This window comes from Roseovarius sp. MBR-154 (assembly GCF_053628595.1).
Genome location: NZ_JBRJGR010000016.1, coordinates 1 through 93317 on the forward strand (window position 1 = coordinate 1; position 93317 = coordinate 93317).

Below are 93317 nucleotides of genomic sequence, written 5' to 3' on the forward strand. Positions count from 1 at the left end.
CAGCAAAACCGAACCCATAAGAATGGCAGCCTGATAGGAAACCCTGATCCACCTTAACCGGGCTGCAAGCTGGTCGAAAAAGCAGGACCACCTCTGACCTTCTACAACCACCAACGCCCACACTCGGCCCTTGGCGGCAGACCACCCGCCGTGCTCTATTGGCTGAGAAAAGACAAAACCCAACCCGATCAGCAGGTGCAAAGAGTAGCTTAATTTACGCCAGATCCTGTCCAACAGGTTTTTGCATTGGCTACGTTATCGGCTACTCTGAAGGCACACCTTGGGGCGTAGCGTTAGCAGCAGCCAATGTGCGCGGTGAAATGGTGCCTGATGTCAATAATCTGATCGGCAACGTGACTGGAAGCTGCGTTCCAGCCGATGCGCCCAATAGCCAATTGAGAGATGTTGTAACAAAATACCTGCAAGAAAACCCTGCTAGCCGCCATGAGAGTGCGCGAACACTTATCTGGCGGGCCTATGCGGCAGCGTTTCCGTGTGGGTAGCTGTTGTCGCCTTCAAGGGGTTGACAACCGCCGAGCGCGATTCTTTCAGCTTTTATAGAGGAAATCTTGACTACACCGGGGCTGGTGCGCGCCGCCATTTTGCGGTCGTTCAAGGCACAAAGGGTGTATAATTAGGGGGATAGAATATTTAGTAAATCCGTTTTTATCATTAAAAACAGTGCTTTATGTACTTATAATGGTGCCCCCACACGGACTCGAACCGCGGACCTACTGATTACAAATCAGTTGCTCTACCAGCTGAGCTATAGGGGCCGATGGCGATTGCCTTGTGGTCGCACATCGTGGCGCGAACTAGCATACGGTATGATCCCGCGCAACGGGCAAAATGGGTTGCTCGTCAGAGATACATCGTCGGCGGTCGGGCGAGGACAATCGCGGGACAGACGGTCTAGCGCGGTAGCAAATCCTCGTCCTCGGCCTGCCCCGAGAGCCAGTCGCGGAACGTGAGCAGCGACGGATCTCGGCCGTTCTTTTGTGGCCAGACAAGGTAATAGGCGCCCGGCATCATGGTTGCCTCGTCCCAGACGCGGCACAGCCGTCCCGCCGCCAGATCCTGTTCCGCCAGGTAATCCGGCAAGAGCGCCATGCCCAGACCATGCAAGGCCGCCTGCGTAATGGTTGAGAATTGATCATAGATTGTACCGCTTGCCCGCGCCCCTTCAATTCCATGTGCCGCGATCCAGTCGGCCCAGGCATGGGGCCGGGTCTCGATATGCAACAGCGGCAGGCGCAGAAGGTCACGGGCGGTGGTCACGGGGGGATGGGCGGCGAGGAGGTCGGGCGCGGCGACGGGCAAAACCGCCTCTGTCTTGAGCCTGAGAGCATCGGTTCCGGGCCAATTTGAGTCCCCGAAATGTATGGCCGCATCAAAGGGTTCAGAGGCGAAGTTGAACGGTTTTAGCCGGGTGGAGAGGTTGATCGTCACCTCCGGGTGCCTGCGCGCGAAATCCGCGAGTCGCGGCACCAGCCAACGCATGCCGAAGGTCGGCAGGATCGCAAGGCTCAGGCTGCCGCCGACCGGGTTCACCGTCATGTTCACCGACGCCTGCGCGATCTGCTGCAAGGCGCCGCGCACCTTGTCGGCATAGACCGCCGCGTCGGGTGTCAGGCGCATGCTGCGCCCCTGCCGGATGAACAGGGTCACGCCAAGCTGATTTTCAAGCGTTTTCAACTGCCTGCTCACCGCACTTTGCGTCTGTGCCAGTTCATCGGCCGCAGCGGTCGCACTGCCAAGCCGGTCGAGCGCCTCGAGCGCGCGCAGCGAGGAGATAGAGGGCAGGAAGCGACGGGGTAGGGTCATACTTGCGAAAAACTCATGAGTTCATGTGGATTTATCGTTATTCATGCGGGTTTGACCAGTGTAAATTGCCTGTAACCGAGAAAAAGCATGAGGATTGCGCCATGAATGCCAATACGCCCACGCTGCGCGCCAAGGATGCGCCGGATCTCAACTCTTTTGAATGGAGCGACCCGTTCCGCCTGAGCGATCAGCTGTCGGAAGAGGAACGGATGATCGCCGAAAGTGCGCGCACCTTCGCGCAGGAGACCCTGCAGCCGCGCGTCATAGACGCCTATCGCGAGGAGCGGGTGGAGCCGGAAATCTTCAAGGACATGGGGCAGATGGGCCTCTTGGGCACGACCATCCCCGAGGAATATGGCGGGCTGGGATCGAGCTATGTGAGCTATGGTCTGGTGGCGCGCGAGATCGAGCGGGTCGATTCGGGCTATCGCTCGATGATGAGCGTGCAAAGCTCATTGGTGATGTATCCGATCTACGCCTATGGCAGCGAGGAGCAGCGCCGCAAATACCTGCCCGGCCTGGCAAGCGGCGATCTCATCGGCTGTTTCGGCCTGACCGAACCGGATGCCGGCAGTGACCCCGCTGGCATGAAAACCCGCGCCGTGCGCACCGACAGCGGCTATCGCCTGACCGGTTCCAAGATGTGGATTTCCAACAGCCCCATCGCGGATGTTTTCGTGGTCTGGGCCAAGTCCGAGGCGCATGACGGCAAGATCCGTGGCTTTGTGCTTGAGAAGGGCATGGCGGGGCTGAGCGCGCCCAAGGTTGGCGGCAAGCTGAGCTTGCGCGCCTCGGTCACCGGCGAGATCGTGATGGACGGCGTCGAGGTGCCCGAGAGCGCCCTTTTGCCGAATGTTCAGGGGCTTAAAGGGCCTTTTGGATGTTTGAATCGGGCCCGCTACGGCATTGCCTGGGGCGTCATGGGAGCGGCGGAGTTCTGCTGGCACGCCTCGCGGCAGTATGGCCTCGACCGCAAGCAGTTCAACCGGCCACTGGCGCAGACGCAGCTGTTTCAGCTCAAGCTGGCCAACATGCAGACCGAGATCGCGCTTGGCCTGCAGGCGGCGCTGCGCGTGGGGCGGCTGATGGATAAGGCCAATGCAGCCCCCGAGATGATCAGCCTGATCAAGCGCAACAATTGCGGCAAGGCATTGGAGATTGCACGCCACGCCCGCGACATGCATGGTGGCAACGGGATTTCAGAGGAATTTCAGGTCATCCGCCACATGGTCAATCTGGAAACGGTCAACACCTATGAGGGGACGCATGACGTGCATGCGCTGATCCTGGGCCGTGCGCAGACCGGGCTTCAGGCGTTTTTCTAAGGTGAAGAATGACGTGCAAGCCTTTGTTTGAAAGTTACAAAATCATCAAGAGTCACTCCGTATGAGGAGCCCGCTCACGTCGCTGTGGCGGGCAAGCGCGGCGGAAGATTTCGCAGCCCCCCCCTTGCAGGGCGAGCGCAGCGTCGATCTGGCCATCGTGGGCGGCGGTTATACCGGTCTCTCGGCTGCATTGGAGGCCGCCGGAAAGGGTGCAGACGTAACCCTGCTGGAGGCCGAGACGGTCGGGCATGGCGGCTCTGGGCGCAATGTCGGTCTGGTCAATGCCGGGCTCTGGCTTTCGCCCGATGCGGTCTGCAAGACACTCGGGCGGGCGGCGGGCGAGCGGCTCAACAGCGTGCTGGCCGGTGCACCGGATGTCGTCTTCGATCTGATCGCGCAGCATGGCATCGCTTGCGAGCCGGTGCGCAACGGCACGCTGCACCTGGCGCATGCGGCCAAGGGAACGGCGCAACTGCGGGAGCGGCTGACGCAGATGCAGGCGCGCGGCGCGCCGGTGCAGATGCTTGAGGGCGCAGAGGTGGCGGCGCGCACCGGAACGGAGCGGTTTCACGGCGCGCTCTTTGATCCACGCGCGGGCACCATTCAACCCTTGGCTTATGCGCGCGGGCTGGCGCGCGCGGCGGTGGAGCAGGGTGCGCAGTTGCATGAGCAGAGCCCGGTCACGGCGGCCACCCGCCATGGCGCGCAATGGGTGATCCACACGCCGGGCGGCAAGCTGCGCGCGAAACATCTGCTGATGGCGACCAATGCCTATCACAGCCCCGCCCCTCCCGTCCGCCTGCCCGACATGCCGGTGGTGCAGTTCTACCAACTGGCAACGGAGCCCTTGGGCGACAACCTCGCGCGCGATATTCTGGCGGGGGGCGAGGGGTGCTGGGATACCGGCCTTGTGATGACCTCGCTGCGGCGCGATGCGGCGGGACGGATCATCCTCGGCGGCATGGGAGGCGAGGCAAGCGCTCATGCCAACTGGGCCGAACGCAAGCTGACGCAACTTTTCCCGCGCCTGCGCGGCACCGAGATCCGCCACGCCTGGGCCGGGCGCATTGCGATGACCGGCGATCACCTGCCGCGCATTCAGCGCATCGGGCAGGGCGGCTATGCGATCTATGGTTATTCGGGGCGCGGTATTGGGCCGGGCACGGTCTTTGGCCGGGCTGTGGCGCGGGCGCTCTTGACCGGAGAGGAGGACGGCCTTCCGGTGCCCGTGGTCGAGGCGCATCGCGAGCCGCTGGCAGGGCTGCGCACGCTCTATTACGAGACCGGTGCACGGCTGGTGCATCTGGTGGCCGCACGCGGCTGAGCAAATCCGCACATCGACTGTTGAGCAGGTGCCGCTTGCGCGAAGCGCAAAGCCCGTTATCTGCACATCCAGTTGTGTGAAAGGATTATGACAATGGCCCTGACCGAGAGCGGCGGGAGTTTCACCCAAGGCAACCTTTTCCGGCACGTGTCGGTGATGTCGTTTACTTCCAGCATCGGGTTGATGGCTATCTTTGCTGTCGATCTTATTGATATCATTTTCATTTCCATGCTGGGGCGCGAAGAGTTGGCAGCGGCGGCGGGCTATGCGAGCGCGCTGATGTTCTTTGCCAGCGCGGTCAATATCGGGCTCTCGATTGCCGCCGGCGCATTGGTGGCGCGGGCCGAGGGCGAGCGCAACCGCACCGACGCGCGCGAATACGCAAGCAGCACGGCAGTGATCGCGGTGGCGACGGGGCTGGTTCTGCCGCTTCTGATGCTGCCGTTTCTCGATGTTCTCCTGGGCCTCGTCGGGGCCACTGGAGCGGCGGCGGAGATGGCGCAGGGCTATCTGTGGATCATCCTGCCGACGACCTTTCTGTCGGGGTTGTCGATGGTGGCGGTCGCGGTGTTGCGCGCCTATGGCGATGCGCGCGGCGCGATGTACCCCGCACTTCTGGGGGCGGCGGTGAATCTTGTCCTCGATCCGATCCTGATCTTTGCGGTGGGCATGGGCCTTGAAGGGGCCGCCGTGGCGACGGTGCTGGCGCGTCTGGCGACGGCGGCACTGGCGCTGTTCCTCGCGGTGACGCGCTATCAGGCCTTTGCACGGCCACGCCCACAATGCGTGGCGCGCGATTTCAAGGATGCGGCGGGCATCGCGCTGCCTGCAGTTCTGGGCACGGTGGCGACACCGCTTGGCACCGCCATCGTGACGCGGGAAATGGCGAAATACGGCACCGATGCGGTGGCCGCCATGGCGGTGATCAACCGGATGGTGCCGGTGGTGTTCTCGGTCGTGCTGGCGCTGTCGGGGGCGATCGGGCCGATCTTTGGCCAGAATTTCGGGGCAGGGCGGATGGATCGGGTCTATGAGACCTTCCTCGACGGGTTGAAGTTCCTTGCCCTTTACGTGGTGGGAATGTCGGCGCTTCTGTTTGTCCTGCGCGAACCGATTGTCGACATGTTTGGAGCCGATGGGGAGATGCGCGCGATCCTCTATCTCTATCTCGGGCCGCTGGCGCTCGGGTCGTTCTTCAACGGCGCGATCTTCGTGGCAAATGCGTCGTTCAATAATCTGGGCCATCCGGGCTATTCGACGGGGGTGAACTGGGGGCGGCACACCATCGGCACCTGGCCCTTCGTCGTGGGCTTCGGAATGATCTGGGGCGCGCAGGGCGTGCTGGTGGGACAGGCCCTGGGCGGCGCGGTCTTTGCGGCCCTGGCGGCATGGCTGGCATTCCGGGTGATCGAGGCCCCGTGTCGCGATCCGCTCAAGCTGCACTACACCTGCCCGGATCAGCGCATGCAGGTGATGAGCAACCGCGCGCAGCGGTAAGAGGTAGCGACTGCGGAAATAACACCGGCACCCTGCACAAGGCTGAGTAATGGGCCTTGCACAGGGCACCGGATCCTTGCGCCGATCCAGACCTGCTAAAGCAAGATCGACTTTGTGCAATGGGTTTAGCGGATCCTCTTGCCTGACCGATTAACCCCCATTTGGAACGATCGGTCAAATAACAAATCGGTAAACAGGGCGTGAAACACTCACCGGTTGAGCGGAAAGCCGGGTGTACCCGCGTTTTCAGGGTGATCGGCCAGATATCGCGTCTTGATCGCGGTCGAGGTCTCGCGGCTTCCATCATGGCTCCAGCCGGGGGGCATGAGGCAGTAATTGCGCCGCTCACGCCACGTCAGCCCCGGCTGTGTCGCATCGCGGTAAATGCCCACCCATTCGTGAAAGGCGACGCGGATCGGGTTGAAGGTGCCGAGATTGCGGACGAGGCCGTAATCGGGTTTCTCCTCGTCGAGTTCCGGCACGAAGGTGCCGAAGAGCTTGTCCCAGATGATGAACACCCCTGCGTAATTGCAATCGAGATAGCGCGGGTTGCGTCCGTGATGCACGCGGTGATGCGAGGGTGTATTCATCACCGCCTCGAACCAGCGCGGCATGCGTCCGATCGCTTCGGTATGAATCCAGAACTGGTAGATCAGGTTCAGCCCGCCGACGAACAGCACCATCGCCGGATGAAACCCCAGAAGGATCAGCGGCGCGCGCACCACCATCATGAAAGTGAAGGTGCCGGTCCAGGTCTGCCGCAGCGCCGTTGTCAGGTTGTAATGTTGCGAGGAGTGGTGATTGACGTGGCTCGCCCAGACCCAGCGGATGCGGTGCCCGAAGCGGTGCACCCAGTAATAGCGCAGATCGTCGAGCACGAAGCAGAGCGCGATCACCCAGACCGAGGCGCCCAGATCGAGCGGCGTTACCTCCCACAGCAGCATGAAGAAGCCATAGGCGACAAAGCCCAGCAGGATGCCCGAGGCCACGTTGCCCGCCCCCATGATAAGCGAGGTCAGCGCATCGCGGGTCTCATAGCGCCCGCCGCGGCCCTTGATGACGATCCACAGCAGTTCGGCGAGGATGGCGGCGATGAAGAAGGGCACCGCCCAGTTCACCACGTCGGGAAAGGCGGTCATGTCGGTCATGCGGTCTCCTTCAGCGCGTCTTGCCACCCGGCGGCCTCATCTGGATCAAGGCTGAGGTGAATGCGCGGCGCGGTATAGTCGGGCAGATCGAGCCGCAGCCCGGACTTGCTCCGGCGTGCCCGCGCGCCGGTGAGGTAGCGCGGGGTGGTATCCGCGCCCATCGGCCAGACCACGCCGCGCCCGGTCTCGGTCTCGATCAGAGCGGCGGAGTGGTCTTGGCAGAGCGTCACATACCGGGGAGCATCTCCGGGAAACTCGCGCAGCCATGCCGCCCTTGCCGCCACCTCGTCCGGCAGTGTCGCGCGGCGCGAGAGGCCAAGCAGATGCAGCAGCACCGCGATGCAGGCGATACCCAGAACGACCATTGGCAACAGGATGCTCAGTGGCATGGTCTCCTCCCTCGGGATGGATTTAGCCAAAGCGTGTGTGGCTTTGTCAAAGGGGGCGTTACGTCACCGGCGCGCGACGGCGCCCCTCGCGCCAGACCAGAAGGCCCGCGCCGCAGAGCACGACGGTCGCGCCTGTGATCGACACCGCATCGGGCCAGACCCCGAAGATCACCCCGTCATAGAGCGCGGCAAAGACCAGCGCGGTGAAGAAGAACGGGGCCACGTAACTTGCATCGCCGCGCGCCACGGCATTGACGAAACAGGCCTGCGCGAGTGCCATGAGGAGGCCGAGGCCGATCAGCGCCGCCCATTGCGCGGGTGTTGGCGCGACCCAGACCCAGATCACGGCGAGGGTTGCGATACCCAGTCCGATGGAGTTGTTGATCAGCAGGATCTGCAACGGCCCCTCGCGCCCCGAGAGCCGCTTGATGAAGATGAGTTCGGCCCCGAGGCACAGCGCCGCGCCAAGTGCCAGAAGTGCTCCGGGCGCGATGACGCCGCTGCCCGGTCGCATCAGGATTACGGCCCCTGCAAGGCCAATGGCGGCGGCACACCAGCGCAGCGGGCCGACGCGTTCGCCCAGCAGGGGCATCGCCAGCATCATCCCGAAAACCGGGTTGAGAAAGCTGATCGCCGTGGCATCCGACAGCGGGATGAAGGCGGCGGCCGCGAACATCAGCGTGACCCCCGCCCAGCCAAAGCAGGAGCGCTTGGCATGGGTCGCGAGATCGGGCCGCGTGAGGCGTGGGCGGATCAGCGCCGTCATCGCGCCGATGGCAAGAAAGGCGAAGAGAAACCGCCCGTGGCTGACCTGCAGCGCATGCAGCGGGGGGCCCGAGCGTACCCGTCCCGAGTGCCTTGGCCAGCAGCGTGGTGCCCGCCAGCAAAGCTGCAGCCAGAAGCGTGAGCAGGGCGGCAAGGCCGGGATTGGGGGCGCGGGGCGTGAACATGGGGGCAGCCTTGCCGCGCCGCGTGAGCATGTGCAAGCGGTAACAGCCTGACACCCGTCGACAAATTCGCGTGTGCATGTGCGGAAAACGACGCGATGTCGCGACCGGTCGCGCGGGTGCCACGGTTTGCGTGCAGGACACCCTCAGGAAACATCAAGACCCCAAGACATGCACGACCGCCGCATCCCCGAATGGCTCCGCCACGCGCCCACCCCCTCGGTGCGGGGGTTTGCCCTGCTGGCGGGCACCGAGGCGATGGCGCGCGGCATTCTGATCTCGGTCATGCCGCTCGAGATGTATCGCGCGCTGCGCGATGCGGCGCTGGTGTCGGAGGTGTATTTCCTCGTCGGAATGCTGTCGCTGGCCACCGGGCTGATGGTGCCCTTCGCCACCCGCCATGTGCCGCGCCGCTGGATCTACGTGATGGGCTGCGCGATGTTCGCGGGCGGCGCCGGGATGGGCGCGCAGGGCGGCGTGCTGGGGATGATCGCGGCGCTTGCGCTGATGACGGCGGCGACGGTGATGGTGTTTGTCTGCTTCAACGCCTATGTGCTGGATTTCATTGCCAAGTCCGACCTGGGGCGCTGCGAGACCTCGCGCATGTTCTACAGTGCGGCGGGCTGGACGGCAGGGCCATGGCTCGGCGTCGCCCTTCTCGGGCTGTGGCGGCCATTGCCCTTTCTGATCGCCGGCGTGGCGGCCTTAGCGATGATGACGCTCTTTCTCTACATGCGGCTTGGCAACGGGCGGCTGATCACCCGCGCGCAGGCCCCGGCGCCCAATCCGCTGGCGTGGCTGCCGCGGTTCTTCGTGCAGCCGCGGCTGGTGGCGGGCTGGGTTTTCGCGGTGATCCGCTCCTGCGGTTGGTGGGCCTATGTGGTCTATCTACCGATCTTCGCGGTCCAGCAGGGGCTGGGCGAGGATCTGGGTGGCATGCTGCTCTCGGCCTCGAACGGGATGCTGTTCGTGACACCTTTGATGCTGCGCTGGATGCAGCGCCGCTCTATCCGGTGCGCGGTGCGGGTGGGGTTCGCGGCCTCAGGGCTGCTCTTCGTGCTGGGGGCCATGGCGAGCGGCTGGCCCTGGGCGACGGTTGCGGGGCTGGCGCTCGCCTCGGTGTTCCTGGTGCTGCTCGATGTGTCGGCGGGGCTGCCTTTCCTGATGGCCGTCAAGCCGTCGGAGCGCACGGAGATGTCGGCGATCTATGCCAGTTTTCGTGATGTGTCGGGGATCGTGACACCGGGGGCGGCGTGGCTGGTGCTGCTGGTGGCCCCTTTGCCGGGGATATTCGCATTGGCCGGCGCGGGCCTGTTGTCCTGCTGGCATCTGGCGCGGCACCTGCATCCGAGGCTGGGCGCGGCGCGCGTTACGGTGCAGGCAGCCCCGGCATGCGACATTCCGCTTTCCCTGACGCGCGAAACCGGCTAAAGCCACGTCATGATCACGAGCGCGACACATACCCCGATCCGACGCCGACGCACCCGCGTCTGACGTCCCGTCCTCTCGTGATCCCGGCGTAGTGTGCGCCAATTCCTCCAAATGCCCCAAATACCCAAATGATTGACTTGGCCCCGCCCTTGCGGCACTCAAAGGGCCTCTTGTTGACAAGGAACCTGCCATGATTCCGTCGATCCTGCCGACTTATAATCGCGCGCCGCTCTCATTCGTAAAGGGCGAAGGCACCTGGCTGATCGAGGCCGACGGGCGCCGATTTCTAGATCTCGGCGCGGGGATTGCGGTCAATGCCATGGGGCATGCGCATCCCGATCTGGTCGCGGCGCTGACCGATCAGGCGGGCGAGCTGTGGCATACCTCGAACCTCTACCAGATCCCCAAGCAGCAGGAGCTGGCCGACCGGCTGGTCGAGGCGACCTTTGCCGATACGGTCTTCTTCACCAATTCCGGCACCGAATCCTGCGAATTGGCGGTCAAGATGGCGCGCAAGTTCTTCTACGATTCAGGCCAACCGGAGAGGACCGATATCATCGCCTTCGAGGGCTCGTTTCACGGGCGTTCCTCGGCGGGGATCGCCGCCGCTGGATCGGAGAAGATGACCAAGGGCTTCGGCCCGCTGCTGCCCGGCTTCAAGCATGTGCCTTGGGGAGATCACGACGCGCTCCATGCCGCAATCGACGACACGACCGCCGCCATCCTGATTGAGCCGGTGCAGGGCGAGGGCGGCATTCGCCCGCTGCCCGATCAATGCCTCAAGGGTCTGCGCGCCCTTTGCGACGAGAAGGATATCCTGCTGATCCTAGATGAGGTGCAATGCGGGGTGGGGCGCACGGGGCGGCTTTTCGCGCATGAATGGGCTGACGTTGCGCCCGATATCATGATGGTCGCCAAGGGCATCGGCGGCGGCTTTCCCTTGGGGGCGGTGCTGGCCACGGAGCGTGCCGCTGCGGGCATGGGCGCGGGCACGCATGGCTCCACCTATGGTGGCAACCCTCTGGGCTGTGCCGTGGGTTGTGCTGTGATGGAGCATGTCGCCACGCCGGAATTTCTGGCCGAGGTCAACCGCAAGGCGGGGCTGATGCGCCAGCGTCTGGAGGGGCTGGTCGCGGCGCATCCCGACATCTTTACCGGAGTTCGGGGATTGGGGCTGATGCTTGGGTTGGGGTGCAAGATCACCAACACCGATGTGGTCAAGGCCGGGTATGACGCGCTCGTCGCCACGGTGCCCGCCGCCGATAACGTGATCCGCCTGCTGCCGCCGCTCACCATCACCGACGATGAAATCACAGAGGCGGTCACCCGTCTCGAAACCGCCGCCACGGCCTTGAAAACTGCCTGATTTCATCGTTCCAGAAATACTCCGGGGGTTTGGGGGCTGGCCCCCAAATGTCCCCAACGAAAAAAGCGAACACTGATATGACCCATTTTCTCGACATTCACAAAACCGATCCGGCCGAGTTGCGGGCGATCATCGATCAGGCGCGCGACATGAAGCTCGCGCGCAACGGTCATCCGCGCGGCACACCCGATGCCGAACAGCCGCTGGCGGGGCGCATGGTGGCGCTCATTTTCGAGAAACCCTCGACGCGCACGCGGGTGTCGTTCGACGTGGGCGTGCGGCAGATGGGCGGGCAGACGATGGTTCTGTCGGGGGCCGACATGCAACTGGGCCATGGCGAGACGATCGCCGATACCGCGCGGGTGCTGTCGCGCTATGTCGACATGATCATGATCCGCACCTTCGACGAATCCGTGCTGCTGGAGATGGCGGAATACTCCGATGTGCCGGTGATCAACGGGCTGACCGACCGCACCCATCCGTGCCAGATCATGGCCGATATCCTGACCTACGAGGAACATCGCGGGCCGATCACCGGCAAGAAGGTGGTCTGGTCTGGCGACGGCAACAATGTCTGCGCCTCCTTCCTGCACGCCGCCGGGCAGTTCGGGTTCAACCTGACCTTTACCGGGCCGATGCAGCTTGATCCCGAGCCCGAATTCATTGGCGTCGCGCGCAAGGCGGGCAGCACGATCACCATCGAGCGTGACCCCGCGAAGGCGGTCGAGGGGGCCGATCTGGTGGTCACCGATACATGGGTCAGCATGCATGACAGCCAGTCCACCAAGGAGCGCCGCCACAACATGCTGCGGCCCTATCAGGTCAACGACAAGCTGATGGCGCAGGCGAAACCCGACGCGCTCTTCATGCATTGCCTGCCCGCGCATCGCGGCGAGGAGGTGACGTCGGATGTGATGGACGGGCCGTCCTCGGTGATTTTCGACGAGGCCGAGAACCGGCTGCATGCGCAGAAGGCGATCATGCGCTGGACGCTCGGGGTCTGAGGTTGGCGTGACGGGAGATCCTCCGGTCAAGCCGGAGGATGACGCTGATCTTTTGCTCTCGTCAGCCCCCAGGGCCTGAGCCGGGGGTCGTTCGGGTGCTTGCAATTTATCGTTTTGCGGCCTAGGCTTACCTCGTTCCGTTAGCGGTATCGGAGGGGGGATGGGCAAGGCGCAGATCGGGGTCTACGGGCTTGGCACCATGGGCAGCGCGCTGGCGCTCAACATGGCGGAGCACGGCTTTGACGTGGCCGTCACCAACCGCGAGACGGACTGGATCGCGCGCTTCATGGCAGAGGCGGGAGATTTGGCCGAGCGCCTTGATCCGCATGACAAAATTCAGCATTTCGTCACCACGCTGGAGCGTCCGCGCATCATCCTGTTCATGATCCCGTCGGGGGCGCCGATGGATGAAATGCTGGAGCAGGTCACGCCGCTTCTGGAGCCTGGCGATATCGTGATCGACGGCGGCAATGCCGATTTTCATGACACCCGAAGGCGGGTCGGTAAACTGTCGGTATCGCGTCTGTATCACGTCGGTCTTGGTGTTTCGGGCGGCGAGGCGGGTGCGAGGCACGGTCCGTCGATGATGATGGGCGGCAGCGCCGAGGCCTGGGCGCGGATCGCGCCAATCCTGACGGCCATCGCCGCGCGCCACGAGGGCAGCCCCTGCGTGGCGCATCTTGGCCCCGACGGGGCGGGGCATTTCGTCAAGACCGTGCATAACGGCATTGAATATGCCGACATGCAGGTGATCGCGGAAATCTACAGTCTGATGCGCAACGGGCTGGCATTGCCACCTTCCGAAATAGGGGCGCTGTTCGAGACATGGAACGAGGGTCCGCTGCGGTCCTACCTCGTGGAGATCACCGCCAAGCTTTTGACCTATGCCGATCCCGAGACCGGGCATCCGATGATCGACGTGATCAAGGATGCCGCCGGTCAAAAGGGCACCGGGCGCTGGAGCGTGATCGAGGCGCTGCGGATGGGGCAATCCGCAAGCGTGATCGAGGCTGCCGTGGGCGCGCGCAGTTGGTCCTCGGAGAAGCACACCCGGCAACGGGCCGAGGCCGTGCTTGGGGGGGCGGTTGGCGCAGTTGACGCCAGCCCCGAGGTTCTGGCCGAGGCGTTTCTGGCGGCGCGCATCCTTGCCCATGCGCAGGGCTTCCGCGTGCTTGCGGCGGCATCCGAGGAGTATGGCTGGTCGCTCGATTTCGCGACCATCGCGCGGATCTGGCGGGCGGGGTGTATCATCCGCTCGGCCCTGCTCGACGAGATCGCCGTCGCCTTTGAGGGCGATCTGCGGGAGGGTCAGTTGATCCTCGACCCCGGTCTGGCGCAGACCCTTGCGCGCTGTGTGCCCGCGTTGCGGCAGGTGGTGTGCAGCGCGGTGCATGGCGGGCATCCGGTGCCCGCGCTGAGCGCGGGGCTGGCGTGGTATGACAGCATGCGATTGGGCCATGGCAGCGCCAACATGATCCAGGCGCAGCGCGACATGTTCGGGCATCACGGGTTTGAGCGGCTGGGGCAGGCGGGTGTGCATCACGGGCCGTGGTGGGACTGATCCGGGCCGTGGTGGGACTGATCCGTGCCGGGTCAGTTGAGTATTTTTGGAACGATGAAGGGCAGGGGTCACTCGGTCAGGTAGCGGTCTAGCACGATGGCGGGCATCGCGCCGCGCAGCATCATGTCGGGCAGCACGTAGGAGGGCGCCATGTCGAGGCCAAGCCTGCGGGCGAGCGCGGCGTCGGGGCCGATGTCGAAGACCGCGACGCGAAAGCCCAGCCGGTCAGCCAGAGCGTGCAATTCGTCGCGGGCGCGGCTGCAGTCGGGGCAATCCTCTGCGGTGAAGAAGGCCACCCGCGTCGGGGCATCGGTGGGGCCGAAGCCGGGTTGGCTCGGGTTGAAAAGCTGTGTCGCCATTTGGTCGAGCGTGTCCAGATCGCGCTCGGCCTCTGCGCCGTAGAGGTCGGGGGCTGGGCGGGGCAGGCCGGTGATCTCCGAGAGCAGTTCGGGGGTGGCGATCAGCACGTCGCGGATCGCGCTGCCGAGCGGCGGGCGCGATTGCGCGCCGCTGTCCTGTGCCGTCGCAGTATATGGCAGCAGCAGCCCCCCGAGGAGGGCCGCGCCGAAAAGGCATTGTCGCATCGGGTTATTGCGTGCGGATGTCGTTGGCGATGGCCTGCATCGCGTCCTGCGGAAGGAAGCCGCGCAGCATCTGTTCGCCCATCACGAAGGACGGCGTGCCGCTGATCTGGAGCCGCTGGCCAAGCGCGTGGTTGGCGGCGATCACCTCGGTCACGGCGTCGTCGTCCATGGCCGCCACGATGGCGTTGGCATCGAGCCCGAGCGAATCGGCCAGCCGGGTAAAGCCCGCCTCGTTCATCGACCCGTTATAGGCCATGAGCGCGTCATGCACGGATTTGTAGGCCTCGTCCCCGGCGACCTGCTGGGTGGCGATGGCAAAGCGCGAGGCCTGCACCGAGTCCTCTCCCAGAATGGGGAATTCCTTGACGATGAAACGGATATTGCCGTCCTCTTTCAGCAGGCCGTGCACCTCGTCCACGGCGCGGCGGCAATAGCCGCAGCGGTAATCCATGAATTCGACGAGGGTGATGTCGCCCTCGGGATTGCCGCCGACCCAGGAATGACCGTCGTTGAAGATCGCGTCGGCATTGGCGCGCACGAGATCGACATCGGCCTGGGCCTGTCCTTCGGCCTGACGCTCTTCGAGCACAGCCACGGCCTCCATGATCACCTCGGGGTTTTCCAGCAGATAGGCGCGGATTTCGGAGTGCAGCGTAGCGCGCTCGGCCTCGGTCAGGTTGTCGAGATCGAGGGCCTGCGCGGGCAGGGCCAGAGGCAGGCTGAGGGCGGCGGCGGCGACAAGGCTTCGAATCACTGGTTCTTACTCCGTTTCTCGGCGGCTTTGGCCGCGTGTAGCACATCCTGCGCGCGTTGCCACGCGGCCGAGCCGCGCGGCAAGAGGCCGGAGGCGCGTTCGGCATGTATCTTAGCATCTTTGAGCCGACCCGCCATCGCATAACGCTCTGCGGTGAGAACCGAAGCCATGCCGTTATTGCCGAGATGCGCCTCGGCCTGTGCCAGATCGCGCAGCACGCGGAAGTCGCGGCCATCGCGGCTGCGCGCGGATTCGAGGACTTGCGCGGCCTTTTGCACCTGCCCGTCGGCCAGCAGCGCGCGCCCATAGGAGCCAAGGATCAGCGCGTTGCGCGGGGCGAGATTGGTGGCGCGGGCATAGGCGGCGACGGCAGCCTTGATCTGGCGGCTTTCCATCAGGATCTGGCCACGCAATTCGTGCAGATAGGGATCGTCGGGGCGGCGCGCGACGGCCCCGTCGATGGCTTGGAGCGCGCGGCGCAGGTCGGCGTTGCGGTGATGGGCGATGGCCTGGCGCATCAGCGTGACGTCCTCATAGCCGTATTCACCGGCGCGGGTCAGCGTCCATTTCGGCGAGCGCTGAAAGGCCGAGAGCTTGGACTTGGCGCGGGCGAACCAGTATGTGGCCTCGGGGTCGGGTTGCACCTGCCGCGATTGCGCCTCGGCCAGCGCCTGCACCCGGCGATACCGGTCGCGCGAGAGCGGATGGGTGCGCGCATAGGCGTCCTGCCGCGAGAGCGAGAGCGATTCCTGGCCGCGAAACAGATCCATCACCTGCACCGCCCCGTTGAGATCGACCCCGGCGGCGTTCATGAACCGCATGCCGCTGGAATCGGCGGCGTTTTCCTCGGCGCGGGTATGGGCGAAAAAGCTGCGCTGCGCGGCCCCCTGAATGCCCGCCGCCGCCCCGGCCACGAATTCGCCACTGCCCGCCGCGGCCCCGACGGCCGCCGCAAGCGCCGTACCGAGGGCGGCGGCGGTGCGGGCGCTGCGCGCGTTGAGCGGGCGGCGCATCAGATGGCCGTTGGCAATATGCGCGGCCTCATGCGCGATCACCGATTGCAGCATGGCCGGGGTGGTCATCCGCAACATCAACCCGGAATGGATGAAGATGCTGTCGGCGTCGATGACAAAGGCGTTCATGCTGGCGTCGTCGATCACCAGGATATCGACCCGGTCGGGGTTGAGCCCGGCGGCGCGCAGCACAGGCGCGCCGAGCGCGCGCAGGGCGTGTTCGATATCGGGATCGCGCAGCAGGGTGACGGCGCGCGCGGGCGCGGCGAGCATGACGCTCACGATCAGCGATATCGCGAGAAACCGGAGGAGCTGCATTGACCTGACCTGCCTTTCGACGTGAAGAGAGGGCATGTGCCCTCAGCTTAGGAAGAATGTAATGCGGAACTCAACCCGGTCCAAGGTCGACGCCTTCATCGTCATGGATGTGATGGAGGCCGCGCGCCGTGCCGAAGCCGAGGGGCGGCATATCGTGCATATGGAGGTGGGCCAGCCGGGCACGCCTGCGCCCTCGGGCGCGCGCGACGCACTGGCCCGGGCGATGGAGCGTGAGGCCATGGGATATACCGTGGCGCTCGGTTTGCCGGAGTTGCGCGCGCGCATCGCGCGGCTTTATCGGGAGTGGTATGGCGTCGATCTGAACCCCGACCGCGTGGTGATCACGCCGGGCTCGTCGGGGGCGTTCATCCTGGCCTTTACCGCGCTCTTCGATGCGGGCGAGCGGGTGGGAATCGGCGCGCCGGGTTATCCCAGCTATCGGCAGATCCTGCGGGCGCTCGATCTGGTGGCGGTGGATATCGAGACGGCGGCGGAAAACCGCCTGCAACCGGTGCCGGGGGATCTGGCGGGGCGTGACCTGCGCGGGCTGCTGGTGGCGAGCCCGGCGAATCCCACGGGCACGATGCTGGGGCGCGAGGCGCTCGGGGCGCTGATCGGGGCGGCGCAGGCGGCGGGGGCGAGTTTCATCAGCGACGAGATTTACCACGGCATCGAATATGAGGCGAAAGCGGTGAGCGCGCTGGAGATCACTGATGACTGCTATGTGATCAACTCGTTTTCCAAGTATTTCTCGATGACCGGCTGGCGCGTCGGCTGGATGGTGGTGCCGGAGGATCACATCCGCAGCGTCGAGCGGCTGGCGCAGAACCTCTTCATCTGTCCGCCGCATGCCAGCCAGGTGGCGGCGCTTGCGGCGATGGAGTGCGGTGCGGAGCTGGAGGCGAACATGGCGGTTTACCGCACCAACCGCGCGCTGATGCTGGAGGGGCTGCCGCGCGCCGGGTTCGACCGCATCGCGCCGCCCGATGGTGCGTTCTATGTCTATGCCGATGTCAGCCACCTGACCGACGACAGCCGCGCCTTTGCCGCCGAGATTCTGGAACGCGCCGGGGTGGCGGTGACGCCGGGGCTGGATTTCGATCCGGCGCGCGGGGCGGGCACGCTGCGGTTTTCCTATGCCCGCGCCACGGCGGATATCGAAGAGGGGCTGGCGCGGCTGGAGCGGTTCATGGCGGCGCGCTGACGGCGCAGACGGCGCGGATTGCCACAATGCCGCCACCTTGTGTCCCTTGAATCGCCGTGGTTCCCCGGCAGGGTGGGCGATGGACACAGGACCAAGGAGGCACGACATGTCTCAGTTTCGCAACGGATATCGCAGCATCGGCGTGCTGATCGGCGTGAATGCCGATCTGCTGATCTTTGCCGCGACGCTGACCGTCGCGCTTTTCGCCGCAGGTTACCTCGCATCGCTCTGAGGTCGGCGGCGCACTCGCGTTTTGACAAGCCCAGACAGACCGGGTAGTGACTTCGATCAATGGGATGTCTGACTGGGTGTGAGCGATGAAAGATTGTGACATGGGGCGACTGCTCCAGGGCTTGGCGACGCGCGGTCTTTGCGGTGTTTTCACCGTTCTGCTGGCGCTGTTCTCACTGGTCGCCCCCGAGCACGCCGAGGCGCAATCCTACCGTTTCTCGACCGTCGCAATCGAGGGCAACCAGCGGATCGAGGCTGGCACGGTCCTGTCCTATGCCGGGATCGAGCGGGGGGAAACGGTCTCTGCCGGGCAACTCAACGACGCCTATCAGCGCATTCTCGCCTCTGGCCTGTTCGAGGAGGTCGAGGTCGAGCCGCAGGGCAGCCGTCTGGTCATCCGGGTGACTGAATACCCGACCATCAACCGCATCGCCTTTGAAGGCAACGACAAGATCAAGGACGAGGATCTTGCGGGCTTTATCCAGAGCCAGTCGCGCCAGGTCTTCAGCCCGACGCAGGCCGAGCGCGATGCCGAGACGATTGCCGAGGCCTATGCGCAGAACGGACGGATTTCGGCGCGCGTCAAGCCCAAGGTGATCCGCCGCAGCGACAATCGGGTCGATCTGGTGTTCGAGATCTTCGAGGGCCGCAAGATCGAGGTGGATCGCATCGGCTTTGTCGGTAACCGCGCCTTTTCCGACCGTCGCCTGCGGCGCGTGATCGAAAGCAAGCAGACCGGCCTCTTGCGGGCGTTGATCGAACGCGACACCTTTGTCGAGGACCGGATCAACTTCGACCGGCAGGTGCTCACGGATTTCTACAATTCGCGCGGCTATGTGGATTTCCGGGTGACCGGCACCAATGCCGAGCTTGCCCGCGAGCGCGATTCCTATTTCGTGACCTTCAACGTACAGGAAGGCCAGCAATTCCGCTTTGGCGAGATCACCACGGTCAGCGAATATTCCGCTGTCGAGGCCGAGCCCTATCACGACACGCTCAAGATCAAGCCCGGGGTGGTCTATTCGCCGACGCTGGTCGAGAATTCCATCGCACGGATGGAGCGGCTCGGGATCAAGAAAGGCGTCGATTTCCTGCGGGTCGAACCGCGCGTGACGCGCAACGACCGCGACCTGACGCTCGATATCGAGTTCGTTCTGACCCGCGGACCGCGCGTGTTTGTCGAGCGCATCGACATCGAGGGCAACACCACCACGCTCGACCGGGTGATCCGGCGGCAGTTCGACATGGCCGAGGGCGACCCCTTCAACCCGCGCGCCATCCGGCAGGCGGCGGACCGCATTCGCGCCCTGCAATTCTTTGAGAGCGTCGAGGTCAACGCGCGTGAGGGCTCGCGGCCCGATCAGGTGGTGATCGAAACCGATGTCGAGGAGACCACGACCGGCACCGTCTCGCTCGGGCTGAGCTTTTCGACAAACTCCGGCGTCGGCCTGCAATCGGGCTTTTCCGAGCGCAACTTCATCGGGCGCGGTCAGCAGCTTTCGGCCAGCATCTTCGGTACCACCGAGCGGATCAATTACAACCTTGGCTTTGTCGAGCCCGCCTTTTTGGGCCGTGATGTCGCCTTTGGTCTCGATTTCGCCTTTCAGCAAACCGAATCGGACAACAGCCTGTTCGACACCTCGATCGGCACCTTCCGCCCCAGTCTGACCTTTCCCACCGGCGAGAACGGTCGTCTCGGCGTCTTTTACAACGCCCGTTACGAGGACATGTCGGACAATAACAGCTCCTCGAGCATCATCGACTTCGAGGTTGCGCAGGGCGCGCTCATCACCAGTGCGCTTGGCTATGAGTACACCTATGATACCCGGCGCACCGGGCTCAATCCGAATGCCGGCGTCCTGCTCAGTTTTGGCCAGGAATTTGCGGGTGTCGGCGGCGACAACGAGTTTGTCAAGACGACCGGTCGGCTTGTCGGGCAGACCACCGTCTGGAACGAGGAAGTGACCCTTCGCGCGATTGCCGAGGGGGGGGCGATCGACTTTTTCGGCTCGCAGGAGAGCCGGTTCCTCAACCGCTTTGGCAGTCAGGTGATCCGCGGCTTCGAGCCCAATGGGATGGGCCCGATCGAGGGCAACCAGCACTTGGGCGGCGAGTATTTCGCGGCGCTGAAATTCGAGGCGGAATTCCCGCTCGGCCTGCCCGAGGAATACGGGATCACGGGGGGCGTGTTTTACGATATCGGCTCGATCTGGGGCATTGGCAACAAGAGCGTTGCCACTGCGCCGCTGCAATCGACCGGGTTCCAGGACCGCCATGTCGTCGGCGTGTCGGTCTTCTGGACGTCGCCCTTCGGTCCGATCCGGATGAACTTCTCCGAGGCGCTGAAGAAAGAGCCGAGCGATATCGTGCAGAATTTCAACCTCACCGTCAGCACGGATTTCTGACCATGCGCGGCGCCATCGCTCTGATCGGGCTGTTGGCGCTTGCCCTCGGATCGCCGGTCGTGGTCCCGGCACAGCAGCTTGGCGTGGTCAGCAGTGACGTGGTGGTCATCGACAGCGAGCGGCTTCTGACCGAGACCGAATATGGCCAGCGCCTGCAACGCGAGGTGCAGGAGGAACGCGAGCGACTGATCGCGCATAACGAGCGCGTCGCGGCGCAGCTCGAGGCCGAGGAGCAATCGCTGACCGAGATGCGCGGCACGGTTCCGGCTGACGAGTTTCGCGACATGGCCGATGCCTTCGACAACAAGGTGACCGAGCTGCGCCGCGAGAGCGAGACGAAATCGCGCGAGCTCGAGCGCCGTCGCGAACTGGCGCCGCTGCAATTCATGCGCGTGGTGCAGCCGGTTCTTGCCGATCTTCTGACCGAGGCGGATGCGGTCGCGATGCTGGATCGGCGCGGCGTTTTGCTGCATGCGGATGTGGCGGATGTGACCGATCTTGCGATCAGCCGGATCGACGCGCAGATCGGCACCGGGCCGGACGCGCTGCCGCAGCCGCAAGAGGATACCGGCGATGCCCGCCCGATGCCGGAGCTGCCCGTGCCTGACGGGAACTGAGCGCGGCATGGGCGCGTTTCGAGCTGCATCACGGAGCGGGAAAGCACGAAGAAGAACCAGAAAGGATGTGCCATGACAGAGCCGTTGAAGACCGCGGACATTCACCTGATCCAGCGGCTTATTCCGCATCGCTATCCGTTTCTGCTGGTCGACAAGGTGGTGGAGATCGACGGCTTTCAGCGCGCCCGGGGCCTCAAGAACGTGACCATGAACGAGCCGCATTTCCAGGGCCATTTCCCGGGCAAGCCGATCATGCCCGGCGTGACCATCGTCGAGGCGATGGCGCAGACCGCGGCGGTCATGGTGGGCTGCGCGCTTGGCATGGAGGATCGCGAGATGCTGGTCTATTTCATGGCCATCGAGCGCGCCAAGTTCCGCCGCATGGTGGTGCCGGGCGATGTGCTCGAGATGAAGCTCGAGACGCTGCGCGGCAAGCCCGGTGCGAAGGTCTGGAAATTTTCCGGCGTGGCCGAGGTTGCGGGCGAGATGGCCGCCGAGGCCGAGTTTACCGCGATGATGGACCTGTCGGGGGCATAGCGCGTTGGCCGGGCCGCAGATCCATCCCTCGGCGGTCGTGGAAGACGGCGCGCGGCTTGGGTCGGGGTGTCAGGTTGGCCCGTTCTGCCATATCGGCCCGGAGGTGCGGCTCGGGGAGCGGGTGACGCTCAAGTCGCATGTGGTCGTCACCGGCGACACGCAGGTGGGCGAGGACACGGTGATCTTTCCCTTTGCCTGCATCGGCGAGGTGCCGCAGGATCTCAAATACTCGGGCGAGAAGACCGCGCTGCGGATCGGCGCGCGCAACCGTATCCGTGAACATGTCACGATGAACACCGGCACGGCGGGTGGTGGCGGCGTCACTCGGGTGGGCGATGACGGGCTGTTCATGGCGGGTTGTCATGTGGCGCATGACGCGCGGATCGGGGATCGGGTGATCATGGTCAACGGCGCGGCCCTTGCCGGGCATTGCCGGGTCGAGGATGACGTGATCATCGGCGGCCTTGTGGGGGTACATCAATTCGTGCGGATCGGGCGCGGGGCGATCATCGGCGCGCTGAGCATGGTCACCCATGACGTGATCCCCTATGCGCTCGTGCAGGGGCCGCGCGGCCATCTGGAGGGGCTGAACCTTGTCGGGTTGAAGCGGCGCGGCGTGGGGCGCGCCGATATCACCGCCCTGCGCGCCGCCTTTCAGATGCTGGCGCAGGGCGAGGGCACGTTTCAGGACCGCGCCCACCGTCTGAATGAGGAGACCGACAGCCCCTATGTGCGCCATATCGTCGAGTTCGTGATGCCGCATTCCGACCGGTCCTATCTGACGCCGGGGCAGGGCTAGGTCATGGCGCTCGCGCTGATCGCCGGGCCGGGCGGGGTGCCGCCGAATCTGGTCAAATGCCTGCTGGCACGAGGCGAGGTGCCGCTGATTTGCGAGGTGGCGCAGTTTCCCTCGGAGGTCACGGGCGATCTGCCGCGCCTCGGGTTCCGGCTGGAGGGGTTCGGCGGGTTCCTGGCGGAGTTGCAGGCGCGCGGCATCACCCGGCTCTGCATGGCAGGGGCGATCCGCCGACCGGCGATGGACCCGTCACAGATAGATGCTGCCACGATGCCCTATATCCCGCGCCTGCAAGGCGCGATGGCCAAGGGCGATGACGGTCTCTTGCGCGAGATCATCGCGATTTTCGAGGCGGCGGGGATCGCGGTGATCGGGGCCGCCGAAATCGCGCCGGATTTGCTGCCGGGGCCGGGCCTGCGGACCGGGGTCTTGCCCGAGGGCATCGAGGCCGATCTTGCGGCGGCGGTGGCAGCGCTCGACCGGATGGGGCGGGAGGATCTGGGGCAGGCGGTGGTGGTGCGCGGGGGCCGCGTCGTGGCGCAGGAGGATTCGCGCGGCACCGATGCGATGCTGGCGGATTTCGCAAGGGGTGGGGATGATGGCGGTGGCTGGAGCCTCGACCCGTTCGACATCGCCGATCAGATGATCGGAGGGGCTGCGGATTGGCTGAGCGGTCAGGACGGTACGTCCGAGACGGGCGGTCTGCTCTACAAGGCGCCGAAGCCGGGGCAGGACCTGCGCGCCGACATGCCGGTGGTCGGGCCCGAGACGGCGCGCGGGGTCGTTCGTGCGGGGCTGGATGGCCTCGTGATCGAGGCGGGTGGCGTGATGCTGCTGGACCCGGAGACCGTGCGCCGGATATTGGCGGAGGCGGGGTGTTTCTTCTGGGTGCGTCCCGGGGGGACGGGGTGAAGGTCTTTGTGGTCGCGGGCGAGGCGTCGGGCGACCGGCTGGGCGCCGCGCTCATGGCCGGGCTGAGATCGCTGACCGAGGTGGAGTTTCACGGTATCGGCGGCGCGCAGATGCAGGCGCAGGGGCTCGACAGCCTCTTTCCGATGGAGGATCTGAGCGTCATGGGGCTGGCCGAGATCCTGCCGCGCTACCCGCATCTGCGGCGGCGACTGGGTCAGACGGTCGAGGCGGTGCTGGAGTGCGACCCCGATCTCCTGATCACCATCGACAGCCCGGATTTCTGCCTGCGCGTGGCGCGCCGGGTCAAGGCGCGGCGCAATATCCGCACGGTGCATTACGTGGCCCCCTCGGTCTGGGCCTGGCGCGCGGGGCGAGCGGCGAAGATGGCGCAGGTGATCGACCATGTGCTCGCCTTGCTGCCGTTCGAGCCGCCGCTGATGGAGGCGGCGGGCATGGCCTGCGATTTCGTGGGGCATTCGGTGGTGGCGGAGCCGCAGCCCACGGCAGAGGAGGTCGTGGAGTTTCGCGCGCGCCACGGGCTGACCGATCAGCCGCTCTTGATGGTGCTGCCCGGCTCTCGCCGGGGCGAGGTGACGCGGCTCGCGCCGGTCTTTGGTGACGTGGTGGCGCAGGTTGAGACGGCGCGGCCCGGGATGCGGCTGGTGCTGCCGACCACGGCGCAGATGGCCCCGCTGGTGCGGGAGGCGGTGGCGGGCTGGGCGGTTGCGCCGCTGATCCTTGCGCCCGGCAGCCCTGATTTCGCGCAGGAGAAAGCCTGCGCCTTTCGCGCTGCCGATTGGGCGCTGGCGGCCTCGGGCACGGTGTCGCTGGAACTGGCGGCCGCCGACACGCCGATGGTGATTGCCTATGACATGGCGTGGCTGAGCCGGGTGATCCTGTCGCGGATGCTGCGGGTCGATACATTGACGCTGGTCAATCTGGTGAGCGAGACACGCGCGGTGCCGGAATTCATCGGGCGTGAGTGCCGGGCGGAGCGGATCACGCCCGCGTTGTTGTCGCTGATGCAGACCCCCGGCACACAGCGCGCGGCGATGCGGCTGACGATGGAGCGGCTTGGCCGGGGCGGCGCGGCGCCGGGCCTGCGCGCGGCGCGCGCGGTGCTGGCCCGGCTGTGAGGGGTCAGTCGGTCTCGCCGGTGGTGATCTCGCGGATCTTCGGCATCATCACCGGCATCTTGGCCTGCAACACGCGCGAGATCATCGGCTGCTGGATCTGCGCGAGTTGCGGCATCTTTTCCATCACCGACCGCCCGTGTTCGGAATTGTAGAAATCGCGCAGCGCCTCAAGCTCTTGCAGCGTCAGCAGGTCGGCGAGGATCTCGTCCTGGGCCTGCATCACCTCGGTCAGCGGCTCGGTCAGTTCCTCGGAGAACAGCGTCTCGATGCGTGCGATCTGCTCGGGCGTGAGTTGCTGGCGGTTCTGCGCCATCTGTTCCACCATAGGCTGCCAGATCTGGCGGATGAAATCCTGCATGTCCATGCCCTCCATGGTCGCCGCGACATACTCTTCGGCCACGGCGAGGCGGGCGTCGCGGTCGCTTTGGGCATGGGCGGGCAGGGCAAGGCAGAGGGCAAGGGCAAGGCCGGTGAAAACGCGCATGGGGGAGAACTCCGCTAAATTAAATCGCGCGCAGCGAACCAGCTATCGCGCCGGCTGTCAACGGGCCGCAGGCTGTGGCGCTTGCATGGGGGGGGCGGGGTTGCTATCAGCGGTCGAAAATCCCGATCAAATCGCTCGGAAAGACACGGAAGAGGCCCCGGTGCAGACCCCGATCCCCCGGCTTGAAATCAGGAACCTGACGCGGCGTTATGACGGGCGCGTCGTGGTCGAGGACGTGTCCCTGCGGGTCATGCCGGGGCATGTCACCTGTCTGCTCGGCCCGTCGGGCTGTGGCAAGTCGACGACGTTGCGGATGGTCGCGGGGGTCGAGATGCAGGATCGGGGTGAGATCCATGTCGATGGCAAGCTGATCTGCGACACGGTGTTTCGGGTGCCGCCGGAGCGGCGGCATATCGGGCTGATGTTTCAGGATTTCGCGCTCTTCCCGCATCTGAGCGTGGCGCAGAACGTGGGCTTTGGCCTGTCGGGCGACAAGGCCGCCAATGCCGCGCGGATCGCGGAACTGCTCGACCGGGTCGGGCTGTCGCAATATCACCGCGCCTATCCGCATGAGCTGTCGGGGGGCGAGCAGCAGCGCGTGGCGCTGGCGCGCGCGCTGGCCCCGCGGCCGCGCATCATGCTGATGGACGAGCCGTTCTCCGGTCTCGACAACCGGCTGCGCGACGGCATCCGCGACGAGACGCTGGACATCCTGCGCGAAGAGGATACCGCCGTGCTTCTGGTCACGCATGAGCCCGAAGAGGCGATGCGCATGGCCGATGAGATCGCGCTGATGCGCGACGGGCGGATCGTGCAGCAGGGCGCGCCCTATAATGTCTATAACGCCCCGGTGGATCGCAGCGCGATGGCGTTCTTCTCGGAAATCAACGTGATCCGGGGGCGGGTTCAGGGCGCGTTGACCGAGACGCCGTTTGGCCATTTCCTGGCCCCCGGCGTGCCGGACGGGCAGGAGGTCGAGATCGTGATCCGCCCGCAGCATATCAAGATCGACTTTGACCGGCAGGGGCGCGGCCCCAATCCGACGCCGCAGGATGGCACGCCCGCGCGTGGCGTGGTCGAGCGCGCCCGCTTCATCGGCTCGGAGAGCCTGGTGGAGTTCCGGATGGACCACGACGGCTCGCTCCTGAAGGCGACGGTGCCCAACGTGTTCCTGCCCAAGCCGGGAAAGCCGCTGTGGCTGATGATCCGGCGGGACCGGTGTTTTGTCTTTCCCCGGGAGGGGTGAGGGGGCTCGGGCGGGCATGCTTCAAGGTCCGCTCCAGGCCCAACCCCTCTCTCACGGACCTTACAGCTTTCGGATCTTCAGCTTGGTGATCCGGTTGTCCTTGCGCGCCACGACCTGGAAGCGGAAGCCGTGAAAGATGAAGGCCTGGTCGATCGCCGGGATCATCTGCGCCTCGTGAATGACCAGCCCCGCCACGGTGTTCGCCGCCTCGTCCGGCAGGGTCCAGTCGGTCGCGCGGTTGAGATCGCGGATCGTCATCGCGCCGTCGACGAGAAACTGGTTGTCCTCGGTCTTGCGGATGGGGTGTTCGGCGTCGGGATCGAACTCGTCGGTGATCTCTCCGACGATCTCTTCCAGAATGTCCTCCAGCGTGATCAGCCCCTGAAGCGTGCCGTATTCATCGACCACCAGCGCGAAATGGCTCCGCATGCGCAGGAATTGCCGCATCTGGTCGTCGAGCGTTGTGGTCTCCGGCACGAAATAGGGCTCGCGCGCGATGCTCTGGACGTCGAAGGCGCGCAGCGCCTCGGCGGCGCCTTCCTCGGAGGAAGTGACGAGGCTGTGCATCGCGCGCAGGAGATCCTTGGCATGGACAACGCCGACGATGTTGTCGGGGTCGTCGCGATAGAGCGGCAGGCGGGTGTGGTTGCTCTTGAGGCACTGATCGAGGATCGCCTCGGAATCGGCCTCGGCGTCGATCATCTCGATCCGCGAGCGGTGCAGCATGATCTCCTCGACCGCGCGTTCGCCCAGATCGAGCGCGCCGAGGATGCGGTCTCGGTCCTCCTTCTCGACCACGCCTTCGGATTGCCCAAGATAGAGCGCGCCGGCGATCTCGTCGCGCACCGCGAGGATATGGCTGTCGGGATCAGTCTGCACGCCAAAGCCGCGCAGGATCAGCCGCACCAGCCAGCGCACCGCCGAGACCATCGGAGAGAACAGCTTGACCACCCAGACGATGATCGGGGCGGTGCGCGAGGCGGCGGCCTCGGCATTGGTGATGGCATAGGTCTTGGGCAGAACCTCGGCGAATATCAGCACCAAGAGCGTCATAACCAGCGTCGCGAGCGCCACGCCGCTTTCGCCGAAAAGCCGGGTAAAGAGCGCCGTGGCCAGCGACGCGGCGAGGATGTTGACCAGGTTGTTGCCCAACAGCACCGAACCGATCAGGCGTTCATTGTCCTCGGTTATCTTGAGCGCGGTATCCGCCCCGCGCGAGCCCTTTTCGGCCTGCGCGCGCAGCTTGCCGCGCGAGGCGGCGGTGAGCGCGGTCTCGCTGCCCGAGAAGAAGCCCGAGAGCACGAGCAGGCCCAGAATGGCCCCTACGGTGATCCAGAATGTCAGATCGAAGGTTGCGGCTGTCGCGTCCATTTGCGTGAATGTCCTTTTGACTGACCGGGTTATGGGGCCTCAATGCGCCGTATTCAAGGGATCGCAGCCTGGCGCCCCGGCTATTGGTCGCCGGGTGTGCCGCCGGACTTGCGCCGGGCGGCGGTGGCCAGCGGGTGATGCTCCTGCACCAGCGCTTGCAACCGTGCCTCCAGCACATGGGTGTAGATCTCGGTCGTGGCCACATCGGCATGGCCCAGAAGCGTCTGGATCACCCGCAGGTCAGCCCCGTTGGCCAGCAGATGCGTGGCAAAGGCATGGCGCAGCGTATGCGGGGTCACCTTGTCCGGATCGACATGAGCCTGGACAGACAAGTCCTTGATCAATTGATAAAACCTGTGGCGCGTCAGATGCCCTGCCTTGCCGCCTGAGGCAAAGAGAAAGGCCGAGCCGGTCCGCCCCTTGGAGCGCGCCGTCGCCTCTTCGGCGTCGCGCAGGGCAAGCCACGCGGCCAGGGCCGTGCGCGCGGGCGGCGAGAGCGGCACCATGCGTTCCTTGCCTCCCTTGCCGCGCACCAGCAGCATGTCGGGATCGCCCCGCGCCGCCGCGAGCGGCAGCGACACCAGTTCGCTCACCCGCAGGCCGGTGGCATAAAGCAGCGCCATCAGGCAGGTGTTGCGGCAGCGCTCGACCGGGGTGCGGCCAAAGCCGGGAGCGGCGGCGAGCAACCGGCTCACCTCGTCCTCGCTCAGCGTTTTGGGCAGGCGCCGTGCCCGCCCCGGCCCCGTGATGCGAATGGCCGGATTATCGGCGCGCAGCCGTTCCTCGACGGCGAAGCGGTAGAATTGCCGGATCGCCGAAAGACGGCGCGCGCGGGTCGACTGTGCAAGGCCCTGAGCCTCGCAGTCAATCAGGTAGGATTCGATATCCGTCTGCGTGGTGGTCGCCGGATCCTGGGCGTGATCGGCCATCCAGTCGGCATAGGCGCAAAGATCGCGCTCATAGGCCGAGAGCGTGTTGGCCGCCGCGCCCAACTCGGCGGCCTGCGCCTCAAGAAAGCCTGAAATCCAACGGCTTGCGAGGCTCAATTGAGACGCTCCAGCAGCAGCATCTGAAGTGAGGCGCGGCGCGCGGTATCCTCAAGCCCCACGTCGCGCAGGGTGGCAAGGGCCGCGCTCAGCGTATCGCGCGCGCTGCCCGCGCTCTGATCCAGTTCGCGCGCGGCCTCGAGAATGGCCTCTCCGAGGCGGTCACCGTCGATCAGCGCCTGATGCTCGGGCGCGGCCTCGCTGCGGGCAAAGCCGCGCGCCACGGCCTCGGCCACGGGGCCGGTGGGGCTGGCCTCTGACGGCGCCCCCCGGGCGAGTGCCGCAGCGAATTCCTGCTGCGGGGTCCGGGGGGAAAGGGTCTGGGCAGCGGTCTCGTAGCGGCTTGACAGCAGGGTGATACTGAAAGCGAGGTCGCTGACCCCGGTGGGCAGATCCACCTGCAGCAGGCGTTCGGCGAAAAGCTCGGCATAGACGGTTTCGAGCTGCACGGCGCGGGCGGCCCGCCAGGCCTCGGGCAGGCTGCGGGCGACCGCCTCGGGGTCGGCACCATCGAGCGCGCGGTCAAGCGCCTGAACCGCCGCGACCCGGTCCCAGACCCCGCCCGAGGCCGCCGGATCCCGCGCCGTGTAAAGCCCGAGGAGCCGCGCGCCAGGCAGGGCGCCGGTGCGCGCCAGCCGCTCGGCGGCCTCAAGCTCGGCCTTCCATCCGGCGGTGCCGCGCAGATCGGCCATGGCAAAGGCGCGCGGCAGGTTACGGGTGGGCAGCGGCGCGCCGATCGCCTCGAACAGGCGGAACTGCAGTGGCGTGACCTGCTCGGGCGGCGCTGGCGGTTCGATATCCTCGATCATGGACGGGTCGAGAAAGAGCGCGAGTAGGGTCGCGTCTGGCTCTGGCAACCCGCCGGTGGCGGTGGCGCCGTGATAGGTCAGCGCCGCGGTATCCCAATCGCCCTGCCGGGCGATGCAGTAAATCCGCGCGGCAAGGCTGTCGCTGAGATGCGGTTCGGCGCTGAGCGCGGCACAGGCTGCTTCCTCGCTGCCATTGAGCAGCGCCAGATCGAGCCACTGGTCAAAGAGGTCGGGTGTCGCGCCGTCCGCCCGTTCGACCAGGGCGAGCGCGGGCTCGACCGCGCCGAACCGGCGCAGAGCGGCAAGTCGGACAGACAGGAAGCGCGCGCTTGTCCCGGAATCCGTCGGGGCCTCGGCCTCGGCGAGAAGCAGCGTGTAGTAGAGCGCCTGCACGGCGGGCAGCGGCACTTCGGGCAGCCTGCGCAGGCGGCGCAGGAGCGTCGCCTCGGCGCTGTTTCGCCAGAGTGAGGCGGGCAGGCCGGTGGTCGAGCTGGGCAGCAAACCCACGGCATCGGCGCGGGGCGCATCGAGGGCGCTCACCACGACCTCCGGGGTCACCACACGGTCGGCGGCAGGCGGCTCAACGCGCGGGGCATAGGGGCTGCCGAGCACGGCGGTATCTGCCTCGTCGAGCCAGTCGATCGCCGAAAGCGGGGCCTGCGCCGTGCCCTGCGAGGCGCAGAGCACGACCACAACCGCAAGGCTATTCGGTCTCAAGAATGACATCCTCACGACTCTCGGTTTGCGGCGGCGAGAAATCGGCCCCGAAGAAGGGCCCGATATAGGCATAGGCCACGAGGGCGATGAACCCTAGAATGGCCAGATAAAACAGCCACTTGATCAATCGCAACATGGAATCCCCTGCCTGCCCGGTGCTATGTTTTGTCCAAGTTATAACTGGCGTTTTACACAAGATCACGTCATTGAGTGAAAAAACGTGAGAATTGGCAGGGGAGCGCCGAGCGTGTCGGCAGGAACGCATTGGAGGCTGAAGAAGACCGTCGTGCTGGTGGGCATGATGGGGGCGGGCAAGACGGCTGTGGGCAAGGCGCTTGCCGCGCGGCTGTCGGTGCCGTTCCTCGATTCGGATGCCGAGATCGAGAAAGCCGCAAACATGACAATTGCCGAAATATTTCAAAGGGATGGCGAGGCTTTCTTTCGGGCGCGCGAGAGCGAGGTGATCGAGCGCCTGCTGGATACGCAACGCGGCATCCTGTCGACGGGCGGCGGGGCCTTTCTGTCCGAACGCAACCGCCGGATGATGTCCGAAAAAGGTGTCTCGGTGTGGCTGAATGCCGATCTCGATCTTCTTTGGTCGCGGGTAAAAGGGAAGAATACCAGACCGTTACTGCGCACAGCTCATCCATATGAGACGCTGTGCGAGATCTATGAGACACGCGCGCCGATCTACGCGCAGGCGGATTTGAACGTGGCCGCCGATCCGGGCTATTCGATTGATGACATGGCCGCACAGGTCGAGGCGGCGCTGGCCACGCGCCGGGATGTTCTGGAGGCAGTGAAATGAGCGAAACCGTGCATGTGGGCCTTGCGGGGCGCGCCTATGACATTCACATCGGCCCGGGACTGCTGGGGCGGGCGGGCGAGTTGATCGGCCCGCTGTTGCGGCGGCCGCGCGCGGCGATCATCACCGATGAGACGGTCGCGGCGCTGCATCTGGGTACGTTCCGCAAGGGATTGGAGGAAAACGGAATTTCCTCGGTCGCGATGAGCCTGCCGTCGGGTGAGGCCACGAAATCCTGGCCGCATCTCGAGCGTGCCGTGGACTGGCTGCTGGAGCAGAAGGTCGAGCGCAACGATGTGGTTGTCGCCCTGGGCGGCGGCGTGATCGGTGACCTTGTTGGCTTTGCCGCCGCCGTGCTGCGGCGCGGGGTGCGCTTCGTGCAGGTGCCGACAAGCCTGCTGGCGCAGGTCGACAGTTCGGTGGGCGGCAAGACCGGGATCAACGCACCGCAAGGCAAGAACCTGATCGGCGCCTTTCATCAGCCGAGCCTCGTGCTCGCCGATACTGCGGTGCTGGACAGCCTGCCGGAGCGCGATTTCCTCGCGGGGTACGGCGAGGTGGTGAAATATGGTCTATTGGGAGATCGTGAATTTTTTCAATGGCTTGAAGGCAATGCTTCACGTGCCGCGCAGGGCGACATGGCGGCGCGCATTCAGGCCGTGAAACGCTCGGTCGAGATGAAGGCCGAGATCGTGATGCGCGACGAGACCGAGCAGGGCGACCGGGCGCTGCTCAATCTGGGGCATACATTCTGTCATGCGCTGGAGGCGGCGACGCGGTATGATGGCGCGCGGCTCTTGCATGGTGAGGGGGTGGCGATCGGCTGTGCGCTGGCGTTCGAGCTGTCGGCGCGGCTGGGGCTGTGTCCGCAGGAGGAACCGAGCCGCGTGCGCGCGCATCTGCGAGACATGAAGATGAAGGTCGATCTGTCGGATATCCAAGGAGATTTACCGGATGCGGATGGCCTTATCGCGCTGATGGGGCAGGACAAGAAAGTCGTCGATGGCAGATTGCGTTTCATCCTCGCGCGCGGCATCGGCGAGGCGTTCATCACCTCGGACGTGCCGCCAGAGGCAGTGCGCGCGGTGCTCGTAGAGGCGCTCGCCGCGCGCGGCTGACAAGCGCCCGGGAAAGGCGTTTTCAGATCCCTTGCCCGGGTCGCCAGGTCAGTCGGTGAGCTTGACGAGCGCGTGACGCTTCTTGCCCGCCGAGAGCTTGATCGGTGCGGCGAGGGCGGCGCTGTCGATCATCAGTCCGGCATCGGTCAGCGGCGCGTCGTCAATCCGCGCGCCATTCTCGGAGATCAGGCGTTTCGCCTCCTTGCCGGATTTCGCGAGGCCGCTGCGCACGATCAGTTGCACGATGGAAATTCCGTCGCCCAGTTCCTCGGAGGTCAGCTCCACAGTGGGCAGGTCGTCACCGACGCCGCCCTTCTCGAAGACCTCGCGCGCGGTGGCTTCGGCGGCCTGCGCGGCGTCCGCCCCGTGCAGCAGCGTGGTCACGTCGTTGGCGAGGATGATCTTGGCCGCGTTGATCTCGGAGCCTTCGAGCGCCCCCAGACGGTTGCATTCCTCGACCGGCAGTTCGGTGTAGAGTTTCAGGAAACGGCCGGTATCTGCATCGGTCGTGTTGCGCCAGAATTGCCAGAATTCATACGGGCTGAGCATCTCGGCATCGAGCCACATCGCACCGCCCGCCGATTTGCCCATCTTGCGCCCGTCCGAGGTGGTCAGCAGCGGCGAGGTGAGGCCATAGACCTCGTGGTCAATCACCCGGCGGGTGAGGTCGATGCCATTGACGATATTGCCCCATTGATCCGAGCCGCCCATCTGCAACAGGCAGCCGTAGCGCCGGTTAAGCTCAAGGAAATCATAGGCTTGCAGGATCATGTAGTTGAATTCGAGAAAGCTGAGCGATTGCTCGCGGTCGAGCCGGGATTTCACCGATTCAAAGCTGAGCATCCGGTTGACAGAAAAATGTCGCCCGATATCGCGCAGGAATTCGAGATAGTTCAGCCCGTCGAGCCATTCGGCATTGTCGAGCATCAGCGCATCGGTCGGGCCCTCGCCATAGGCCAGATAGCGGGCGAAGACGCGTTTCATGCCGGAGATATTCTCGGCGATCTGATCGGGGCCAAGGAGGGGGCGCTCATCAGAGCGGAACGAGGGATCGCCGACCTTGGTCGTGCCGCCGCCCATCAGGGTGATCGGCCGGTGCCCGGTCTTTTGCAGCCAGCGCAGCATCATGATGTTCAGCAGATGCCCCACATGCAGCGATTTCGCCGTGGCATCATAGCCGATATAGGCGGTCACGGTGCCACTGGTCAGCGCCTCGTCCAGCCCCTGGTAATCGGTGCAATCCGCGAGATAGCCGCGCTCGATCATCACGCGCATGAAATCGGATTTCGGATGGTAGGTCATAAGGCTTGTCCCGCTTGTCGTTGCGCGGCATGTATATGCAGTCATTGGGCGAAGGAAAAGGCCATGTTGAAGGCAGGGCGGCTTTGGGCTCTGGGGGCGATGTCAGGCACGTCGCTCGACGGGGTGGATGCGGCCATGGTCGAGACCGATGGCGAGGTGATCTTTGGCTTTGGTGCCTCCGCCTATCGCGCCTATTCCGGGGCCGAGCAGGCCGTGCTGGCCGCCGCCCTTGGCAAGTGGCCCGGAGAGGATCTGGCAGAGGCCGAGGCGCTGGTGGAGCGCGCGCATCTGGAGGTGTTGCGCGGCTTTGACGGGGCCGCACTGGTCGGCTTTCACGGGCAGACGCTGGCGCATGAGCCGCAGGGGCGCGGCACGCATCAGTTGGGGGATGGCGCGCGGCTGGCCGAGGGGTTGCGCCTGCCGGTGGTCTGGGATTTCCGCAGCGCCGATATCCGGCTGGGCGGCGAGGGTGCGCCGCTGGCGCCGTTCTTTCATTTTGCCTGTGCGCGTTGGATCGGGGCCGAGGCGCCGCTGGCGTTTCTCAACCTTGGCGGGGTGGGCAACCTGACATGGGTCGACCCGCGCCGCGCGCGGCCCGAGGAGGAGGGTGCGCTGCTGGCGTTTGACACCGGCCCGGCCAATGCGCCGATCAACGATCTGATGATGGCGCGGCGCGGTGAGGCGTATGATCGCGACGGCGCGCTTGCGCGGCGGGGACAGGTGGCGCAGGGCGCGCTCGAGTTGTTCCTCGATGAGCCGTATTTCCTGCGCATGCCGCCCAAATCGCTGGATCGCGACACGTTTTCCGAGATGATCGGGTTGGTTTCCGAACTGGGCGATGCCGATGCGGTGGCGACGCTGACCGGCATGGCGGCAGCGGCGGTGCTGCGGGGCATGGAGCATTGCCCGGTCCCCCCTGCGCGGCTGCTGGTCACGGGCGGCGGGCGGCACAATCCGGTGATGATGCGCATGCTGGCGGCCTCGCTCGACTGCCCTGTCGAACCGGTGGAGGCGGTGGGGCTTGACGGCGACATGTTGGAGGCGCAGGCTTTCGCGCATTTGGCGGTCCGGGTGGCGCGGGGATTGCCCACCTCTTGTGCGGGCACCACGGGCGTGCGCGCCGCCGTCTCGGGCGGCACGATCAGCAGACCGGAGGGCAGGTGATGCAGTATGAGCTTGACGAGGGGGCCGGTGGCGGCTGCCGTCTGGGGGTGGTGCTCTTGTGCACCGAAGAGACGTTTGACTATGAGGCGCGCGAGATGCTGGCCGGGCGCGCCGTCAATCTGATGACCGCGCGCATCCCCTGCGGGCCGGATGTGACGCCCGAGGACCTGATGGCCATGGCCCCCGAGATGACGCGCACCGCCGCGCTCTTGCCCGGCGGGCTGAATGCGGTGGCCTATGCCTGCACCTCGGGGTCCACGGTGATCGGGCCCGAGCGGGTGGCGGGGCTGATGCAGGCGGCCCATCCCGGCACGCCCTCCACCGATCCGTTGACGGCGGTGATCGCGGCGCTCTCGGCGTGCGGTGCGCGGCGCATCGCCATGGTGACGCCCTATGTGCCGCAGGTCAGCGCGCCGATGATCGCGCGGCTCGAACAGGCGGGGATCGAGGTGGTTGATGCCGTGAGCTTTGGCCAGAAGGAGGATTGGACCGTGGCACGGATCACCGAATCCTCCACCCGCGCGGCGATGCTGGCGGCGGCACAGGCGGAGGGCGTGCAGGCGGTCTTTACAAGCTGCACCAATCTGCGCACATTCGGCGTGATCGAGGCGGTCGAGGCAGAGATCGGCCTGCCCGTAATCAGCTCCAACCAGGCGCTTTTGTGGGACATGTTGCGGCGCGCCGAGGTCGATGCGCGCGGCTGGGGGCCGGGGCGGCTGTTTGAGCTTGAGGGACTGGAAGAGGACTGAATGAACGAGAAAGACCACAAGCCCGCGACCATCGCCGCGCAGGCGGCGGGCGCGGTGGAGGCGCAGACAGGTGGCGTGGTGCCGGGCATCAGCCTGACCACAACCTACCTGCGCGATGCCGATTATGGGCTGATGCGGCCCGACAATGTCTATGGCCGCGATCAGAACGACACGGTGCGGCAGTGCGAGGAGGTGGTGCGCGCATTGGAAGGCGCGGCGGCGAGCCTGCTGTTTCCGTCGGGCATGGCGGCCATCGCGGCGGTGTTCCGGGCGCTGCCTTCGGGCGCGCGGGTGGTGATGCAGTCCGGCATCTACTGGGGCACGCTGAAATGGGTGCGCGACTATTGCGTGCGCCGCGCGATCATATTGGACGAGATCGACGCGGCGGACCCGGCGGCGCTGGCCGAGGCGTGCCGGTCCACCGCCGACATGGTCTGGATCGAGACCCCGTCGAACCCGTGGCTCAGGACCGTGGATATTGCGGCGGCGGCGGGCATGGCGCACAAGGCGGGCGCGGTGCTGGTGGTCGATGGCACGGCGGCGACGCCGGTGCTGACCCGGGCGCTGGAGCTGGGAGCCGATGTCGTGATGCATTCGGCGACCAAGGCGCTCAACGGCCATTCGGATGTTCTGGCGGGGGTCTTGTCGTGCCGCGAGCCGGGGCAGGCGATGTGGCAGGAGATCGCCACCGACCGGCATGACGCCGGCGCCATCATCGGGCCGTTCGAGGCGTGGCTCTTGATGCGCGGGATGCGGACATTGCCGCTGCGGATGGAGCGGATGTGCCAGAACGCGATGGCGGTGGCGGAGTATCTGGAGGCGCGCGCCGATATCGAGGCGGTCTATTATCCGGGGCTGGCGCGCCATGCCGGGCATGCCATCGCGGCGCGCCAGATGCAGGGCGGCTATGGGTATCTGCTCTCGGCGCTGGTCAAGGGTGACAAGGCGCGTGCGCTCGACGTGGTGGGGCGGTTACGGCTGTTTCACCGGGCAACGTCGCTGGGGGGCGTCGAGAGCCTGGTCGAGCATCGCCACACCATCGAGCCGCATACCGGCATCCCCGAGACACTGATCCGTCTGTCGGTGGGGATCGAGGATGCAGGCGACCTGATCGCCGATCTGGCGCAGGCGCTGGACGGGTAGGGGTGGCCTGAAGTGGACCTTCGCCTCTAGCACCAACGCGCGGAATCAAGGCGCGGCACGCGCCGCCGCGCAGCGCCCGACCGCCCCCCGGGCGGGCGCTTTTGCCACGTATCAAGTAATTGAAAACGCGGAAGTATTGGGCTGATATAAAGTGCCCTCCGGAAAGGGGGCCGCGCCCACCCGCGGTCGGGCACCGCACGGCTCATCCTTGAATCCGCCAAGGTCCGCTCCAGGCCAACATCGACCAGCCTGGTTCCGCTCGGGGCCGGAAATCCGGATTGAAGCGGCCAGCGGCCGGTTTTGACGTGCACTTCACGGCATCATCCTTCACAGCAAAAAGCCCGGCGCGGGGCCGGGCTTTTGAAAGGTACACGACGTCGCGCCTCAGCGTTTCTCGATATCCACGTAGTCGCGCAGCGTTTCGCCCTGGTAAAGCTGCCGGGGGCGCCCGATCTTCATCTGCGGGTCGCTGATCATTTCCTTCCACTGCGAGATCCAGCCGATGGTGCGCGAGACCGCAAAGATCGGCGTGAACATCGAGGTCGGGAAGCCCATGGCTTCCAGAATGATGCCTGAGTAGAAGTCCACGTTCGGGAAGAGCTTCTTGTTGGTGAAATAATCATCCGCGAGCGCCTGTTTCTCCAACTCCTTGGCGACCTGCAGCGTCGGGTTGTTCTCGATACCCAGAAGTTCCAGCACCTCGTCGGCGGATTGCTTCATCACCTTGGCGCGCGGATCGAAGTTCTTGTAGACCCGGTGACCGAAGCCCATCAGGCGGAACGGGTCATCCTTGTCCTTGGCGCGGGCGATGAATTCGGGGATGCGGTCGGGCGTGCCGATCTCCTGCAGCATCTCGAGACAGGCCTGATTGGCACCGCCATGCGCCGGGCCCCAGAGGCAGGCGATGCCCGCCGCGATACAGGCGAACGGATTGGCCCCCGACGACGATGCCAGCCGCACGGTGGAGGTCGAGGCGTTCTGCTCGTGATCGGCATGCAGCGTGAAGATCCGGTCCATCGCGCGGCTCAGGATCGGGTTGACCTCGTAATCCTCGGCGGGCACGGCAAAGCACATGCGCAGGAAGTTCGACGCGTAGTCGAGATCGTTGCGCGGATAGACGAAGGGCTGACCGACCGAATATTTGAAGGCCCAGGCGGCAATCGTCGGCATCTTGGCGATGAGCCGGATCGAGGCCACTTCGCGCTGCCACTCGTCGCGGATATCGGTGCTGTCGTGATAGAAGGCCGACATCGCGCCCACGACACCGACCATGATCGCCATCGGATGTGCGTCGCGGCGGAATCCGCGGAAGAAATAGACCATCTGTTCGTGCAGCATGGTGTGATTGGTCACGCGGCTCTCGAAATCCTCCAACTGCGCGGGCGAGGGCAATTCACCGTAGAGCAGCAGGTAGCACACTTCGAGGAAATGCGATTTCTCGGCCAACTGGTCGATCGGGTAGCCGCGATGCAGCAATTCCCCCTTGTCGCCGTCGATGAAGGTGATGGTGCTGTCGCAGCTTGCCGTCGAGGTAAAGCCGGGATCGTAGGTAAACACACCCGCCGTGCCGTAAAGCTTGCGAATGTCCACCACATCGGGGCCCGCCGTTGGCGAAAAGATCGGCAAGTCGTAGGTCTTGCCGTCGATTTCCAGCTTTGCGGCTCTCTTGCTTTCTGACATCAGGGGTCCTCCCTCTCAACGCCCGCACGGCCATAGCGCCCCGGGCTGAATAAACGTAAACCCGCGCCGGGGCTTCAGGCCCCGCCGCTGGCGGCGTCGGTCAGCCGGGCGATACTTTCGTCACGCCCGAGGACCAGCATCATGTCGAACACACTCGGTGTTGCGCTGCGGCCTGCAAGCGCGGCCCTGAGCGGACCGGCCAGCTTGCCGAATTTCATGCCGTGGGTTTCGGCGAATTGGGTCGCGAGAGCCTCGATACCGTCACGCGTCCACGTAGCATTTTGCAGCTGCGGCGTCAATTCATTCAGTATACCACGGGATACATCATCCAGATGCGTGGCCGCCCTCTCCTCTGGAACGATGGGCCGCTCAGCCATGATAAATGCGGCCTTATCAAGCAGTTCCGGATAGGTCTTGGCGCGTTCCTTGAGGCAATACATGCCCCGTGCCATCAGCGTTACCTGCGCGTCAGACAGAGCAGCTTGGCCGCTCACAGCCAAGAATCCCTGCAATTCATGCAGCAGTGCAGCATCGTCCATTGCCGCGATATGCTGACCGCAGAGATTCTCCAGCTTCTTGAAATCGAGCCGCGCGGGCGATTTGCCGATGCCGGTGATGTCGAACCAGTCCCGCGCCTGCGCATCCGTAAAGAACTCGTCATCGCCATGGCTCCAGCCAAGCCGCGCCAGATAATTGCGCATGCCCGCCGCCGGATAGCCCATCTTGTGGTATTCCTCGACGCCAAGCGCACCGTGGCGTTTCGACAGTTTCTTGCCGTCCGGCCCGTGGATCAGCGGGATATGGGCGTAAACAGGCAGCGGCCAGCCCATCGCCTGATAGATCAGCATTTGCCGCGCGGCGTTGTTGAGGTGATCGTCGCCCCGGATCACATGGGTCACGCCCATGTCATGATCATCCACCGCAACCGCCAGCATGTAGACCGGTGTGCCATCGCCGCGCAACAGCACCATGTCATCGAGCTGATCGTTGCGGATGGTGATATCGCCCTGCACCACGTCGCGGATCACGGTCACACCCTCGCGCGGGGCCCTGATGCGGATCACATAGGCGCTGTCGCCGGGGTGCTGGTCCGGCGTGGCCTCGCGCCACGGGCTTTGAAAGAGGGTCGAACGGCCCGCAGCGCGGGCGGTATCGCGAAAGGTCTCGATCTCGTCCTGGGGGGAGAAGCATTTATAGGCATGGCCCTCGGCGAGTAGCTGATGCGCCACCTCGCGGTGCCGCTCGGCGCGGGCGAACTGGCTGACCGCCTCGCCATCATGGTCGAGGCCCAGCCAGGCGAGCCCGTCGAGAATCGCGCGGCTTGCCTCGGGGGTGGAGCGTGCCCGGTCGGTATCCTCGATCCGCAGCAAAAACTTGCCGCCCCGCCCGCGCGCGTAAAGCCAGTTGAAGAGCGCCGTGCGCGCCCCGCCGATATGCAGGTATCCGGTGGGCGAGGGGGCAAAACGGGTCACGACGGGGCTTGCCATGGGGCGGATTAACCTTTCGGTAACGATGCACGGGCTAGGATCTGACACTGTCTATCGGTCCGCCGGGAGGGACACAAGTGGCGCGCGTCTGGCATCTGATCGAACACGGATGGTTGTCGCAGCGCGGATCGCTGTTCCCCTGGGTTCCGGTCTGGCTGGGCTGCGGCGTGGGTCTTTATTTCGCGCTGCGGGCAGAGCCGCCAGTAGCGGTGCTCTGGGCCTGCGGTGGCGGTGCCCTCGGGCTGGGGCTGCTGGGGCTTCGTGGGCGCGAATGGGCCGGCCCGCTCTTGCTGCTCTGCGCCTTGGTGCTTGCGGGCGTGGCGATCGCGGGCGCGCGCGCGCATCTGCTGGCGGGGCCGGTACTGGGCTGGCGCTATTACGGCCCCGTCGAGGGGCGCATCGTGGCCATCGACCGCTCGGCCTCGGATGCGCTGCGCCTGACGCTCGACCGCGTGGTGCTTGACCGGATGCGCCCTGACCGCATCCCTGACCGGGTGCGCGTCTCGTTGCACGGGGACCAGCGATTCATCACGCCGCGCCCGGGGCTGCGGGTGATGATGACCGCGCATCTTGGCCCGCCCTCCGGCCCGGTGGAGCCGGGCGGCTTCGACTTTCGCCGCCATGCCTGGTTTCTCGGGATCGGCGCCGTGGGCTACACGCGCACGCCGGTCCTGACGGTGAGCGAGGCGCAGGGTGCGCAGGCGCCGTTCAAGGCGCGCATGGCGCTTTCGGCCCATGTGCAGACGCGATTGCCGGGGCAGGTCGGGGCCTTTGCCGCCGCGATCATGACGGGTGACCGCGCGGGCCTGTCGCAGGACACGTTGCAGGCGATGCGCATCTCCAACCTTGCGCATCTGCTGGCCATATCGGGGCTGCATATGGGTCTGCTGGCTGGGTTTGTCTTTGCCGCGTGCCGCCTTGGCCTCGCCGCGCTTCCGGGGATCGGACTGCGCTGGCCGATCAAGAAGATCGCGGCGGGTGTCGCGATCCTGGCGAGCGCGGGCTATCTCGGCCTGTCGGGCGGCAATGTCGCGACCGAACGTGCCTTTGTCATGGTCGCGGTGATGCTGGTGGCGGTGATGCTCGACCGGCGTGCGCTCAGCCTGCGGGCGGTGGCGGTGGCGGCGGTGATCGTGCTCTGCCTGCAACCCGAGGCGTTGCTTGGCCCCGGTTTCCAGATGTCCTTTGCCGCCACGGTGGCGCTTGTCGCAGTCTTCGGCTGGCTGCGCGACGCGCAGGTGCCACTCGGGGCGCGCTGGCTGCGCCCGGTGCTGGCGGTGGTGATTTCGTCCGCCGTGGCCGGGGCGGCGACAGCCCCGGTGGCAGCGGCGCATTTCAACCAGATCGCGCAATACGGCCTGCTTGCCAACCTGATGAGCGTGCCGCTGATGGGCGTTCTGGTGATGCCCGCAGCGGTGGTCGCGGCGCTGCTCTTGCCATTCGGCCTTGATTGGCTGCCGCTCTGGGTGATGGGGCAGGGGCTGGAGTGGATCCTCGGCGTGGCGACGCGGGTGTCGTCGTGGGAGGGGGCGCGCGGCCTCGTCGTCTCGCCGGGGCCCGAGGTGTTGCCGCTCATCGCGCTCGGCGCGCTCTTTCTCGTGCTTTGGCAGGGGCGGGCGCGGCTGGCCGGGCTGGTGCCGGTGATGCTTGGCGTCTGGCTGTGGACCGGGGCGGAACGGCCTGCGGTTCTGGTGTCGGACACTGGCGGGCTGGTGGGTGTGCTCACGCCCGAGGGACGCGCCCTCAACAAGCCGCGCGGCGGCGGGTTTGTCGCGCTCAACTGGCTGGAGAATGACGGGGATATGGCCACGCAGGAGGCCGCATATGGGCGCTGGCCGGGTGAGGTGGCGTGGCCGCTTTCGCTGCGCGTGGTCACCGGGGCCAGGGCCGCGCGCGAGGCCACCGGCTGCGGTGCTGCCTCGCTCGTGATCTTCACCGCCGAGCCGGACGGGTGGCCGCCGGATCCCGGCTGTCGCACGATCACGCCAAAGACCCTCTATGACACCGGGTCACTTGCGATTTTCGACGAAGCCGCAGACCTGCGCATCGTCACCGCCAGGTCCGTGACCGGCACCCGCCTCTGGTCCGGTCAGTAGGTGCGTATCAGCCCGACCAGCCGGCCCTGCACCCGGACCTGATCGTCGGGCAGCAGGCGGGTCTCATAGGCGGGGTTTGCGGCCTCGAGCGCGATGGCGTTGCCCCGGCGGAAAAAGCGTTTGAGCGTCGCCTCTTCCTCGGCGATCAGCGCCACCACGATATCGCCGTTATCGGCGGTGGCGGTCTCGCGGATGATGACTACGTCGCCATCATTGATCCCCGCCTCGATCATCGAGTCGCCCTTGACCTCGAGCGCGTAATGCTCGCCCTTGCCCGAGATCATGCCGCTTGGCACGCCGACATGGCCGCTGGTATGGGCGATCGCCTCGATCGGAACACCGGCGGCGATGCGGCCCATCAGCGGCACGTCGATCGCGCCGGCTGCCACCGGTTGTGCATTGGCGGGCTGCGGGGCCGACGGGCGATCCCCCTCGATCACCCGCGGAGTGAAGCCGTGCGTCGCCTCGCCACCGAGACTTTCGGGCAGCTTGACGATTTCCAGCGCCCGCGCGCGATGCGCCAACCGCCGGATGAAGCCGCGTTCCTCGAGCGCCGTGATCAGCCGGTGAATGCCGGATTTGGAGCGCAGGTCGAGCGCCTCTTTCATTTCATCAAAACTCGGCGGTACGCCGTCGCGCTGAACGCGCTTGTGGATGAATTCGAGCAGATCGAGCTGTTTCTTGGTAAGCATACGCCGACACTCCGCAGGGACACAGGTCTTTTTGTTCTACTCATGTTCCTGTTTTGTGTCAAGCGCCGCGCCGGTCGCGCCCCGTCAGGCGCGGCGGCGCCTGTTGCGGCGGGGGGCGGGCCCGGTATCCTCGCCGGTGCCATCGGCCTCGGAGGAAAACGCGCCGAGCGCATCGGTGATCTGATCGAGCGTCGGGCGCGGGCCCTTGGGGCGCTCTTCCAGTGCCGCGCGCATCTTGGACAGGTGTTCGGGCATCGTGCCGCAGCAGCCGCCGATGATCGTGGCACCTGCGTCACGCGTCAGCACCGCGTAATCGGCCATCAGGTCAGGCGTGCCGTCGTAATGGATGTGGCCGTCATGGTATTTCGGGATGCCGGCATTGCCCTTGGCGATGATCGGGCGCTCGGTGCCTTGCGCGACAAAGCCCAGCACGGTGCGCAGCAGGTCGGACGCGCCGACGCCGCAATTGGCCCCGAAGGCGAGCGGCGGATTGCCCAGCTTTTCGACCATCGTCGCCATGTCGGCGGAGGTCAGGCCCATCATCGTGCGCCCGGCGGTGTCGAAGCTCATCGTGCCGCACCACGGCATGTCAGCGAGTTTGAAGGCTTCGGCGGCGGCCTTGTATTCTTCTTGCGCGGAGATCGTTTCGAGCCAGAGCACGTCGGCCCCGCCTTCCTTGAGACCCTCGGCCTGCTCGTGGAAGATCTCCACGGCCAACTCATGCGTGAGCGCGCCCATCGGGGCCATGATCTCGCCGGTGGGGCCGACCGACCCCGCCACGATCACCGGGCGGTCATAGCGGTCCGCCACCGCGCGGCCGATCTCGGCGGAGATGCGCGACAGCTCTCGCGCGCGCTTTTGCGCGCCGTGAAGTTTGAGCCGGGCCGCGTTGCCGCCGAAGGAATTGGTGAGAAAGAGGTCACTGCCTGCGTCGACCGCTTGCTTGTAAAGCAGTTCGATCCGGTCGGGATGCTCATCGTTCCACATTTCCGGCGCATCGCCGGACTCGAGCCCCATGTTGAACAGGTTCGTCCCCGTGGCCCCGTCGGCAAGAATCCAGTCGCGCGAGGCCAGGAGTTTGGTGAGGGCGTTGGTCATGATGATGTCCTAGGCTTATGACCGCACAGATCTGGCACCGAAACGGTGCGCCGCGCAAACTCATAATTTTCATGTAAATGGTGAGGCGCGTTTGCATGTCATGCCCGGCGCCCCGGGAAACAGGGAGCATCGCAGCGGATGCGCCCCGTCCCTCGGCTGACGATCGGTCAGGTTTCCTTGACCAGTTGCCCCTTGGCGATCTTGAGTAGCTCGTCCATCTTGGCGCGGATCGTGTCGGCATCGGCGATGTCGCCCAGATCACCGGCGACCTTGCGCACCACGTCCTCGTGGCCGGCCTCTTCGAAATCGGCCTTCACGACCTCGCGGGCATAGGCGTCGGCATCGTCGCCGGTCTTGCCCAACAGCTCGGCGGCCCAGAGGCCCAGAAGCTTGTTGCGCCGGGCCACGGCGCGGAACGCCATTTCCTCGTCATGAGCGAATTTGTTCTCGAATGCGCTTTCGCGGTCGTCAAAGGTGGTCATCTGGCCTGTCCCCTTGCATGCGTTGCCGTTGCACCCGATATGCAATCTGGCGGGCAAAAGGGCAAGGGGCCAACGCGATCTTGCGACGTGTTGGCCCATGCACTATGAGAGCGCATCGGCATGGGGGGACTCAGGCCCCCAACCCTCAGCGACGGAGTTATCATGGCGCGGCGCAAGAAAATCTACGAAGGCAAGGCCAAGACGTTGTACGAGGGCCCCGAGCCGGGCACCATCATCCAGTATTTCAAGGATGACGCCACCGCCTTTAACGCCGAGAAGAAGGCCACCATCGAGGGCAAGGGCGTGCTCAACAACATGCTCTCGGAATATTTCATGACCGGGCTGAACAATATCGGGGTGCCCACGCATTTCATCAAGCGCATCAACATGCGCGAGCAATTGGTGCGCGCCTGCGAGATCGTGCCGCTCGAGGTGATCGTGCGCAACTATGCCGCCGGGTCGATGGCCAAGCGGCTTGGCATCGAGGAGGGCACGCAACTGCCGCGCCCGATCGTGGAATACTGCCTCAAGGATGACAAGCTGGGCGACCCGCTGGTGACCGAGGAGCATATCGCCGCCTTCGGCTGGGCCAGCCAGCAGGACATGGACGACATTCTCAGCCTCGCGCTGCGGGTCAATGACTTTCTCGCCGGGGTGATGTTCGGCGTGGGCATCAAGCTCGTCGACTTCAAGATCGAGGTGGGGCGTGTCTACGATGGCGATTTCCAGCGTCTGATCGTCGCCGACGAGATCAGCCCGGACAGTTGTCGGCTGTGGGACATCGAAACCGGGCAAAAGCTCGACAAGGACGTGTTCCGCCGCGACCTTGGCTCGCTCACCGATGCCTATACCGAGGTCGCGACCCGTCTGGGCGTCATGCCCAAGTCGAACGCCCCCGTCACCCGCCCGACGCTGATCAACTGAAAGGGACCAGACCGATGAAGGCACGCGTGCATGTCATGCTCAAGACCGGCGTTCTCGATCCGCAGGGCGAGGCGGTGCGCCACGCGCTCGGGTCGCTCGGGTTCGAGGGGGTCGAGGGGGTGCGGCAGGGCAAGGTGATCGAGATCGATCTGGCAGAGAGCGATCCGGCCAGGGCCGAGGTTCTCGTTACCGAGATGTGCGAGAAGCTGCTCGCCAACACGGTGATCGAGAGCTATTCGGTGGAGTTGGGCTGAGCCGAGGCCCGTCGGCGGTCCGGACCTTTCGGTCCGGAGGGGATCATTGCCTGCTGGTCCCGTCCGATACCTGATCCATGGGCACGCCCTGCGCGACCTTCTGCGCCAGATCCCGGCCAAACAGGGCGATCATGCCGTTGTTCAGGGCCGGGCGCTTGCCCATCAGCGTCTTCAATCTCGCGACATCGAACACGATCACCCGTGTGGCCGGTGGCACGAGGACGCTTGCGCTCGACACCTGCCCCGTCAGGAATGCGATCTCGCCGACAAAGCTGGGCCCGGTGGCCCGATAGGTCATGCCGCGCTTTTCGATCTGAAAATGGTCTGCATCTATGAAATAGAGCTTGTCCAGATGCACGCCTTCGCGGATCAGCGGCGTCGTGGTGTCGGTCACAACGGTCTCGGCATGGCGTGAGATCCGGCGGAATTGCCCCGGCGAGAGTGTCTCGAAATACCCATAGAGGCGGATATCCTCGGCGGACATGCCGATCCGGGTCCGCTCGAAGATGATGACGAAGATCAGAGCCATGTTGATGGCGATAATCGTTCCGTTGGACAAGACCGGAGCGATCAGCGGCGTGGGCAGGAGAGCGTAATACAACAGATCGGCCAGCATTCCGGAGGCCACCAGGGCGCGCAGCGCCAATTCGTCGCGAAAGAAGAAACCGGCGACCTTCAGCATGAAACCGGCGAGGATCAGGAGCGAAAGGGGCGAATCCATATTGGGGCTTCCGAAGGCTGGAATCTGGGGTCCGGCGCATGCGAACCATGGCCGGTGGTGTGAGCGATGGATGATGCGCCTGTAACGCGGCAAGGGTCAATCCATTGTGCAGGATTGTGACATCCGTGCCTTGGGCAGTCTGGCAGGCGTGGCAAACGGGCGGCCTCGCCGCCCGTTCGCCCGGCACTCATGGACAAGGCCGCGCCATCGCGCTAGAGCATCGCCAAAGCACCAAGAGAAGGCCCCTTGCCATGCATGCCGCCGTCATCGTCTTTCCCGGCTCCAACTGCGACCGCGACCTTGCGGTGGCGCTGACGCGTGCGGGGGCGCGCGTCTCGATGGTCTGGCACAAGGACACGTCGCTGCCCGAGGGCGTCGATCTGATCGGCGTGCCGGGCGGCTTTTCCTACGGCGACTACCTGCGCTGCGGCGCGATTGCCGCCAATTCACCGATCTGCCGCGCGGTCGTGGCGCATGCCGACAAGGGCGGCTATGTGCTGGGGGTGTGCAACGGCTTTCAGATCCTGACCGAGACCGGCATCCTGCCCGGCGCGTTGCTGCGCAATGCGGGGCTGAAATATGTCTGCAAGCCGGTCGGCCTGCGGGTCACCACCAATCAGAGCGCCTTTACCCAAGGGTACAAGGCAGACAGTACCATCACCGTGCCGATCGCGCATCACGACGGCAATTATTTTGCCGACACGGCGACGCTCGACCGGCTGCATGCCGAGGATCGCGTCGCCTTCAGCTATGTCGACAATCCCAACGGTTCGGCGCGCGATATCGCCGGAATCCTCTCGGACAACCGCCGCGTTCTCGGCATGATGCCGCATCCCGAGCGGATGGCCGATCCGCTGCATGGCGGCACCGACGGGGCGGCGATGTTCGCGGGGCTTGTGCAACAGCTTGCCGACGCGTGACGCAGGGCGCTTGAGGGCAGGGGCCTCTCGGCCTAATCTGATCGCATGAACACCCTGCCAACCAAACCCAATGCGCCGCGCGCGCGGGCCATCTCGTGGCGCGCGCGGCTTGTGCTTCTGGGCCTGTTCCTAGTCGCGGTGGTGGTGGTGTTCACCACCAACCGCGTGCTGACCGATCGCTTTACCGAGAATACGCGCAACCGCGCCGAACTACGCCTCGTGCTCTATTCCGGCAACCTGCTGTCGGAACTGCGCCAGAACGCCATCGTGCCGCAGCTTCTGGCCCGCGATCCGGCGCTGATCTCGGCGCTCAACACCCAGGATTACGCGCAATCCACGCAGCGCCTGATCTCCTTTGTCGACGAGATCGGTGCCGCCTCGCTGATGCTCTTGGACAAGGACGGGCGCGCGGTCGCCACCACCGAGCGCAACCGACTGGGCGAGAACCACAAGCAGGCTGCCTATTACGTCGATGCGTTGCGCTCGCGCGACACGGTTTTCAAGGTGTTGCAGAGTGAGGCGGGGCAATATAATTTCACCTATTCACGCCGCATCGACACCCAGAACGGGGTGCTCGGCGTGATCGTGGTCGAGGTCGACTTGCGCAAATACGAACGCGCCTGGGCAGGGATATCGGATGCGGTGATGGTGACCGATTCCGAGGGCCGCATCATCCTCGCGACCGAACCCCGCTGGCGCGGATTGACCGAAGCCGAGGCGCTCGCGCGCGAGCCCGCCAGCAGCGCCATCCAGCGCGCCATTCAGGCCACCTCGGACTGGACCGCGCTGCCCGCCGATGCCTATGTGCGCGGCGAGGCGGTGATGCGCGTCGAGGGGCGGGTGGCGTTTCGCGGCTGGCGCATCGCCAGTTTCACCACCTATGCCGCCGTGCGCGATAAGGTGAACGGGTATCTCGCGCTCGAAATCATGGGATTCGCGATTCTTCTGGCGCTCGCGTTCTATTTTCTCAACCGCAAGGCGGCGCTGCGCGTGGCGGTGTTTCAGCGCGAGTCGGCGGAGCTTCGCGCATTGAACGCGCGCCTGCAGCGGGAAATCGCCGAACGCCAGAGGGTGCAGGAGAACCTCGCGCAAGCCGAACAGACGTTGCAACAAAGCTCCAAGCTTGCCGTGCTGGGCGAGATGTCGGCAGCGGTGAGCCACGAGCTCAACCAGCCGCTTGCGGCGATGAAAACCTATCTCGCGGGGGCGCGCATGCTGTTGACGCGCAACCGCCCCGACGAGGCGTTGACCTCGTTCCAGCGGATCGACGACCTGATCGAGCGGATGGGGGCGATCACCAAGCAGCTCAAATCCTATGCGCGGCAGTCGGGCGACGTGTTTGCGCCCGTAAACATGGGCGATGCGGTGGCCTCGGCGCTGGCCATGATGGAGCCGCAACTGCGTCAGCGCAAGATCTCCATCACCCGCACCCTGCCGGATCAGCCGGTGATGATCATGGGCGACCGGGTACGTGTCGAGCAGGTGATCATCAACCTCTTGCGCAACGCCATCGACGCCACCGAGACGGTTCCCGATGCCAGCATCGACATCCTGCTCGCGGCGGGCGAGACGGCGGTGCTGACGGTGCGCGACAACGGCCACGGCATCGGCGATTTCAAGAACCTGTTCGAGCCTTTCTACACCACCAAGCAGCCCGGCGACGGGGTCGGGCTGGGGCTTGCCATTTCCTCGGGGATCGTGAACGACCTTGGCGGGCGTCTGGTGGCGCGCAACGCGCCGGATGGGGGGGCTGTATTCGAGGTCCAGCTTCCCATATTACCTGAAGAGACCCGAGCAGCGGAGTGAGTGACATGCCGGCAGCCATGAAGATCGCCATTGTCGATGACGAAAAGGATATGCGCCAGTCGATCAGCCAGTGGCTGGCGCTCTCGGGCTATGACACCGAGGCGTTTCCCTCGGCCGAAGAGGCGCTCAAGGCGCTCGGGCCCGATTATCCGGGCATTGTGGTGACGGATATCAAGATGCCCGGCATGGACGGGATGCAGTTCCTGAAAAAGCTGATGGGCTCGGACAGCTCCTTGCCGGTGATCATGATTACCGGGCACGGCGATGTGCCCATGGCGGTCGAGGCGATGCGCATCGGGGCGTTCGATTTTCTGGAAAAGCCGTTCAATCCAGATCGCATGACGCAACTGGCGAAAAAGGCCACGAATGCGCGGCGCATGGTACTTGATGCGCGCGCGCTGCGCCGAGACCTGTCGGATGGCGGGCAGTTGATGAAGAAACTGATCGGCACCTCCGGGGCGATGGAGCGGCTGCGCGAGGATATCCTCGATCTGGGACAGGCCGACGGCCATGTGCTGATCGAGGGCGAGACCGGCACCGGCAAGACGCTGGTGGCGCATGCCCTGCATGCGGTGGGCGCGCGCGCGGGCAAGAAATTCGTCTCGGTTTCCTGCGCCGCCCTTGGCGAAGAGGCGCTTTCCGCGCGGCTCTTTGGCCCCGTGCAACCCGAGGACCCGCGCCTGCCGGCGGTCGAGGAGGCGCGCGGCGGTACGCTCGTGCTCGAGGATGTCGAGGCGCTGTCCGATGCGGCGCAAGCGCGTCTGCTGACCTTCGTCAATGACGAAGGCACGCCGCCCGAAACCCGCATCATCGCGATTTCCAACATGCAGGACGAGGGCCGCACCTGCGAGGACGCGCTGCGCTCGGACCTGTTTTACCGGCTGGCCAGCCTGCGCATCACCGTGCCGCCACTGCGCCAGCGCGGCGAGGATATACTGACGCTTTTCACCTCGTTCTCGGACCAGTTCGCGGAGGATTACGGCTGCGAGGCGCCGCAGATCTCGGCGCAGGAGGCGACGCAGCTCTTGCAGGCGCCCTGGCCGGGCAATGTGCGCCAGCTTTTCAACGTGGCCGAGCGCGCGGTGCTGCAATCGCGGCGCGGCTCGGGCACGCTGACCTCGCTGCTGATGTCGGATCACGACGACATGCAGCCGGTGATGACCACCGAAGGCAAGCCATTGAAGGAATATGTCGAGGCCTTCGAGCGGATGCTGATCGACAACACCATGCGTCGCCACAAGGGCTCCATCGCGGCGGTGATGGAGGAGCTCTGCCTGCCGCGCCGCACGCTCAATGAGAAGATGGCCAAGTACAATCTGCAACGCTCGGATTATCTCTGAGGCGACGGTCTTGGCCTGTTGTTTCCGTGACGGTTTCAGAGATAAGCCGCGCGGTGCCCGACTGGCGGCGGTCGGGCGCTGCGCGGCGGTGCCTGCGGCACCTTGATTCCGCGCATTGGTTCTAGACGTCAACGGCAGCTCCAGGCGATATCCCGATGGGCTCAGTCCATCCGCCAGACCTGCGCCGCGTGATCGTAGCGCACCAGATTGCGCGCCCCGCGCGGCACCGCGCGTTTCTCGTATTGCCGCCAAAACAGCGCGCCGAGGCGTTCGGCCCATGTGGGCGGGCGGCGCAGGCGGCGCAATTCGCGGCGATAGGCGCCGGGCGCGCGTTTCGAAAGCTGCCCGGGCTCGATGGTGAAGGCCCCGAGCTGGGCATCGACCACGTAGAGATCATGCCGCCGCGCCATCGACTTCCACAGGAAATAATCCCCGGCCAGTTCGCAGCCCCGCAGCCGGTCGAGATCGACCAGTGCGTTGAGAGCCGAGCGCCAGAAGGTGCTTTCCTGTTCGATCCCGTAGAGCCGGGTGCCATACATGCCGCAGTCGATAAAGCGGCGGCTGTAGGGATGCGGCAGGCGGGTGTTGACGATCTGCCGCGCCGCGTTGCGCAGCACCGCCTGACCGGTCAGCCAGTGGATTTCTGGGAATTGTGCGAAGACCTCGGAGACCACGGAAAAGGCGTGCGGATCATAGGTCTCTCCGGCGGGCAGGTAGCAGGTGACATCGCCGCCTGCCCATGCAAGCCCCTTGGCGAGTGCGTCATACATGCCGCCATCGGGCTCTGACAGGATCGTGACGCGCGGATCGCGCAGCGCCTCGATGCGAGCGAGGCTGCCATCGGTCGAGGCCCCGTCGAGGATCAGGCAGTCCACCTGATCGCGCCCCGACCGCACCGAGGTTTGCGCCAGCACGCTGTCGAGCGTGCGCAGCAGCTTGTCACCGGCATTGCGGGCGGGGATGAGAAAGGCATAGCGCATGGCCCGGCCATAGCCCGAAAGCGCCGCCCTGTCATGCCCCTATGCGGGGTGCGCTCAGGGGGCGGCGCGTTGCAGCATTCCGAAGAGGTCGCGCGGATCGTCCGGGTCGGCCAGAAGGTCGAGATCCATGTAGTAATCGGTGCCGCCGATATGGTCGCGGATGTAGCGCAGGGCGCTGAAATCCTCGATGGCAAAGCCGACGCTGTCGAAGAGCGTGATCTGTTCGGCCGATGTTCGCCCCGGGGCCTCGCCCGAGAGGACCTGCCACATCTCGGTCACCGGGTGGTCGGGATCAAGCTGCTGGATCTCGCCCTCGATGCGGGTCTGCTCGGGATATTCGACAAAGATCGTGGAGCGGTGCAGCACGCCCGCCGCCAGTTCGGTCTTGCCCGGGCAGTCGCCGCCGATGGCGTTGATATGCACGCCGCTTCCCACCATGTTGTCCGACAGGATGGTGGCATATTGCTTGTCGGCGGTGCAGGTTGTGATGATCTGCGCGCCTTCCATGCTTTCCTCGGGCGTGCGGCATTGCACGACCTTCAGCCCCATGCCGGTGAGATTACGCGCGGCCTTTTCGGTGGCCTTGGGGTCGATGTCGTAAAGCCGCACGGATTTCAGCCCCACCAGGGCCTTCATCGCGAGGCTCTGGAACTCCGACTGCGCGCCCGCGCCGATCATCGCCATGGTGTCCGCGCCTTTAGGTGCAAGATGCTTTGCCACCATCGCCGAGGTGGCCGCCGTGCGCAGCGCGGTGAGCACGGTCATTTCCGACAGAAGCACCGGATAGCCATTGCCGACATTGGCCAGCAGTCCGAAGGCGGTGACGGTCTGCAAGCCGGATTTGGTGTTCTTGGGGTGGCCGTTGACGTATTTGAAGCCGTAGACCTCGCCATCCGAGGTGGGCATCAGTTCGATCACCCCTTCCTCGGAATGCGAGGCGATGCGGGGGGTCTTGTCGAAAAGCGCCCAGCGGCGGAAATCGGCCTCGATATAGTCGGCGAGGCCCGCAAGCATCGGCTCGATGCCGGTGTGATGCACGAGTTTCATCATGTTGTCGACGGACACAAAAGGCACGAGCGCCTTGTCGGAGGGGGCGAGTGTCATGGGGCTATCCTCAGCTATAGGCCAATGTGGGACGGTCAAAGACGCGGCGGCCAAGGGCCGAGGCCGCGAGATCGACCATCACTTGCGCGGTGCGACCGCGATCATCGAGAAAGGGGTTCAACTCCACGAGGTCGAGCGAGGACATGAGGCCACTGTCGCAGATCATCTCCATCACCAGATGCGCCTCGCGGATGGTGGCCCCACCCGGCACGGTGGTGCCGACAGCAGGGGCGAAGGAGGGGTCGAGGAAATCCACGTCGAGCGAGACATGCAGCGCGCCGCCCATGGCCGCGACATGATCGAGAAAGGCGGCGAGCGGGCGCGAGATGCCCTGTTCGTCGATCACCCGCATGTCGTGAGTGCGGATCTGCGTGGCCTGCAGCGCCTCGCGTTCAGCGGCATCGACCGAGCGCAATCCGAGAATGCAGATGTTGTCCTCGGGCACCGGATGGGCGACGGGCGGGAAGCCGTGAAAGCCCGCGCGCCCGGTGACATAGCCCAAGGGCGTGCCGTGCAGGTTGCCCGAGGCGGTGGTTTGCGGCGTGTGGAAATCGCTATGGGCGTCGAGCCAGAGGACGAATTGCGGGCGGCCCGCTTGGGCGGCGTGATTGGCCGCGCCCGTGACCGAGCCGAGCGACAGGCTGTGATCCCCCCCCAGAAACACCGGGAGGCCGCCTTGCAGCGCGTCCTGTGCCGCCTTGGCGAGCGTCGCGGTCCAGCCTGCGGTCTGCTCTGGCGCGTAGACATGCGGTGGCAGCGCCGGGTCGGGCGTGGCAGGTTGCGGCGTGAGATTACCGGTATCAGAGACGCGGTGGCCGAGATCCATCAGCGCCTCGGCAAGGCCCGCGGTGCGATAGGCGTCGGGGCCCATCAGGCAGCCGCGCCGGTCCTTGCCGCTATCGACGGGGGCACCGATCAGGATGATGTCTTGCGGGATCATGAAAACCTCTGGTGATGTGCGTGTCGCGGTGAGGGTGCTGCCGATTTGGGTTGATTTGAAGCGGCTATTTTGCACTAATCGGGGTGTATCTGTGCGATACGGAATAAAGGACCTGCGAAATGGACGATACCGACCGGCGGCTTATCTCGATGCTGCGCCACGACGCGCGCGCTTCGCTGTCAGATCTGGCGATCGGACTGGGGGTGTCGCGCACCACGGTGCGGGCGCGGATCGAGCGGCTGCGGCAGAGTGGCGAGATCGTGGGGTTCACGGTGGTGCTGCGCGGCGATACGGCACGCGACCCGGTGCGCGGGTTGATGATGCTGGGGATCGAGGGGCGCGGCACCGAGCGGGTGATCCGGCAGCTCAACGGGTTGAGCGCCGTGCGCGCGACGCATACCACCAACGGCCGCTGGGACGTGATCGTGGAAATCGGCACCGAGACACTGGAAGAGCTTGACCGGGTGCTGGCGCAGATCCGGCGCTTCGACGGGATCGCGAGTTCGGAGACGAGCCTGCTGCTGAATACCTGGAAATCGGCGGGATAGGTGGCGTCCGGCCTGGAGCCGCCGTTGATCCCTGCACCGATGCGCGGCCGGGGGATGTGCTGTGAGATCCCCGCTTTCGCGGGGATGACAGCTGCGCGCGCCCTCACGTCGTGGCGCGTTCCACGCCTTCGGCGATGGCGGAGCGGAGTTTTTTCTCCAGCGAGGCGCGTTTGCTTTCGGAGTGGAATTTCAGGCCGAACATGTCCTTGACGTAGAAGGTATCGACCACCTGCTCGCCATAGGTCGCGATGACCGCAGAGGCGATATACACATTCGAGGCCGCCAGCGTGCGCGTGAGGTCATAGAGCAGGCCGGGACGGTCGCGGGTGTCGACTTCGATGATGGTGTAGACCTCGGAACCGTCGTTATCAAACGTGATATGCGTCGGCACGCGGAAGGCGCGTTCGCGTTTCTTGAGCTTGTCGCGGGATTTGATCGCCTCGCGGGGGAGAACCTCGCCCTTGAGCGTCTTGAGGATCATCTGGCGCAGACGGGGCAGGCGGTCGGTTTCGAACGGGTGGCCGTCGCCGTCCTGTATCCAGAAGGCGGCGGTGGCGAAGCCGTCCTTGGAGGTATAGGTGCGGGCGTCCACGACATTGGCCCCCACAAGCGCGAGCGCGCCGGCGAGGCGCGAGAAGATGCCGGGGTGATCGGCCAGCGCGAAACAGGCGCGGGTCGCGTCGCGGTCCTCGTCTATGGCCAGATCAATCGCAATTTCATCCTCGGTCAGCCCCTTGAGCAGGCGGGCAAAGACCACATGGGCGGTGACGTGCAGTCCCTGCCAGTAGGGCGGGTAGTGGCGCGTGGTCTCGTGCTTAAGGTCGCGGGCGTCCCAGTTGGTGAGCGCCTCGCGCAGGTTGCGCTTGGCGTCGGCGCCGCGCTGTTCGCGGGTGATCGCCTCCATCCCGTCTTCGAGCACGCGGCGGGTCTGGCGGTAGAGGGCGCGCAGCAGCGAGGCCTTCCAGTTGTTCCAGGTGCCGGGGCCGACGCCGCGAATGTCGCAGACGGTGAGCAGGAGCAGCAGGTCGAGCCGCTCGCGGGTCTGCACCGCCTTGGCGAAATCGCGCACGGTCCGCGGATCGGCGATGTCGCGTTTCTGGGCCATGTCGGACATCAGCAGGTGATAGCGCACCAGCCATTCGGCGGTGTCGACCTCCTTGGGTTTGAGCCCGAGGCGTGGCCCCACCTTGCGGGTGATGCGCGCGCCGAGGATCGAGTGATCCTCGTCACGGCCCTTGCCGATATCGTGCATCAGCAGCGCCACGTAGAGCACCCGGCGGTTGACGCCGTCCTTGAGGATCGAGGACGAGACCGGCAATTCCTCGATCAGCTCGCGGCGCTCAATCTGGGCGAGGTGCGAGATGCATTGGATGATGTGTTCGTCCACCGTGTAGTGGTGATACATGTTGAACTGCATCATCGCCACGACTGGTTCGAATTCGGGGATGAAGGCCGACAGGATGCCAAGCTCGTTCATCCGGCGCAGGGCGCGTTCGGGGTTGCCGTGTTTCAGCAGCAGGTCGAGAAAGAGTTTCGCCGCGCGCGGGTCGTTGCGCATATGTCCGTCGATCAGGTGCAGGTTGGCGGTGACCAGCAACATCGCGTCGGGGTGAATGAGCAGCCCGGTGCGCAGCCCCTCCTCGAAGAGCCGCAAGAGGTTGAGCGGATCGGAGAGGAATGCGGTCTCATCGGCGATGGCGAGACGGCCGTGGATCTCCACATAGCCCGGCTTGAGCTTCTTGCGGCGCTTGAGCAGGCGTTGCAGGAGCGGTTCGGATTTGAGCTGTGACGCTTCCAGTTTGGTCAGGAAGATGCGGGTCAGGTCGCCCACAGAAGTGGCGTGGCGGAAATAATCCTGCATGAAGATCTCGACCCCGCGCCGCCCGGCGCGGTCGGAATAGCCCATGCGCGCGGCCACTTCGAGTTGCATGTCGAAGGTGAGTTGTTCGTTGGGTCGCCCGGAAATCAGGTGCAGATGGCAGCGCACGGCCCAGAGGAAGTTCTCGGCGCGCAGGAAGGTGCTGAACTCGTCTCGGGTGAACATGCCAAGCGCCACAAGCTCGCTCACATCCTTGACGCGGTGCAGGTACTTGGCGATCCAGAACAGCGATTGGAGGTCGCGCAGCCCGCCCTTGCCTTCCTTGACGTTGGGCTCGACCATGTAGCGCTCGCCCTGTTTTTCATGGCGCGCGTCGCGTTCCTCGAGCTTGGCCTCGGTGAACTGGCGCTCGCTGCCCTTGAAGAGATCGTCGCGCAGGCGCTGGTTGAGTTTTGCCGCGAGGCTGTCTTCGCCTGCGAGGAATCGGTTTTCCAGCAGCGCCGTGCGAATCGTGAAATCCTCGGCCCCGAGGCGCAGGCAGTCGCGGATGGTGCGGCTGGCATGGCCCACCTTGAGGCGCAGATCCCACAGGATGTAGAGCATCGATTCGATCACGCTCTCGGCCCAGGGGGTGATCTTGTAGGGGGTAAGGAACAGCAGGTCGACATCCGATTGCGGGGCCATCTCACCGCGCCCGTAGCCGCCGACGGCAAAGACCGCGATGCGCTCGGACTCGGTGGGATTGGGCAGCGGGTGCATGACCCGGGTCGCCAGATCGAGCGCGCTGAGGATGATGCAATCGGTGAGCCAGCAATAGGCGCGGGTGGCGGGGCGCGCGTCAAAGGGCCGGGCGGCGAAGGCCTCGGCGATGGCGGCGCGCCCGGTTTTCAAGGGCTCTGACAGGATGCCGACCGCCGCCCTGCGCAGGGCCGTCATGTCGCCCGCGGCCTCGTCCACCGCGCGCGCGAGCGCCGCGCTTGTCGCGGGTGCGTCGAAGATCTCCTGCGCCGGACAGATCAGATCGTCCGGGCAGGGCATGGTCGTGATCATGTCAGGATCTGGACCCTTGCGTCAAAATCCGGCCCCGCCAAAGCTTTGCGGTGCCGGCGACAGAATCGTCACCGCCTTGTCGGTGATGGTCGCCACGGCGAGACCGCGCTCGTTTGTGCCGTCGGCACGCAGCCGGAACACCCCGTTCACCCCCTGAAAGCCAGCCGCCTGGGTGAGATTGCCGCGACCGAGATCCTGTCCGGATTTCGCAAGCGCGCCGATGGCGGCGATGCCGTCATAGGCGAGCCCTGCAATGGGGTGCGGTGCGCGCCCGTTGGCCGCCTGAAAACGGCTGTTGAAGCGTTCCGAGCGGTTCGGGTCGGGCAGGGCGAACCAGCCGCCCTGAACACCGGGCAATTCCAGCGTCTGCGACGGCGTGTCCCACCGGCTCAGGCCGATATATTGCACCCGGTCCGGCCCAAGCCCGTTTTCGGGCAACATCTGCGAAAAGAGCGGCAGGGCACCGGCCGTGTTGGCGGTGAGGAAGATTGCGTCGGCGGCATTGGTTTCGGCGGTTTGTCGGATATTGGGCACCGCGTCGAGCACACCCTGCTGCGAGAAATCATAGCCCACGCTGCCCGCCAGCGTTCCGCCATTTTCGCGCACCGCCTGTTCGATCGCCGCGCGTCCCAGCCGCCCGGCGAGATTGTCGGAATAGACCGCCATGATCCGCGATTTACCCTGACGCGTGGCATAGTCCGCCAGCCGGTCGGCGGTGGTCTGGAAGGTCTGCCCGAGGATGAACAGATTGCCGCCCGCGATGGTCGGATTGTTGGAGAAGGCCAGCACGTTGATGTTGCGCGGCGCCACGGCGACGGCGACGGCATTGGCCGATTCGGCGTGCAGCGGCCCGACGATGATGCGTGCACCGTCTTCGGCGGCGTTGAGTGCGGCCTGTTGCGCCTGCTGCGCCTGACCGGCGGTGCCATAGACACGCAGGTCGATCTCTACCCCTGAGAGATCCGAGATCGCAAGCCGCGCGGCGCTTTCCAGATCGCGCGCAAGTTGGTTTTCCTGTGCATCGGAGGACCCGTGTGGCACCAGAAGCGCCACCGGAACGGCCCCGCGCGTCGGCGTGCCGCCGCCGCCGGTGGTGGTGGCCGTCGGTATCGGATCACAGGCGGCGAGCGCCAGAATGGTGAGCCCCGCGAGAAGGCGGGTGAATGGCTTGCGGATGACGTTTAAAACGGCGAACATGCTAAAGTTTTTCTCCCTGTTGCGTTTTGCCTTTGGCCAGACGCGGTTGAGGTCGATCATAAACGTCATACGGAGCGGGTCCAGTGGTGAATCCCGACAAGCAGAAACTGGCCGTGGGGCTGTATCTCATCGCCACGCCGATTGGCGCGGCGCGCGACATCACGCTGCGCGCGCTCGATCTTCTGGCGGCGGCGGATGTGCTGGTGGCCGAGGACACGCGCAGCCTGCGTCGGCTGATGGATATTCACGGCGTGCGCCTCGGGGACCGGCCGCTCTGGCCGTATCACGACCACAATGGCGCGCGCATGCGGCCACGCATCCTGGCGGCGCTGGCCGAGGGGAAATCGGTGCTGTATGCGTCCGAGGCGGGCACGCCGATGGTGGCCGATCCGGGCTTTGATCTGGGTCGTGCGGCGGTGGCGGAGGGCTTCGATCTGGTGTCGGCGCCCGGTCCGTCGGCGGTGATCACGGCGCTCACCTTGTCGGGCCTGCCGACCGACCGGTTTCTTTTCGCGGGGTTCCTGCCCAACACGTCGGGCAAGCGCAAAACCGCGTTGGGCGAACTGGCGGCGGTGCCTGCGACGCTGGTGTTCTACGAATCCCCCAAGCGGGTGGCGGCCATGCTGCGCGACGCGGCGGAGGTGCTGGGCGCGGCACGCCCGGCGGCGCTCTGCCGGGAGATCACCAAGAAATTCGAGGAGGTGCGGCGCGGGACATTGGCAGAACTGGCCGAGGGCTGTGCTGATGCTGCCCCGAAAGGCGAGATCGTTGTCGTGGTGGGGCGTGGGGATTCAGGAAATATTAGTGAAATGGATCTAGATAGGGTGTTGCGTGAGGCGTTGCAGGCGGGATCGGTGCGGGATGCCTCCGATCAGGTGGCGGCGCGGCTGCGCCTGCCACGGCGCAAGGTCTATCAGCGGGCACTGGTGCTGGCGGCGGAGTATGAAGGAGGCGAGGAATGACCCAGATGAGTTTCGATTTCGAGGCCCCGTTGGCGGTGGCGCGGACAGGGATCACGGCGCGCCGCAATCGCGGATTGCGGGCGTATCTCTCGGGCTGTGCGGCGGAGGATGCCGCGTTGCGCGCCTATGAGGCACGGGGTGCGCATCTGCTGGAGCGGCGCTGGCGCGGCGCGGGCGGCGAGATCGACCTGATCCTGCGCGAGCCCGATACTTACGTGTTTTGCGAGGTGAAGAAGGCGGTCAGGTTCGACCTGGCGCTGGAACGGATTCGGCAGGGGCAGGTGCTGCGGATTTTCTCGGCGGCGTCCGAATATCTGGGCCAGACGCCCGAAGGGCAGCTGGCCCCGGTGCGGTTCGATCTGGTATTGGTCAACGCCATGGGAGAGCTGCGCCTGATGGAAAACGCCTTCGGGCATTTCTGAATTGCACCTCTGCGCGGCATGGCGCATGTAAGTGGCGGATCGCAACAGGGGGCCGCCCATGAAAATCGCCTTTCAGATGGACCCGATCGGGCCGATCAACATCAATGCCGACAGCACGTTCCGCCTGGCCGAAGAGGCGCAGACGCGGGGTTACGAGCTGTTCTATTACCTGCCCGAGCGGCTGGCCTATGACGAGGGGCGGATCACCGCACGGGGCTGGCCGCTGACGGTGCAGCGGGTGGCGGGGGATCATTTCAGCCTCGGCGTGGAGCAGACCGTCGATCTGGGCGAGTTCGACGTGGTCTGGCTGCGGCAGGATCCGCCTTTCGATATGTTCTATATCACCACCACGCATCTGTTGCAGCGGCTGAGCCCCAAGACGCTGGTGGTCAATGATCCGTTCTGGGTGCGCAATTATCCCGAGAAGCTGCTGATCCTCGATTTCCCGGACCTGATGCCGCCGACCAGCATTGCGCGGGATATCGGGACCATCAAGGATTTCCGCGCGCGCCATGGCGACGTGATCCTCAAGCCGCTCTACGGCAATGGCGGGGCGGGGGTGTTCCATTTGCCGGAGGCCGACCGTAACCTGGCGAGCCTGCACGAGATGTTCACCGGATTCAGTCGCGAGCCGCTGATCGTGCAGAAATATCTACCTGCGGTGAGCAAGGGCGACAAGCGGGTGATCCTCGTTGATGGCGAGCCGATCGGCGCGATCAACCGGGTGCCAGCCGTGGGCGAGACGCGATCCAACATGCATGTCGGCGGGCGCGCCGAGAAGGTCGAGATGACCGCCCGGGACCGCGAGATCTGCGACCGGATCGGGCCGCTCTTGCGCGACAAGGGGCAGGTTTTCGTGGGCATCGACGTGATCGGCGATTACCTGACCGAGATCAACGTGACTTCGCCCACCGGGTTGCAGGAATTGGAACGCTTTGACGGGACCAATGGCGCCGGGCTGATCTGGGACGCGATCGAGGCGCGGCGGGCATGAGTTGGCAGCTGGCGCTCTTGAACCGGCATCTGCGCTGGTTCGAGAAGCCGGCGCTGGCACGGTTGCCGGTGGAGCGGTTGCGTCGGTCGTTCGAGATCAAGTCGAAGCTCTATTTTCACGCGCCGTGGGGGAGTGTCTATCGGCGGGCGCGTCTGGCGGATGTGCCGGTGCAATGGGCGCAGGCGCGCGATGCCGAAGACGAGCCTGTGATTCTCTATTTGCATGGCGGGGCCTATGTGTTTGGCTCGTCCGACACGCATTGGGCGATGCTGGCAAAGCTCTCGGCGCTGACCGGGCTGCGGGCCTGTCTGCCGGATTATCGCCTGGCCCCCGAACATGCCTTCCCGGCGCAGATCGAGGATGCGCTGGCCTGTTACCGGGTGCTGAGGGCCGAGCACGAGGTGATCCTAGGCGGGGACAGCGCAGGTGGTGCGCTGGCGCTGGCGCTGTTGCACGAGATCCTGGCGCAGGAGATCGCGCCGCCGAAGGGTGTTTTTGCCCTGTCACCGCTGGCCGACATGACATTCTCGGGCGCGTCGATCGCCGAGAATGCCGTGCGCGACGTGGTGCTGTCGCCGGGGCGGATCGGGGAGATGCGCGAGATGTTCCTGGCGGGGCAGGACCCGGAGGATCCACGCGCCTCGCCGTTGCGGGGCGACTATGCCGGTGCGCCGCCGGTCTGGATGGCGGTCGGCGATACCGAGATCCTGCGCGATGACGCGGTGAGGATGCAGGGGGTGCTGGAGGCGCAGGGGGTGACAAGCGTGTTGCATGTCGAACGCGATCACCCGCATGTCTGGCCGCTGTTTCACAATGTGCTGCCCGAGGCCAAGGCGACCTTGCGCGATCTCGCGGGGTGGGTCAGCTCTCTTTGAGGGTGCCGATGCGAAAGCTGACGGCCTCGGCGACATGGGGATGGCGCACCGCCTCGTCGCCGTCGAGATCGGCGATGGTGCGGGCGACGCGCAGCACCCGGTGATAGCCGCGCGCCGTCAGGCCGAAGCGGTCGGCCACACGGGTGAGCAGCGCGCGCCCCTCTGCATCGGGCGTGGCGATCTCTTCCAGGGCCTCGCCTTCGGCATCGGCATTGAGGCGCATATCGGGCCGGCCCTCGAAGCGCGCCTGTTGCACCGCCCGCGCCGTCGCGACCCGCGCGGCCACCTGAGAAGATGTGTCGCCCGAGGGCGGCAGGTCGAGATCGGTGAAGGCCACGGGCGGCACCTCGACCCGCAGATCGAAGCGGTCCATCAGGGGGCCGGAGATGCGGCCCATGTAATCCTCGCCACAGTTGGGGGCGCGCGAGCAGGCGCGGTTGGGGTCGCTGAGATACCCGCATTTGCACGGGTTGGCGGCGGCGACCAGCATGAAGCGGCAGGGATATTTCACATGCGCGTTGGCGCGGGCGATCATCACCTCGCCGGACTCGATCGGCTGGCGCAGGGTTTCGAGCACGGTGCGCGGGAATTCGGGGAATTCGTCCATGAAGAGCACGCCGTTATGCGCAAGGCTGATCTCACCCGGGGCGGCCCGTCTGCCACCGCCGACGATGGCGGCCATCGAGGCGGTGTGATGCGGTTCGCGGAACGGGCGGCTGCGGTTGATCCCGCCTTCGGACAAGAGCCCGGCGAGCGAGTGGATCATCGAGGTTTCCAGCGCCTCGGGGGCGGTGAGCGGCGGCAGGATGCCGGGCAGGCGCGCGGCGAGCATGGATTTGCCCGAGCCGGGCGTGCCCACCATCATCAGGTGGTGGCGTCCTGCGGCGGCGATCTCCAGCGCGCGTTTGGCGCGTTCCTGGCCCTTGACGTCGCGCAGGTCGCGGCCTTGGGCGGCCTCGATTACTTCGCCCGCCTCGGCCGGTTGCAGGGGCGATTGGCCGGTATAATGGCGCACCACGTCCGCAAGGCTGCCCGCGCCGATCACCTGCGCGGCGCCGACCCAGGCCGCCTCGGCGCCGCAGGCGCGGGGACAGAGCAGGATGCGGTTCTCCTCGGCGGCGGCCATCGCGGCGGGCAGCGCGCCGATCACCGGCACGAGCGTGCCGTCGAGTGACAATTCGCCAAGCGCGGTGGTGCCCTCGGCGGCGTCGGAGGGGATGATTTCGAGCGCCGCGAGCAGGGCGAGGGCAATCGGCAGGTCGAAATGGCTGCCTTCCTTGGGCAGGTCGGCGGGGGAGAGATTGACGGTGATGCGCTTGGAGGGCAGGGCGATGGCCATGGACGAGAGCGCCGTGCGTACCCGGTCGCGGGCCTCGGACACCGTCTTGTCGGGCAGGCCGACGAGCGAGAAGGCCGGGACGCCCGGGGTGATGGCGCATTGCACCTCGACCGTGCGCGCCTCAACCCCCTCAAAGGCTACGGTATAGGCGCGTGCGACCATGCGGGTCCCTTCCGGTTACGTCATGGTTAATGCGTAGCGCGGCAGGCGTTTAGGAAAGGTTAATCGTGGGCTGCACCCCCCACGAAAAAGGCCGCCCGGGGATGCCCGCGCGGCCTGTGGCAATTCTGCTGTCCGGTTCGGGATTACTCGGAAAACGTTGCGAGATAGGCGGCCACGTCTTCCTGACCCTTGCGCAGTTTGAAGGTCATCTTGGAGCGGCTGCCGAGGAACTCGTTGGGGTCGGTCACGTATTCCGCCAGGTTCTCCTCGGTCCAGACCTCACCGGCCTCGGCCTTGGCCTGAAGCCCGTCGGAATACTTGAAATCCTCGACGCTGCCCATGGTGCGGCCGATCACGCCATAGAGGTTGGGACCGACCTTGCCGCCCTTGACGATGGTCTCGGAGTCCGAGGCGATCGTGTGACACGCCTTGCACTTGTTGAATTCTTTTTCGCCTTTCTCGGCGTCCTGCGCCAGGGCGGGCATGGCGAGTGCCACCAGGGTTGCGGTTGCGGCGATCAGGGTCTTCATGGGCTACCTCACTGTCGATTTGGTTTCAGTCCGTTAGGACAATAGATCGGCTGACCCATGTTGCAAGCTCAACTTTGCCGCAGGGCCGGGACGGGCATCAGCCCGCGCGGTCGGGGGCCGTGAATGCGCCGTCGAAGCAGCGCCGCAACGCCACGTCGAGATCGGCCATCGTCACCGGCAGGCCGAGATCGACAAGGCTCGTGACCCCGTGCTCGGTGATGCCGCAGGGCACGATTCCCGTGAAATGCTCGAGATCCGGCTCCACATTGATGGAGATGCCGTGAAAGCTGATCCATTTGCGCAGGCGGATGCCGATGGCGGCGATCTTGTCCTCGGGCGGCTGGCCGGTGGCGGTGAGCGGCCTGTCACGGCGTGCCACCCAGACGCCGACACGGCCCTCGCGGATCTCGCCGGTCACATTGAATTGATCGAGCGTGGCGATCACCCAGCCCTCGAGCTGTTGCACGAAACGGCGCACGTCGCGACCGCGGCGGCCCACATCGAGCATCACGTAGACCACGCGCTGACCGGGGCCGTGATAGGTATATTGCCCGCCGCGCCTGGACGCATAGACCGGAAAGCGGTCGGGATCGGTCAGATCGGCGGGCCTGGCCGAGGTCCCGGCGGTATAGAGCGGCGGGTGTTCGAGCAGCCAGATCGCCTCGGCGGCGTCGCCGGACGCGATTCGCGCGGCGCGCGCCTCCATCGCCTCGACCGCCTGAGGATAGCAGGTCAAACCGGCGGAGACATGCCACTCCACGCCATTTTGATCGGTCTCGATGAGGGATTCGGGGGTCAAGGCTGGACTCGCTGCGTCGAGACAGGGAAAGTTGTGCTAAGGTGGTGACATAGTGTCTTGTAGCTGATTACGGGAGAAGAGAGATGGTTTCAAAGCGAATTGTGATGGCGGCGCTGGCCGCGACGCTGGCCTTGCCCGCCGGGCGCGCGGCGGCGGATTTCGCGGATGGCCTGGTCGGTGGCCTTGTCGGCGGCGCGGTCAGCGGGATCATCGTGAACGAAAGCGCCAAGGCGCGTGAGCGCAGGCGCACCACGACGACCACCACCAACACCACGCGCCGGGTCTACACTGCGCCGAGCAACTCGGTCGAGCGTCAACAGGTGCGCGAGACGCAGACAGCGCTCAACTATTTCGGTTTTCCTGCAGGCACGCCGGACGGGGTGCCGGGACGCAACACGCGCAATGCCGTGTCACAATTTCAGGGACATATGGGCTATCCGGTAAGCGGTTACCTGGCCGATTACGAGCGCCAGTTCCTGATCTCGTCCTATTACCGCGCGCAGAGCAGCGGTGCCGCGACGTCGCAATTGATCGCGCAGCGCGGGCAGGGCACGCGCGGGCTCCTTTACGCCTATCGCGATGAAGCCGTGGGTGTGCCGACCTATGCAGCAGCCCCGGTGCCTGCGCCGCAGGCGCAATCGCCGGTGATGGCTGCGGTACCGCAGGCCGCGCAGGTGCCGCAGGCTGAGCAATCGACCCAGCAGCCTGCCTCGTTTGCGCTGCCCAACCTGATGGCCTCGGGCGGCGACGGGCCGTCGCTGGCCTCGCATTGCAACCAGGTCAGCCTGATCACAAGTTCGAATGGCGGGTTCGTGACCGAAGCCTCGCTGTCTGACGCGCGCTTTGCCCTGAACGAGCAGTTCTGCCTTGCGCGGACCTATGCCATCGCCGAGGGCGAGACCATGGCCGCCAACCTCAAGGGGGTGACGTCCGATCAGCTGGAGGAGCAGTGCCGCGCCTTCGGCCCGGCGATGCGGGATTATGTCTCGGCGCTGTCGCTCAATGAGCGGGACGCGGTGATCAGCGATGTGCGCGGCTTCGTGCTGCAATCGGGCCAGTCGCCCGCGCAGCTGGCGGGCACCGCCAAGATCTGCCTGTCGGTCGGCTACCGGATCGACAACATGAATGTCGCGCTCGGCTCGGGGCTGTTGCTCACCGCCGTGGGCGAGGAAGCCTATGGCGAGTTGATGGGCCATCACCTCAACGAGGGGTTCGGCACGACTCGTCGGCCCGACCTGGCTCTGGCCTGGTATGACGGGGCGGTGACGGCGGTGGAAAACGGCGCCGAGCCGGCCTTTGCCCCCGGCAATTCGGGGCGTAACGCGCTTCTCCGCAAGGCCGCGTTCCAGTCGCAGGGCGCGCAGGCACCAAAGCCGCAGGAAACGGTGCAACCGGCCTCGACCCTGCCCACATTCTCGTTCGAGTGACCGGGCGCGAAGACCGGGAAAGACGGGTGTTGAAAAAATCCGGAGGGGCAATGGTTTTGCCCCTTCACAATCCCGATCAGGTTGCTTATACGGCGCGCACCTACCTGAACACGTGCGGTCGTGGCGGAATTGGTAGACGCGCAGCGTTGAGGTCGCTGTGGGGTAACACCCGTGGAAGTTCGAGTCTTCTCGACCGCACCATTTCTCTCCGGAATGTCAATGCCTGCGTGTCGCGACAGGCGTTACGGCCTTGGCTCGCGCAGTATCGCACAGCTCGTCCCGCAGTCCCGCACCAGCCTCACGTTTAGGTGAACGTCCTGCCGGTTACATCGCGGCGGTCGCCGTATTAGCTATGCTGCACCCACAACAAGAGGAGGGTTACATGACTGCTGAATACAAGGTGGACGCCACCCCCGTGAGCGACGATCAGGCCGAGGGTCTGGCAAAGGACCTGCTGGACGGGGCCCGCGCCAAGCTGGGCTTCGTGCCGAACATGTATCGTGGTATGGCCGTCAATCCGGGCCTGCTTAGCACCTATCTGCACGGCTATGATCATTTTCGCACGCAGGCCAATTTCACGCCGCCGGAGCAGGAGGTCGTGTTCCTGACCATCTCGCTGGCCAATGGCTGTGATTATTGCACCGCCGCGCATTCGATGCTGGCGATCAAGGTCTCGAAGCTGTCTGAGGCGCACACGCAGGCGCTGCGCGATGGCAAATCGCTGGATGATGACAAGCTTGAGGCGCTGCGCCGCTTTACCTATCACATGTGGGAGACGCGCGGCCTGCCGACCAAGGCGGAGGCCGAGGCGTTCAAATCCGCAGGTTACTCGGATATTCACGTGCTGGAGATCATCCTGGCGATGGCCGTCAAGACGATCAGCAACTATTCCAACCACGTGAACCACACGGATGTGGACGAGGTCTTTGCCCCCTTCACGGTGGACAAGACCGTCAAAGCCGCCTGATCAGGCGTTGCGCCCCTGCGCGTCGGGGGCGCAGAACAGCTCGTACACCACTTCGAGCACGCGGCGCGGGCGTTCATCGGCAAGGCTGTAATAAATGGCCTTGCCCTCGCGCCGGGTGGTCACCAACCCTTCGAGACGCAGGCGCGACAACTGCTGCGACACCGCCGCCTGCCGGGCCGAAAGCAGCTCTTCCAATTCGGTTACGGATTTCTCGCCCGAGACCAGATGACACAGAATCATCAAGCGCCCCTCATGGCTGATTGCCTTGAGGAAATTGGCGGCCGTGGTCGCGTTTTCGACCATGCGGTCCATTTCTTCCGGGCTTGTGCTGTCGTCGAGGACGGGCAGGGGCATGTTTCTTGCATCCGCTATGAGTTTTATGCGAGTATTTAGCGCGTTTTTCGGTGTTCTGCAAAACATGTGCGGGCGAGCACGCGAAAAAGTGACCGGCTGTGGCGGCAAAAGCGTCAGGTGCGGCGCGGGGTGCCACAAATTAAAGCGACGCCCTTGCAGCCCATTGGGCGCGACACTAAGACTCCCTTAGCAACTGGCCGGGTACGGTCGGCAAATCCCATCGACCCGGGCAGGCAGGCCCGGGCAAAACAGCAGGCGGGCCCAGATGAACGACCCTATGGAAACCTACATGAACACCCTCGTGCCGATGGTCGTCGAGCAGACCAGCCGGGGAGAACGCGCCTATGACATCTTCTCGCGTCTTCTGAAGGAGCGGATCATCTTCATCACCGGTCCGGTGCATGACGGCATGTCGAGCCTGATCGTGGCGCAGCTTTTGCATCTCGAGGCGGAGAATCCGAAGAAGGAAATCAGCATGTATATCAACAGCCCCGGCGGTGTCGTCACCTCGGGCCTGTCGATCTACGACACGATGCAGTATATCAAGCCCAAGGTCAGCACGCTGGTCGTGGGGCAGGCGGCGAGCATGGGGTCGCTTCTGCTGACGGCGGGCGAGCCGGGGATGCGGTTCTCGCTGCCCAACAGCCGGGTGATGGTGCACCAGCCCTCGGGCGGCTATCAGGGCCAGGCCACGGATATCATGATCCACGCCAAGGAGACCCAGAAGCTCAAGGACCGGCTGAACGAGATTTACGTCAAGCATACCGGTCAGACCCTGAAGAAGGTCGTGGATGCGCTCGAGCGCGACAATTTCATGTCGCCCCAGGAGGCCAAGGACTGGGGCCTGATCGACGAGATCGTCGAGAATCGCGCCAGGGACGACGACGAGGAAAAATAAGGCGATCACGGCACCCTGACCGGGGGCGCGCGATTTTCGGATTGTGGTGCTTTTCCGCCTGTCCTAAGCTGGCGGGAGAGACGAAAGACAGAGCAAAGGCCCTGACCGGGCCGCATGACGCAGAGCGGCGCAGGGTCTGAAAGGTACGTGATGGCAACGAATTCCGGCGGCGACGGCAAGAACACGCTTTACTGCAGCTTTTGCGGCAAGAGCCAGCATGAGGTGCGCAAGCTCATCGCCGGGCCGACCGTGTTCATCTGCGATGAATGCGTCGAACTGTGCATGGACATCATCCGCGAGGAAACCAAGAGCGCGGGGCTGAAATCGAGCGAGGGGGTGCCGACACCGCATGACATCTGCGCGGTGCTCGATGATTACGTGATCGGGCAGGCGATGGCCAAGCGGGTGCTGTCGGTGGCGGTGCACAACCACTACAAGCGCCTGAACAATTCCGGCAAGAGCGATATCGAACTCAGCAAATCGAACATTCTGCTGATCGGCCCCACCGGCTGCGGCAAGACGCTTTTGGCGCAGACGCTGGCGCGCATCCTCGATGTGCCCTTTACCATGGCCGATGCCACCACCCTGACCGAGGCGGGCTATGTCGGCGAGGATGTGGAGAACATCATTCTCAAGCTGCTGCAATCCTCCGAGTATAATGTCGAGCGCGCGCAGCGTGGCATTGTCTATATCGACGAGGTCGACAAGATCACCCGGAAGTCCGAGAATCCCTCGATCACCCGCGACGTGTCGGGCGAGGGGGTGCAGCAAGCGCTCTTGAAGCTGATGGAGGGCACCGTCGCCGCGGTGCCGCCGCAGGGCGGGCGCAAGCATCCGCAGCAGGAATTCCTGCAGGTGGACACCACCAACATCCTCTTTATCTGCGGCGGTGCCTTTGCCGGGCTCGACAAGATCATCGCGCAGCGCGGCAAGGGCAGCGCGATGGGCTTTGGTGCCGATGTGCGCGGCAATGATGAGCGTGGCGTCGGTGAGATCTTCACCGATCTGGAGCCGGAGGACCTGCTGAAATTCGGGTTGATTCCTGAATTCGTCGGGCGTCTGCCGGTGCTGGCGACGCTGGAGGATCTCGACGAGGACGCGCTGGTGACGATCCTGACGCAGCCCAAGAATGCGCTGGTCAAGCAATATCAGCGGCTGTTCGAACTGGAGGGTGCGCAGCTTACCTTTACCGACGATGCGCTGACCGCGATTGCCAAAAGGGCGATCGCGCGCAAGACCGGGGCGCGCGGCCTGCGCTCGATCCTCGAGGATATCCTGCTCAACACGATGTTCGACCTGCCGAGCCTGGAGAATGTCGAGGAGGTGGTCGTCAACGAGGAGGCGGTCACGTCGGACGCCGCCCCGCTGATCATCTATGCCGAGTCGAAGGGCAAGAAGAAGGAAGGCGCGAGCGCCGGCTGAGTGTCCACCGGCACGACGTGAAGCATCTGAAACCCGCGCCCTCCGGTGCGGGTTTTTTCATACCGCTTTGGTCTGGACGGGCATCAGACCCGCGGCGCCGGGGCCAAGAGACCGCGCATTGGCGGGTTTTGCGAAGCCAACCGACGCGCTCTGCTCTGCTTGTTTGCCGCAAGGTCGCAACCGGGCTTTCCCGCCTTGCAAATGCTCCGCCCCGACCTTAGGTTCCCGCTCAATTCGCGGGGCCTCCGCCCCGGCACATCAGACAAGGACAGCACCCAATGGAAGCCTTCGGCCAGTTCATTCCCCTCATTCTGATTTTCGTGATCATGTATTTCCTGCTGATCCGTCCGCAGCAGAAAAAGCTCAAGGAACACAAGGCGATGGTCGAATCCCTGCGTCGGGGTGACCAGGTGGTGACCCAGGGTGGCCTGATCGGCAAGGTGGCCAAGGTCAAGGACGACAACGAGATCGAGGTCGAACTGTCGGAGGGCGTCAAGGTCCGCGTCGTGCGCTCAACCATCGCGCAGGTTCTCTCCAAGACCGAGCCTGCCGAGGGCTGAGCCCTACCGTCACCTACGCGCCTAACCCATTGAAAAGGCAATATCATGTTGCAAATCGACCTGTGGAAACGCCTTGTCATTTGGGGTCTTGTGGCGCTCGGTCTGCTGCTGGCTCTACCGAATGCCTTCTACGCGCGGGTCGAGACGCATAATGACGCTGCGGCGGCCATCGAGGCCGGGGCCGATCCGGCTGCGCTTCAGGACGAAATGGCACTTTGGCCGGACTGGATGCCGTCCGATCTGGTCAATCTGGGCCTCGATCTACGCGGTGGCGCCCACCTGCTGGCCGAGGTTCAGGTTGAGGATGTCTATGCCGCACGGGTCGAAGGCATGTGGCCGGAAGTGCGTGACCTGTTGCGCGAGGAACGCGACCGCGTCGGCCCGATCCGCCTGCAAGATGCCGAGGGTCCCGAATTGCGCGTGCGTCTGGTCGAGCGCCCCGAGATGGCCGACGAGGCGGCGAGCCTCGTGCGTGGCCTCGCCCGGCCGGTCACCAGCCTGACCGGCGCGGGATCCACCGATATCGACGTGACCACCGACGGGCCGGACGTGATCGTGCGCCTGAGCGAGGCCGAACAGCGCGCGACCGATGAACGTACCGTGCGGCAGGCGCTCGAAATCATCCGTCGCCGCATCGATGAGACCGGCACGCGCGAGCCGACGATCATGCGGCAGGGTTCCGATCGGGTTCTCATCCAGGTGCCCGGCATCGGCTCGGCGGCCGAGGTCAAGGAGCTGATCGGCACCACCGCGCAATTGACCTTTCAGCCGGTTGTGAGCCGGTCCTCCGACGCGGATGAAAACCCGGGCGTTGGCAACGAGATCCTGCCCTCGCTCGACGAGCAGGGCGTGTTTTACATCCTTGAACGCAGCCCCGTCGTGACCGGCGAGGAGCTGGTGGACGCGCAACCCGATTTCGACCAGAACGGGCGGCCCGCGGTGTCGTTCCGCTTCAACCCGACCGGCGCGCGCAAGTTCGGCGATTACACCGCCGACAATATCGGCAATCCCTTCGCCATCGTGCTCGATGGCGAGGTGATCAGCGCGCCGGTGATCCAGAGCCACATCCCCGGCGGATCGGGCATCATCACCGGCAATTTCTCCGTCGAGGAGAGCACCCAACTGGCGGTGCTGCTGCGCGCAGGGGCGTTGCCTGCGGGGCTGGAATTCCTCGAGGAACGCACTGTCGGTCCGGAACTAGGAGCGGACAGCATCGAGGCGGGCAAGATCGCCACGGCTGTCTCTTTCGTGCTGGTGCTGGTCTACATGTTCCTCAGCTATGGCCGCTTCGGCATCTTTGCCAATATCGCCCTCATCATCAACGTGGGTCTGATCTTCGGCCTGCTCAGCCTGATCGGAGCGACGCTGACCTTGCCCGGCATCGCAGGGATCGTGCTGACCATCGGCATGGCGGTGGATGCCAACGTGCTGGTCTTCGAGCGGATCAAGGAAGAGATGAAGACCGCCAAGGGGGCGGCCCGCGCCATCGACCTGGGCTATGAAAAGGCAATGAGCGCCATCGTCGATGCCAATATCACCACCTTCCTCACGGCGCTTATCCTCTACGTCATGGGCTCCGGCCCGGTACGTGGATTTGCGATCACGCTCGGTCTTGGTATCATCACTTCGGTTTTCACAGCGCTTTTCGTCACCCGCCTGATCGCTGTGATGTGGTTCGAACGCAAACGCCCCAAAACCGTTCTGCAAGGTCGTGCGCTGCGCCTTGTACCGGAGCAGACCTCGCTCGATTTCTTCAGCAGGTGGAAGCTGTGGCTGGGGATTTCCGGCGTGATGATCCTCGTGGCGCTTGGCTCTTTCGGGCTACAGGGGCTCAATTTCGGCATTGATTTCAAGGGCGGCACCACGATCCGCACGCAAAGCGCCGAGCCGGTGGATGTGGGCCAATACCGCGACGCGGTCGGCTCTTTGGGGCTGGGTGACATCAGCATCACCGAAGTGTTCGACCCGACTTTTGGCCCCGATGAGAACGTCGCCATGGTCCGCATTCAGGCACAGGACGACACCGAGAGCGTCTCGCCGCAGGTGATCGCCGAGGTCGAGGCGGCCTTGCAGTCGGCGGTGCCGGATATCGAGTTCACCTCGGTCGAGAGCGTCGGGCCCAAGGTTTCGGGTGAGCTTATTCAGGCCGCGATCATCGCGGTCGCGCTCGCCATCGGTGCGGTGCTGATCTATATCTGGCTGCGCTTCGAGTGGCAGTTCGCCGTGGGTGCTGTGATCGCCCTTGTGCATGACGTGGCGCTGACGGTGGGCGTCTTCTCGGAATTGCAGATCCAGTTCGATCTGGCGATCATCGCGGCACTGCTGACCATCGTTGGCTACTCGCTCAACGACACGGTGGTGGTCTTCGACCGGGTTCGCGAGAACCTGCGCAAATACAAGCAGAAGCCGCTGCGCGAAGTGCTCAACATCTCGATCAACGAGACGCTGAGCCGAACTATGATGACCTCGGTCACCACGCTTCTGGCGCTCTTCGCGCTCTACTTCCTTGGTGGTGACGTGATCCGTGGCTTTGTCTTCGCGATGATCTGGGGCGTGGTCGTCGGCACCTATTCGTCGATCTTCGTGGCCTCGACGGTGCTGATGTGGCTGGGTGTCACGCGCGACTGGACCAAGCCCGACGCCAACGCCGGCACGCAATTCGCCAATGTGGATGCCTGAGGCGCTGGCCACGGCGCTCGCCGCGCCGGGGCTGCCCTGGCTGATGCTGGCGATCGGTCTCGCGGGGATCGTGCGGGGGTTCACCGGGTTCGGCACGGCGCTGATCTTTGTGCCGGTTGCGGGCATTTTCCTCGCGCCGCAGGTGGTGGTGGGGGTGATCACCCTGACCGGCATTGCCAGCACCTCGGCGCTTCTGCCGCGCGCCTGGGGGCAGGCGGACCGGCGCGAGGTGGGGGTGCTGGCGCTCGCCGCGCTGATCACCGTGCCGCTTGGCCTGTGGCTCATGGGGATGCTCGACCCGGTGACGATCCGCTGGATCGTGGCGACGGTCGCCGCCATCACACTCGGCGCGCTGATCGCGGGCTGGCGCTTTTCGGGTGTAGTCAGCCGCCCGATGCTCATCGCCATCGGCGCGGTGGCCGGGGTAATCGGCGGGCTGACGGGGCTTACCGGGCCGGTGGTGATCCTGTTCTACCTCGCCGGACAGTCGCTGGCGCAGACCGTGCGTGCCAACACCATCTTGTTCCTGGCCGTGCTTGATGTGGTGATCGTCGCCAATCTACTGCTTCAGGGCCGGGTCGAATGGCATATCTTCCTGCTCGCGCTGGTTCTTGCGGTGCCCTATTTCATCACCTCGCTGATCGGGCAGGCGCTGTTTGATCCGCGCCACGAGCGGCTTTACCGTTGGGCCGCCTATGCCGTGATCGGCCTGGCCGTGCTGAGCGGCCTGCCACTCTGGACCTGAAGGAGACGCTGCCATGCAGATGACCGAAATCAGCTTTGCCGGGGCCACGCCGATTGACGGCTACGGTCCGGGGTTTTTCCGCGTCGCGGGCGAGGTGATAGAGGGCGCGATCCTCGTGACCGTGCAATCGGCGCGCGGCTGGGGCGGGTTCGAGGATACCCAACCGCTCCTCGATCTCGCCCAGGAGGTGGACGTGATCTTCATCGGCACCGGCGCCGAGGTCGCGCATATCCCCGCCGATCTGCGCCACGCGCTGGAAGAGGCCAATGTCGGGGTCGAGACAATGAGTTCCCCCGCCGCTTGCCGCACCTATAACGTGCTCCTCTCCGAGGGGCGGCGCGTGGCGGTGGCGGCATTGCCGGTGTGACGATGCGCGCAGCCTTGGCGCTTTCCGCGCGCCCGGTTTCGGGCTAAAGCGGGCGCATGATGCTGACCGTGACCGATCTGAGCATAGCGCGCGGCGGGATACCCGTGCTGGAAGGGCTGAACCTGTCGCTCGGGGCCGGTCAGGCGATGGTCCTGCGCGGGCCGAACGGCATTGGCAAGACCACGCTTTTGCGCACCATTGCCGGGTTGCAACCGCCACTTTCGGGCACGGTCGAAGTAACGTCCGAAAGTCTCGTCTATGCCGGTCATGCTGACGGGATCAAGCCGACGCTCACGGTCGCTGAGAACCTCAACTTCTGGGCGCAAGCCTTTGGCAATCATGATATTTCAGCAGCAATGCACGCATTCGCCCTCGACCCCTTGGCCGCACGTCCCGCAGGTGCGCTGTCGGCCGGGCAGAAACGCCGGTTGGGGCTAGCGCGGCTTTTGGTAACGGGCCGCGCGATCTGGGTTCTGGATGAGCCGACCGTGTCGCTAGATACCGATGCCGTGGCGATGTTCGCCGCCGCCGTGCGCGCCCATCTGGCACAGGGCGGGGCCGCACTCATCGCCACGCATATCGATCTTGGTTTGGCGGAGGCGCAGGTACTCGACGTCGCGCCCTTTCGGGCCAAGCCGCTCGATATCGAAGATTTCGACGGGGCCTTCCTGTGATCGCGCTGCTGATGCGCGATATCCGGCTGGCGATGCGCGCGGGCGGCGGCTTTGGTCTTGGCCTGTCGTTCTTCCTGATCGTCGTGGTGCTGGTGCCCTTCGGCGTCGGGCCGCAAAGCGCGCTTCTCTCCAAGATCGCACCGGGCATCCTGTGGCTCGGCGCGCTTCTGGCCTGCCTTTTGTCGCTCGACCGCATCTTCGCGCTCGACTGGGAGGATGGCAGCCTCGATCTGCTCGCCACTTCGCCCCTGCCAATGGAGGGGATCGTCAGCGTCAAGGCGCTCGCCCACTGGCTCACGACCGGGTTGCCGCTGGTGTTGGTGGCGCCGGTTCTGGGCGTGCTGCTGAACCTGCCCGAGGCGGGCTTTCTCTGGCTCACGCTCTCGCTCGCGCTCGGCACGCCCGCGCTGAGCGTGATCGGCACGTTCGGCGCGGCGCTGACCGTGGGCCTCAAACGCGGCGGATTGCTCCTCAGCCTGCTTGTGCTGCCGCTCTACGTGCCTACATTGATCTTCGGAGCCGAGATGGCCCGGCGCGGTGCGGAAGGGTTTGATATCACCACACCGCTGCTGTTACTCGCGGGGATCACCTGCGGCACCATCGCGCTTTTGCCTTTCGCCTCGGCTGCGGTATTGAGGGTCAACCTGCGATGAACAAAGGAAACGGGATGAGCCTGAATGCGCTCTGGGGATATGCCAATCCCAAGAAATTCATCCAGACCACCGACCGGGTGCTGCCGTGGTTCGCGTGGTCTGCGGCGCTGACGCTGGTGGTGGGGCTGGTCTGGGGGTTTTTCTTCACGCCGGATGACTACCGGCAGGGTTCTACCGTCAAGATCATCTACCTGCACGTGCCTGCGGCGCTGATGGCGATCAATGCCTGGCTGATGATGCTGGTCACCTCGCTTGTCTGGATCGTGCGCCGCCATCACGTCAGCGCACTTGCCGCCCGCGCCGCCGCCCCCGTGGGCATGATCATGACGGTGATCGCCCTTCTGACGGGGGCGATCTGGGGTCAGCCGATGTGGGGCACCTGGTGGGCCTGGGATCCGCGCCTCACAAGCTTTTTAATCCTGTTCCTGTTCTATCTCGGCTATATCGCCCTGTGGGAGGCGATCGAGAATGACGACACCGCCGCCGATCTTACCTCGATCCTGTGTCTGGTGGGGTCTGTCTTTGCGCTGCTGAGCCGCTACGCGGTGAATTTCTGGAATCAGGGGTTGCATCAGGGCGCCTCGCTCAGCCTCGACAAGGAAGAGAACGTGGCCGATGTGTTCTGGTATCCGCTCCTAGTCGCGATAGCGGGGTTTGTGCTGCTGTTCATCGCGCTGGTGCTGATGCGCACCCGCACCGAAATCCGCGCCCGCCGGATGCGCGCGCTGCTGGCCCGGGAGAGGATGGGGGCATGATGCCTGATCTGGGAAAATACGCCGATGCTGTGCTGTCGTCCTATGCCGTCTCACTGGCGCTGCTGGCGCTCATCGTCTGGCTCAGCCTGCGGCGGTCGAAGCGCATCAAGAGTGACCTCAAAGAGGTTGAACGCAAGGTGAAATCCAATGGCTAAACTGTCACCTCTGATGATCGCACCGCTGGTGATATTCGCGGGTTTCGCGGGGCTGGCCCTCGTCGGGCTGGGGCGCGACAATCCCAATGAACTGCCCTCTGCCTTGCAGGGTAAGGCGGCACCGGCGGTGGCGGTCACTCCCTTGGGCGACGGCGCGCCCTTCACCGATGCCGATCTGCGCGCGGGCGAGGTGACGCTGGTCAACTACTGGGCCAGCTGGTGTGCGCCCTGCCGGGTCGAGCATCCCAACCTCGAGGAACTCGCCGAAAGTGGCCACACGATCTACGGGGTGAACTACAAGGACAAGCCCGGCAACGCGCTCGGCTTTCTGGAAGAGCTGGGCAATCCGTATACCGCGATGGGCGCCGATGCACAGGGCCGGATGGCGCTCGATTGGGGCGTCTACGGTGTGCCCGAGACCTATGTGATCGACGGCGACGGGCAGATCGTGCTGCGCTTTGCCGGGCCGATCACCGACCGGGTGATGGAGAACACGATTTTGCCCGCAATCGAGAAGGCGCGCCAATAGCGGCGGAATGGCGGGTGCCGATGCCCCGCCATCACGCTTGTCCTGGCAGGATCAGAGCAACAGCACCTGCGTTCCCACCTGCGCCATGCCGAACAGCTCTTCGATATGCCGATTGTACAAGCCGATGCAGCCCGAGGAGGACTGCCGCCCGATCTTGCGGGTGTCATGGGTGCCATGCACCAGATAGGCGGGCCAGCCGAGATAGAGCGCGTGGGTGCCGAGCGGGTTGTCGGGGCCGGGCGGCATGTAGGCGGGCAGCGAGGGGTCACGCTCGCGCATGGATTGGGTCGGGGTCCAGTCGGGGCCGACGCGCTTGCGCACGATCTTTGTATAGCCGCGCCGGGTCAGTTCCTCGGTCATCGGCACAGAGGAGGGGTAGAGCGCATAGGTCTCGCCATCCGGACCCCAGTAATGCACCGCGCGGCTGTCGATATCGGCGAGCAGGCAGCCTTCGCCGAGGTTGTCGAAGTGATCGCGCCAATCGCGTTTGACGAAAGCCGAGGCGTTGCGGCGATTGACCGATGTTTCGGCGCGCAGCAGGCTCGGTGTGGCGAGCGTGGCAAGGCCGGTGGCGAGGGCGTGGCGGCGGGTGAATGTGATGGGCATATTTGCTCGATCCTCCTGTTGGGGCGTCCTGTGCGCGACATAGGTAGACCACGGGTCGATGTGTAGGGCGGGGCTGGGGGCGGGCCGGTTCCTCACAGGATCGTGACCGGGATTTCGGGGTGCCGCTCAGTCGAAGAACGGGGTCATCTGAGCGACGATCACGGCGTTTTCTTCCAGCGCGCGCTGCATCAGGGTGCGCTCCTCTGCCGATATCTCGGCGCCTTCTGCCTCGCGCTCGGCCGACGTGCCGTAGCCGGTGACGTCGAGCGGCGCGGTATCGGCCTGTTTGAGAATGGCGACGGTCTCGCGCACCGCTTCGGCCTCGTCAACGCCGGAGGCGAAGACAAGGAGCGCGGCACCTGTGGCCTTGTCGGGCAGGCCGTCTCCGGTCTTGCGGCCGATTTCCACCAGCAGCGTGTAAACCTGTTGGCGCGCGGCGCGCGGCTCTTGCGTGTCTGTCATGGCGCAGCCCTGTGCCAGGCTGCGCGCAATGTCAAGTCATGCTCGCCCGACCCGGTTCAGCCGAAGCGGTTCCATGCGGACTTCATCGCGTTCGACATGTTGTCCCAGGCCTGATCGGCCCCGGTCTTGAAGTCTTTCCACGCCTCCTGGCTGGCTTTGTGGATCTTGTCGTAATGCCGCTCCATCTCGTCACGGCGTTCGCGCAGGTCCGAGATCTGGTCGTTGTACTTGGCCTGCATGTCGGCGGACGCCTCGCGCGATTGCGCCTGAAGCTTGTCGATCTCGGCTTTCCACTGATCGAGCTGGGCCTGCATTTTCTTTTCGTAGGTCTCTTTGTCCATGGCGTATTCTCCTTTGGATCTCACCTTCTGAAGACCACTTATACCTATGGACGCGTTGGGAAGATAAAAAGGGCCACCGCCTGCGCGATGGCCCTTCGGCTCTTGTCGGGGATGTGGGACCCTAGATGAACTTCTTGATTTCACCTGATTTCAGGCGGCTCATATAGCTGTTGAGCTCGCGCTTGACGATCGGCATCAGGAAGTAGAGGCCGATGATGTTGACCACCGCCATGGCAAAGATCGCCGCATCCGAGAAGTCGATCACCGGGCCGAGATTGGCGGCGGCGCCGATCACCACGAAGATGCAGAAGATGATCTTGAACACCAGTTCCTTGGTCTCGCCCTCGCCGAAGAGGTACGTCCAGGCCTTGAGGCCGTAATAGGACCAGCTAATCATCGTCGAGAAGGCGAAGAGCACGACGGCGACGGCCAGAACATAGGGGAACCAGCTGATCGCGCTGCCGAAGGCCGCCGAGGTGAGGCCCACGCCTGAGGTGTCCCCAACTGTCTTGATACGCCCAACCGCCGAGATCATTTCATTTATTGGGGTGACAGAAAAGTTTCGTGCAGCATCTTCTGGGATTTCTGAAAGGGCCGACTTTACCGCATCTATTGACGTTGCGTTTTGAATAGCTTCCGCTGCGACTGCTGGTAAATTGGCTTGGGCCGCAATTTCCTTTACGTCGTTTAGGCCATAAAGCACGTAATCCAAATTCTCGCCAACAATCAGTTGTTGTGAGATAACAATTACCAGCGCCGTCATCGTGCAGACTACGACCGTGTCGATGAACGGCTCGAGCAGCGACACGAAGCCTTCGGTGATCGGCTCCTTGGTGCGCACCGCCGAGTGGGCAATCGCTGCAGAACCGACACCGGCTTCGTTGGAAAACGCCGCCCGCTTGAAACCCTGGATCAGCGCACCGACCATGCCGCCCGCGACGCCAAGCCCGGTAAAGGCCCCTTCGAAGATCTGGCCAAAGGCCCAGCCGATCTGATCGGCGTTCATCGCGATGATGATCAGCGCCGTGCCGACATAGAGGATACCCATGAAGGGCACGACCTTCTCGGTCACCTTGGCGATGGATTTGAGACCGCCGACGATCACCGCAAAGACCACACCGGCAAAGATCACACCGGTGATCCAGCCCGGATAGGCCCCGACGATGCCGGAAATCTGCTGATGCGCTTGGTTGGCCTGGAACATGTTGCCGCCACCGAGCGCGCCGAGGATGCAGAAGATCGAAAACAGCACGGCGAGGATCTTGCCGCCGGGCAGACCGCGTTCGGCAAACCCTTTGGTCAGGTAATACATCGGGCCGCCCGAGACGCGCCCGTCGGGATATTCATTCCGGTATTTCACGCCCAAGGTGCATTCGGTGAATTTCGACGCCATGCCCATCAGACCCGCGAGGATCATCCAGAACGTGGCCCCCGGCCCGCCGATGCTGACCGCCACCGCGACACCGGCGATATTGCCGAGGCCGACGGTGCCCGACAGCGCCGTGGCAAGCGCCTGAAAGTGGCTGACCTCACCGGCGTCGTTGGGATCGGAATAATCGCCCTTTACCAGCGCAATGGCATGACCCACGGCGCGGAACTGGATAAAGCCGAAGTATAGAGTAAAAACCGTGGCACCGACCACCAGCCAGGCCACGATCCAAGGAAACGTGGTGCCCGGAAAGTTGGAGAAGATCAGGTTGACGAACCAGCCTGTGGAACTGGCAAAGATCTGATTGACCTTGTCGTCAAGCGAGGCCGCCTGCTCTTGTGCGAAGGCAGGCGCGCTCATCAGCGCGAGCCCCGCCGCGGCGAGGGCCGCGGAAAATGCGTTGCGATTCATATGTTTCATCCCTGTTCTTATGATTGCATCACGGCACGATGGTGCAGGGCACCGGTGCGGTCTGCACGAGCGCGCCCGCGACCGACCCGAAAACCCGCGCACCAAGTGCCGATTGCCCGTCACGTCCGATGATGATCTGCACGGCGTTGTGTTCCTTGGCGACGCGGCCGAGGATTTCGGCGGTGTTGCCGTAGCGGATCACGACTTCGTTGGGGAGGCCGGCATCGTCGAGTTCCGCCTTGACCGTGGTCATGATCGCCTTTTCCGCGCGGGTCATCTCCTCCTTGCGGCGGGCGTGGCGCTCTTCCAGTTCCTGTGGCGTGAGAAAGGAATAGGGCGACCATTCCAGCACGTGGGTCAGCACGATGGTGCCGCCTTGCGCGCGGGCGCGGTCCACCGCGAACTCCAATGCGCGTCGCGCGGACACGCTGCCGTCGTAGCCGACGACGAATTTTCCAGACATGATAGTGTTCCCTCGTTGGTTGGCGTTCCGGGTGTGGTTCAATCGACCCGGTGCGTCACTCTACCAGAGGTTAGGATTTCAGTTTTCCCGATATTTGCGTTTTCGCACGCCATTTGCGCCAAATTTCGACGTTTGGTGGCCCGAGATGCAAAAATATCCCGGATACGCAAGAGCGCGTGGACGTGCGGCGCTGTGACGCGGGCGGCCGTGCTGCGCCGGATCAGTAGCTGAATTCGGCGTAGATGCGGCTCAGGTCGCCCTGCCAGTCGCCGTGGTAATGTTCCAGCAACTCGTCGGCGGGGGCCTTGCCCGTCTCGACGCTTTCGCGCAGCGTGTTAAGGAAATGCGTCTCGTCGGGGATCAGGCCACCGCCGCCTGCGCATCCGCGCGCCTTGAGGCCGGATTCGGAGATGTCGAGCACCTCGCGCGCCAGAGCGTGCATGTCGATGCCGTTCACCTTTGCCTGAAGCCCGTCAACGCTGGCAGCAATGCGCAGCCCCTCGCGGGTCTCGGCGTCCCAGCCCTTGGCAAGATCCCATGCGGCGTCGAGTGCGGATTGGTCATACATCAGCCCCACCCAGAACGCGGGCAGCGCGCAGAGCCTGCGCCATGGCCCGCCATCGGCACCGCGCATCTCCATGAATTTCTTGATCCGCGCCTCGGGGAAGATGGTGGTGAGGTGGTCGGCCCAATCGCTGAGCGTGGGTTTCTCGCCGGGCAGGGCGGGCAGTTCGCCCTTCAGGAAATCGCGGAAGCTCTGGCCCAAAGCGTCGATATACTGCCCGTCGCGATAGACGAAATACATCGGCACATCGAGCGCGTAATCGGCATATTGCTCGAAGCCGAACCCCTCCTCGAACACGAACGGCAGCATGCCGGTGCGGTCGGGGTCGAGATCGCGCCAGACCCGCGCGCGCCATGACTTGTGGCCGTTGGGCTTGCCCTCCAGGAACGGCGAATTGGCGAAGAGCGCCGTGGCAACCGGTTGTAGGGCAAGCGCCACGCGGAATTTCTGCACCATATCCGCCTCGGAAGCGAAATCGAGATTGACCTGCACGGTGCAGGTGCGGCGCATCATGGTCTGGCCCATGGTGCCGACCTTCTGCATGTAGCTGTCCATCAGCTTGTAGCGGCCCTTGGGCATGATCGGCATCTGCTCATGCGTCCAGACGGGCGCGGCACCCAGCCCGATGAAGCCGACGCCCACCTTGTCGGCCACGTCCTTGACCTCGGCGAGATGCACGTTCACCTCGTCGCAGGTCTGGTGGATATTCTCCAGCGGCGCACCGCTGAGTTCGAGCTGTCCGCCCGGTTCGAGCGAGACATTGGCCCCGTCCTTTTCCAGCCCGATGAGCTTGCCGCCCTCTTCGACAGGGGCCCAGCCGTGGCCGTCGCGCAGCCCTTCGAGCACGGCGCTTACGCTGCGCTGTCCCTCGTAGGGAATCGGCAGCAGGGTGTCCTTGCAGTAGCCGAATTTCTCGTGCTCGGTGCCGATGCGCCAATCTGACTTGGGTTTGCAGCCGCTTGCGAGGTATTCGGCAAGCTGTTCGTGGTGTTCAATCGGCCCGCCGCCGGATTGAGGGATGGACATGGTCGGGCCTCCTGAAGCGCTGCGCATCTATTGTCGCGGGTCACAGTTGGCGGCAATCGCGGGCGGTGTCAATGCAGCCGGAAGGATGAAGTGACGGGTGCGCGCCGCTGCCAGATCACCGTCGGGTGTTCGGGCAGGCGGCGCATCTGGGTCAGCATATGTTCGGTGCGCAGGCCCGGCAGGGTGGCGAAGGCGTCAAAGAGCGCCTCGGCTCCTTCGGCATTCACGGGGATGTGCAGGTCGGGGGCCTGTGGCTGGCTGAGAACCCAATGGGCGGGCCGGCCCGAGGGGTCGAGGGTGAGCCGGTCGAGATCGCGGATCGCCACGACGCCGCCCGTGAGTGGGCCGAAATAGGCGACTTGTCCTTCGTCCACACGCACCACGCCGGGGCCGCCTGCCTTGCCGCGAAAGCGCCCGCGCTGAACGCCCATCATCAGCATCGCGCCTGCGCCGATCAGCAGGACATAGCCCAGCCAGTGCAGCAGCCCCCCGGTGCCGAGGGTCCACCACAGGCCAAGTGCGGCCAGCCCCGCGCCGGTCAGCACCTCGCGCCAGCGCCAGAGGGCGGCGCGCGCCTGTGGCCGGATGAAACTCATGCCCAGTCCCCAAGCGCCTGTTGCCAGAGCGTGAGGGCCGCGACGGCGGCGGTATCGGCGCGCAGGATGCGGGGGCCGAGGCTTATCGGATGCGCGAAGGGCAGGGCCGAGAGCCGCCCGCGTTCGCTCTCGGAAAAGCCGCCCTCGGGGCCGATCAGGATCGCCCATGCGCCGCCGCCCGCCGCGCGAAGCGTGGCCCCCGCCCCGGCAAGCGCCTCATCGCAGAACATCAATTGGCGGTCTTCGGGCCAGTTGGCGAGCAGCGTGTCGAGTTTTTGCAACTCGGTCACTGCGGGCACGAATGTGCCGCCGCACTGTTCCGCCGCCTCGACGGCATGGGCCTGAAGCCGGTCCTGCCGGATGCGTTCGGAATTGGTGAAATCGGTCTGCACGGGGATGATCCGCGCCGCCCCCATCTCGACCGCCTTCTCGACGATGAAATCGGTGCGCGCCTTCTTGATCGGGGCAAACAGCAGCCAGAGGTCGGGCGGGTTGCGTTGCGGGGCGGTCTGCTCCTTCACGTCAAGCGTGCCGCCGCGCTTGCCCGCCTCGGCCACCTCGGCGCGGTATTCGCCGTCGCGCCCGTTGAAGACGAGCACCGCGTCGCCCACCCCCTGACGCATCACGCCAAAGAGGTAATGCGCCTGATCGCGGGACAGAGGAATGGTTTGCCCTTGCCCCAGGGGGTGCTCTACATACAGCCTGATCTTTGCCGTTTTCATGGGGCCAACATATGACCGGAGAGAACCAGACGCCAGAGGCCGAAGGCAGGGTCGCCGACGCCTATCGCGGCAATTGGGTGGACCGGCTGGCCCCGCCCGCGACGCGGCCCTATCTGCGGCTGAGCCGGGCCGACAGGCCCATCGGCACATGGCTGTTGCTGTTGCCGTGCTGGTGGGGGCTGACACTGGCGATGCTGTCGGATGGGCAGGCGGGCTGGCATGATCTGTGGATATTCACCGGCTGCGCCGTCGGCGCATTCCTGATGCGCGGGGCGGGTTGCACCTGGAACGACATCACGGACCGGCATATCGACGGCTCGGTCGCGCGCACGGCGTCGCGGCCCATCCCGTCGGGGCAGGTGACGATCCGGGGGGCGATGATCTGGATGGGAGCGCAGGCTCTGGTGGCCTTCGGGATTCTCCTGACCTTCAACTGGGCGGCCATCGCGCTCGGGGTGCTGTCGCTGGTGCCGGTCGCGATCTATCCCTTTGCCAAGCGCTTCACTTGGTGGCCGCAGATTTTCCTTGGCCTCGCCTTCAACTGGGGGGCCTTGCTGGCCTGGACGGCGCACAGCGGACGGCTGGAGGCCCCGGCCCTGGTGCTGTATCTTGCGGGCATCGCCTGGACGCTCTTTTATGACACGATATATGCGCATCAGGATGCCGAGGACGATGCGCTTATCGGGGTGAAATCCACTGCAAGACTCTTTGGTGAGAATTCCCCGCGCTGGCTGCGCTGGTTTCTCGTGGCGACAGTCTCGCTGATGGCGGTGGCGGTGATTCTGGCGGTGCCCGAGGGCCTTTCCGCGCTGCTGGTGGCGCTCTGCGGGCCATGGGCGATGGGCTGGCACATGCAAGGACAGATGCGCAGGCTGGACCTGGAGGACAATGGCCGACTCCTCATGCTGTTCCGCTCGAATCGCGATGCCGGGCTGCTGCCTGTGCCGTTTTTCGCCGTCGCGCTGCTGCTGTGATTGATCTTGCCCCTGTGCGGGCCTAAACACGCGGGACACGCAACAAACGGCAACGGTCTCATGCGGTTCTCCACGGTCTTCACCATCGGCGCGACATTCATGGGGGCGGTCGCGATCAGCACGATTGCGGCTGGCTTTGCGGTCAGCGCGATCGAGGACGGATCGAGGCACGGTGTGCGCGTGGCACTCGATCAGCGCGGGCTGGTCTGGACAGAGGTCGATACTGACGGGTTGCAGGTGTTTCTCGCAGGTACGGCACCCTCGGAGGCGCAGCGTTTCGAGGCGCTGTCGGTGGCGGGGTCGGTGGTCGACGCCGCACGGGTGATCGACCAGATGCTGGTGGAGGAGGCGGGCGAGATCGCGCCGCCGCGCTTTGCCATCGAGATCCTGCGCAACGAGAGCGGGATTTCCCTGATCGGCCTGGTGCCCGCAACGCTGGACCATCATCAACTCATGGCCGATATCGCCGAGGCGACGGGCGGCGCGCCGGTGGCCGATTTGCTGGACACCGCCGATCATCCCGCGCCGGAAACATGGGAGGACGCGCTGCGCTATGCGGTGCGCTCGCTGGGGGAGTTGCCGCGCACCAAGATTTCGGTCAGTGCCGAGCGGGTGGAGATCACCGCCATGGCCGAGAGCCTGGCCGAGCAACGCCGGGTCGAGACCGCGCTGGCGCGGCGGGTGCCCGAGGATGTGCGCCTCGCGCTCGATATCTCCGCGCCGCGCCCGGTGATCACGCCCTTCACCCTGCGTTTCGTCGTCGATGCCGGGGGGGCGCGGTTCGACGCCTGTTCTGCCGACACCTCGGAGGCGCGCGACCGCATCCTGCGGGCGGCGGGCCAGGCCGGATTGCAGGGCAAGGCCGAGTGCACCGTCGGCATGGGCGTGCCCTCGCCGCGATGGGCGCGGGCGGCGGAACTGGCGATTGCGGCGGTGGAAGAACTGGGCGGCGGCAGCGTGACTTTCTCGGATGCCGATATCGCCCTCTGGGCGCCAGAGGGTACTGACGAGAGCCTGTTTGACGATGTGGTCGGGCGGCTCGAGGCCGATCTGCCCGAGGTGTTCGCCCTCAAGGCGATCTTGCCCGAACCGCCCGAGACCGACGCGCCGGTGGCGCCTGAATTCATCGCGACGTTGTCGCCCGAGGGGCAGGTTCTGCTGCGCGGGCGCGTTGGCAGCGCGCAGTTGCGCGAGACGGTCACAAGCTTTGCCAAGGCGCGCTTTGCCTCGGACGCGGTGCATGTCACGGCCCGTGTGGCCGAGAACCTGCCGCGCGACTGGTCGATGCGGGTGCTCCTGGGGCTCGAGGCGCTCTCGTACCTGTCCAATGGTGCCGTGACTGTCACCCCGGACAGCCTCGACGTGCTCGGCAATACCGGGCGCAAGAGCGCGGGCACCGAATTGTCGCAACTGTTGTCCGACAAGCTGGGCGAGGCGGGGCGGTTTACGCTCGACGTGTCCTACAAGGCGGCGCTCGATCCGGTTGCGCAACTGCCCACGCCCGAGCAGTGTGAGGCGCGGATCGCCGAGGTGCAGAATGACCGCAAGATCGGGTTCGAGCCCGGATCGGCGCGGATCGATTCGCAAGGATCTGCGATCATGGACGAGATCGCCGAGATCCTGAAGGAATGTGGTGAGCTTAAAATGGAGATCGGCGGCCACACTGACAGCCAGGGTCGCGAGGAAATGAACCGGCAGTTGAGCCTTGAGCGCGCGCGCGCGGTGCTCAACGAATTGCGGCTGCGGCGGGTGCTGACCTCGACCATCGAGGCCAAGGGTTACGGCGAGAGCGAACCGATTGCCGACAACGACACCGAAGAGGGGCGCGAGATCAATCGCCGCATCGAATTCAAGGTGATCCGCCCCGCGCCGGTGGTCGAGGAGCAAACAGCGCTTGAAAGCCTGGAGGATACGGGGGAAGAAGGGCAGGAGACAGACGCGCCCAATCAGGACCCGACCCCGGATGAACAGAACTGAGTTTATCATCGCCACCGCCATCGTGCTTTTCGTGGCGTTCTGCATGGGTTGGTTTGCCAATTGGCTGGTGCATCGCTTCATTCGGGTTGGGGCGTCGGATGTCGGCGAACTGGAGCGCATGGCGCAGGAGTTGCACGAGGCCGAGGAGACCCGCGATCAGGCGATCACCTATCTCCAGCAGCGCGAGGCGGAACTGACCAATCAACTCAGTCAGGCCGAGGCGGAGCTTTCGGCCACGATGGAGGGTTTGCGCGAGGCACGCTACGAGGCTGAACAGTTGCGCGCCCATCTCGACAAGATGAGCCGGGCGGCAAGCTGAGCCCGTCAGGGGCAGTGTGCCCGCTGCCGCCAGGCGCGCCAGGCCAGACCGGGCAGGATCAAAGCGCAGCGCGTGTAACGCAAGAGAAGTCGACGCGGATCGCTCAGCAGGCGCCAGAGCCATTCCATCGCGATGCGCCGCACCCAAAGTGGTGCGCGCCGCTGTCGACCGGCGATGAAATCGAGCCCGGCGCCGATGCTGGCAAAGCCGATATGCGGCAGGGACGCATGCGCGCGCGCGGCGAAGATTTCCTGTTTCGGCGCGCCAAGCGCGATGAAACACAGCCCCGCGCCAGAGGCCTCGAGCGCCTCGATCACCTCCGCGCCCTGATCTTCGAGCGGCGCGAATCCCATCGGCGGGGCGATGCGCGCGGCGATGTCCAGTCCCGGTATGCGGGCGCGCAAGCCCTCTGCGGCCCGAACGAGCGCCGCCTCGGTGCTTCCGACAAGAGCGAGCGAAGTGCTGGTCTCGGCGGCGACGTGCGCCAGCGGCTCGATCAGGTCGGAGCCGGGCATCACCTCCACCGGCTGCCCGGCCAGGCGCGACAGCCAGACCACCGGATTGCCATCGGCCACCACGAGGTCATGCCGGGCATAGGCGTCGAGAAACGCCGGGTCGCGCGGCAGTTTCACCAGATGATCGAGATTGAGCGTCGCGAGCGCGAAGCCGCGCCCGGCGCGCAGCCGACTGGACACCTCCGCGAGCAGCGCCGCGCGGGTGGGCGGCGCGATGCGCAGGATTCGGTCGTGAATGCGAAAGTCCAACTCTGGCGTCCTCGGGCTGCGATCTCGTGCCGGATATAGCATCCTGACGCGCAGAGTGCGGCGAATTCGCGGGGATTTCGCGGTTTTCGTCGGCATGGCTGTGACCTGTCGGCATCACCATGCGCCAAGGGCTTGTAATCCCCCGGGAATGGTCTGATTCTTGCCACGATGCATGGGTAGCGGGGACGCATGAAACAGGCGACCGGGGCAGAGCGGGCGGCCGATCAGGCCGGAGACGGGCGCGTGGCGCTCGTGGGCTGCGGATTCGTGGCCGATCTCTACCTGCGCTCTTTGGCGCTGTATCCCAAGGTGACGGTTGTCGCGGTGCATGATCGCGATTCGGCGCGACAGTCGGCCTTCGCTGCGCATTGGGGGGTGCGGACCGAGGACAGCCTCGCGGCCCTTCTGGCGCGGCTTGCCCCCAATGATGTGGTACTGAACCTCACCAACCCGCACGCGCATTACGAGATCAACCGCGCCTGTCTGGAGGCCGGGCATCACGTCTATTGCGAAAAGCCGCTGGCGATGGAGATGGCGCAGGCGAAGGTCTTGCATGATCTGGCGGCGGCCCGCGGTCTGATGCTGGTTTCGGCCCCCTGTTCGGTGTTGGGCGAAGCGGCGCAGGTGCTGCTGTCGGCGGTGCGGCGCGGCGTCGCGGGTGTGCCGCGCCTTGTCTACGCAGAGTTGGACGACGGGTTCATTCCGCAGGCGCCCTTTGCCAAGTGGCTGAGCGAGAGTGGCACGCCCTGGCCGCATGTGGATGAATTCGCCGTCGGTTGCACGCTGGAACATGCGGGCTATTACCTGAGCTGGCTGATTGCCATGTTTGGCCCGGTGGAGCGGGTGGTCGCCGCCTCGGCCGAGGTGCTCCCCGACAAGCCCGGCGCGTCAGGCACGCCGGATTTCTCGGTGGCGACGCTGTTTTTTGCACAGGGACCGGTGGCGCGGTTGACCTGTTCGATCACGGCCCCGCATGATCACCGCATTCGGGTGATCGGTGATGCGGGCGTCTTGCAGGTGAAAGAGGCGTGGAACAATGCCGCTGCCGTGCGGTTCCATAGGCGGTTCGTCCTTCGGCGGCGGCTTTTGGAGCACCCGTTGGGCCGTCGCTTGCGCCCCCGCGCGGCCTCGCATCCCAAGGTGGGCCGTTGGGGGGCGGCGTCGATGAACTTCGCGCTCGGCCCGGTTGAAATGCTGGTGGCGCTGACCGAGGGGCGGGCGTGCCGTCTGACCAACGCCATGGCGCTGCATCTGACGGAGGTGACACTGGCCATTCAGAACGCTGGCTGCGATGCAGGAGCGCAAGTCATGCAAAGCACATGCGAACCGATGGAGGCAGCATCATGGACCTGACACTGATGATCACCGGGGCGGGCGGCGTTCTGGGCCGCGCTGTCGTGGACGAGGCGCAAGCGCGCGGGCACGAGGTGCGCGCGCTGACCCGGGACGATCTCGACCTTGCCTCGGGGGCGTTTCCCGCGCTCGACGGCGTGGACTGCGTGATCCATCTGGCCGGGTCGCTCTCGGGCGACTGGTCCGTGCAGGCCCGCGATACGGTCGAGGCCACGCGCCGCCTGCTTGAGGCAATGCAGGCGCAGCCGCTGCCACCGCGGCTGGTTCTGGCAAGTTCCATCGCGGTCTACAGCGCCGATGCCAACGGCGTCGTGACAGAGGCCACCCCGCTGGAGGGCCGCCCCGCGCGGCGCGATGCCTATTCCCGCGCCAAGCTGGCGCAAGAGGGTCTGCTGCGCGAGAGCGGGCTGCGCCACACCATCCTGCGCCCCGGTGCGATCCTTGGCCATGGTCGGGTGACGACCGCGCATCTTGGCCCCTCAGCGGGCGGCACGCTGATCCTGATGGAGCGTGGCGGTGAAGTGCCGGTGGTCTCATTGGCGGATTGCGCCCGCGCCTTCGTGCTGGCCGCCGAGGTGCCGGGCGAGGGCCGGGCGCTCAACATCCTCGGGCCGGACCGGCCCACGCGGGCGCGCTATCTGGCGGCGCTGCGGCGCACCGGCTGGCCGCGCCATGTGCTGCCGCTCAACTGGCGGCTTCTGATGCCGCTGGCGTGGTGCCTCTCGCCCCTTGGTGCGCGTCTGCCGGGGCTGTTGCGCCCCGCCATCCTGCGCGCCCGGATGCGGCCCCTGCGCTATGACATCGCGGCGGCAGAGGCGGCGCTCGACTGGACACCGCAGGACGATTTCGACAGCGCCTTCGCGCGTGCGACGGAGAGCGGGGGATGAGCCTGCGGATCGCCTATCTGACGGGCGAATATCCGCGCGCGACCGATACGTTCATTCAACGCGAGGTGGCGGCGTTGCGGGCACTTCGCCTTTCGGTCGAGACCTGTTCTATGCGCCGTACCGGACCCGAACACCACACCGGCCCCGAGCAGCGTGAAGAGGCGGCAGGCACGTTTCATGTGCTGGAGGCGTCCCTCTCGCCGCGCTGCCTGATCGCCGCGCATCTGGCGGCGTGGCGCAGGCCGGGGGCCTGGCTGCGGGCGCTGCGGCTGGCGTGGCGGACAAGCCCCGGCGGGATCAAGCCGACGCTCTATCAGTTCATCTATCTGGCCGAGGCCGCCGTGCTGGCGCAGCATCTGCGGGCGCGGGGCCTGACGCATCTGCACAACCATATTGCCAAATCGAGTTGCACCGTGGCGATGCTGGCCTCGGAAATGTCGGGCATCCCCTACAGTTTCACCCTGCACGGGCCGGATATCTTCTATGAGCCGCATCACTGGCGGCTGGATGAAAAGGTCGCACGGGCGCGGTTCGTGGCCTGCATCAGCCATTTCGCGCGCTCGCAGGCGATGGCGTTTTCTAACCCTCAGCACTGGGCCAAGCTGCATATCGTGCATTGCGGGGTCGATCCCGCGCGCTATGACGGGCCTGCACCGGACGCCCCCGCGCATCTTCTCTTCGTCGGACGGCTGGCGGCGGTCAAGGGGGTGCCGGTGCTGCTGGAGGCCATGCAGGGGCTAATCTTGGATCACCCGGCTTTGCGTCTGACGCTGGTCGGCGACGGGCCGGAACGTGAGGTGCTGGAGGCGCGGGCCAAGGGCCTTGGCGATCATGTGGATTTTGTCGGCTACAAATCTCAGGACGAGGTGGCGGCACTGCTGGGAGAGGCAACGCTGCTGGTCTTGCCAAGCTTTGCCGAAGGGCTCCCCGTGGTTCTGATGGAGGCGCTGGCCGCCCGCGTCCCGGTGGTGACGACGCGCATCGCGGGCGTGGCGGAACTGGTCGAGGACGGGGTAAGCGGGTTGCTGGTGTCGCCGGGAGACGTCGTGGCGCTAGGCGCGGCCCTCGCGCGGGTGCTGGCAGACCCGGAGGCTCGCCGTCGTATGGGCGAGGCCGGGCGTGTGCGAGTGGTGGAGGAGTTTGCCTCGGAGAGCGAGGCGGCATGGCTCGCCACGCTCTTTGACGGCTATGCCACAGGCAACCCGCCTAAAACCCTCAGACCGGAGAGCGGCGCATGAACCTCGCCGTGGTGCTGATCGGGCGCAATGAGGGCGCGCGGCTCGTGGCATCGCTTGGGTCGTTGCGGGGGCAACGCATCGTCTATGTTGACAGCGGCTCTACCGATGGCAGCGTGTTGGCGGCGCGGGCGGCGGGCGCGGAGGTGGTAGAACTGGACCCGGCCACACCCTTTACCGCCGCGCGGGCGCGGCATGAAGGGTTTCAGGCGCTTGGGCAGACGCCGCCGGACATCGTGCATTTCATCGACGGCGATTGCACGGTGGTGCCGGGCTGGACCGAGGCAGGGCTTTCGGCCCTGCAGGACGATCCAACCCTTGGACTGGTCACCGGCTGGCGGTCTGAAGTTGCCCCCGGTGCCTCTGTCTACAATGCGCTCTGCGACCACGAATGGCACCGTCCGGCGGGTGAGATCACGGCCTGTGGTGGGGACATGATGGTGCGAAGCGCTGCCTATATCGAGGCCGGGGGCTTTGACGCGCAGGTGATCGCCGCCGAGGATGACGAGTTTTGCCAGCGTCTGCGCAAGGCGGGGTGGGGGCTGCGGCGTCTGCCCCTGCCGATGACCCGGCACGACGCCGCGATGACGCGCTTTGGCCAGTGGTGGCGACGCGCGGTCCGCTCGGGGCACGGATTTGCGCAGGTGGGTGACCTGCATCCGGGCTATTTCGCGCGCGAGCGGACGCGGGTCTGGGTTTACGGTCTGGCTTTGCCGGTGCTGGCGCTTGCGGGGCTGGTCTTCTGGGGTCCGCTGCTGGTGCTGGTCCTTGCGGCTTATGCCCTTTCGTACCTAAAAACGGTGCAGGGGCTGCGCGGCGAGGGCATGGCGACGGCCAGTGCGCTGCATCACGGGGTCTTTCTGACCCTGTCGAAATTTCCCAACCTGATCGGCATGCTGACCTATGAGCTGCGCAAGCGGCGGGGTGCGGCAATGCGGATCATCGAATATAAGTGAGCGATTTGCATGGTGGATAAACTGATCAACGTGGGTCTCATCGGGGCCGGCTATATCGCGGGCTGGCACACCGAGGCGTTGAAGCTGACACCGAGTGCGCGCCTGTCGGCGGTTTGCGATCTGTCGGCCTCTGCCGCCGAAGCGTTAGCGGCGGCGCATGGAGCGCAGGCCTTTTCCGCGCTCGACGATCTGATTGCCAGCGGTACGGTCAAGGCAGTGCATATCTTGACACCCCCAGATAGCCACGCGGAGCTGGCACGCAAATGTTTGGCGGCGGGGCTGCATGTGTTGGTGGAAAAGCCGGTGGCCCTCTCGGGGGACGAAACCGCCGGAATTGCCAATGTGGCGCGGGCGGCAGATCGCCACTTTGCCGCTGGTCACAATTTCCTTGGGCTGCCCAGCTATCAACGCCTCAAGCATCAGATTGCGCGCGGTGATTTGGGGCGCATTTCCAGTGCCGAGATCACATGGGCCTTGCCTCTCGCCCCCTTGCGCTCTGGTCCCTATGGCCTCTGGCTTTTGCGAGAGCCGCGCAATCTGTTGTTGGAACTTGGGCCGCATCTTTTTGCCTTTGCCCATGACCTCTTTGGTCCTGTCACCGTCACCGGGCTCTATCTGGGCAAGCCGGTGGTCCTACCCGGTGCGGGGACGCGGCCGCAAAGCTGGCGGATCTCGGCAGAGGCGGGCGGCGTCGATATAGCCTTTAACCTGCAATTGGTCGAAACAGTCGATGACCGCTCTATTACACTGCGCGGGTCCTCGGGGCTGGCACGGCTGGATTATGCCGCCGATGTGCTGACCGTTAGCCATGAGAACACCGCCGATCTGGTGCTCAACCCGTTCCTGCGCCAAATGGGCGGGGCATGGGGCCATCTGCACGAAGGCCTTGGCAATGCCGCGCGGCAAATCGGATCGCTGAACAGAAAATCACCCTATGCCTTAGGCTTTGTAGGCACATTCGAGGCGTTTTATTCTGCCATCCGCGAGGGCAAGCCCCTCGATGCGCGGTTTGACGGCGCGGCCGCAGAGGGGGTGATGCGTGCGATTGATGCGGCGATTGCGCTGATGCCCGATCAGGGCCGCGAGACTTGGGCACCGCCCAAGCCCCGGCGCAGGCCCAATCCCACCGCCCTTGTCATCGGAGGCACCGGGTTTCTGGGTCGTGACCTCACGCGCAGGCTCGTCGCGCGGGGACAGGATGTGCGGGTGCTGTCGCGTGGGGCGCATGGGCCCTTTGATGACCTGCCCGAGAGTGTCGAGACCTGCGCAGTCTCCTTGCGCGATGAGGCGGGGCTATGCCAAGCAATGCAGGGCATTGACGTTGTCTACAACCTTGCCCGTGCCTTAGGAACGACATGGGAGGATTGTCTGGAAAACGATGTTGCCGTTTCTGATCGCATCGCGCGGTCGGCACTGGCGGCTGGGGTCAAGCGCTTTGTCTATACCGGCACGATTGCGTCTTATGACATGTCCAACCCGCAAACGGTGATTACTGAATCGACGCCCTTCGCGCAGGATATGCGTGACCGCAACCTCTATGCGCGCTCCAAGGCGGAATGCGAGCGGCGGCTTTGGGAGATGGCGCGCGATCATGGCCTGCCGCTGACCATCGCGCGACCGGGAATCGTCGTTGGCTATGGCGGGCCGTTGCAGCACTGGGGTATCGGGCGATGGCATGGGGCGGGGGCGGTGCGGCTCTGGGGGTCGGGGGACAACCCGCTGCCCTTCGTGCTGATCGGGGATGTTTCCGAGGCATTGCTCCGCATGGGAGAAAGCGTGGCCGCGCAGGGGCACTCCTTTAACCTGGTCGGAGACGTGCCCCTGACGGCGCGCAATTACTTCAACGCGATCCACATGCGGTTGGGTGCAGGCATCCGCGTGAGTTCCGGCAATCTGACGACGATGTGGGCGGCGGATGCGGTCAAATCGGCGCTCAAGACCTATGCGCTGCGTCGCCCCGGTGTGATCCGGGCCTCCTTGCGCGATTGGCAGTCGCGGGCACATTACGCACAGTTCGACAATAGCAAATCCAAGGCTTTGTTGGGCTGGCAGCCGGTGTCGAACCGAGAGGAATTCTTGCAAGAGGCCGTGGACCGCGCCGGGCTGCTCGGCTTTTGAGACATGAATCGGCGGCATACAATCCTTAAGTTTTTGTCGCATTGTTGCCGGATTCTCCGGGCATACCTGTGCCAACAGGCAGGAGACCTCGCAATGGCAGGACAGGCCACCCCCGGCAAACCCACAGGCACGCGCCCCGGCGCGGGGCAGTGGTATGGGGTGCCGTCATGACCCTCAAACGCCATGAAGAGTACATGCGCCGCCGCGCCGCTCGCAGGGCCGAGATGGAAAACGAGGCAGACGAGGACGTATCTCAGTTTGTCGATACGCCCGAGCCTGAAGCGAGTGCGCAGGAGGAGACGGCGCTTGCCGCCCCCCCCGAATCGCTAGAACTTCCTGAGCCTGAGCCTGAGCCTGAGCCTGAGCCTGAGCCTGAGCCTGAGCCTGAGCCTGAGCCTGAGCCTGAGCCTGAGCCTGAGCCTGAGCCTGA

Annotated in this window: 92 protein-coding genes, 2 tRNA genes and 1 pseudogene; 56 read left to right on the plus strand and 39 right to left on the minus strand. The window is 65.1% G+C overall.

Features of this window, described 5'->3' with window-relative positions; genetic code table 11:
- Nucleotides 1-234, minus strand: a 234-nt coding sequence (locus ACSSV4_RS16580; protein ID WP_454276297.1) for a hypothetical protein, incomplete at its 3' end; no start/stop codon positions are given.
- Here ACSSV4_RS16580 and ACSSV4_RS16585 point away from each other — a divergent pair.
- Entirely contained in the window at nt 159-503 is a 345-nt protein-coding gene (locus tag ACSSV4_RS16585; protein ID WP_454276209.1) for a Rap1a/Tai family immunity protein, read from the plus strand. The genes ACSSV4_RS16580 and ACSSV4_RS16585 overlap by 76 nt on opposite strands.
- A 197-nt stretch (nt 504-700) precedes the next feature.
- On the opposite strand, the gene ACSSV4_RS16590 is transcribed toward ACSSV4_RS16585, so the two are convergent.
- Both ACSSV4_RS16590 and ACSSV4_RS16595 read right to left on the minus strand, forming a co-directional pair.
- Nucleotides 701-776 (minus strand) — tRNA-Thr (locus tag ACSSV4_RS16590).
- 136 nt (nt 777-912) lie between these two features.
- A complete protein-coding gene (locus ACSSV4_RS16595; protein ID WP_454276210.1) occupies nt 913-1824 on the minus strand; it encodes a LysR substrate-binding domain-containing protein in 912 nt (303 codons plus the stop codon).
- A 101-nt stretch (nt 1825-1925) separates the two neighbouring features.
- Here ACSSV4_RS16595 and ACSSV4_RS16600 point away from each other — a divergent pair, with 101 nt between their 5' ends.
- From ACSSV4_RS16600 to ACSSV4_RS16610, 3 genes are all read left to right on the plus strand, one after another.
- Nucleotides 1926-3149: an acyl-CoA dehydrogenase gene (locus ACSSV4_RS16600; RefSeq protein WP_454276211.1), complete on the plus strand. Its 1224-nt coding sequence runs from the start codon at nt 1926-1928 to the stop codon at nt 3147-3149.
- A 61-nt stretch (nt 3150-3210) separates the two neighbouring features.
- Nucleotides 3211-4473, plus strand: coding sequence for an NAD(P)/FAD-dependent oxidoreductase (locus ACSSV4_RS16605; protein ID WP_454276212.1), 1263 nt, complete (start codon nt 3211-3213; stop codon nt 4471-4473).
- A 93-nt stretch (nt 4474-4566) separates the two neighbouring features.
- Nucleotides 4567-5970, plus strand: a complete 1404-nt coding sequence (locus tag ACSSV4_RS16610) for an MATE family efflux transporter (RefSeq protein WP_454276213.1) — start codon at nt 4567-4569, stop codon at nt 5968-5970.
- Nucleotides 5971-6179: 209 nt separating this feature from the next.
- Here ACSSV4_RS16610 and ACSSV4_RS16615 read toward each other — a convergent pair whose 3' ends face one another.
- The 3 genes and pseudogenes from ACSSV4_RS16615 to ACSSV4_RS16625 all read right to left on the minus strand — a co-directional run bounded on the left by ACSSV4_RS16615 (nt 6180) and on the right by ACSSV4_RS16625 (nt 8457).
- Nucleotides 6180-7118, minus strand: a complete 939-nt coding sequence (locus ACSSV4_RS16615) for a sterol desaturase family protein (protein ID WP_454276214.1) — start codon at nt 7116-7118, stop codon at nt 6180-6182.
- Nucleotides 7115-7507, minus strand: coding sequence for a hypothetical protein (locus ACSSV4_RS16620; RefSeq protein WP_454276215.1), 393 nt, complete (start codon nt 7505-7507; stop codon nt 7115-7117). The genes ACSSV4_RS16615 and ACSSV4_RS16620 overlap by 4 nt, the downstream gene beginning before the upstream one ends.
- Nucleotides 7508-7565: 58 nt before the next feature.
- Nucleotides 7566-8457, minus strand: a pseudogene (locus ACSSV4_RS16625) (DMT family transporter).
- Nucleotides 8458-8625: 168 nt separating this feature from the next.
- On the opposite strand from ACSSV4_RS16625, the gene ACSSV4_RS16630 reads away from it, so the two are divergent.
- From ACSSV4_RS16630 to gndA, 4 genes are all read left to right on the plus strand, one after another.
- Complete coding sequence (locus ACSSV4_RS16630) at nt 8626-9885, plus strand: MFS transporter (RefSeq protein WP_454276216.1); 1260 nt, start codon at nt 8626-8628, stop codon at nt 9883-9885.
- A gap of 190 nt (nt 9886-10075) precedes the next feature.
- Entirely contained in the window at nt 10076-11251 is a 1176-nt protein-coding gene (locus ACSSV4_RS16635) for an acetylornithine transaminase (RefSeq protein ID WP_454276217.1), read from the plus strand.
- A gap of 77 nt (nt 11252-11328) precedes the next feature.
- The gene (argF, locus tag ACSSV4_RS16640; RefSeq protein WP_454276218.1) at nt 11329-12255 is read left to right on the plus strand and encodes an ornithine carbamoyltransferase; all 927 of its coding nucleotides are present in this window, start codon (nt 11329-11331) and stop codon (nt 12253-12255) included.
- A 160-nt stretch (nt 12256-12415) separates the two neighbouring features.
- Nucleotides 12416-13816 carry an NADP-dependent phosphogluconate dehydrogenase gene (gene gndA / locus ACSSV4_RS16645; protein ID WP_454276219.1) on the plus strand — a complete coding sequence of 467 codons (1401 nt, stop codon included), beginning with the start codon at nt 12416-12418 and terminating at the stop codon, nt 13814-13816.
- Between the two features lie 68 nt (nt 13817-13884).
- Here the strand turns inward: gndA and ACSSV4_RS16650 are convergent, their stop codons facing one another.
- From ACSSV4_RS16650 to ACSSV4_RS16660, 3 genes are read right to left on the minus strand one after another with little or no spacing between them, the layout of a single operon-like run.
- The gene (locus tag ACSSV4_RS16650) at nt 13885-14400 is read right to left on the minus strand and encodes a hypothetical protein (RefSeq protein ID WP_454276220.1); all 516 of its coding nucleotides are present in this window, start codon (nt 14398-14400) and stop codon (nt 13885-13887) included.
- A 4-nt stretch (nt 14401-14404) separates the two neighbouring features.
- Complete coding sequence (locus ACSSV4_RS16655; RefSeq protein WP_454276221.1) at nt 14405-15154, minus strand: DsbA family protein; 750 nt, start codon at nt 15152-15154, stop codon at nt 14405-14407.
- On the minus strand, nt 15151-16485 hold the full coding sequence (locus ACSSV4_RS16660) for a M48 family metalloprotease (protein WP_454276222.1): 1335 nt from the start codon (nt 16483-16485) through the stop codon (nt 15151-15153). The genes ACSSV4_RS16655 and ACSSV4_RS16660 overlap by 4 nt, the downstream gene beginning before the upstream one ends.
- Nucleotides 16486-16546: 61 nt before the next feature.
- Between ACSSV4_RS16660 and ACSSV4_RS16665 the strand changes: the two genes are divergently transcribed.
- From ACSSV4_RS16665 to lpxB, 8 genes are all read left to right on the plus strand, one after another.
- Nucleotides 16547-17689, plus strand: coding sequence for a pyridoxal phosphate-dependent aminotransferase (locus tag ACSSV4_RS16665; protein WP_454276223.1), 1143 nt, complete (start codon nt 16547-16549; stop codon nt 17687-17689).
- 106 nt (nt 17690-17795) lie between these two features.
- Nucleotides 17796-17921 (plus strand): hypothetical protein, encoded by a 126-nt coding sequence (locus ACSSV4_RS16670; protein WP_254892414.1) that lies wholly within the window; start codon nt 17796-17798, stop codon nt 17919-17921.
- A gap of 100 nt (nt 17922-18021) precedes the next feature.
- Entirely contained in the window at nt 18022-20325 is a 2304-nt protein-coding gene (gene bamA / locus ACSSV4_RS16675) for an outer membrane protein assembly factor BamA (RefSeq protein ID WP_454276224.1), read from the plus strand.
- A gap of 2 nt (nt 20326-20327) precedes the next feature.
- On the plus strand, nt 20328-20942 hold the full coding sequence (locus ACSSV4_RS16680) for an OmpH family outer membrane protein (RefSeq protein WP_454276225.1): 615 nt from the start codon (nt 20328-20330) through the stop codon (nt 20940-20942).
- 72 nt (nt 20943-21014) lie between these two features.
- Nucleotides 21015-21479: a 3-hydroxyacyl-ACP dehydratase FabZ gene (gene fabZ, locus ACSSV4_RS16685; RefSeq protein ID WP_454276226.1), complete on the plus strand. Its 465-nt coding sequence runs from the start codon at nt 21015-21017 to the stop codon at nt 21477-21479.
- Between the two features lie 4 nt (nt 21480-21483).
- Complete coding sequence (lpxA, locus tag ACSSV4_RS16690) at nt 21484-22278, plus strand: acyl-ACP--UDP-N-acetylglucosamine O-acyltransferase (protein ID WP_454276227.1); 795 nt, start codon at nt 21484-21486, stop codon at nt 22276-22278.
- A gap of 3 nt (nt 22279-22281) precedes the next feature.
- Nucleotides 22282-23187: a UDP-2,3-diacylglucosamine diphosphatase LpxI domain-containing protein gene (gene lpxI, locus ACSSV4_RS16695; protein WP_454276228.1), complete on the plus strand. Its 906-nt coding sequence runs from the start codon at nt 22282-22284 to the stop codon at nt 23185-23187.
- Nucleotides 23184-24323 carry a lipid-A-disaccharide synthase gene (gene lpxB / locus ACSSV4_RS16700; RefSeq protein ID WP_454276229.1) on the plus strand — a complete coding sequence of 380 codons (1140 nt, stop codon included), beginning with the start codon at nt 23184-23186 and terminating at the stop codon, nt 24321-24323. The genes lpxI and lpxB overlap by 4 nt, the downstream gene beginning before the upstream one ends.
- 4 nt (nt 24324-24327) lie before the next feature.
- On the opposite strand, the gene ACSSV4_RS16705 is transcribed toward lpxB, so the two are convergent.
- Nucleotides 24328-24807: a DUF2059 domain-containing protein gene (locus ACSSV4_RS16705; protein WP_454276230.1), complete on the minus strand. Its 480-nt coding sequence runs from the start codon at nt 24805-24807 to the stop codon at nt 24328-24330.
- Nucleotides 24808-24967: 160 nt separating this feature from the next.
- On the opposite strand from ACSSV4_RS16705, the gene ACSSV4_RS16710 reads away from it, so the two are divergent.
- The gene (locus ACSSV4_RS16710; RefSeq protein ID WP_454276231.1) at nt 24968-26053 is read left to right on the plus strand and encodes an ABC transporter ATP-binding protein; all 1086 of its coding nucleotides are present in this window, start codon (nt 24968-24970) and stop codon (nt 26051-26053) included.
- A gap of 60 nt (nt 26054-26113) precedes the next feature.
- Here ACSSV4_RS16710 and ACSSV4_RS16715 read toward each other — a convergent pair whose 3' ends face one another.
- The 4 genes from ACSSV4_RS16715 to ACSSV4_RS16730 all read right to left on the minus strand — a co-directional run bounded on the left by ACSSV4_RS16715 (nt 26114) and on the right by ACSSV4_RS16730 (nt 30132).
- Nucleotides 26114-27424, minus strand: coding sequence for an HlyC/CorC family transporter (locus tag ACSSV4_RS16715; protein WP_454276232.1), 1311 nt, complete (start codon nt 27422-27424; stop codon nt 26114-26116).
- A gap of 80 nt (nt 27425-27504) precedes the next feature.
- Nucleotides 27505-28470, minus strand: coding sequence for a site-specific tyrosine recombinase XerD (locus ACSSV4_RS16720; RefSeq protein WP_454276233.1), 966 nt, complete (start codon nt 28468-28470; stop codon nt 27505-27507).
- Nucleotides 28467-29996 (minus strand): hypothetical protein, encoded by a 1530-nt coding sequence (locus ACSSV4_RS16725; RefSeq protein WP_454276234.1) that lies wholly within the window; start codon nt 29994-29996, stop codon nt 28467-28469. The genes ACSSV4_RS16720 and ACSSV4_RS16725 overlap by 4 nt, the downstream gene beginning before the upstream one ends.
- Nucleotides 29983-30132: a hypothetical protein gene (locus ACSSV4_RS16730; protein ID WP_454276235.1), complete on the minus strand. Its 150-nt coding sequence runs from the start codon at nt 30130-30132 to the stop codon at nt 29983-29985. The genes ACSSV4_RS16725 and ACSSV4_RS16730 overlap by 14 nt, the downstream gene beginning before the upstream one ends.
- 90 nt (nt 30133-30222) lie before the next feature.
- On the opposite strand from ACSSV4_RS16730, the gene ACSSV4_RS16735 reads away from it, so the two are divergent.
- Together ACSSV4_RS16735 and aroB are read left to right on the plus strand one after the other, a co-directional pair.
- Nucleotides 30223-30804 (plus strand): shikimate kinase, encoded by a 582-nt coding sequence (locus tag ACSSV4_RS16735; RefSeq protein ID WP_454276295.1) that lies wholly within the window; start codon nt 30223-30225, stop codon nt 30802-30804.
- Nucleotides 30801-31919, plus strand: a complete 1119-nt coding sequence (aroB, locus tag ACSSV4_RS16740) for a 3-dehydroquinate synthase (protein ID WP_454276236.1) — start codon at nt 30801-30803, stop codon at nt 31917-31919. The genes ACSSV4_RS16735 and aroB overlap by 4 nt, the downstream gene beginning before the upstream one ends.
- Nucleotides 31920-31967: 48 nt before the next feature.
- Here aroB and tyrS read toward each other — a convergent pair whose 3' ends face one another.
- Complete coding sequence (gene tyrS / locus ACSSV4_RS16745) at nt 31968-33221, minus strand: tyrosine--tRNA ligase (RefSeq protein WP_454276237.1); 1254 nt, start codon at nt 33219-33221, stop codon at nt 31968-31970.
- A 63-nt stretch (nt 33222-33284) separates the two neighbouring features.
- Here tyrS and ACSSV4_RS16750 point away from each other — a divergent pair, with 63 nt between their 5' ends.
- The 3 genes from ACSSV4_RS16750 to ACSSV4_RS16760 are packed head-to-tail and all read left to right on the plus strand — an operon-like array spanning nt 33285 to nt 36277.
- The gene (locus ACSSV4_RS16750) at nt 33285-34385 is read left to right on the plus strand and encodes an anhydro-N-acetylmuramic acid kinase (protein WP_454276238.1); all 1101 of its coding nucleotides are present in this window, start codon (nt 33285-33287) and stop codon (nt 34383-34385) included.
- A complete protein-coding gene (locus ACSSV4_RS16755; RefSeq protein WP_454276239.1) occupies nt 34385-35134 on the plus strand; it encodes a maleate cis-trans isomerase family protein in 750 nt (249 codons plus the stop codon). The genes ACSSV4_RS16750 and ACSSV4_RS16755 overlap by 1 nt, the downstream gene beginning before the upstream one ends.
- Complete coding sequence (locus ACSSV4_RS16760; protein WP_454276240.1) at nt 35135-36277, plus strand: trans-sulfuration enzyme family protein; 1143 nt, start codon at nt 35135-35137, stop codon at nt 36275-36277. It begins immediately after the preceding gene.
- Nucleotides 36278-36661: 384 nt separating this feature from the next.
- Here ACSSV4_RS16760 and gltA read toward each other — a convergent pair whose 3' ends face one another.
- Complete coding sequence (gene gltA, locus ACSSV4_RS16765; protein ID WP_454276241.1) at nt 36662-37957, minus strand: citrate synthase; 1296 nt, start codon at nt 37955-37957, stop codon at nt 36662-36664.
- A gap of 74 nt (nt 37958-38031) precedes the next feature.
- Nucleotides 38032-39444 (minus strand): glutamate--tRNA ligase, encoded by a 1413-nt coding sequence (gltX, locus tag ACSSV4_RS16770; protein ID WP_454276242.1) that lies wholly within the window; start codon nt 39442-39444, stop codon nt 38032-38034.
- Nucleotides 39445-39521: 77 nt separating this feature from the next.
- Here gltX and ACSSV4_RS16775 point away from each other — a divergent pair, with 77 nt between their 5' ends.
- Complete coding sequence (locus tag ACSSV4_RS16775) at nt 39522-41540, plus strand: ComEC/Rec2 family competence protein (protein ID WP_454276243.1); 2019 nt, start codon at nt 39522-39524, stop codon at nt 41538-41540.
- On the opposite strand, the gene lexA is transcribed toward ACSSV4_RS16775, so the two are convergent.
- From lexA to ACSSV4_RS16790, 3 genes are all read right to left on the minus strand, one after another.
- A complete protein-coding gene (gene lexA, locus ACSSV4_RS16780; RefSeq protein WP_454276244.1) occupies nt 41534-42232 on the minus strand; it encodes a transcriptional repressor LexA in 699 nt (232 codons plus the stop codon). The genes ACSSV4_RS16775 and lexA overlap by 7 nt on opposite strands.
- Before the next feature lie 84 nt (nt 42233-42316).
- Nucleotides 42317-43330, minus strand: a complete 1014-nt coding sequence (gene bmt / locus ACSSV4_RS16785; RefSeq protein ID WP_454276245.1) for a betaine--homocysteine S-methyltransferase — start codon at nt 43328-43330, stop codon at nt 42317-42319.
- Nucleotides 43331-43497: 167 nt separating this feature from the next.
- Nucleotides 43498-43812: a DUF1476 domain-containing protein gene (locus ACSSV4_RS16790; protein WP_050663233.1), complete on the minus strand. Its 315-nt coding sequence runs from the start codon at nt 43810-43812 to the stop codon at nt 43498-43500.
- 162 nt (nt 43813-43974) lie between these two features.
- Between ACSSV4_RS16790 and purC the strand changes: the two genes are divergently transcribed.
- The gene (purC, locus tag ACSSV4_RS16795) at nt 43975-44736 is read left to right on the plus strand and encodes a phosphoribosylaminoimidazolesuccinocarboxamide synthase (RefSeq protein ID WP_454276246.1); all 762 of its coding nucleotides are present in this window, start codon (nt 43975-43977) and stop codon (nt 44734-44736) included.
- A gap of 14 nt (nt 44737-44750) precedes the next feature.
- Nucleotides 44751-44990 carry a phosphoribosylformylglycinamidine synthase subunit PurS gene (gene purS, locus ACSSV4_RS16800; RefSeq protein WP_454276247.1) on the plus strand — a complete coding sequence of 80 codons (240 nt, stop codon included), beginning with the start codon at nt 44751-44753 and terminating at the stop codon, nt 44988-44990.
- A gap of 43 nt (nt 44991-45033) precedes the next feature.
- Here the strand turns inward: purS and ACSSV4_RS16805 are convergent, their stop codons facing one another.
- On the minus strand, nt 45034-45711 hold the full coding sequence (locus tag ACSSV4_RS16805; RefSeq protein WP_454276248.1) for a hypothetical protein: 678 nt from the start codon (nt 45709-45711) through the stop codon (nt 45034-45036).
- Nucleotides 45712-45962: 251 nt separating this feature from the next.
- Between ACSSV4_RS16805 and purQ the strand changes: the two genes are divergently transcribed.
- The 3 genes from purQ to ACSSV4_RS16820 are packed head-to-tail and all read left to right on the plus strand — an operon-like array spanning nt 45963 to nt 49777.
- A complete protein-coding gene (gene purQ / locus ACSSV4_RS16810) occupies nt 45963-46631 on the plus strand; it encodes a phosphoribosylformylglycinamidine synthase subunit PurQ (RefSeq protein ID WP_454276249.1) in 669 nt (222 codons plus the stop codon).
- 45 nt (nt 46632-46676) lie between these two features.
- Nucleotides 46677-48437: a sensor histidine kinase gene (locus ACSSV4_RS16815; RefSeq protein WP_454276250.1), complete on the plus strand. Its 1761-nt coding sequence runs from the start codon at nt 46677-46679 to the stop codon at nt 48435-48437.
- Between the two features lie 5 nt (nt 48438-48442).
- Complete coding sequence (locus ACSSV4_RS16820; protein WP_454276251.1) at nt 48443-49777, plus strand: sigma-54-dependent transcriptional regulator; 1335 nt, start codon at nt 48443-48445, stop codon at nt 49775-49777.
- A gap of 161 nt (nt 49778-49938) precedes the next feature.
- Here ACSSV4_RS16820 and ACSSV4_RS16825 read toward each other — a convergent pair whose 3' ends face one another.
- Genes ACSSV4_RS16825 through rocF form a run of 3 tightly spaced genes read right to left on the minus strand, consistent with a single transcriptional unit; the run spans nt 49939 to nt 52801 of the window.
- A complete protein-coding gene (locus ACSSV4_RS16825) occupies nt 49939-50757 on the minus strand; it encodes a glycosyltransferase (RefSeq protein WP_454276252.1) in 819 nt (272 codons plus the stop codon).
- 54 nt (nt 50758-50811) lie between these two features.
- Entirely contained in the window at nt 50812-51861 is a 1050-nt protein-coding gene (locus tag ACSSV4_RS16830) for an ornithine cyclodeaminase (protein ID WP_454276253.1), read from the minus strand.
- Between the two features lie 10 nt (nt 51862-51871).
- Nucleotides 51872-52801, minus strand: coding sequence for an arginase (rocF, locus tag ACSSV4_RS16835; protein ID WP_454276254.1), 930 nt, complete (start codon nt 52799-52801; stop codon nt 51872-51874).
- A gap of 119 nt (nt 52802-52920) precedes the next feature.
- Here rocF and ACSSV4_RS16840 point away from each other — a divergent pair, with 119 nt between their 5' ends.
- On the plus strand, nt 52921-53349 hold the full coding sequence (locus ACSSV4_RS16840) for an Lrp/AsnC family transcriptional regulator (protein WP_454276255.1): 429 nt from the start codon (nt 52921-52923) through the stop codon (nt 53347-53349).
- 103 nt (nt 53350-53452) lie between these two features.
- Here the strand turns inward: ACSSV4_RS16840 and ACSSV4_RS16845 are convergent, their stop codons facing one another.
- Both ACSSV4_RS16845 and ACSSV4_RS16850 read right to left on the minus strand, forming a co-directional pair.
- Complete coding sequence (locus ACSSV4_RS16845; protein WP_454276256.1) at nt 53453-56218, minus strand: [protein-PII] uridylyltransferase; 2766 nt, start codon at nt 56216-56218, stop codon at nt 53453-53455.
- 21 nt (nt 56219-56239) lie between these two features.
- Entirely contained in the window at nt 56240-57415 is a 1176-nt protein-coding gene (locus ACSSV4_RS16850; protein ID WP_454276257.1) for a penicillin-binding protein activator, read from the minus strand.
- Between the two features lie 83 nt (nt 57416-57498).
- On the opposite strand from ACSSV4_RS16850, the gene rsmI reads away from it, so the two are divergent.
- From rsmI to ACSSV4_RS16870, 4 genes are read left to right on the plus strand one after another with little or no spacing between them, the layout of a single operon-like run.
- Nucleotides 57499-58377, plus strand: a complete 879-nt coding sequence (gene rsmI / locus ACSSV4_RS16855; RefSeq protein ID WP_454276258.1) for a 16S rRNA (cytidine(1402)-2'-O)-methyltransferase — start codon at nt 57499-57501, stop codon at nt 58375-58377.
- Nucleotides 58374-58799: a YraN family protein gene (locus ACSSV4_RS16860; RefSeq protein ID WP_454276259.1), complete on the plus strand. Its 426-nt coding sequence runs from the start codon at nt 58374-58376 to the stop codon at nt 58797-58799. The genes rsmI and ACSSV4_RS16860 overlap by 4 nt, the downstream gene beginning before the upstream one ends.
- Before the next feature lie 58 nt (nt 58800-58857).
- Nucleotides 58858-59793 carry a glutathione synthase gene (gene gshB / locus ACSSV4_RS16865; protein ID WP_454276260.1) on the plus strand — a complete coding sequence of 312 codons (936 nt, stop codon included), beginning with the start codon at nt 58858-58860 and terminating at the stop codon, nt 59791-59793.
- Entirely contained in the window at nt 59790-60668 is an 879-nt protein-coding gene (locus tag ACSSV4_RS16870) for an alpha/beta hydrolase fold domain-containing protein (RefSeq protein WP_454276261.1), read from the plus strand. The genes gshB and ACSSV4_RS16870 overlap by 4 nt, the downstream gene beginning before the upstream one ends.
- Here ACSSV4_RS16870 and ACSSV4_RS16875 read toward each other — a convergent pair.
- The 3 genes from ACSSV4_RS16875 to lipB all read right to left on the minus strand — a co-directional run bounded on the left by ACSSV4_RS16875 (nt 60655) and on the right by lipB (nt 63498).
- Entirely contained in the window at nt 60655-62169 is a 1515-nt protein-coding gene (locus ACSSV4_RS16875) for a YifB family Mg chelatase-like AAA ATPase (RefSeq protein WP_454276262.1), read from the minus strand. The genes ACSSV4_RS16870 and ACSSV4_RS16875 overlap by 14 nt on opposite strands.
- Nucleotides 62170-62312: 143 nt before the next feature.
- Nucleotides 62313-62699, minus strand: a complete 387-nt coding sequence (locus ACSSV4_RS16880; RefSeq protein ID WP_454276263.1) for a c-type cytochrome — start codon at nt 62697-62699, stop codon at nt 62313-62315.
- A gap of 97 nt (nt 62700-62796) precedes the next feature.
- The gene (lipB, locus tag ACSSV4_RS16885) at nt 62797-63498 is read right to left on the minus strand and encodes a lipoyl(octanoyl) transferase LipB (protein ID WP_454276264.1); all 702 of its coding nucleotides are present in this window, start codon (nt 63496-63498) and stop codon (nt 62797-62799) included.
- Nucleotides 63499-63581: 83 nt separating this feature from the next.
- Between lipB and ACSSV4_RS16890 the strand changes: the two genes are divergently transcribed.
- The 3 genes from ACSSV4_RS16890 to ACSSV4_RS16900 all read left to right on the plus strand — a co-directional run bounded on the left by ACSSV4_RS16890 (nt 63582) and on the right by ACSSV4_RS16900 (nt 65892).
- Entirely contained in the window at nt 63582-64925 is a 1344-nt protein-coding gene (locus ACSSV4_RS16890; protein WP_454276265.1) for a peptidoglycan-binding domain-containing protein, read from the plus strand.
- A gap of 114 nt (nt 64926-65039) precedes the next feature.
- Nucleotides 65040-65126: transfer RNA gene (locus ACSSV4_RS16895), tRNA-Leu, on the plus strand.
- Nucleotides 65127-65307: 181 nt separating this feature from the next.
- Nucleotides 65308-65892: a carboxymuconolactone decarboxylase family protein gene (locus ACSSV4_RS16900; protein WP_454276266.1), complete on the plus strand. Its 585-nt coding sequence runs from the start codon at nt 65308-65310 to the stop codon at nt 65890-65892.
- Here the strand turns inward: ACSSV4_RS16900 and ACSSV4_RS16905 are convergent, their stop codons facing one another.
- Nucleotides 65893-66246: an ArsR/SmtB family transcription factor gene (locus ACSSV4_RS16905; protein WP_454276267.1), complete on the minus strand. Its 354-nt coding sequence runs from the start codon at nt 66244-66246 to the stop codon at nt 65893-65895.
- A gap of 265 nt (nt 66247-66511) precedes the next feature.
- On the opposite strand from ACSSV4_RS16905, the gene ACSSV4_RS16910 reads away from it, so the two are divergent.
- From ACSSV4_RS16910 to ACSSV4_RS16960, 11 genes are all read left to right on the plus strand, one after another.
- Nucleotides 66512-67144: an ATP-dependent Clp protease proteolytic subunit gene (locus tag ACSSV4_RS16910; protein WP_454276268.1), complete on the plus strand. Its 633-nt coding sequence runs from the start codon at nt 66512-66514 to the stop codon at nt 67142-67144.
- A gap of 150 nt (nt 67145-67294) precedes the next feature.
- Nucleotides 67295-68566 carry an ATP-dependent Clp protease ATP-binding subunit ClpX gene (gene clpX, locus ACSSV4_RS16915; RefSeq protein WP_454276269.1) on the plus strand — a complete coding sequence of 424 codons (1272 nt, stop codon included), beginning with the start codon at nt 67295-67297 and terminating at the stop codon, nt 68564-68566.
- A gap of 278 nt (nt 68567-68844) precedes the next feature.
- Nucleotides 68845-69126, plus strand: a complete 282-nt coding sequence (gene yajC / locus ACSSV4_RS16920) for a preprotein translocase subunit YajC (protein WP_454276270.1) — start codon at nt 68845-68847, stop codon at nt 69124-69126.
- Nucleotides 69127-69171: 45 nt separating this feature from the next.
- The gene (gene secD / locus ACSSV4_RS16925) at nt 69172-71805 is read left to right on the plus strand and encodes a protein translocase subunit SecD (RefSeq protein WP_454276271.1); all 2634 of its coding nucleotides are present in this window, start codon (nt 69172-69174) and stop codon (nt 71803-71805) included.
- Nucleotides 71798-72550 (plus strand): TSUP family transporter, encoded by a 753-nt coding sequence (locus tag ACSSV4_RS16930; protein ID WP_454276272.1) that lies wholly within the window; start codon nt 71798-71800, stop codon nt 72548-72550. The genes secD and ACSSV4_RS16930 overlap by 8 nt, the downstream gene beginning before the upstream one ends.
- Nucleotides 72551-72563: 13 nt before the next feature.
- Nucleotides 72564-72917 (plus strand): Mth938-like domain-containing protein, encoded by a 354-nt coding sequence (locus tag ACSSV4_RS16935; RefSeq protein WP_454276273.1) that lies wholly within the window; start codon nt 72564-72566, stop codon nt 72915-72917.
- A 56-nt stretch (nt 72918-72973) separates the two neighbouring features.
- On the plus strand, nt 72974-73591 hold the full coding sequence (ccmA, locus tag ACSSV4_RS16940; RefSeq protein WP_454276274.1) for a heme ABC exporter ATP-binding protein CcmA: 618 nt from the start codon (nt 72974-72976) through the stop codon (nt 73589-73591).
- Entirely contained in the window at nt 73588-74244 is a 657-nt protein-coding gene (gene ccmB / locus ACSSV4_RS16945) for a heme exporter protein CcmB (protein ID WP_050661176.1), read from the plus strand. The genes ccmA and ccmB overlap by 4 nt, the downstream gene beginning before the upstream one ends.
- Nucleotides 74245-74258: 14 nt before the next feature.
- Nucleotides 74259-74999 carry a heme ABC transporter permease gene (locus tag ACSSV4_RS16950; protein WP_454276296.1) on the plus strand — a complete coding sequence of 247 codons (741 nt, stop codon included), beginning with the start codon at nt 74259-74261 and terminating at the stop codon, nt 74997-74999.
- The gene (ccmD, locus tag ACSSV4_RS16955) at nt 74996-75154 is read left to right on the plus strand and encodes a heme exporter protein CcmD (RefSeq protein ID WP_454276275.1); all 159 of its coding nucleotides are present in this window, start codon (nt 74996-74998) and stop codon (nt 75152-75154) included. Before ACSSV4_RS16950 ends, ccmD begins: the two co-directional genes overlap by 4 nt.
- Nucleotides 75147-75683 (plus strand): DsbE family thiol:disulfide interchange protein, encoded by a 537-nt coding sequence (locus tag ACSSV4_RS16960; protein ID WP_454276276.1) that lies wholly within the window; start codon nt 75147-75149, stop codon nt 75681-75683. Before ccmD ends, ACSSV4_RS16960 begins: the two co-directional genes overlap by 8 nt.
- A gap of 51 nt (nt 75684-75734) precedes the next feature.
- On the opposite strand, the gene ACSSV4_RS16965 is transcribed toward ACSSV4_RS16960, so the two are convergent.
- From ACSSV4_RS16965 to ACSSV4_RS17000, 8 genes are all read right to left on the minus strand, one after another.
- On the minus strand, nt 75735-76289 hold the full coding sequence (locus ACSSV4_RS16965) for a L,D-transpeptidase (protein WP_454276277.1): 555 nt from the start codon (nt 76287-76289) through the stop codon (nt 75735-75737).
- A 126-nt stretch (nt 76290-76415) separates the two neighbouring features.
- Entirely contained in the window at nt 76416-76751 is a 336-nt protein-coding gene (locus ACSSV4_RS16970; protein ID WP_454276278.1) for a hypothetical protein, read from the minus strand.
- A 56-nt stretch (nt 76752-76807) separates the two neighbouring features.
- On the minus strand, nt 76808-77092 hold the full coding sequence (locus tag ACSSV4_RS16975; protein ID WP_454276279.1) for a hypothetical protein: 285 nt from the start codon (nt 77090-77092) through the stop codon (nt 76808-76810).
- A gap of 121 nt (nt 77093-77213) precedes the next feature.
- Entirely contained in the window at nt 77214-78932 is a 1719-nt protein-coding gene (locus ACSSV4_RS16980) for an alanine/glycine:cation symporter family protein (RefSeq protein ID WP_454276280.1), read from the minus strand.
- A 28-nt stretch (nt 78933-78960) separates the two neighbouring features.
- Nucleotides 78961-79395: a universal stress protein gene (locus tag ACSSV4_RS16985; RefSeq protein ID WP_454276281.1), complete on the minus strand. Its 435-nt coding sequence runs from the start codon at nt 79393-79395 to the stop codon at nt 78961-78963.
- A 220-nt stretch (nt 79396-79615) separates the two neighbouring features.
- The gene (locus ACSSV4_RS16990; protein WP_454276282.1) at nt 79616-80986 is read right to left on the minus strand and encodes a glutamate--cysteine ligase; all 1371 of its coding nucleotides are present in this window, start codon (nt 80984-80986) and stop codon (nt 79616-79618) included.
- Nucleotides 80987-81054: 68 nt separating this feature from the next.
- Nucleotides 81055-81582 carry a hypothetical protein gene (locus tag ACSSV4_RS16995; RefSeq protein ID WP_454276283.1) on the minus strand — a complete coding sequence of 176 codons (528 nt, stop codon included), beginning with the start codon at nt 81580-81582 and terminating at the stop codon, nt 81055-81057.
- Nucleotides 81579-82304, minus strand: a complete 726-nt coding sequence (locus ACSSV4_RS17000; protein ID WP_454276284.1) for a 16S rRNA (uracil(1498)-N(3))-methyltransferase — start codon at nt 82302-82304, stop codon at nt 81579-81581. Before ACSSV4_RS17000 ends, ACSSV4_RS16995 begins: the two co-directional genes overlap by 4 nt.
- Before the next feature lie 11 nt (nt 82305-82315).
- Between ACSSV4_RS17000 and ubiA the strand changes: the two genes are divergently transcribed.
- The 3 genes from ubiA to ACSSV4_RS17015 are packed head-to-tail and all read left to right on the plus strand — an operon-like array spanning nt 82316 to nt 85574.
- Nucleotides 82316-83278 (plus strand): 4-hydroxybenzoate octaprenyltransferase, encoded by a 963-nt coding sequence (ubiA, locus tag ACSSV4_RS17005; RefSeq protein ID WP_454276285.1) that lies wholly within the window; start codon nt 82316-82318, stop codon nt 83276-83278.
- 60 nt (nt 83279-83338) lie between these two features.
- Nucleotides 83339-85255: an OmpA family protein gene (locus ACSSV4_RS17010; protein ID WP_454276286.1), complete on the plus strand. Its 1917-nt coding sequence runs from the start codon at nt 83339-83341 to the stop codon at nt 85253-85255.
- Nucleotides 85242-85574, plus strand: a complete 333-nt coding sequence (locus tag ACSSV4_RS17015; RefSeq protein ID WP_454276287.1) for a hypothetical protein — start codon at nt 85242-85244, stop codon at nt 85572-85574. The genes ACSSV4_RS17010 and ACSSV4_RS17015 overlap by 14 nt, the downstream gene beginning before the upstream one ends.
- 5 nt (nt 85575-85579) lie before the next feature.
- On the opposite strand, the gene ACSSV4_RS17020 is transcribed toward ACSSV4_RS17015, so the two are convergent.
- On the minus strand, nt 85580-86338 hold the full coding sequence (locus ACSSV4_RS17020) for a WecB/TagA/CpsF family glycosyltransferase (protein WP_454276288.1): 759 nt from the start codon (nt 86336-86338) through the stop codon (nt 85580-85582).
- A 189-nt stretch (nt 86339-86527) separates the two neighbouring features.
- On the opposite strand from ACSSV4_RS17020, the gene ACSSV4_RS17025 reads away from it, so the two are divergent.
- The 6 genes from ACSSV4_RS17025 to ACSSV4_RS17050 all read left to right on the plus strand — a co-directional run.
- Nucleotides 86528-87691: a Gfo/Idh/MocA family protein gene (locus tag ACSSV4_RS17025; protein ID WP_454276289.1), complete on the plus strand. Its 1164-nt coding sequence runs from the start codon at nt 86528-86530 to the stop codon at nt 87689-87691.
- A complete protein-coding gene (locus tag ACSSV4_RS17030; RefSeq protein WP_454276290.1) occupies nt 87682-88578 on the plus strand; it encodes an NAD-dependent epimerase/dehydratase family protein in 897 nt (298 codons plus the stop codon). The genes ACSSV4_RS17025 and ACSSV4_RS17030 overlap by 10 nt, the downstream gene beginning before the upstream one ends.
- Nucleotides 88575-89816, plus strand: a complete 1242-nt coding sequence (locus tag ACSSV4_RS17035) for a glycosyltransferase family 4 protein (RefSeq protein WP_454276291.1) — start codon at nt 88575-88577, stop codon at nt 89814-89816. The genes ACSSV4_RS17030 and ACSSV4_RS17035 overlap by 4 nt, the downstream gene beginning before the upstream one ends.
- Nucleotides 89813-90769, plus strand: coding sequence for a glycosyltransferase (locus ACSSV4_RS17040; RefSeq protein ID WP_454276292.1), 957 nt, complete (start codon nt 89813-89815; stop codon nt 90767-90769). The genes ACSSV4_RS17035 and ACSSV4_RS17040 overlap by 4 nt, the downstream gene beginning before the upstream one ends.
- 9 nt (nt 90770-90778) lie before the next feature.
- Nucleotides 90779-92887 (plus strand): NAD-dependent epimerase/dehydratase family protein, encoded by a 2109-nt coding sequence (locus ACSSV4_RS17045; protein WP_454276293.1) that lies wholly within the window; start codon nt 90779-90781, stop codon nt 92885-92887.
- A 167-nt stretch (nt 92888-93054) separates the two neighbouring features.
- Nucleotides 93055-93317, plus strand: a 263-nt coding sequence (locus tag ACSSV4_RS17050; protein WP_454276294.1) for a hypothetical protein, incomplete at its 3' end; no start/stop codon positions are given.

What these genes read in the sequence shown, in the direction of transcription:
- ACSSV4_RS16595 (WP_454276210.1), bottom strand. Translation starts at nt 1,824, where the DNA reads ATGACCCTACCCCGTCGCTTCCTGCCCTCTATCTCCTCGCTGCGCGCG.
- ACSSV4_RS16600 (WP_454276211.1), top strand. Translation starts at nt 1,926, where the DNA reads ATGAATGCCAATACGCCCACGCTGCGCGCCAAGGATGCGCCGGATCTC.
- ACSSV4_RS16605 (WP_454276212.1), top strand. Translation starts at nt 3,211, where the DNA reads ATGAGGAGCCCGCTCACGTCGCTGTGGCGGGCAAGCGCGGCGGAAGAT.
- ACSSV4_RS16610 (WP_454276213.1), top strand. Translation starts at nt 4,567, where the DNA reads ATGGCCCTGACCGAGAGCGGCGGGAGTTTCACCCAAGGCAACCTTTTC.
- ACSSV4_RS16615 (WP_454276214.1), bottom strand. Translation starts at nt 7,118, where the DNA reads ATGACCGACATGACCGCCTTTCCCGACGTGGTGAACTGGGCGGTGCCC.
- ACSSV4_RS16620 (WP_454276215.1), bottom strand. Translation starts at nt 7,507, where the DNA reads ATGCCACTGAGCATCCTGTTGCCAATGGTCGTTCTGGGTATCGCCTGC.
- ACSSV4_RS16630 (WP_454276216.1), top strand. Translation starts at nt 8,626, where the DNA reads ATGCACGACCGCCGCATCCCCGAATGGCTCCGCCACGCGCCCACCCCC.
- ACSSV4_RS16635 (WP_454276217.1), top strand. Translation starts at nt 10,076, where the DNA reads ATGATTCCGTCGATCCTGCCGACTTATAATCGCGCGCCGCTCTCATTC.
- argF (WP_454276218.1), top strand. Translation starts at nt 11,329, where the DNA reads ATGACCCATTTTCTCGACATTCACAAAACCGATCCGGCCGAGTTGCGG.
- gndA (WP_454276219.1), top strand. Translation starts at nt 12,416, where the DNA reads ATGGGCAAGGCGCAGATCGGGGTCTACGGGCTTGGCACCATGGGCAGC.
- ACSSV4_RS16650 (WP_454276220.1), bottom strand. Translation starts at nt 14,400, where the DNA reads ATGCGACAATGCCTTTTCGGCGCGGCCCTCCTCGGGGGGCTGCTGCTG.
- ACSSV4_RS16660 (WP_454276222.1), bottom strand. Translation starts at nt 16,485, where the DNA reads ATGCAGCTCCTCCGGTTTCTCGCGATATCGCTGATCGTGAGCGTCATG.
- ACSSV4_RS16665 (WP_454276223.1), top strand. Translation starts at nt 16,547, where the DNA reads ATGCGGAACTCAACCCGGTCCAAGGTCGACGCCTTCATCGTCATGGAT.
- ACSSV4_RS16670 (WP_254892414.1), top strand. Translation starts at nt 17,796, where the DNA reads ATGTCTCAGTTTCGCAACGGATATCGCAGCATCGGCGTGCTGATCGGC.
- bamA (WP_454276224.1), top strand. Translation starts at nt 18,022, where the DNA reads ATGGGGCGACTGCTCCAGGGCTTGGCGACGCGCGGTCTTTGCGGTGTT.
- ACSSV4_RS16680 (WP_454276225.1), top strand. Translation starts at nt 20,328, where the DNA reads ATGCGCGGCGCCATCGCTCTGATCGGGCTGTTGGCGCTTGCCCTCGGA.
- fabZ (WP_454276226.1), top strand. Translation starts at nt 21,015, where the DNA reads ATGACAGAGCCGTTGAAGACCGCGGACATTCACCTGATCCAGCGGCTT.
- lpxI (WP_454276228.1), top strand. Translation starts at nt 22,282, where the DNA reads ATGGCGCTCGCGCTGATCGCCGGGCCGGGCGGGGTGCCGCCGAATCTG.
- ACSSV4_RS16705 (WP_454276230.1), bottom strand. Translation starts at nt 24,807, where the DNA reads ATGCGCGTTTTCACCGGCCTTGCCCTTGCCCTCTGCCTTGCCCTGCCC.
- ACSSV4_RS16715 (WP_454276232.1), bottom strand. Translation starts at nt 27,424, where the DNA reads ATGGACGCGACAGCCGCAACCTTCGATCTGACATTCTGGATCACCGTA.
- ACSSV4_RS16730 (WP_454276235.1), bottom strand. Translation starts at nt 30,132, where the DNA reads ATGTTGCGATTGATCAAGTGGCTGTTTTATCTGGCCATTCTAGGGTTC.
- aroB (WP_454276236.1), top strand. Translation starts at nt 30,801, where the DNA reads ATGAGCGAAACCGTGCATGTGGGCCTTGCGGGGCGCGCCTATGACATT.
- tyrS (WP_454276237.1), bottom strand. Translation starts at nt 33,221, where the DNA reads ATGACCTACCATCCGAAATCCGATTTCATGCGCGTGATGATCGAGCGC.
- ACSSV4_RS16750 (WP_454276238.1), top strand. Translation starts at nt 33,285, where the DNA reads ATGTTGAAGGCAGGGCGGCTTTGGGCTCTGGGGGCGATGTCAGGCACG.
- ACSSV4_RS16755 (WP_454276239.1), top strand. Translation starts at nt 34,385, where the DNA reads ATGCAGTATGAGCTTGACGAGGGGGCCGGTGGCGGCTGCCGTCTGGGG.
- ACSSV4_RS16760 (WP_454276240.1), top strand. Translation starts at nt 35,135, where the DNA reads ATGAACGAGAAAGACCACAAGCCCGCGACCATCGCCGCGCAGGCGGCG.
- gltA (WP_454276241.1), bottom strand. Translation starts at nt 37,957, where the DNA reads ATGTCAGAAAGCAAGAGAGCCGCAAAGCTGGAAATCGACGGCAAGACC.
- gltX (WP_454276242.1), bottom strand. Translation starts at nt 39,444, where the DNA reads ATGGCAAGCCCCGTCGTGACCCGTTTTGCCCCCTCGCCCACCGGATAC.
- lexA (WP_454276244.1), bottom strand. Translation starts at nt 42,232, where the DNA reads ATGCTTACCAAGAAACAGCTCGATCTGCTCGAATTCATCCACAAGCGC.
- bmt (WP_454276245.1), bottom strand. Translation starts at nt 43,330, where the DNA reads ATGACCAACGCCCTCACCAAACTCCTGGCCTCGCGCGACTGGATTCTT.
- ACSSV4_RS16790 (WP_050663233.1), bottom strand. Translation starts at nt 43,812, where the DNA reads ATGACCACCTTTGACGACCGCGAAAGCGCATTCGAGAACAAATTCGCT.
- purC (WP_454276246.1), top strand. Translation starts at nt 43,975, where the DNA reads ATGGCGCGGCGCAAGAAAATCTACGAAGGCAAGGCCAAGACGTTGTAC.
- purS (WP_454276247.1), top strand. Translation starts at nt 44,751, where the DNA reads ATGAAGGCACGCGTGCATGTCATGCTCAAGACCGGCGTTCTCGATCCG.
- ACSSV4_RS16805 (WP_454276248.1), bottom strand. Translation starts at nt 45,711, where the DNA reads ATGGATTCGCCCCTTTCGCTCCTGATCCTCGCCGGTTTCATGCTGAAG.
- purQ (WP_454276249.1), top strand. Translation starts at nt 45,963, where the DNA reads ATGCATGCCGCCGTCATCGTCTTTCCCGGCTCCAACTGCGACCGCGAC.
- ACSSV4_RS16815 (WP_454276250.1), top strand. Translation starts at nt 46,677, where the DNA reads ATGAACACCCTGCCAACCAAACCCAATGCGCCGCGCGCGCGGGCCATC.
- ACSSV4_RS16820 (WP_454276251.1), top strand. Translation starts at nt 48,443, where the DNA reads ATGCCGGCAGCCATGAAGATCGCCATTGTCGATGACGAAAAGGATATG.
- ACSSV4_RS16825 (WP_454276252.1), bottom strand. Translation starts at nt 50,757, where the DNA reads ATGCGCTATGCCTTTCTCATCCCCGCCCGCAATGCCGGTGACAAGCTG.
- ACSSV4_RS16830 (WP_454276253.1), bottom strand. Translation starts at nt 51,861, where the DNA reads ATGACACTCGCCCCCTCCGACAAGGCGCTCGTGCCTTTTGTGTCCGTC.
- rocF (WP_454276254.1), bottom strand. Translation starts at nt 52,801, where the DNA reads ATGATCCCGCAAGACATCATCCTGATCGGTGCCCCCGTCGATAGCGGC.
- ACSSV4_RS16840 (WP_454276255.1), top strand. Translation starts at nt 52,921, where the DNA reads ATGGACGATACCGACCGGCGGCTTATCTCGATGCTGCGCCACGACGCG.
- ACSSV4_RS16845 (WP_454276256.1), bottom strand. Translation starts at nt 56,218, where the DNA reads ATGATCACGACCATGCCCTGCCCGGACGATCTGATCTGTCCGGCGCAG.
- ACSSV4_RS16850 (WP_454276257.1), bottom strand. Translation starts at nt 57,415, where the DNA reads ATGTTCGCCGTTTTAAACGTCATCCGCAAGCCATTCACCCGCCTTCTC.
- ACSSV4_RS16860 (WP_454276259.1), top strand. Translation starts at nt 58,374, where the DNA reads ATGACCCAGATGAGTTTCGATTTCGAGGCCCCGTTGGCGGTGGCGCGG.
- gshB (WP_454276260.1), top strand. Translation starts at nt 58,858, where the DNA reads ATGAAAATCGCCTTTCAGATGGACCCGATCGGGCCGATCAACATCAAT.
- ACSSV4_RS16870 (WP_454276261.1), top strand. Translation starts at nt 59,790, where the DNA reads ATGAGTTGGCAGCTGGCGCTCTTGAACCGGCATCTGCGCTGGTTCGAG.
- ACSSV4_RS16875 (WP_454276262.1), bottom strand. Translation starts at nt 62,169, where the DNA reads ATGGTCGCACGCGCCTATACCGTAGCCTTTGAGGGGGTTGAGGCGCGC.
- ACSSV4_RS16880 (WP_454276263.1), bottom strand. Translation starts at nt 62,699, where the DNA reads ATGAAGACCCTGATCGCCGCAACCGCAACCCTGGTGGCACTCGCCATG.
- ACSSV4_RS16890 (WP_454276265.1), top strand. Translation starts at nt 63,582, where the DNA reads ATGGTTTCAAAGCGAATTGTGATGGCGGCGCTGGCCGCGACGCTGGCC.
- ACSSV4_RS16900 (WP_454276266.1), top strand. Translation starts at nt 65,308, where the DNA reads ATGACTGCTGAATACAAGGTGGACGCCACCCCCGTGAGCGACGATCAG.
- ACSSV4_RS16905 (WP_454276267.1), bottom strand. Translation starts at nt 66,246, where the DNA reads ATGCCCCTGCCCGTCCTCGACGACAGCACAAGCCCGGAAGAAATGGAC.
- ACSSV4_RS16910 (WP_454276268.1), top strand. Translation starts at nt 66,512, where the DNA reads ATGAACGACCCTATGGAAACCTACATGAACACCCTCGTGCCGATGGTC.
- clpX (WP_454276269.1), top strand. Translation starts at nt 67,295, where the DNA reads ATGGCAACGAATTCCGGCGGCGACGGCAAGAACACGCTTTACTGCAGC.
- yajC (WP_454276270.1), top strand. Translation starts at nt 68,845, where the DNA reads ATGGAAGCCTTCGGCCAGTTCATTCCCCTCATTCTGATTTTCGTGATC.
- secD (WP_454276271.1), top strand. Translation starts at nt 69,172, where the DNA reads ATGTTGCAAATCGACCTGTGGAAACGCCTTGTCATTTGGGGTCTTGTG.
- ACSSV4_RS16930 (WP_454276272.1), top strand. Translation starts at nt 71,798, where the DNA reads ATGCCTGAGGCGCTGGCCACGGCGCTCGCCGCGCCGGGGCTGCCCTGG.
- ACSSV4_RS16935 (WP_454276273.1), top strand. Translation starts at nt 72,564, where the DNA reads ATGCAGATGACCGAAATCAGCTTTGCCGGGGCCACGCCGATTGACGGC.
- ccmA (WP_454276274.1), top strand. Translation starts at nt 72,974, where the DNA reads ATGATGCTGACCGTGACCGATCTGAGCATAGCGCGCGGCGGGATACCC.
- ACSSV4_RS16950 (WP_454276296.1), top strand. Translation starts at nt 74,259, where the DNA reads ATGAGCCTGAATGCGCTCTGGGGATATGCCAATCCCAAGAAATTCATC.
- ccmD (WP_454276275.1), top strand. Translation starts at nt 74,996, where the DNA reads ATGATGCCTGATCTGGGAAAATACGCCGATGCTGTGCTGTCGTCCTAT.
- ACSSV4_RS16960 (WP_454276276.1), top strand. Translation starts at nt 75,147, where the DNA reads ATGGCTAAACTGTCACCTCTGATGATCGCACCGCTGGTGATATTCGCG.
- ACSSV4_RS16965 (WP_454276277.1), bottom strand. Translation starts at nt 76,289, where the DNA reads ATGCCCATCACATTCACCCGCCGCCACGCCCTCGCCACCGGCCTTGCC.
- ACSSV4_RS16970 (WP_454276278.1), bottom strand. Translation starts at nt 76,751, where the DNA reads ATGACAGACACGCAAGAGCCGCGCGCCGCGCGCCAACAGGTTTACACG.
- ACSSV4_RS16975 (WP_454276279.1), bottom strand. Translation starts at nt 77,092, where the DNA reads ATGGACAAAGAGACCTACGAAAAGAAAATGCAGGCCCAGCTCGATCAG.
- ACSSV4_RS16980 (WP_454276280.1), bottom strand. Translation starts at nt 78,932, where the DNA reads ATGAATCGCAACGCATTTTCCGCGGCCCTCGCCGCGGCGGGGCTCGCG.
- ACSSV4_RS16985 (WP_454276281.1), bottom strand. Translation starts at nt 79,395, where the DNA reads ATGTCTGGAAAATTCGTCGTCGGCTACGACGGCAGCGTGTCCGCGCGA.
- ACSSV4_RS16990 (WP_454276282.1), bottom strand. Translation starts at nt 80,986, where the DNA reads ATGTCCATCCCTCAATCCGGCGGCGGGCCGATTGAACACCACGAACAG.
- ACSSV4_RS16995 (WP_454276283.1), bottom strand. Translation starts at nt 81,582, where the DNA reads ATGAGTTTCATCCGGCCACAGGCGCGCGCCGCCCTCTGGCGCTGGCGC.
- ACSSV4_RS17000 (WP_454276284.1), bottom strand. Translation starts at nt 82,304, where the DNA reads ATGAAAACGGCAAAGATCAGGCTGTATGTAGAGCACCCCCTGGGGCAA.
- ubiA (WP_454276285.1), top strand. Translation starts at nt 82,316, where the DNA reads ATGACCGGAGAGAACCAGACGCCAGAGGCCGAAGGCAGGGTCGCCGAC.
- ACSSV4_RS17010 (WP_454276286.1), top strand. Translation starts at nt 83,339, where the DNA reads ATGCGGTTCTCCACGGTCTTCACCATCGGCGCGACATTCATGGGGGCG.
- ACSSV4_RS17015 (WP_454276287.1), top strand. Translation starts at nt 85,242, where the DNA reads ATGAACAGAACTGAGTTTATCATCGCCACCGCCATCGTGCTTTTCGTG.
- ACSSV4_RS17025 (WP_454276289.1), top strand. Translation starts at nt 86,528, where the DNA reads ATGAAACAGGCGACCGGGGCAGAGCGGGCGGCCGATCAGGCCGGAGAC.
- ACSSV4_RS17030 (WP_454276290.1), top strand. Translation starts at nt 87,682, where the DNA reads ATGGACCTGACACTGATGATCACCGGGGCGGGCGGCGTTCTGGGCCGC.
- ACSSV4_RS17035 (WP_454276291.1), top strand. Translation starts at nt 88,575, where the DNA reads ATGAGCCTGCGGATCGCCTATCTGACGGGCGAATATCCGCGCGCGACC.
- ACSSV4_RS17040 (WP_454276292.1), top strand. Translation starts at nt 89,813, where the DNA reads ATGAACCTCGCCGTGGTGCTGATCGGGCGCAATGAGGGCGCGCGGCTC.
- ACSSV4_RS17045 (WP_454276293.1), top strand. Translation starts at nt 90,779, where the DNA reads ATGGTGGATAAACTGATCAACGTGGGTCTCATCGGGGCCGGCTATATC.